This window comes from Ketobacter sp. MCCC 1A13808 (genome assembly GCF_009746715.1).
GTDB lineage: Bacteria > Pseudomonadota > Gammaproteobacteria > Pseudomonadales > Ketobacteraceae > Ketobacter.
Map to the genome: position 1 here is coordinate 1 of NZ_VRKW01000001.1, position 115343 is coordinate 115343.

Consider the following 115343-nt stretch of genomic DNA (forward strand, 5'->3'; position numbering starts at 1 on the left):
TCACGGGCGTAATGACTGCCCTGGTTCTGCCTTTTGTGGTGCTTTTTTTCACCTGATAAATCGATCTTCACCAGCCCGCCCCCCCGGTATCATCAATAACCCGTACCCGGTGTATATAGGCCAATTACGCGGGTTTCCATTACTCAGCAATCTCAAAAGCAGCCGAATTCAGACCAAGGCGCCCAGTCTTACGGCCACATCGTGTATACGTGTTTGAGCGTTTCCTATTTGCCGTGCTATCCATAGACCCGATTCCCCCAGTACACCCAATTAAAAGCACTGCGGTTGGATCGCCGACAAGCTTGCCATAACCTCGATATATTTTAGGCCAGATATATATCAAGCCCGGTATTTCGAGCGTCGGACTGCGTTGCAACCTCCCCGGCAACGATGTTCGGCAAGCTGCAATCACTTAATAAAAATTATACTTTTGAAAAGGTAAAAATAATGAAACCAACCAATACACAAAATAGACTTACCGTCGGAGCGGCTCTGATTTCTGGGTTATTACTGTCCACAGCAGCCACCGCAATAGAAACCGGAGGCGGGAATGGCGGCAGCGGCTCAGGGCAAGGTTTTGCAGCGCTATATGATCGCGCTTCAGGTGAAGGCCGGTGTAGCGTGGACGTCGTTCGCGGCTCCGACTCAACCTATTACATCCCCAGCGATTCAAGCAACCGTACAGCACAGTTCAATGTTTTGGTGTGGGGAAACGGTACCGGAGGTAATGCAACGACTTATCGCTCCATGCTTGAGTCAGTTGCCTCTCATTGCATCATCGTTGCTGCAGCTAACACCGATAACTCTGGCACCGGCCGCGAAATGAAAGACGCGCTGGACAGTGCACGTAGCCGTTATAGCAGCATCATTGCTGCGGACGCCAGGGTATGCACAGCCGGACATTCACAAGGAGGCGGTGGTTCTTTCAACGCGGCAAACCGTATTGATGCCGACTGCGTGATACCCGTGCAACCGGATACCCGGTGGACCACTCAAATCGACGACGACCTGGCTGATGATGTCGAGGTGATCACCATTTGGGGCAGTTCCGATACGCTGGCACCTGCAAGCGGCAACAGCCGTAACGTAGAAGGCGCTTCTTCCATTCTCACTCAGGTAGAAACGAATGGTGAAGGCCATTTTGCACCGACCAGCGGCACCGGTGGTATTGTCGGTATAATCTTCCGTATGGCCAATATCGCTCAGCTGAGTCCCGATGCAAGCCTGCGCACCGAGTTCCGTGGCGCATTCTTCGGACCGACCACGAGTAATACCGTGACTGAGAATAATCGCAATATTAGTAACGTAGAAAGAGACAATGGCGCGGTGTCAACAGCACCCTAAGCTGGAACAGCGTAGCGACATTCTAAAGGCTAGCGTGTCCGCCAGTGCTAAATCAGCCTGGCGGACGTTTCATTTCTATTCCTTATTACTCACCCATTCGCTTGCGGCTTTACTGCCATCCGAGTATGCCGACGTCGAGGCTGAGGCTTCAAAACGCCCGTCAAAAATACGGTAATGCTGCTCGTGCTCCCCTGGAGACTCTCCGGCTAACAACGGAATGTTAAATACCCCATCGATCTGATTGGCTTTGTCGGAAGTGATTTCCAGGCTCGCAACTATATCGTCCGCAAGTTCTATTGCATCGCCATTGAGTGAAGAAGCCAGAATATCGCCTTTTTGCAAATGATAAATCCCCGGGCCGGTATAGCGGTTCACCACAAGATATAGAAACTGGTCTTTATCTTCACTGCGAATTCTGAGTTGGGTCTCCAGCAAGGCTACCGTCTTTTCCCACCAGACATTGCGCGTCGTAATATAGTATCTGGCTTTGGTGTACTCGTCCTGCAAGTGGTAGGCTATTCCACCTTCAAACTCGTACACAGGTTGATTCTTTTCATAATAGGCTTTGGCCAACTCAAGTTTGCGAGAATCTTTAATCTGGCGACCCTTGTTGTATAAGCACACCCGCATTTTCCCGCCATCACGATTACATTCACCAACACCGTGCGGGACCCCCTTTGAAAAAGTGCCCCGGTAACTTTGTCCAGTTGAAGTCGTTTTAACCCCGTTGCCGTGAGGCTTATTGTTTTTGTAATCGCCAATGTATCGTTCACCATTGCGATACGACATCAACCCTTTACCTTCTTTCTTGTCAGCTACCCAATGTCCCTCGTATACAGAGCCGCTGCGGTAGCGAAGCACACCCTCTCCCTCCCGCTTTCCTTGTCGCCAACCACCCGCGTAGTGGTTCCCGTTTTGATAGAAAAGCTCTCCGTAGCCAGTGGCGAAACCGTTATCCCATTCACCTTTATAAAGATCGCCATTGGCAAATTGGTAGTCACCCATGCCGTGCAGTAAGCCATTGCGGAATTCACCATGATAGACGTCTCCGTTCATACGCTCATAGACACCCGTTCCATGGGGTTTGTTGTGAAGCCATTGCCCGACATAGCTGTCGCCATTCTTATATCGCCAACTTTCACCCGACAACATCAACTCGGGAATGGTTTCTTTGAACACGATTTCAGTTGCCTGCACAGAATCCGACGCGTGCGCAGGTAACGAATAACACAACAGGAAGAGAAAGAAGATTCTGGCAGCACCGCGTAAAAACACAAAAACACCCCGAGATAAAATAGTAGTTATTCAACTGTTCTAATTTTTATTGGTTTAACGGTAATCTTACTGATCTGACCGAGCATGCTCAATTCGAAATTGTAGACGCTGTGTAATCAAACTTATCCGGACAACCAACCTAAAAATCCGTTAACTATCAAGCAGCTATTAACGAAGGGTCGAATTCAAAACCCACATCGTGCTGATTCATAAAGCCACCAATGGTGATAATGACCCGCGCCATTGCAACAAAGGAGTCCGGGATATTCACCTTACTTTTGCGTAATTTATAAAGGGAGTCACTAAGCCGCTCACTCACGCTGAGGCCAGCCGGGTTGTCCCCAATAATGTGGTCTGTAATCTGCAACAATGTCGAGGGGTTTTCGCTGTGAAATCCGGCTTTGATAAAAAGCGCTCCCAGGTTGGCATCCTCTCCCACCGCAGTGCTCAGTAGTGCCATCAGCAAGTTGCTGTAATGCACCCGCTGCTCCGCAGTAAGCGTCGCGATTGCTCCATAATCCAATATAGCAATCTGTTCGTCCTCGGTTATCAGAAAATTACCGGGGTGCGGGTCTGCGTGATAAACCCCTAGTTGCGTAATCTGGTGAATATAGCTTGCCATCAAACGCTTTAATATCACTTTCCCGCGTATCGGGTTTCGCGCCAGGTAATCGCTCAAAGGTTGCCCATCTATCCAGCGGGTGACCAGTATTTTTTCTGAACTCAGCTCCTCTACCAGTTCCGGTATCAAAATACCCGGCAGGTGTTCGTGGCTTCGAAATTGCGACAGATTACGCGCTTCTGTGTGAAAATCGAGCTCTTCGAGGGTCATATTAATGAGCTGTGTCGTGACCTGGCGGATATCGATTTCACGAACCAGGGGGGCAATGGATCTAGCCAGAGAGGAAAAAACCAGCGAATCCTGATCGAAAAGCGCTTTGGCGGTTGGCAATTGAAATTTCACCGCAACTTTGCGTCCGTCTTTTAAGGTGGCGCGATGTACCTGAGCGACGGACGCGGTTGCAGTCGGCACGACATCGAAGGCTATAAACCGGGTATCCCAATCTACGCCCCAACTTTCGATAATCTGGCCGTGTATTTCTTCGAAGTTCGCAGGTACAGCGTCATTCTGCAGGCGCTGCAAAGCGACAATGTATTCGAACGGCAACAAGTCCGCACGACAACTCAAAAACTGAGCGAACTTAACCCAAATAGCACCGTTTTCAAGGCAGAGGGAACAAATAAGGTCTGCGCTGTCACGATGTGCGTGATGCAACATTGCTGCACTTTCATTTGCTGAAAGCACCCTGCTGCGGGTACGGTATTGACGATAAATTTTTTCAACCGCCAGAGCCGTCTTGGTGGCGCCCAGGTACCGATCTTTACCATGAATAATCAGCGCCTTGGCCAAACGAAAGTTCACTTGCAGGGAATCCAGTACGCTCATCTTCCACCTAAACAACAAACCATCTCGTTAAAAGGGCAATAGCGTGCACTACTCCTTAAATAAGCAATCCTCTACCAACCGGTCCACCGCATCCAGAAACTCATTGGTCGGATCGATTAACTCCAGACCGGTATCATAAAAATCGGAATTGGCATCGCTACGGCACCAGCGGGTTTCAGCATCGAACTCTACTTCTTTGCTGCCTTCAACTGTATCCGGCAGAACCATTCGCAAGCGAAAAAGCAACCCTGATTCCAGCTTCCTATCGGATACCACCATGATACCTTTGGTACTGATATCCACCAAATTACCTATTAACCCGCCGCTTTCCGCGTTGAATACCCGCAGGTAATAGATAAGATGCCTGCGCGGAACACTGCGTTGGTTGTCGTCTACTACTTCACTATTCGCTGCCATCTCGAGCACCTCTGGCCAGGTTATATCAGCCTATCTGCACCCTCTAAGGTTAGTCGACGAAGCTATTTTCGTCCGCTTTTACGCGTTATTGAGCCCAGCGACCCAAAACATCCACCTGGAACAATAGTCCCCCCTGACTCATCACCACACCGGATTCAGTGATCTCACGTACCACGATATCGTTGTTATAGCGCTGTCCTTCTTTTAGCCGTTTGCCATTAATTATGACCGAACGGTATTTGGATACACTCGAAAACATGTGAGATGAAAAGGTCATATCGGGGATATTTTGCCGATCAATTGACGACAACTCTTCTATTTGAGGCACGTATGCCATCTGTGGCACAGAACCCGTTTCCACCGTATCTTCTGATTCCCCGGTGGCCGACTGTGCCGGCCTTATTGTTTCGAACTGCGGTTCATTTTGCTGCTGTGCAGGGCTCACCGGCTGCCCCACCGATGCCTCTGTGGCAGAGCTGTCCTCAGCCACCACCGAAGGCGGTATTGCTGGAGCGGGTATAGAAGCAGGTTCAGCGGGTTGCTGCTGCACCGGTTCAGGTACGCTGTCCGAAGCCGGGCGTTCGGCCACTGCCGTAGGCTGTTCGGCAGAATCCGGCATCAATCTATTCCAGAACACCGCGACCAGCGTTAAATTTATCAATACCACAGCAATAGCGATGACCGCCCATATATTCAGTCGTTTTCCGGATTCGGAGCTAACCGGAGATGGATTACTGTGGAAATCCGGAACTTTTCCGCGCTGACGATCCTGCTCGGACTTTCTTAAGGCATCCAGAATGTAGGACATCAGCTCCCCCTTTGTGAATCCAGCAATTGCGGAACAGAATCATCCACCCGCCGGGTGAGCTGGATCAGGGTGCCGGAGCCCACCACACCATCATCAGACTCCCCTACATGGCGCTGAAAGGACTTCACGCGTTCTACCAAAGCATCATCGTAACTTGATCGCCCCATCATGGGCTCAGGCTTGTTTTCCCATAGATCGAGCTGATACGACAACCACTTGCTTAAGGGTGCAATCGTACCCGGACTCATGGGGCCAAAATAATCTTCCGGTTTTCTCCATAACAAGGAGAAATGCCCGCGCCAGAATGCGTCCAGTTGAGCCAGACTCACTCTCCTGACTTCACCTGCCACGTATATATCCGCATATTGATCACCCAAATGTCTCATCACAACGTAACGTTCGTCGCCTTTATCGTTGTAAAGGCGCAGGATAACCGGTAACCCATAGTGCTTAATGGACCCCAGGCTACCCAGTTTGCTCAGGCAGGAAAGCCCGCTGGCTTCGGCGAAACTGCAGGCTGAGCCGTCTTTTTTTGGATCGTAATTCCTATTCCAACTGGAAAACAAATCCGTGTAGGCGTCGGCTTCCTCCCAATGGGAAGTCTTTGCGTAAACGTCCGCCATTTCCAACGCATCAACCGGTTTTTCTTCGCCGCTGGCGGCTTTGTCCCGCAGAGCCTGCTCAACCGGGCTCAGAATGGCGGTTGGCGGTGGCGCTTCCTCCTGTTCGAAGGCCAGCCCGGTTTTGTTCTGCTCCGGCGACTCAATCAGGTCCTGGCCCTGCTCGGTGATTCCAGAGTTAGCCGGCGACACCTTGTCCAATTGATGATTGCCGTCGCTGATAAACCAGAAGGACATTGCGAACATCAGCAAGCCACCCGCCATACCCCCGGCTACCGCAGGCAGCCATTTATATTTAAGCTTCGGGACGGGTGAATACACCTCGTAACCCAATACTTCCTTCGCAGCGTTGTTAATGATAGCGGGTTCTATAACACGGGATTCCTTGGCATAGGCACCCAACATTGCGCGATCACAGATCAGATTAATAATACGTGGAATGCCTTTGGAGATCTGATAGATGCGCTTGATTACCGGGGGAGGAAAAATGGCTCTGGGGTCGATAGAGCCGGCCACACTCAAGCGGTGATATATATACGGCGCCACCTCTTCTTCTTTCAGCGCACTGAGATGGAAACGGGCGGTCACTCTTTGCGATAACTGCCTCAGCTCCGTTCGCCTGAACATATCCTGTAATTCGGGCTGCCCCAGCAAGATGATCTGCAACAATTTTTTTTCGTGGGTTTCAAGGTTGGTCAGCAGGCGGATCTGCTCCAACACCGCAGGGCTCAGGTTTTGTGCCTCATCAATTATCAGCACCGTGTGCCGGCCTTCCCCATGCTGTCTTAACAGAAACGTATTAATACAATCCACGTAATCTTTTATGGTGATGCTATCACCAATATAGGGAACGGAAAGCTCATCACAGATGGTGGCTAACAACTCCTCTACATCGACTTTCGGGTTCAATACAAAGGCAACGTCTGTATCGGCCGGTACCTGTTCCAGAAAACACCGACAGACGGTGGTTTTTCCGGTGCCGACTTCTCCCGTGAGCAGCACAAAACCGCCATCACGTCCCACCCCATAAACTAAATGAGCCAGCGCTTCATTATGCTGCTGACTCATATAAAGGTAATGGGGGTTCGGCGCGATAGAGAAAGGCGTTTCGCTTAAATTGAAAAAGCGTTCATACATCTACTTGTTCAATACCAGCTTCGCGTTGATTAAACCCTGCTCCCGCTCGGCATCGACCGAGATATTAACAATTCGGACACCGTAGCGGTTCTCTAGCTGATGCAGCCAACGCGCGGTCTTATCGAAGGACACGTTTTCGAGCCAAACCCGCAATTTGTCATCGGATTCAGGCTCAAAACGTTTCACCGTCACCCCCATGCTTGGCGCAGTGGAAGTAACGATGGATTGCAGGGGTTGATCCGTGCCCACGGTACTGCTTCCACCCCTGGCGGCCAAGCGGGCGGCCGGTTCATTTTGCTGCATCCACTGCATTAAATTTTGCTGGGCTGCCAGCTTCATCTCAGCTTCTGATAGCGAATTTTTTGCAGGCACTATAAGCACTAGGCAAACCAGCACCAGCACCAGCAGCACAACAATACCGTTGACTACCCAACGTTCCATTTCTTCTAAACTGTCGTATCGCCGCCGAATCGGATCAATATAATTCTGAACCGTTTGCAATGCATCGTTCATGATCGTTCATTCCTGATTTTCAGACGGGCTTTTACGCCCTCTTTATCCTGAGTTGCAGACGCGGTTTCAACTGCCAGGGACGCCTGCTGCAGGCGGGTTTTAAATTGCTCAAGTTGAGTAAAATCCTCCACTACCAGGTCCAGTCTCAAATCACCCTGCCCTTCATCGTAAGCGACACGCTTTGGTTTTAATGTCGCTTTACTGCGATTGGTGGTGTGAATCTGCTCGCCCGCAAGGGCTAACAATGTCATAAATGAATCGCCATTAGAACCATTCTGGAATGTTTTAATATGCTGTTCCATCTGACGTCGAACATTAACTACACGCTTGTCACGAGGGAATAATCGCTTATAAAGCGTCTTGGTTTCAGCGTCGAGCCTGGCAACCTCTTTATTCACCTGCCAGCTTTGGGTGTACAAAAACGCAGTGTACATCACGACAAACACCCCCACTAACGCGGCAATCGGTTGCCACTTAAAAGAGGTCGGCCGGCGGCGTCCGGAACTGGCAAAGCGGCCTTGTAATAAGTCATACGCGGGCTTTTTAGCACCCAAGGTTTGGTGTAGATGATCGCAAATCACCATGAAATCGCCGGAATTTACTTCCTCATACTGCACTTCAACTTCTTCACCCACAACGTGCGCCGCAATTTGGGTTTTAATCCAGTTTTTGACGTTCTCATTCAGGTTCTGCATACAAAACAAAATGCGCAGAATCTCGGGCTTGTTCCCCCAATTCTCGATGATAGAACCCAACACGACCGGTGCCGCATCCATTTCAATGGTCAGCCCGGCATGACTACCTCGCTTTATCATCAGATGGCGGCCTTCAAACAGCACCGTCCACTCGCCCTCCCGGTGAGGTAAACACAGCATATCCGGAAGCACTGAATCCAGCGGTAGATCAAACTGCTCAAACAATTGCCGCAGACACTCCAGCAAAGAGACAGGTACTGCCACTACCGGTAGCATACCCTCCGCATCACGCGGCCCTGTTACCAGGTGGCTCTCGCTGACATCGTGTGCCAACTGATCTTCAATCATGTAAGGAAGCGCTTGCGCGATCTGGCGCATTTGCCTGGACGGAATGTTCACCTCGGTTGTGATGACATTCGCCCCAGAAATAATCAGATCTATGCCGTATTGGTAGGAATGAGGCCACTCAGAATGTAGGTGCGTGACGAAATCGGCAAACGGGAGCACCTGCGGTTCAGATACACTGGCGTCCAGATCTGCGCTGGTCCACTCCACAAACAGATCAACCGGGACCTCCATCGGCTCGCCGGGCAAAATCTCTTTGAGAAAGGTAACCCACTGACTTTCGTTAACTAATCGAACAAATACTTTACTTGTCACAGGACATTCCTATGGTTCTTTTATTCTCATTATACCCGTTTTAACGGGTCTTCAAGTTTTCTAAATATGGTTTTGATGACTATTTCTTCTTTTTTCTGGCCATCTTCCAGTTTCAGCGTTGGCCGGTAAAGGACTGAACGCATTAACACCGGCTTCGCGTTAATGACCGCTTCAGCCTCCAACAGGTAATATTCGCTAAACACGGAATAGTTACCCTGCAGGTTATTCGCGGTCGGAGCCCGCGTGTCATTGCCACCGGTAACCTCGGTAATCGAGCCCTCTTCGTCCGGCTGTTCCGTCTCAACCTGCGTCGCCTGACTGCTATTACCGACCCCGGCCCTGGTTAAAACATCCATTATATCCTGCTCGTTACTGAAACCGGGTTTACCGTCTATTTTGTTCTTTAACTCCCGTTCTTTAATAAACTGCACAGAAGTAAGCGCCACATTTTCTGTCTGGAATATAGCATCCAGCAATTTGGGTTCCGCTGTATTCAGATTTATAGGTGTGTCCGGCGGCAGAAAACAGACTACATCAGCCAGTTTTGACACATCTTCAGGGGTAAACCCTTCTATTAAGACTAGCTCACTCAGATCATACATGATCTGGTTACCTGCGCGGTACGGCGGGTCCTGAGTCAGGTAATCCAAATCTTCCTTGCCGTCAAAGCCAGTCGGTTCCTGGTCACCATCCATCCAGTCCAACATTCTATCGATTAAAATCTGAGCAGTAACGGTGCTTTCAGGGTCTCCTGGGATTTTCTCGTTAATAAAAATGGTTCTCAGTATTGCTTTTTGCTTGTTCGCAGTCTGGGCGTCAGTGGAGACGATGGAATTTATATTAAAGCGTGACTGCAAATCCACCAACTTCCCTTTGATCATACCCCCTGCAACCGGGAATGGATTCGACTCTTTGGCCCAATTTTCGGCAAGTGTGTCCTTTAGAACAGGTGCGCCACCCTGCACCACTTTACGATCCTCTTTAAGATCTTCAACCAATGTCAGGTTAGCAATGGCTTCTGCACCCAACAAATACTGGAAAGCCTGATCACGTGACAACAGCGCAGCTGTACGATTTATATCCATTTTCTGCCGATAACTGATGTCGGTCACAATAAGTGCCGCCAATGCGACCATCATAACCACCGTGATCAATACGGTCCCGCTTTGTTTATTAGGAGCCACAACCACCCCCCAACGGTTCTTCGCCCTCCGCAATGGGATAGAAGACATCGACCAGGCAGTTGGCAATAAGAAATTTTCGCGAAATATCACCAAAATCTGGGGTACTTAATTTAATTTCAAGGACTCTTGGCAGTAACAGGAACTCTCTTTCCGGTATGTTGGTACGTGGCTCTCCGCTGCCGCCGGTTACATAGGTTTCCGGCGGCCATAATTCCACCGTCTTCCACGCTTTTTGCTTATCCTGGTAGGTGAAAACGAACGACGCAGTGTCCACATCTTCCAGCAATTCCGTTCTAACTGGCTGAGTATCCTCAGCTCGGTCTAGCACACGCCAGGTAGCCCGCATGAGCTTGTTCTCTTCCAAGTAATAGGAGACTCTCTGCAGCTCAGACCGCTTGTTTTTGGAAAACGGCGAACGATTCCACCCGGCGCGGGTGAACTCGATCTCAGCACCATTTTCTGAGCGCATAGAGTAAAGGGGGACTTCGGTTCCGAACTCATCGGTGATCGGACGCGGCAATATCTGTTGTACATCCCTTGAAATTATATTGAAGGCGAGCTGATATTCTTTCAGCCGTTTTGAGCTTCTGTCGGTAATGTCTTTACCTTTCTGAAAGCTATCGAAAGTGATCATGATACTGGCCGTCATCACCGCAAAAATTGCCATGGCAATCATCAATTCGATCAGCGTCATGCCCGCTTCCGGCTTATTTAATATCATTTTGCTTCCGAAAATAACGCGGTCAGGGTGGCATAATAGTTAGCATCACCCTCTTTCTCCATACCGACACTGACTTCACCGATGCGTATCGCCATTTTAGTCTGGGCTTTCTGTATTTTGGTATTAACCACCCACTCCTGACCGGCATATTCTATTTTATCTGTGCGGTCTGCGATCGCCGGATAATCACCCGCGGCAGCCAGTTCGACCATTTTGTTGCTGGCAATCCAATGGGCAATCGTTTTATCTTTCAGGTAATTAGCATTCTTAACATTGTTTTGCATTGCAGCACTGAGCGAAGCCACTGCTACTGCAAAAATGGCAAGAGCAACCAGCACTTCAATTAACGTGAACCCGCTAGAGTTCTTCATCTTCTTCATCGCCGATCCAGATTTTCCCTGCCTCGTTACCCGATATTTTCACTATAATATCGCTATCGTCCGCCAGAAATATCTCCATCGTAAACGGAGAAATTTCACCACTGGAAAGAATGAAGATCGAAGGCTTCAGTTCTTCCTCGTCGTCTTCCAGGATTTTACTCGCCAGCTTTGCTTCCTGACGTTTCTTCTCGGCTTCCATACCTCCGGTCAGATCGATTTGTTCATGATCGACTTCGAGCAGAATTTCATAATCTTCATCTAATTCCCTGCTCCGAAAGGTATGCTCGCCATCAATGAGGCTCCAGCTGGGCATCGGCAAATCGTCAATTGAGGCGGACACGGCCGTAAGAGAGGAAATGGTTTCTTTTGAAGTAGAAAGATCGTTGGTGTCTTCATTTTCGGTCATCGTTCCGGCAATGTCATCTGTAACCGGCTCCTGTATTCCCCAGCGTGCAAACTGGTAGCCATGCTCACCGACAATGACACCTATTTCCTGTTGACTGAAAAGCGCATCTTCCTGCGCCATCTCAAGTAGCGTTTTAAATCGCAACGCTTCCCGATTTAGATCTTTTTGCGGATCAATCGTAATCACGTTAATGGCAATCAAGCCGGTCATAATCCCGATGATGGTGATCACCACCATGATCTCGATCAAGGTGAAACCCTGGTGGTGACCGATTTGCCTGCGCATAGAGTTAAATATCTTTTTCGAAGATGTCCGCGCCAGAGCCCTCTCCGCCCTCTACACCGTCGGCACCCAACGAGTACAAATCGAATGGACCTTCACTGCCGGGACTGATGTATACAAATGGGGATTGCCAAGGATCCAAAGGTACTTTTTTGATATAACCACCGTCGGGCCAATTACGCGCACTATCGGGCTTCTCGACCAGTGCCTCAAGTCCCTCATCCGTCGTCGGATACCGGAAATTATCTAGCTTATAAAGATCAAGTGCCTTGGATAAAGTAGACATATTACTTTTTGCCGCTGTGATATTGGCTTTGTCCGTCTGGCCGCCCACACTTACCACTACCAACGTGGCAAGAACACCCAGTATCGCAACCACGATCATTACTTCGATCAAAGTAAAACCCTGTTGAGAGGATGTACGCAACGTTCTGTTTAGTTGTTTCATAATTCAGTTCTAACCCTATTCCATTAAATTGATTATTTCTGTGTATCCGATCCGACTGTAAATTTAATCCATTAAATTAAATGAATTTTATCCAACCAATGAATTCATGCTCAAAATAGGCATCATTATTGAAAGCACGATAATCATGACCACTCCCCCCATAACGACCAACATCAAAGGCTCGAACAGTGCAACAATGGTATCGATCAAATCTTCCAGTTCACGCTCCTGGTTAGTCGCTGCCCGAGCCAGCATGGATTCCAACTCCCCGCTGTTTTCGCCACTGGCAATCATCTGCATCATCATGGGTGGAAAATACCCGGATCCGTCCAACGCAGCGAACAACGTACTACCCTCTTTGAGCTTGTCTGCTCCCAGCACGACAGATTCACGGATACACACGTTACCCGCGACCTGTCCGGATATTTTCATGGCTTCCACCAGTGGGACACCACTGCGCGACAATATACTGAGCGTGCTGGCGACACGGGACGCATCAAGTCCCCGGTTGATCTTTCCCAACAGAGGCATTCTTAGCATCCAGGCATGAAAACGGTATTTAAACGCCTCGTTTTTCAGCGCACGCTTGAAGCCATAGAAAGCGCCCGTAGCCATGATTGCCATTAGCCACCACCAATTTTGCAATAGTTCACTGCTGGCAATTAGGACTTTGGTTAATGTAGGAAGTTCCTGGCCGGAATCAGCGAAAACCGAAACGATTTTGGGGACCACAAAGGTGAGCATACCGGCAACTATCAGAAACGCAAAAGCCGTTAATACCAGCGGGTATATCATTGCCCCCTGCACCTTCTTCTTCGTGCGATAGCGCGCTTCCGTATATTCTGCTAATTGCTCCAACACCAAATCCAAGTGACCCGAATGCTCCCCTGCATCAACAGTAGCGCGATAAAGCTCGGGAAAGGATTGCGGGAACTCAGACAGGCTCGAAGCCAGCGTATGGCCTTCCACCACTTTTGAACGAATAGCGGACATCACGCTGGTAATTTTGGCTTTTTCCTGCTGCTTCGCAACCGCTTTCAGGGCCTCTTCCAAAGGCAATCCGGCCTGTAACAACGTCGCCAGTTGGCGGGTAACCACAGCCAGATCCCCCGCACTGATCGAAGCACGGGAAAAGCTGACTTTACCGTTATCGTCTTTATCCTGCTTTTGACTGGTGGTATCCACAGAGAGCGGCACCAGACCTTTTTCTTTTAACTGCTGCCTTACCTGGCGCGCACTGTCCCCTTCGAGAACCCCTTTTTTCTGTTTGCCCCGGGCGTCTAAAACTACGTATTCGAATGCCGGCACCGGGTTAGCCCTCCCTGGTCACACGCAGCACTTCGTCAATCGTGGTCGACCCTTCCAGAATTTTACGCAGCCCATCAGCGCGAATGTCGGTCCCGGATTTTCGTGCGGTCGCTGTCATTTGCTGTTCGCTCGCATTGTTGTGGATTTGGGTTCTGAGCTCCTCGTCTATAATAATCAGCTCGTAAATACCCGTCCGGCCAACATAACCGTTTTGGTTACAGTGATCGCACCCGGTAGCGCGAAAAATTCGGGGCGGATTGTTCTTATCCAACCCGAACAACTCGCACTCGCCCTCATCTGCCGTATAGGCTTCCTTGCATTCCGGACACAGTACCCTAACCAGACGCTGAGCCAGCACCCCCAGCAGGGCCGACGATATCAGGAAGGGCTCAATGCCCATGTCCTGTAGACGCGTCACCGCACCGATAGCCGTGTTCGTGTGCAGAGTGGATAACACCAGGTGACCGGTCAAACTGGCCTGGACCGCAATCTCCGCGGTCACCAAATCCCGGATTTCCCCGACCATCACCACATCCGGATCTTGACGCAACATCGCCCGCAATCCCCGCGCGAACGTCATTTCAACCTTGGTATTGACCTGGGTCTGACCGATGCCTTCCAACTGATATTCAATCGGGTCCTCAACTGTGAGTATGTTGCGCGAGCTGTCGTTGAGCTGCGTTAGCCCGGCATACAGCGTGGTGGTCTTACCGGAACCGGTGGGGCCGGTCACCAGAATTATGCCGTGGGGCTTGGTGATGATGGAAGTCATGCGCTTGAGGTCGTCACCCGCCATACCGAGGTGCGTCAGATCAAGACGGCCAGCCTGCTTATCCAGCAAGCGAAGCACAACCCGCTCACCGGCATTACTCGGCATAGTGGAAACCCGGACATCTATTTCACGGCCACCCACTCTGAGTGAAATACGACCATCCTGGGGTACCCTTTTCTCGGCAATGTCCAATTTTGCCATTACCTTTATACGGGATACCAGCAAAGGGGCTAACTGCCGTTTGGGTTGTACGATTTCGCGTAGAACGCCGTCCACCCGGAAACGCACAACCAGCCGCTTTTCGAAGGTTTCGATATGGATATCAGAGGCATTCACTTTGACTGCTTCGGTCAATAGTGCGTTGATCAAACGAATAATAGGAGCATCGTCTTCCTGCTCCATTAGATCTTCCGTTTCCGGGAGGGAATCCGCCAGGCTGGCGAGATCCATTTCGTCACCCAGCCCCTCTACCATTTGCATGGCTTCACTCGAGTTGTTCTCGTAGGCTTTTGACAGGCGACGCTCGAACTCAGCATCGTTCACTTCATTGAACTGGATCGGCATACCCAGGAAGCGTCGGATCTCAACAATGGTGGTTGGTGTTATACCGGCTTTAAAGGCGACCATCGCATCCACTTCACCAATCTGCTCGATTACGACCCCATAACGTTTAGCAAACGTAAAGGGTAATCGTCTGCGGCTGATGGCCTCACCGGCCTGCTCATCTGTCATAGGAAGTGGTTCTGCCATGATATTCTTCTCCTGAAAGCCAAAGGCACTCTCACTACAATCACTTTAATAGAGCGCCAAGTTCCATCAAATTGAGGAAATTGAGAGCCTAAGCGCCTACCCTGAATTCTTACCCGGGAAATAATTGCTTTAATTGTTATCGTTTAGCGGATTATGATGCCTTCACACCAAAAATATATCAATCCGCAGTAAATATCTCTTTTTACAAAGATTTTGTGCTTTCTAACCGAAGCGGTTCAACACCAAATAAGCGCTGGTCAGACTCCGCTACCCTACTCTTTGCACGCTTCAATTTCACCTCAATTTCCTGCGCCGGACACGAATCCGGTAGCTTCGCGGCCAATTGCGGTCGGTTTTTCGCCCGACTTCGCGTGTAATTTTGCTCAACGATACCAGAACACTCAAGTAAATCGCGATATTCCTGATACTCCAGACGATACCGCTGATAGAGCGATTCTAATTCGATGAGATCATGAATACACCGACTGTCCTCACAGATTAATACCTGTGCAGCCGCGTCACGTAACAGTCCTGCATGGACATAATCTGGGATATTGACTACAAGGTAACCTTTCCCTCCGCTATTCGCCGCATAACACCGCTCAGCAACCTCTCGCTCCATCGCATAAAATTTAACCGAACCAATCTCCCCGGTCTCCTCCCAGGAGGCTTGCAAGGAGAATCTCTCCAATGCTACCACCCGGGCGAGTGCCCACCGGTTATTAGCCCCTTCGAAGCTGTTAGGACATTTTACCCCGCCGAAATGTTCCTGAAGGTCGCCCTGTGCGTGACTCAGGTCCGGAAATAAGTGATTAAAGGCTTCAAAATTAGGCGCGACCGATTGGGCAAGCTGCAAACGCTTGCGGCGCTGACTCAGGTAGGGGCTTTGACCCACGTCGCCTTTGACACGCTGTGACCCTTCCTGTTCGGCGCCCAGAATGGCCTGATCGGTGAACATAGCTGCTTTGCATTCAGCTATACGGGATTGCAAATCAATTTGCTGCTGCTTGCATTCGTCGGCCAGGGACTGACTAAGCTGACACGCCTTCACCCGGCTAGCGGCATCAGCAACCCGCGCCAGGCAAACGTCCACCGGATGCGATAAAAGCAAGGGACTGAATATCAGCAGACCAAATGCACTAAAAATTCTTAACATATCAACCGCTAAACGCATCTATTGTTATGGGTGGAAGCACTGTTAACTATAGTCGGCTCGCGGGTTGATTGCTAAAGCCGTAATGTTAATCGTGATATAATGGCTAAATTGTTATTTTAAAATGATATTTTAATCGGGAGTGATGTTAATGACCCAAGGTACAATTCTGGTAACCGGTGGCGCAGGTTATATTGGTAGTCATGTCGTGAGGCAGCTCGGTGAGCAAGGCGAATCTGTCGTCGTACTTGACAACCTTTCAACGGGATTTGCAAATGCCGTTTTGAACGGCAAATTAATCGAGGGCGATACCGGCGATGCCCGACTGGTGAGCCAGATCCTGCAAGAGCATGACATTAGCACCGTACTCCACTTTGCTGCCCACACCATCGTGCCCGAGTCCGTAGCAGACCCTCTTAAGTACTACCGTAATAACACAGCCAACACCCGCAACTTGCTTGAATGCTGTCAACAGCATGGTGTAAAACATTTTGTTTTCTCCTCCACTGCGGCTGTATACGGTGAGCCGAAAGAAGCCATCATTTCCGAAAATACCCCAACCCAACCTATTAACCCCTACGGCATGTCAAAGCTGATGAGCGAAGTCATGCTCAGGGATCTGTGTGTGGCCGATGCCGGAATGGAGCATGTCGTACTCCGTTATTTCAATGTCGCAGGCTGCGATCCAAAAGGACGGATTGGCCAAAGCACGAAAAAAGCCACCCTGCTGACCAAAGTGGCTGTTGAAGCCGCTGTCGGCAAGCGCCCCCATGTTTCAATTTTCGGCACAGACTATGACACTGCGGACGGCACCGGGGTACGTGACTACATCCACGTGGAAGATCTGGCATCCGCTCATTTGAAAGCGCTTGATTACTTGCGCAAAGGTGGCAAATCAGTGACCTTGAATGCCGGATACGGGCACGGATACAGCGTGCGAGAAGTACTGGACATGGTGGGCAAAGTAGACGGGAAACCGCTGACAATCAAGGAAGAAGGTCGTCGCGCCGGTGATCCTCCGACCCTGATCGCTGGGGCCGACAAAATCCGCAGCACACTGGATTGGCAACCTCAGTTCGACGACCTCGAAGCCATCGTACAATCCTCGCTGAATTGGGAAAAAAAACTGCTTAACAATGCCGAATAACGATCTGCTGGAACGCATAATACCCCGCGATGTATTCTGGAAAATTGCCGAGCCCTGGATGTGGCAAACTCCGCTGAATACAGAGGAAGAGGCGTTAATTGAAAAAGCCGTCGACAAACGAAAAAGCGAGTTCCGCGCAGGCAGGCACTGCGCGCATGCGCTCTTTAATGCCCAGGGCATTGCCTGCAACGCACTATTAAAGGGCGTGCAGAGAGAGCCTGCCTGGCCGCAAGGCTGGGTCGGCAGTATCAGTCATACTAAGGGGCTTTGCGTCGTCGCCATTGCGCCAAAAAGCCGCTATCAGAGTATCGGCCTGGACGTTGAGCAAGCCACTCCTCTTTCAGCGGACGTGCTGGATTTAATTTGCAATCCACAAGAACAGGATCGGCTTAACGCGATTAAGTTCAGGCATGGCAACGAATTTGCTTCTGCCCCACTGGATAAAGTGATCTTCAGTGCCAAAGAGTCAATACACAAAACCTACTTTCCATTGAATCACCATACTTTGGATTTTCTGGACGCACAGATTGCGCTGGAAGCATCCAACGGCACCTTTGAAGCTATAATAGTGAATCCGGAACCCCGGCCCAGGACCTGCATCGATAGGCTTAGCGGACGGTTTAGTATAAATCGCGACTTTGTCGCCTCTTGTATTGTCCTGGAACAACAGGGATAGAAAAAATTAAGTCGGAATAAAAGGAATCGTTACGTGAGTAATACTGCGTTTATCAAACCTGCGCTAGCCGAACATAAAGCTCGCTTGTTAGAGGAAGGCTTACAAACACTTTTTGCAAAAGATACAAACCGCTTCGAACAGTTCAGCGCGCAATGCAACGGGCTCTTGCTTGATTACTCAAAAAACCTGATTGATGAAGACAGCTTTGCACAGTTGCTTGACCTTGCAGAGAAAGCCGATTTGCGCAAAAAAGTGGAAGCCATGTTCAAAGGGGAACCCATCAACAACACCGAAAAACGTCAAGTGTTGCATACTGCATTGCGGGCAAACCCAAACGACATAAGCAATGCTATAGCGGAAGATATTACGACCGCGAAAAACCGTATATACGAATTATCGGACAAGCTCTCCAGCGGTAAATTAAAAGGCCACACCGGCAAGCAAATCGATACTGTCGTCAATATTGGCGTGGGGGGTTCAGATCTGGGCCCTTACATGGCGGTTGAAGCGCTTACTGCATACCACGCCCAGGACACTCGATTTGTTTTTGTTTCAAATATCGATCCGGTACATATAAGCCGTACACTCAAGTCCTGTGACCCGGAAACCACCCTTTTTATAATTTGCTCCAAGACATTCACCACATTGGAAACACTGGCCAACGCCAATGCAGCACGGGACTGGTTTCTGACTCACCAACCCGATGAAGCGGCGATTGGTGCGCACTTTCTTGCTGTGTCCACCAACCTGGAAGCAGCTGCAAAATTCGGGATCCCGGAGCAAAACCTTTATCCTATGTGGGACTGGGTTGGCGGACGCTATTCATTATGGTCCGCCATTGGCATCACTATCGCGCTGGCGATTGGCAAACAACAATTTGAAAGTTTTCTGAGCGGTGCCCGGGAAATGGATCAACATTTCAGGCAGGCCGATTTCAAAGCTAATCTTCCCGTCATAATGGCGTTACTGGGTATATGGTATAGCGATTATTTCGGGGCCCAAACTCAAGCATTGATTTGTTATGACCAAAACCTCTCTCAATTTCCCGCCTATTTGCAACAACTGGATATGGAGAGTAACGGAAAATCCGTGAAGAAGAACGGCCAAGCAGTAGATTACGCTACCGGTGCCATTTTATGGGGGGGCGTTGGCACCAACACCCAACACTCATTTCATCAATTGATCCACCAGGGAACCCATCTAATTCCAGTGGATTTTATTGTAGGCACACGGTCAACTGACCCTATCTCCGATCAGCAAGCCGCTTTGTTCTCTAACTGTCTGGCTCAAAGCCAGGCAATGATGCAGGGACGAAGTAAGTCAAGCTTGATTGAAGAACTGAACGATCAGGGAGTTGAAGGTGTAGACGCGACTTTTTTAGCTGATCACCGCTACGTAGAAGGAAATAAGCCAAGCAACACTCTGGTTTATGAAAAATTAACACCTTATGTGCTTGGACAATTAATCGCGCTTTATGAACACAAAATATTTGCTCAATCGGTGCTGTGGGATATCAATGCGTTTGATCAATGGGGAGTAGAACTGGGCAAGCAGCTAAGTAAACAAATAACCTCAGTGCTTCACGATCCGGGCAAAGCCGATCAACAGGATTCCTCGACCCGGGGACTGATCGAGTTTTTTAGCCGACATCAAAAGTAAGCGTTAAAGCGTACATTCAATGTCGGGCTAAACACCTGCTACAGCCTATCAGAACGGCTTACTTACCGTTCTGATAGAAATGCTCGTACATGTAATTAGTAGCTTCGACGAAACCGTCTACGCTACCACAATCGAAACGGTTACCGCGGTATTTATAGGCCATTACTGCGCCTTCTTTAGCCTGAGTCAGCAACGCATCCGTTATCTGTACTTCGCCGTTAGCACCGGGCGGGGTTCGTTCTATAATTTCAAAAATATCCGGGGTTAAAATATAACGACCGATAATGGCAAGATTGGTGGGCGCATCCGCCGCATCCGGCTTTTCGACCATATCCGTTACGCGATATAAACCTTCTTTGATATTTTCGCCGGCAATCACACCGTACTTGTGAATCTCTTCCATAGGCACTTCTTCAATGGCAATGATACTACAACGGAACTGCTTGTAGAGTTTTACCATTTGCGCCATAACACCTTCTTCTTGCTCCACACAAAGGTCATCAGCAAGAATAACACCGAACGCCTCCTCGCCAACCATGCGGCGCGCCGTCAGGATCGCGTGGCCCAAACCCTTCATTTCGTTTTGGCGGGTATAGGCAAACGTGCAGGAGTCTATGACTTTGCGGATGGAATCCAGATAAGCTTCTTTACCCGTACCCTTGATTTGATGTTCGAGTTCGTAGCTAATATCGAAGTGATCTGCTATCGCTCGCTTGCCACGTCCTGTTACAAAACCGATATCCACGAGACCTGCATTCATGGCCTCTTCAACACCGTATTGAACCAAAGGCTTGTTAACGATCGGCAACATCTCTTTTGGCTGTGATTTTGTAGCGGGAAGGAAACGTGTTCCATAACCGGCCACAGGGAATATACATTTACTAATCATGACCCAACCTTGTGCAAATTTATCGTAATAACCAAAGCGAATTGGCCTTTCAACGACCTTAAATGGAGCCTGAATTCTACCCATAACCAAGGGGTAAAATCCAGTATAGCTACTAAGTATTCAAAAACTTGCAACATCTTACATTAAGGGGTATTGATAGATCACAGACTGTTTCGAATTGAAATCGTACACCTTTACAATTGTGTACCCATCATCATTGGCGTAGGAGGCAGGAAGTGAAAGAGTCGAACAAAGTACTTTTCGACCTGGTGTTGTTCGGCGGAACGGGCGATCTGTCCATGCGCAAGCTGCTACCAGCACTGTATCAGTTATACCGCTCTGCCCCTTTCAAGTCAGGCACCAAAATCATCGCTGTCGGTCGTACCAGCATGAGTAAAGACGCCTTCCTGGCTAAAGTTGAGGAAAAGCTAAAACAACATCTCCCGCCGGATAGCTGGGACCTGGTTTCCTGGCAACAATTTGCCAAGCATCTCACGTTTATCTCTATTGTCGCGGACAAAACCGAATCGTATCGCGAGCTCGCCCCCCTCCTCAGCGAGGATGACCGGCCCCGGGTTTTTTACTTCTCAACTCACTCATCGCTCTACTCATCAATCGCGACCAGCCTGGGAGCCCAGGACCTGATCACCGAGAACTCCAGAGTAGTGCTGGAAAAACCGATCGGACGCGACCTGAAAACCGCGCAATCCATTTCTGATCAGATGTCGAATTATTTTACGGAGACCCAGATATACCGGATCGACCACTACCTGGGTAAAGAGACGGTGCAAAACTTACTGGTTCTCCGCTTTGCTAACCCGTTATTTGAGTCGTTGTGGAATTATAACTATATCGACCATTTCCAGATCACGGTATCGGAATCCATCGGTGTGGAAGGGCGCGGTGAATTCTACGAAGAGACCGGAGCTCTAAGGGATATTGTACAAAATCACCTGTTGCAAATGCTGTGCATTCTGGCAATGGAACCACCACCCAATATGGAAGCTGACCGCATCCGCGATGAAAAGCTCAAAGTACTTTATGCATTAGAGCATCTGGACACCGACGCCATTAATAAAAATGTCGTTCGCGGCCAGTATTCCGAAGGATTGGTTAACGGAGAAGCCTGTGGTAGTTATCACAACGAAGAAGGCGTATCTGACCAGAGCAATATTGAAACCTTCGTCGCAATGAAAGTTCAGATTAATAATATGCGCTGGTCCGGCGTTCCGTTTTACATGAGAACCGGTAAACGGCTACCGAAACGCAGTTGCGAAATAGTGGTTCAGTTTAAAGAAGTTCCCCATTGGATTTTTGACACTCCCCGCGGCCAACTGATGAGCAACCAGCTGGTAATCACACTACAACCGGATGAATCCATTACCCTGCGGGTTTGCGGAAAGCGTCTTGGGCCAGGCATGGATGTGCGCACTATTGATCTCAATCTGAATCCGGAGTCCCGTGGCAATAAACGCTCCGCAGATGCCTATGAACGGCTATTACTGGATGTAATCAAGGGTGACCAAACACTGTTCTTGCGGCAGGACGAACTAGAACAGGCATGGCAGTGGATCGACCCCGTACTGCTCGACTGGGAGTCAAGCTCAAGTCCTCCAGAGCCCTATATTGCGGGTAGCTGGGGACCTGCCGGTTCGACTTTATTGCTGGCAAAAGACGGCAGACTTTGGTTTGAAGGAATCAAGTAACATGGTTTCAATTAAAAAGAATCTTTGCGCCAAAGACCAGTTGCCGACGCAAGCCGCAAAATCCCTGGCCAGCATAATTGTAGCCAGCGTGAAGAACAGAGGCCATTGTTACTGCGCTCTATCCGGTGGCAGCTCACCGAAACCGATGCTGTCTGCACTCGCTCAGGAAAATCTTCCATGGAACGACGTGTCTTTCTTGCTGGTCGATGAGCGCTGGAGCAACGAGGCTTCGCAACAAAATATATCGATGATAACGGAATTCGTGACCCAAACTGGCAAACAGAACATCGACGTATTTTCATTATTGCTGGAGACTGAATTTGAAAGCAACCTGGCGGCCTGCGAACAGCTCGCGCAATCGCTGCCACAACAACTCGATTTGGTTGTTTTGGGCATGGGCCTGGACGGGCACACCGCCTCTTTATTCCCCGACGCCGAGGAATACCAATCCGCAATGACCAGCTCGCAGCGATACGTAAGCGTAACGCCGCCTGAAGCACCGCATCGCAGAATCTCTATGAGTTTCGACTGGATAAGCAGGGCCCGCCATGTCGCACTGTATATTCCCGGCAAAGACAAATTAAGTTGCTTTGAAACCATTCTAAATCAAAGCGAATCAATCTCACCGATCAAAGAGTTAGTGCTGCAGGCTCCAGAAAAACTGACCGTCTTTAGCTCTGAGGATTAGGCTATGGTGCACCCAACGATCCAATCAACTCTGGATACATTAAGAGAAAGAAGTCGAACAAGTCGGGCCGAATATCTTGATCAATGCAAACAAGCGGATGCCCTTCTACCGTCACGCAGCCGGGTCAGCAAAACCAATTTAGCACACAGTTATGCTGCCGCATCCGAGCAGGAAAAGTCCATACTCAGGCAAACCCAGTCGAGCCCGAACATCGCAATCGTGACCGCCTATAACGATATGCTTTCTGCCCACCAACCTTATTACCGCTATCCAGAAAAGCTCAAGGCATTTGCACTTCAACACGGTGCTACCGCCCAGGTTGCCGGTGGCACCCCCGCTATGTGTGACGGTGTCACACAAGGACAGCCAGGCATGGAACTGTCTTTATTCAGCCGGGATGTTATCGCGCTTTCAACCGCGGTTGCACTTTCACATAACACCTTCGACGCCGGAGTCTACCTCGGCATCTGCGATAAAATCGTACCGGGATTATTAATCGGGGCGCTCTCATTCGGGCACCTGCCTGGCATCTTTATTCCCTCCGGCCCCATGCATAGCGGGATTAGCAATGAAGAAAAAGGAAAAGTCCGGGTGGCCTACGCGGAAGGTAAGGTGGACGAGGCAGCGTTGTTGGAATCTGAGGAAAAATCCTATCACTCTCAGGGAACCTGTACTTTCTACGGTACAGCGAACTCCAATCAAATGTTGCTGGAAATGATGGGGCTGCAGCTTCCGGGCAGCGCATTCGTCTCAACAACTGGCGCACTGCGCGACAAGCTGACCGAAACTGCAATGCAACACTGTATCCAAAGCAGTCTCCACGCTGAAACCGGTATCGGTTATATTCTGGATGCGGAAAACATTTTGAATGGTGTGATCGGGCTGCTGGCTACCGGCGGCTCAACTAATCATACTTTGCACCTTGTGGCCATTGCCCGTGCTGCAGGGTGGGATTTAAGATGGGAAGACATAGCCTTACTTTCAGAGGTTATTCCATTAGTATGCAAGCTCTATCCGAACGGCTCTGCAGACGTAAATGAATTCCACCAAAACGGAGGCACTCCTGCGGTCATACAGACCCTACTGGATTCCGATCTGGCTTTCGGACAAATCCGCACTGCGTACCAACTGCCTTTTGCGCAAACAGCAAAATTGCCCGTCGCGGTGGACAATGGCAACATCACCTGGTTACCGACTCAAGACATTACGAAAAATGAATCCGTCTTTCGCAGCGCTGGAACCCCGTTCTCCAAAACCGGCGGGCTGAAGTTATTAACCGGCAACATAGGAAAGGCCATTATCAAAGTTTCTTCACTGTCCGCAAACGATCTCAGCCACATCACCGCTCCTGCGGTGGTGTTTGAATCACAACAGGATATTATCCTGCAATTCAAACAAGGCAAGCTCAACAAGGATTTCGTTGCCGTCCTGCCAGGTCAGGGGCCAGCCGCAATCGGCATGCCCGAGCTTCACAAACTAACACCACCGCTTACTTCGTTACAGAACAACGGTTATAAAGTTGCACTGATAACCGATGGCCGCATGTCAGGGGCTTCAGGCAAGTTTCCGGCTGCCATTCACCTGACACCGGAAGCCATCAAAGGTGGCACGATTGGCAAAATAAGAAACGGAGACATGATCACCGTGGACTGGATAAAAGACACCATTCATATCGAAGTGGACCCTCAAACACTGGAAGCGCGCCCGCCTTTTATCTTGCCGCCCACACCACAAACACTGGGCAGAAATTTATTCAAATCTGCGCGTAACCACGTCTCGGCTGCCGATCAGGGCGCGAGCTTTATTATTTAAAAGTGAGTTTATACCGTGGCCAGAACCGTTAAAGAGTTCGTCAAGCACAACAAACGCATCGTACCGGTAATTACACTGCCCGACCTGGCTTCCGCTATCCCGCTGGCAGACACGTTAAGTTCCTGTGGCTTTCAGGTATTGGAGATTACACTCCGCACTGAATGGGCGTTGGCAGCCATCGCACAGTTAAAACAGGAACGACCTGGATTGTTGATTGGGGCTGGCACTGTTAAAAATGAAACACAATTATTGCAAAGCATTGATGCCGGTGCAGAATTTATTGTCAGTCCTGGATTGGATGCCAAGCTGGTGCAGCAAGCGCAGTCCAACAACGTGCAAATGATACCCGGGGTGATGACGCCCACCGAAATTATGGAAGCAGAGAACCAAGGCCTGGAAACCGTGAAACTGTTTCCGGCTTCACTTGCAGGCGGCGCCGATTTTATCCGCTCAATGGCATCGGTCTTTCCGGGCATGAGCTTTTTCCCAACCGGCGGGATTACTGAAGACAATATTAACGATTATTTAAACATGCCAAATGTGCTCTGTGCCGGCGGCACCTGGCTTTCCCCGATACCGCTCCTGCAAAAAGGAGACTGGAATCGAATTCACGAGATCGCTCTGCGCTGCTAGCCCGCCCTGCGTGTCAACCTGATTTACATTCGCCCAATAAGCGGGATCGCCTCCCGGCAAAAACCCGGTACGAAAGCGGACAAACTTGACTTAAGTGATTGATTTTTTCAGGTTAATGGTAACGAAACTTCTTTTTGGGGTGAATTTTTTCCCGCTTTTGGGTAGTCTACTCCGCATTAAGATGGCCTCAGCCACATTCAAATACGATTATCTTTTTAGTTTTCCCCCGAACATCGATATTATCAATGAAACAAACCGGGCCGAAAAACGTAGAAGAAATGACCCGTTGGTCAATGCTGTAATAAATGAGAGGTAGCTATGACGACCGAAAACAATAAGCCTTCACTTGAGCAGTGGGAAGAACTCGCTACCAAAGAAAGTAAAGGAAAATCGCCGGATAAACTGGTATGGGAGACACCCGAAGGCATCGCCGTAAAACCTCTCTACACAGCACAAGATACTGCAGCACTTGAAAACGCTGACACCCTACCCGGCTTCGCTCCCTATGTGCGGGGGCCGAAAGCCACCATGTATGCAGGCCGGCCTTGGACTATTCGTCAGTATGCGGGATTTTCCACTGCAGAAGAGTCGAACGCGTTCTACCGCAAGAATCTGGCGGCCGGTCAGCAAGGCGCATCGGTTGCTTTCGATTTAGCGACCCACCGAGGCTACGATTCCGACCATCCCCGGGTAACCGGTGATGTGGGCAAAGCCGGTGTTGCGATCGATTCTGTCGAAGACATGAAAATCCTGTTCGATAGCATTCCTCTGGACCAAGTGTCTGTGTCCATGACGATGAACGGCGCTGTACTGCCGGTGCTGGCGATGTACATCGTTGCGGCTGAAGAACAAGGCGTAGCGCAAAATCAACTCTCCGGCACGATTCAAAACGATGTACTGAAAGAATTTATGGTGCGCAATACCTATATCTATCCACCGGAAGGATCTATGCGCATCATCGGGGATATCATCAGTTACACATCGCAGCACATGCCCCGATACAATTCGATTTCCATATCCGGCTATCATATCCAGGAAGCTGGCGCAGACGCCGCGCTGGAGCTGGCCTACACGCTGGCGGATGGTAAAGAATATATAGAGACTGCACTGAAAACCGGTTTGCACATTGACCAGTTCGCACCACGCCTGTCTTTCTTCTTCGGCATCGGTATGAATTTCTATATGGAAATTGCCAAATTGCGTGCAGCGCGATTACTTTGGGACCGGATTGTTGCCCAATACGACCCACAAAAACCGACCTCCAGAATGCTGCGAACCCATTGCCAGACTTCAGGCTGGTCCCTTACCGAACAAGACCCGTACAACAACATCGTACGCACAACCGTGGAAGCCATGGCCGCTGTATTTGGCGGCACCCAGTCACTGCATACCAATGCATTTGATGAGGCCATTGCCCTTCCCACGGAATTCTCAGCGCGCATTGCCCGAAACACGCAGATCATTATCCAGGAAGAAACCGGAATAACCAAAGTGATCGACCCCTGGGGCGGCTCCTATATGATGGAATCCCTAACTCAGGAAATCGCAGATAAAGCCTGGGCTATCATCGAAGATATCCAGGAAAAAGGCGGCATGGCGAAAGCCATAGAGAAAGGTGAACCCAAACTGCGGATTGAAGAAGCGGCAGCCCGTAAACAAGCCCGCATTGACCGCAACGAAGATGTCATCGTGGGAGTCAATAAATACGTTTTGGATAAAGAAGACTCTGTTGATGTTCTTGATATTGACAACAGTGCCGTACGCGAAAAGCAAGTAGCACGCCTGCAAAAAATTCGTGATAGCCGTGACACTGCTGCCTGCGAATCCGCTTTGGCTGCACTGACACAATGGGCAGAGTCTGGCGAAGGGAATGGCCTCGACCTGGCGGTCAAAGCCGCACGTGCCCGCGCCTCAGTGGGCGAAATAAGTGATGCGATAGAAAAAATATGGGGCCGTTTTAACGCCAGCTCCAGAACCGTCTCCGGTGTCTATGGCAGCTCCTACGAAAGCGACAGCGATTGGCAACAAATGCGACAGGATATTGAATCTTTCGAACAGCAATACGGCCGTCGCCCCCGCATGCTGGTCGCTAAGATGGGACAGGACGGCCACGATCGCGGCGCGAAAGTCATTGCCACCGCGTTCGCTGACGTCGGTTTCGATATTGACCTTTCCCCGCTTTTTTCCACTCCGGATGAGGTGGCTAAACAGGCCGTCGAAAACGACGTTCATGTTATCGGGGTTTCCTCCCAGGCAGCGGGTCACAAAACCTTGGTTCCTGATCTGATTGCCGCGCTTGAAAAGCAAAACGCGAAGGACATTATTGTGGTGGTAGGCGGCGTTATTCCGCGCCAGGATTACGATGCTTTATATGCCGCTGGTGTAAAAGGTATCTTCGGACCCGGAACCAAAATTCCTGTATCCGCACGCAAAGTGCTGGACGAAATCAATAAGGTAGCTTAATTCGCACATGAGTTTTGATATTGAGACGCTTTTGCAGGGTGACCGCCGCGGCCTTGCAAAAGCCATCACAATGGCCGAAAGCAAGCTCGATAGTCATCGCGAGCAAGCGCAGAGCCTATTGGAGCAAATTCTTCCTCATACAGGCAACAGTATCCGCATCGGTATCACCGGCATTCCCGGAGTTGGCAAATCAACGTTTATAGAAGCCTTCGGGTTGCACCTGATTGAAAACGGTTTGAAGGTGGCTGTGCTGGCGGTTGATCCCAGCTCACCGATCACCGGTGGCAGCATAATGGGGGACAAAACCCGCATGGAGGTGTTATCCCGCCATCCCTCTGCATTTATCCGTCCTTCCCCAACCGGCGGTGCTCTGGGTGGCGTAGCCCAAAAAACCCGTGAAACCATGCTGCTGTGCGAAGCCTCGGGATACGACGTTATCCTGGTGGAAACCGTGGGTGTGGGTCAGTCTGAATACGAAGTTGCCGGCATGGTGGATTTCTTCCTGTTACTCATGCTACCGAATGCGGGAGATGAATTACAGGGCATTAAGAAAGGCATCCTGGAGCTTGCAGACGCCATTGCCGTCAATAAAGCCGATGGCGATAACCAAAACATGGCAAAGCAGTCCCAGCGCCATTACCAAAACGCGTTAGCCCTGCTGCAGCACGGCCCTTTCTGGAAGCCTGAGGTTGTGCTCTGCTCCGGTCTCAATGGAGGAAACATCGACCAAATCTGGAAGATGATACAGAATTACAGCGACAAATCCCGGCAAGCGGGTTATTTTGAACATAAACGGGCACAGCAAAACAAAGAGTGGATGTGGCGCTTAGTTCACGAGTTGATTGACCGTCGGCTGAAGCAAAACCAGAGCTCCAGACAGCTCTGCAACGAAATGCAGCAGAGAGTTACGGCCGGACAAACAACACCTTACATTGCTGCGCACAGGATTGTAGAATCGCTATAATACGACCCGAAAGCATGATCGAGTCGAAAATTTGGCGAAACAGGATACAATTAGGCTACCATTCGCCCATTAATATCACAAAAGTCTGCCTTATTTACATTGTGGCTGTGGAATGGATCGTACAAAATGCAATCTACTGGTTATAGATTGGGTTTTGTTATAGATGGAAAAGTTTAAAGATGAGCGACTCTGACAAAAGAAACAGACGCACTTCCAGTGTTTCTGCAGCCGTTCCCACCTTGATTAAACAGGTGAAGGATAACTCGTTCGCCATCTTAACTAATAATTTCAGCAAGTTTTTCAGTAGTTGCGACGATCTGTTTTTCGACTTGGCGTCTAAAGCCAGCAGCAACAACGAACAAAATCTTTACTTCGACTCCATGCGCGAAGTAAGAATGAAGAAGCAAAAAGTCTGGAAGGCGTTCAAAATTCGCTATGAGATTAATTTTCGCGAGCTTACCAAGAACCGCACACAGTCCAACTCTCCTTTCTCGGCAGCACCTGGCGGCCTCAACAGCCTGAGCTCAATGCAATTGGTGGAAAAAGACGACATGGAGCAGGATGTCGCGATTACCGGCATTGTCAATCGTGCGAGGATCGACAATCAGGAATTAATTTATCAGCTGAATTGTCGTTTCGATTACCTTATGCCGGACGTTAAAGTTAGCGAAGCCAACAACCCTCTCGATCCCGCTCAGATCTGTGCTGCAATCAGCGATTCTTTGAAAGAACTTGAGCTGGATATCAAGTGCAAGGTAATTCTGCTAAAGCACCTTGACCGGACTGTTATTGTTGAACTGCGGAATATTTATTCACTCGCTAATGAACTCCTGGTTAAAGCCGGCATACTGCCGCAAATAGGCTATACCGTCCAAAAGCATCCATCCGCTGCACAAAGCCCAGCGGCGGTTCCTCAGGTCACAGAGCAATCAGACCACTACGGCGTCGATGGCCAGGAACACATGCCCACCCAAAACGTTGCACCTGCAACTGCCGGCTCCGGAACCACGCTGACCCTGGGTCAGGTACTGAATATGTTCGGCCAGTTGCGCCAGAACGGCGTTACCGACAACACCTTGATTTCACGCCCGGTAAGTGCCCGATCAGCGCCGATTCCCCAGCAAATCCTCATCGATTCTCTTACAAACATGCAGCTGTCCTCGCAATACCTGCAAGCACCCCAGGAATATAATATTCGCGCGGTGGTGGAGCGGATACTGGATGAAAACAGAAAATCCGGCAGAGAAGATGCTTTAAACGAATCCGACGAGGACATAATCAACCTGGTTGCGATGTTTTTTGACTTCGTACTGGACGACCGCAACTTACCGGTACCTTTTCAGGCGTTAATCAGCCGTCTGCAAATACCCATATTGAAGGTAGCGCTCAAGGACAAACAATTTTTTACCAATAATGACCACCCGGCTCGACGCCTGATAAACGAGATAGCAGCATCCGCCGTCGGTTGGGATGAAAGCACAGAATCCTCTCAGGATAAGCTTTACAAAGAAGTCAATCGGGTGGTGCACGACATCATCGAAAACTTCACCGGCGACGTAGCCATTTTTGTCCAGGCTCTTGACACCTACCAGACGGTGACAAAACTCGACCGTAATAAAGCTTCCGTTTTGGAAAAGCGCACACAGGAAGCAGCACGAGGCAAAGCGAAAGCCGAACACGCCAGAACACAGTCCAATGAGTTGTTGTTCGATAGACTAAAAAACGCCCAACTCCCCGAAAACATCATGACTTTTCTTGTCAAAGAGTGGCAGAAAGTACTGCTGTATATCCACCTCAAGCACGGCACAGATAGCACCGAATTACTGGAAGCCAAACAGGTTATAGACCAATTGATCTGGGCGATACGACCCCACAATGACGAGCGTTCCCTGAACCGGCTGGAACGCATAAAATCCGACATTTTACGTAAGGTAACGTCCGGCTTGGAGGCGGTTTCCGTGTCCGGCGAAGCGATCATGAACACAATCAGCCTGGTGGAGCAAACTTTCGAGTTAGTGTTGGCGCAACGACTACCGGAAAGTTCACTGATTTCGATTCAGCCTGTGCATCTAATGGCTCTTGGTCAGGGCCCCGACAATTCCGGCACGGACTGGGGCCAATTGACGGCCCTGGAGCGGCAGCGATTAAAGCAGCAAGCCGCTGCCAAGGAGTTTGTAACCAAAGCATCCAAGATCCGTCCGGGAACCTGGATGAGCTACTCCCCCCCGAATAGCGTCAAGACGTTCCGCTGTAAACTCGCCATGATCACCGAACCCGGAGAATCTTATATCTTCGTCAATCGCTTCGGTTTACGGGTATTTGACAAAAATCTCAATGACTTCGCCTATGATCTGCAGAAGGGGTATGTGAAGATTCTGGAAGCTGGAGTGTTTTTTGATCGGGCAATGGACAATATTTCTGATAAACTAAAAAAATTAGCCAGCTAAACGAACCCGACGCACTCAAAATTAATGTTATTGGAAAATGTCACTTTCACCAGCTATCTCGGTGGAGCACTGCTATTAGCTGCGCTCACGCTAATCTCCTTTTACCTGCTCCTAAAGCGCTATATCACTGTCTCCCTGACGGTGGCCGCGCTCATTTCCATGATCTGGAGTGCGGTACTGGCTTTTGACTCCTTAGAGCCCAGACTAACCGTTCAACAACTGGTGTTATGCGAAACATTGCGCTTCGGGAGCTGGATCTTTGGTGTGCTACAACAGCTTAAGTACACCACCCGCAATAAAAAAGCCCATCGCGGGCCGTTCCTGATACTGCATTTGCTCTGGATCACCTGTGGTACCACGTTTGTCTTTCTCATCCCCCTGTTTATTGAGAACAAAAGTGAAGCCTATCAGCTCTATGTCTGGTCCTGTCTGTTATTGACCATTTTCTCCATTGTCGCAGTCGAACAACTATTCCGGAACTCCCCGCAGTACCGGATCAACAAAGTTTACAGCCTGGGCTTGGCTGCGATATTTCTCTATGACCTGTACATGTTTTCCTATGCCTTGCTGTTCGGGCAGCTGGACCATGAAATCTGGCGAGCCCGAGGTGCAGTAAATGGCACCGCGGCCATTTTTCTGTGTTTTTCGCTGCTGGCTGTCAGCTCGCAAAACTCCCCACAGCAAAATCGTGTGGCCATTTCACGCCCTATGGCCTTTTACACCACAAGCCTGACCACTGCTGGCTTTTTTCTCGCCCTCATGGCTGCCGGAGGGTATTACATTAAGCTGTATGGAGGAAATTGGGGGACAGTCCTGCAGGTCACACTGATATTCAGCGCCTTAGTGAGCATTGCGGTTATGTTCATGTCGCAAACTGCCCGAGCCAACTTAAGCGTCTATATCGACAAACATTTTTTCGTCCACAAATACGATTACCGTGCGCAATGGCTGAATCTGATTCACCAACTTTCCAGCGCATCGTCGGAGGAAGACCCCCATCTTAATTCGATCAAAGCCTTGGCAAACGTGGTGAAATCTACTGGGGGAATGCTGTGGATGGACAACCAGTTCGGGCGTTTCATTCCTATTTCCACGCTCAATATGAAACTTCCCAAAGGCGACATTGAGGAACCCTCGGACAGTGAGTTTTGCAAAATACTGCGTGACCACGAATGGGTGTTCTCCCCTACCGCTCCAAAAGACAATGAGCTCAACCGTTACAACGAATATTTACCTTCGTGGTGCAACGATGTTGAAGGTTTATGGTTGATCATCCCTTTGCTCGTTGACAACGAATTAATCGGTTTCATGCTCTTAAGCAGCCCACCCCAGGATTTCGCCCTTACCTGGGAAGATCTTGATTTGTTCAAAACAGTTGGCCGCGAACTTGCGAGTTATATCTCGAGGAATGAGGCGGCCGAATTACTGGCTCAATCGAAACAGTTCGACGCCTATAACAAGCTATCCGCGTTCATTATGCACGACCTGAAGAACCTGATCGCACAACAGGCCCTGGTGGTAGAGAACGCAGCTAAGCATAAGGAAAACCCGGCCTTTATCGAAGATATGATTCGCACCATCGATAACTCGGTGCAGAGGATGAGTAGCCTGCTGAAAAAACTACAACAAACACAGCCTTCATCGGGGCGTCAGCTGGATCTTAAAAATGTCGTTATTAATTCTGTGAAAAAATGCCAAGACAGGCTGCCACCGCCTACATTGAGAATAATGGAAGATTCCCTTAAAGTAATCGCGGATGAAGACAACCTGGAAATGATCATCACCCACGTTATTAAAAATGCTCAGGAAGCCACCCCCACAGATGGGTACGTGGACGTAACGCTGCGCATGGAAAATGACTGCGCCTACGTTGAAGTGGAAGATAACGGCTCCGGGATGGACAGCGAATTTGTGAAAAACCGACTGTTCAGACCTTTTGACACAACCAAATCGGGTAAGGGGATGGGCATTGGTGTCTATCAAACCCGAGAATTTATTCGCAACCTGGGTGGAGATGTACAGGTAAAAAGTGAACCGCAGATCGGCACCACTTTTACTATTTGCATTCCATTGGATAATCAACCCAACTCGCATAAAGTAGAAATTTGATGATGGACAACAAGCCAGTATTATTAATCGTGGAAGACGATTTAGGTCTGCAAAGCCAACTTCGATGGCACTTCGACAAATACGAAGTGGTTGTAGCACCAGACCGGGCACAAGCCATCGCAGCGGTTCGTATGCATGAGCCTGCAGTGGTAATACAGGACCTGGGACTGCCGCCAGACGAGGAAGGCGTGGAAGAAGGTTTTGCTACAATCCAGGAAACGATGCGAATAGCGCCTAATACCAAAATAATCGTCGTTACCGGCTATCACGATTATGAAAACGCGCTTCGGGCCGTCGCATTAGGCGCCCATGACTTCTACCAAAAACCGGTAAATACCGACACCCTGGATTTGATTGTTCAGCGCGCGTATCAGATGTGGAGCCTGGAACAAGAGAACAGGCGGTTACTGGAAAACAAACAAAACCCGCTGCCTGGCGTCATTGCCAATGATGAACGAATGGCATCGGTGTGCCGGATAATTGAGAAGCTCGCGCCGACTGACGTCACCAGCTTGGTGCTGGGTGAGTCGGGTACCGGTAAAGAAGTCATTGCCCGAGCTATACACGGTCTGAGCAAGCGCAGTGACAAACGGTTTGTTGCTATTAATTGTGCCGCGGTGCCCGAAAATCTGATGGAGAGCGAACTGTTCGGCTACGAAAAAGGGGCCTTCACCGGCGCCAGCAAACGCACCTTAGGCAAAGTGGAGGTGGCAAGTGGCGGAACGTTGTTTCTGGACGAAATAGGCGATATGCCATTAGCACTCCAGGCAAAACTATTACGGTTTCTCCAGGAGCGGGTTATAGAACGCCTCGGTGGACGCGATGAAATCCCAGTGGATGTGCGGGTTATTTGTGCCACCAATAAAAACCTTGAAGAAATGGTTAGCGAAAACACATTCCGTGAGGATCTCTTCTATCGCATCAGCGAAATGATTGTGGACCTTCCACCTTTAAGAGATCGAGGCGGAGATAAAACGTTAATAGCCCGGCATTTATTGAGCAAATTTTCAGACCAGCTCAACAAGAGTATCAAAGGGTTCAGCGCCGAAGCCATTACCGCAATCGAAGGCTACGAATGGCCCGGCAATATAAGGGAAATGGAGAACAAGCTTAAGCGAGCGGTGATCATGTGTGAGCAGAAAACCATTGGTATCAGTGATCTTGGGCTGCCATATAAAGAAGATCTCTCTCTCAACTTAAGAACGGTCCGTCAGGATGCAGAAAAAGCGGCCATAATACGAGCCATCAGCATGTCTGACGGCAATATATCGGCCGCCGCAAAGCTACTGGGTATCACACGACCGACGCTCTACGATTTAATCAAAAAATACGGTATTCACATTCAGGAATAGCACACCCGTTAGAACGTGTAGAATAAATCGACGATAAAAGCGTAAAGTTCGTACTCATCGAAATCCACGTTTGAACGACGATCCTCAGATTGCAATCGACCTATCAACTGGAAATGGCGACTGAACGTTTTATCCAATGAAATAGTATAGAGGTTTGTGTAAGTTAAGCGGCTATCGGGGGTATTACTTGCGTATAACTTACGCTCAAACTCGTAATCAATATTAAAATTCAGGCTCCTGGTCAGCCTGGATTTATAGTTAAGTCTCACACCTTTACGATCGTTGTTTCTGTCAGTATTAAAGCGCTCATCCGAATCAACATACAACGAACCACCCAATTCGGAAATCGCTGAGAAAGCATAGCCGTAATATATCTGTGTGCGGGAACGAAGGGTAATATCAACGATATCCGTGTTCTGATCGAGCGGTTCATTAGGATCCACATCAAACTGATGCTTAAACAGACCTACCGATGTATCCACCAGATCTTTTGTAGACTGGAGCTTGATTGTATTCGGCCCGGAGGCCCAATTCATCTGGATCGAATAAACCAGTTCGCTTTCAGTATCAAAAGCACCTTCCGGGTCAATAGTCTTTTTACCCAATTCCGCACTTATGAGTCCGTTACTCAAACGTCGTGCCGCGGTTACTCCGCACATAAATGCGTCGTAACTCTCACCAACTTTAAATTCAACCTTCTCTGCATCACAAAGCAATCCACCAGAAGTCAGTTTACTAATCGCGTGCTTCCACTCTAATTCAAACATCCCGCGGTCACTGCCATTCTGATTCGCCTCGCGGAACTCGAAGCGGCTTAACGTGGCCGACGCGGTCAAGGCGTCTTTTTTATTGCTTATAATCGAATAATCGAGTGCAGTTGAATAGGAATTGCGCTGGTCCCGATTGGATGGCAAATCAATTCCATCACCGGCCCGCAAAGTTACTGAAGACCCTACTTCACTATTCCAGCTTAATCTGCTCGGAATCAGCGTCATATTGAAATAGCCTAGACCGCTGTAATAATTGCGGCTATCGAACGAGTCGTCCAGGTACTCTTCATGCAAAAGCTTGTACGAAATACCGTAGTCAGTGCTCTCCCCCAGATTGGACAGGTTTAGGTCAACCAACAAACGACCTATGGTGTCGCTCTGATGGTCTGAAGCGCTCTTGTATACGTTACTATTCCATTCAGTACCGACCGCGGTGCTAACTCTGTTCTCAATATCAGCCAGTGTACTTTTGGCAAAAAAACCTAAAACAGTGAATATTAAAATTCTCTGTAGTTTGTACTGCAACATGAACATCCCCCAGCTCTGCGCTAGTGATTAAATATCAGACCAGCGAGTTTGTCTTTTCCAATGGCCTCCACCGCGGCCTCTACTTTGGCTTCGGTGGCTTTCCCATAGGGCACAATCAACACTGAGAAATCGCTGAGTTCCGCCAGAATCCTTGCTTCCGCCCAAAATTCGATAGGAGGAACATCCAGCAAAATATAGCGATCGGGATACCGCAGTTTGAGATCTTCAACAAACTGGGACATCCGGCCAGATGAAAAATATTCCGCACCAACCTCAAGCTGAGTACCCACCGGAATAACCCGTAACCGAGGTATCCCTGTAGCGTAAATAATATCGTTTATATCCAGGTTGTCTTCTGTCAGGTAGTCAGTAAGACCGTAGTCCGGCGCCACGTCCAGCAAAGAGCCCATGCCCGGATTATAGAGATTACAATCGACCAGCAGTGCAGTTTTTGTTTTATCCAGTGCCAGCACGGCCCCTAGATTCGTGGTCATCAAAGTGGCGCCTGCATTCGGCACGACAGAGGTCACCATTAACACAAAATTCCGCCCATTGGCTTTCTTTAATAGCTGTGTGCGAATTTCCCTGAATGCGTACAAGGCTTCTTTATTGGGCATACCGGAATGAACTATTTTGCGATCAGATAGCTCGTCAGCCGACATCGACCCCAATTCTGCCATATTAGCGATTTTTGAGGATGCGTCTTTCGACTTGTACATATCGATTACCTGAGGTCGCCGCACTCCTGATATGGATTTATTTTTCTTTCCCATCTAGAGCATCCCCTCTTGGTACGCGTAAGCAATGGAGAGGTAGGCGACCAGTACTATGCCTAAAAATACGCTCAGTAAAATAACATCACTGCGCATTACCCGCTTGGTTAACGGGGTAGACAAATGGGGCACTACACCCAGCACAGGAACTCCAGCACATCGTTCCAAAGTTTTTGCTGTCCGAATACGCGGATCAAACCGGATATACCCGGCCAGTAAAAGCAGCGGAATTAAGATCCCGAGCAATGGACCGGCTATAAAAAACTGTGAGAATCTCAGCCCATCCGGACCAGAAGGAAAGCGCGCTGATTCGTAAACGCGATAACTGGTACCCCCTTCACCGCCTTTCTTCAGAGACACGCGAGCCTTTTCCTTTCTTGCCAGCATCTCCTGATAAACGGACTTTGTTTCTTCATAATCCCGGGATAACTCGGCCAGGCTGACCTGCTTTTCCGCAATCCTGTCGAGACGTTTGAGGTCTTCGGCAATAAGCGTGTTGGTTCTTTCAAGCAATTTTTTCTTGGCGATGAGCTCCGCATTTTCGCTGGCAATGCGTTTTCGAAGCGTTTCATACACCGGGTTCAGGTCTTCGATGGAATGGGTTTGAGGCTCAGGAACGTAGCCCGGAGATGTCACCCGTTGAAGCTCTTCCTTTAACGAGGCTATTTTCCGCTTCAAGCCAATGACATCAGGATAATCTTCGGTGTAAGTGGATCTTAGCGAATCCAATCGGGATTGAGTGTCCGACAATTGCGCGAGTAACGTTTCTGAAATATCCGGCTTATCGCGGTACTTCTTTTCCCTTGAAATCTGCTTTTCCAGCGAAGCGACCCGGGCCTGTTGACTGTCGATGGTCAGGGTAGCCTTTTTAACTTCCGCTCGATAATCAGCGATACGCTTTTTCACTTCAACTGGCGTACCATCTAAATCTTTCGTATTGTACTTGTGAATCTCTATTTCGGCTTCGCGTAACTGCTTTTTGTAATCGTTGGCTTGGTTTTTCGCGAATTCGTATATATCTCGGGCCTTCTGTTTCCGGCTCTTTTCAGATCCATCGACAAATAGTTCAACCAATTTCACCAGATTGTTATACGACTCGGAGCGGTCAGGACTGGAATAGGCTATCCGTATCTTATTATTCTCAGTTTCGCTCACCTCAATGGATTGAGACAACTTGCGAATACCTTGTTTAACATCCATACCCTCGGACGTTTCTTCCGGTAAGCTCAACAACAGTTCGCGCAGCAGTTGCGGTGACTTGATCGCTTCTTTCACTACCCGGAGGCGTTCACTTTTATCCACCAACGCCTCTTGGCCGGGAACCAGTTGCTCGCTCGCAGGCTTCTGCTCAACATCAAGCGTAATGACTGCGGTAAACTTTTTTGGATACAGGGTTCCCACCCCAAGCACCGTCAGGCAGATCACGGCAAAGAGCAATGCGATCCATGATTTCATGCCGATTGCTTCTTTTAAAATCACCTGCCTTATAGAAGGATTGTACGGCGCGGGGGAAGGTTTAGAACTCATTATTCAGAACCAACGGTTAGAATAAGCGCTCTGGCACAGTCACAATATCGCCGGGCTGAAGCAGGAAATTGGTCTGGATGTCACCCTTGCCCAAAATATCGTCGAGTTTTATCTCGTATATTTTGGTGCCTGCACTGCTCACACGATATAATTTGGTCGCATTTGCATTGGCAAAGTCGGTTAAACCCCCGCTCACTAACACCAAATCCATGACAGTCATACCTTTATTGTAGGGTAATGAAGCTGGCTGATTGACTGCACCCGTAACACGGACACGATGCAAAAATGCAGAGCTCACCGCATCGGTCACTACCACAGTAACCTGGGGGTTCTTGATAAAATTGGATAGCTTGCCTTTGATTTCCCCTGCCAGCTTCACCGGCTCCTGTTCCGCAGCCTGAATATCACCGATCAACGGAACGGATATCATGCCATCCGGGCGCACCGGAACTGCGACTGAAATATCCGGATTTCTCCAGACTGAGATACTGAGTTGATCGCCCACACCTATCGTGTAGCCGCCGGTTTTTACCGGTGATGTTTTCTGTGGAACCACAATCGGTTCCTCACTCGTGGTTTCGCATGCAAACAGAAATAAACATACGAAAATAACGGCCAGTGATTTCATTCTTTGTTTTCCTCTATCTGGAGTTATCTGACGCCTTTGCCCAACAATACTACTTCAACTGTTTGTATAACTATCAAAATATCTAACAAAAGACTGTGATTTTTTGTGTAATAAAGGTCATAACGGAGCTTGTTCGAAGCGTCTTCAACCGACGCCCCATAGGGAAACTTCAGTTGTGCCCAGCCAATTAATCCCGGCTTAACCCGATGTCTTTCATTATAGAAAGGGATTTGCAGAACCAGGTCTTTAACAAATTCCGGTCTTTCCGGACGCGGTCCAACGAAGCTCATGTCGCCTTTCAATACGTTATAAATTTGTGGTAACTCATCTAAACGGGTATTCCGGATAAACGCACCGACCTTGGTTGCCCTCTCATCATTTTCCTGGGCCCATACTGCCCCGTTTTTTTCCGCGTCCACTTTCATGCTTCTAAGCTTGAACAGATCGAAGGTCTTCCCGTTCAGGCCGACCCGGGTCTGCCGATACATAACCGGCGATCCATCCTCTATGAAAACGGCGATAGCCGCAAGGAACATGATCGGCCAGGACACAAAAAGCAAAGCACAACTCACGAGTATATCAAATACTCGTTTGGAAATATCTCGAAAAGCGGAATACTTAAAGCCTTCGGAGAATAACATCCAGCTAGGATCTAATTGATTTAGCTCAATCCGTCCGATTTCCCGTTCACAAAAATCCACCGCACTGACTACTTCCACCCCGGAAAGCTTGCAATCCAACAATACATCGAGGGGCAGGTTACCGCCCAGATCCCTACGTCGTTCATCCAGGGCGACGACGATCTCACTGATCCGGTTCACTTTACAATATTCGAGTAGTGGCGTGTCACTCCGAAGGATTTTCTCGGCTGGCAGATCGGGGTGTACTATTTTGCCGGAAGGTATTACACCTTTTATGAACACATTACTCAATTTATCTTCTTTATGTAGATTGGAAATGACCTGTACAGCCTTATTCCCTGCCCCCCAGATAACGATTCTGCGACGTAACTGGTTCAGGTCGACAATCAGATAAAAAAGCAGCCTCAGCATCAGACAAAAAAACAAACCGATAATAACGGATATAGAGAGAATGCCCCGCGCTAGCTGTAAATTGGGAAAAATATAATAAAGAACCGTCAGACTGCCGCATCCCAGCAGAAAAAAGGCAACAACGGACCGCACGGCCACACCGGAGAAGCCCTCCCGGATTTTGGCTTCGTATACGCCCAGAGCTAATGTACAACAGGACATGATGACCGCGAATATCAACGCCTTAATTGCGTAAGGGTTGCGATAATCAAGCAGGTTCGCATTTGTCTTGGGGAACCGTATCCAAAAGGCTATGTAAACTGAGAGTATCAAAAGCCAGTATTCAATCAGTGTCAGAGCAACGTATTGGATGGGTAGATAATGTTTAAATATGCGTATGTGAAACACGCTAAACCCTTGATAAACAGACGGTTAAACAATACAGCAACGAGTATAGAGGAAATTACAAGCTATATATAGGTTGATGCTTTATAAATGGACTAAGCCGTGAACCAGTATTGCCTTTATACAAATTCGCTCTATTCTGGTCCCATGAAAATGCGCTTAAGTCATTGCAATGCTTAATACTTTCATAATTTTGATATTGAACTTAAACTCAGCCATTACACCATAATGCCTAATATCCAGCGGCAAGTCTCACAAATAAGGATTCATTATGCCCCCAACTACCAATCCTACCTTAGCCATCATTGGTCTGGGCTATGTGGGCCTTCCCCTGGCAGTGGAATTTGGCAGAATTATCAACACGATAGGGTTTGATATTAATCAAACGCGCATCCAGGAACTGCAGGACGGCCATGACAGTACACTTGAGATAACCTCCTCCGAGTTGGCCAGCGCAAGCCTGCTGAGCTTCACCACCGAGACGGAGACTCTACGCCAGGCTAACGTCTTTATCGTGACCGTCCCCACCCCCATAGACAAGCACCGCAGACCGGATCTTAAGCCGCTCGAATCGGCCAGCCGCCTATTGGGTGAAGTGATCAAAAAGGGCGATTTGGTCATCTATGAATCCACTGTCTATCCAGGCTGCACAGAAGAAGTTTGTGTACCCATCATCGAATCCCTGTCTGGCCTGACTTACAATGTCGATTTTTACGCCGGGTATAGTCCTGAGCGTATCAATCCGGGTGACAAACTTCACCGGGTGAATAACATCGTTAAAGTTACCTCCGGTTCCACCCCCGAAACAGCCGACTTCGTGGATGCGCTATATCAGAAGATCGTGACTGTAGGCACTCATAAAGCCAGCAGTATCCAGGTAGCAGAGGCCGCCAAAGTCATTGAAAACACGCAACGGGATGTCAACATCGCCCTGGTTAACGAACTCGCTCTAATTTTTAACCGGCTTGGTATTGATACCGAAGAAGTCCTCAAAGCCGCCGGCAGTAAATGGAATTTCTTACCCTTCTGGCCGGGCCTGGTGGGGGGCCACTGCATCAGTGTTGACCCTTACTACCTGACCCACAAGGCTCAGGAAATCGGCTACCACCCCGAGGTTATTCTCAGCGGCCGTAGAATCAATGACACCATGGGAACCTTTGTGGCCGAATCCGTTATCAAGCTGATGACTCAAAAGCGGATACATGTGGTGGGCTCACGTATTCTGATCATGGGGCTGACATTCAAAGAAAATTGTCCCGACCTGAGAAACACCGGAGTCGTGGATATAATTGAAGAGCTTAAAACCTATAACGCCAATATTGACGTGTACGACCCCTGGGCTGATCCGGATGAAGCGAAAAAAGAATACGAACTGAAGCTAACCGAAAGCCCGGATAACAACACCTACGACGCCATCATAATTTGCGTAGGACACAAGCAATTCAAAGCAATGGGTGCCGACAAAATTAAGCAGTTGGGAAAATCAAACTCGGTGATTTTCGACGTTAAATACATCTTGCCGAAAGACCAGGTGGATGGCAGGCTTTGAGTTCGACCTGCCATTCACTTTGCGATTCATGCACCAGCGGCAAGCGCCTATTTGATCCGGCGCTTAAGCGGCATCATCCTCATCGCCACCAAGCGATCTTCTGCTTTATTCATTACCGAAACATCGGAAAACGGCCCTACATTAACGCGATACCAGGTATCGCCGTAACTGCCGCGAGACTTGGTATAGGTTGCTTTCATCCCCATCTCTTTTAATTTCCGCACCAATGCAATTGCGTCCGCCCGACTGCGCATGGAAGCCGCTTGCAGCATATATGTATAGGTGGCACGCTTAAGATCGTCTTCTGTTATATAAATTCCCTTTTGTACAGGGATATCCCAAGTGCTTGCCTGAAGGGAATCGTAAAATCCATAGCCCACTTCGGATTCCGGCTCGCTGTTCACCGCAGCCTCGAAAGCTACCTGTTCCTGTGTTTCACCCTCTATAGTCGCAACCTCATCCAAGTCCTTGGTGAAAAAGGAATGTGAATTCACAGCAGAGTGCAACTCATGGTCAGCGCCCTTCTCGGTTTCCGGAAACACGGTTTCTTTTTGATATTGCTGAACACCTTCAACACCGGGTGCAAATTCGGCTAACGTTGCATCGTCTGTTTTTGTCCGGCTATAGACACTGATCGAAAGCGTCACCGTTAAAGCAACTGCAATGGCGATTACTTTAATCTGCCGACGGGTAAAAACAGGAGACATAACAGGGGCCGCAGACATTCTCTTTTCAATAAGAATCTCTGCGGGGTGATTACATTTAGAATGGGTGGCAAAATCGTGAATCATGGTTAGGCGTTTTTATAAATAATTCGGCTTAGCTGAAACGCTAAAGGTGTTTTTGAAGAATAATTAAACTATAGCGCATGTCGGGCCAGAAGAAATCAATTATTGTCGAATAATTATAGTCTTACCACCGCATATTGATAGCTTCGTTAGAGTTTGGTCGTAAGTCACCGGCTAAATGCGTCAAAATCCCGTGCATTCCCCTATTTTGGTTAGGATGCTCCGCCGTTCAGAATCAATCCATTGAAAATCTTTGCTTTTTTCGGCTGGATTGATTGAATACTGGCTCAATCCAAAAGATAATGCCTCGCTTGTATCGTCTCAATCACCCTCAGGGGGCATCTATGGGTATTTCCAATTCAATAACCACGCTGATCACCAGAACTTCCCTTTTCTGCATGACCTGTTTCGCTGTTTCAGCTAACGCACACACGTTGGATTTAAGTCTCAACAATGATGCTGTCGGCCTGGATTACACAACGCAGGTTTCACAATCTGAAGTTAATGTGGGTGCGGGAATACTCCATCACCAAGACAACGGTGACGCCTATTGGGGAAGTTTTTTCGTCGCAGACAATGTGAATAAGCAGTCCGGCATTCTGGCGGGCCTCGGTGGCCGCCTCTATTATATTGATGCAGACAAACAGAACAATTCGGGTACCGCCCTCGGGCTGGGTGGTTTTGTTAACTGGGATCTTCCCAACGTCACTAATCTGAGTTTACGCAGCGATTTTTACTACGCCCCCGATGTGTTGGCATTCGATGAGGTTAAGCGATTTGTTGATTTCTCAGCTCGCGTGCAATATCGGGTTATTGAGCAAGCCTGGATATACTTGGGCTATCGTAACGCGGAGATGAAAGGCACTTCGGGCTCAGATCAGAAGATCGATGAAGGGGTGAATGTGGGCTTGATGCTGTGGTTCTGAACCGAACCTAACAAGCCCCGATAACTGCCAGAGTCACACTCGATTTCGGTAAAAGCGAACTTCATTGTTCGCTTTGGCTTCTTTGAAGTCCGGAAATGAGGTCGTATACCGCGTGCAATAATGCTCGTATTGACTATGTATCAGATTTTTTAATCTCGAATCCGCCACCACCACATCGTCAGAGCAAGCCAGGAACCAATCCAGAAACTTTAGGTTTTCAGCTTCATAGAGCACATCGGCTGCCAGCACCAGATCCACTGCTTCAGGAATTGAATCAAGGTCCCGGGTTACAATAAGTTCGGTATTATTGCGTTGGCAATTGATCCGGATTACCGATATTGCAACCGGATCAATTTCACAGGCATACACACGTTTAGCGCCAGCCAGTGCAGCCGCTATCGCGACCACTCCGGCTCCGGACCCAAAGTCAGCAACCACTTTTCCCTTGACCGATATACTCCCCTGAAAAATTTCATTGACCATGGCACGGCCACTTGCCCAACAAAAAACCCAGTAAGGCGGGTCGTCGCCAATTTTATCGGCCTGCTCTGCGGATATACGGCTATCATCGTAATCTGCATCTATTAATAATAACTCCAACTGCGGATAGGCCGGTAAACCCTGGAATCTCAATTTTGCACCCGGCAAAAATGTTTGTAACCGAAGTAAAGGTGTACTCAAAATGAACGCCTCATCCCAACTCGCCATCAACCGTTGTGCTGCTAAGCGTGGATCTTAACCGCAATGGCGCATACACTTCTATCTTTCCGGTCCATCAAGTCAAACCAAGATCAGACTATGACCATGCATGACCTCAACACGAAAGTGATTTTCACACTGGCTCGAAGTGCCCCGTTTTCCCGCAGCCTCAGAAGCGTATTAATGGCCTGCCTGCTGGCCATGCCGCCTATCGCGGTTAGTGCCCCTGTGCTGGATAACGTAGTCTCGGGTGACGCCGACATTACGTCAGGCCCGACCACAACGATTAACCAGGTCAGCCAGAATGCGGCCATCGACTGGCGTCAATTCGATATTAGCCCGGGTGAGTCCGTTGAATTTATCCAGCCCGATATAAACTCGATTGCACTTAACCGTGATCTGTCTGGAACCCCGAGTGAACTATTCGGCAGTCTGATAGCGAACGGCCAGGTCATGCTATTGAATTCTGCAGGCATCCTGATCGGGAATGGGTCGAGTATCGATGTCGGCAGCCTGGTGCTCTCGGATATGACGGTAAGCGATGAAACCATGGCCACCTTCGGTGGTAACGGATCAGCGGGCCCACTGGCTTTTACAGACGAGGAATTTGCTGCGGGAGGTATCACGGTGATGGGAAACATCGTGACGAACCAGCCTGGAGGTCTAACCCTCATGGGGCAATATTTGTATCTGGAATCAGGCGAAACCTACTCCGGTGAAGCCAATACCGATTCCGCATATGGGAATACCGATTTTATAGTCGGCGGTAGCGCAATCCTGGTCACGGACCCCAATGGTTATTACGGCGTTGAGCTTAACACCATTACCCCGGTCGACAGCGACATTTCACCGAATGCAAAATTCATTGAAGGCTCCGAAACACCGGGACGCATGGTTTTTCATACCAACAACGGAGATGTGAATTTTGTGGTGAGGTATTATTCCGACACAAAGGCAGACGCTTTGAGCATTCGAGAGCAATCCATTCAGGTGCTGGGTGACGGTAACACCAGCCGCAATATTCTCGCTGTCACCCGCCCGCCCTCAATCCGGCCGGATACGAAAGATGAAATTGACAATACGATTACGGTAACACTCAATGACGAGCCCGAAGAAGCAACGTCAACGTCAACGTCACCGGAGGAGGTAGCAGAACAGCGAGGTAGTTCGTTAGACAATTACATGGCAAGCTGTGAACCGGTCGACCGGAATGACCGGGAATGCCTGAGACAAAATGCAATCAAGCGTTATCTGGGAAAACTGTTGATTGGTGGGAGCTTGCCGGACTAGAACTGTGGGCGTACCAGCGGAAGCCAGACCCAAGCGTTCACCCTACCGGCTCACCCTGCTACCCACCTTTATAGATTTTATAATTAGCGCGTCCGGCGTCTTTTGCCTGATATAAAGCCACGTCAGCGCTTTTCACAATCGAGCTCACATTGTCGTTCCCGTCGGACATGGCAATTCCGATACTGGACGAGATGACCAGCTGCCTGCCCGCCAAAATCAAGGGCTCTGCAAACCCGTTTAAAATGCCCTGCGCGGTGATCTCGAGCTCTGCCTCTGACACACCGACCTGCAACACCGTGAACTCATCCCCACCGAGCCTGAAAGCGGTGGCATTCAACGGCAGTGCAGCCTCCAGACGCTTAGCTGCAGCCTTTAGCATCAGATCCCCGATATCGTGCCCCAACTCGTCGTTGACCTCTTTGAATTTGTCCAGATCAAGAAAAATCAGGCCCATTCTCTCACCACTGCGGCGGGCGTTTTCTAGCGCGAAGAGCAAACGTTCACTGAACATTCTGCGATTCGCGAGCTTCGTCAGCGGATCATAGTAGGCAAGTCGGGTTAGCTCCTCGTTATCTGCTTCAATTTTATTCAGCATGGCATTAAACGCCGCAATGGTTTCCCCGATTTCATCTTCGTTGGTGGTGGAGGCACGGATTGAAAAATTATTGTGTTCAGTGATTTTGCTGGCGACATCACCCAAATCAACAATAGGCTGATATATAGCGCGTTGTAACCGCTGGGTTATCAGAAAGGCCGTAACCAAAGACACACTCAGAATGACGATACTCATCAATATCTGACTTTGTAATCGACGATCCAGATCAATCAGGCTGGTGCGGACCATAACGGTGCCGATTTCCAAGTCATTCAATTCGATCTTTTGATAGGCATCAAGATAACCAAGGATAAAATATTCACCGGCTTTTTTCGGCTCTGGAGGGCAATCCGCATCCGTTTCAGAGCCACGGGCGACCTGGGCAAAAATTTGGTTGACTGAATTGTACATACACGCGAATTCAACGGACTGCCGCACTAATAAGGACGTAAGATTGTCTTTGGCGCGCGCCTGGTCCCGAAAGCTAAGAGCAGCCGCGCTTCTGGAGGCGATCACCTGTACCAGTATCGACATCTCTTCGGCAAGTATCTCCTTCTGCTTAATCCGGTCCAGAGTTAAAACACCCATACCGGTAAACAACAAGCCGATTGTACTTGTTAAAAGTACAACGACGATCAGTTTTGTTTTAATTCTTAGTTTTCTGAATTCCATCATAGCTGTATGATAGCGCACTCGATGATAGAAACGGTCAATCAATTCAATTGGTAGAACCCGATTGCAGAAAATAACACCAGCAACCGGATTTGACTAAACAAATAAGCAGATAAAAAATAGACTGACTGAGTATAAACAAATAATTTGTAATTTGCGGTATTTTCAACTAATCCAATCGTCCCTATGGCAGATATAGCCCGCTTTGAACCACCTGCAGGGCGAAATTTCTGCTCCTATTTGATTCTGCACCTCTGTACTATTGTTACCCTTAGTGCACTATTAACCCCAGCAGCCTTTCCAGATAATCTGAGTCCCGCTGCAAAGATTAAAATCAATCCTGACGTTATTGAAAAAGCAGCCGAGGTAACCCTATCTCCCTCAACCGTGCCGGTGCATCAAAGAGCCAATTTTGTCGATGGTAAAGTCCTGATTAAGCGCATTGAACTGAAGGGCGATGCTCTGTTTCCGGAGTACGGCGTCACCCGGGACTATATCAATAACAAGATCCTTCGTACCTATCAGGGAATGGAGCCACTCATGTCCATTTCCGATATGCACTACCTGGCGGACACTCTCACCAACGCTTATCATGAAAAAGGTTTGACCTTCAATCAGGTGTTTGTTGTTCCCGATGAAATCAAAAACGACACCCTGAGTCTGAATATTTTGGCGGGAAAGCTCAGTGAAATTCAGGTAAAAAATAACGAACTGTTTAATTCGGAACGCATTACATCTCCGTTTGAGCATTTGCTTGGCCAAGTTGTCTACGAACCCGCAATTTCTGAAGCCATGAAAAAAGCCAACAGTATTCCAGGTCTGAAAGTTTTTGGCTTCTTTTCGTTGGGCAACAATCCGGGACAAACCCGGTTAAATCTTCACGTTCTGCAGGAGTCGGATCAGTCATTTTCCATTCGCAGCGATAATTTCGGCGTCAACAGCACCGGTATCTACAGGCTTATAGGCCAATACACACAGTACAATATAAGCGGTAAAGGGGACACCCTGAGCGGCACCATCGTATCCACAAATGAATGGGGCAATCTATTCGGATCGTTAACCTACCAAGCCCCGCACTTCGATGGAGGTAAGCTGGGGGCGACCTTCTATTCAAACCTGTTTGAAGTCACGGGCGACTTTCAGGACATTGGATTAAACGGCCACCTTGAGGCGCTTTCAGTCTTTGGCGAACATGACTTACTACGGCAAAATAACGCATTGGCTAGCCTGTCAGGAAGCGTATCCTATAAACATTCAGTGATTGATAGTGACAAATTCGGCGATATCTTTGCTGATATTACTAATTACTTGATGCTGGATTCCGGCATCAACCTATTCTTAGTCAAGCCGGACGGAACCCAAAAACAATCCTTGAGTGTTTCGGCAAGCCTTGGTCAGATAACATCCTCCGACAATGAGAACTCGGATGATTCATTTGTCAGCGTTCACGTTTATTATGGTCATCAGCTGCGCTGGATAGCCGACTCCCCTCAGAACTGGTCAACCGGTATCGATGTGGACCTGTATTACACGCCGGATCACCTGCCGGCGTCGGAACGTCAGGTCATGACCGGCCCCTATGCAGTAAGAAGCTATGAACCTGCACTCTTCAGCGCAGATTCAATGTTCAGGTTATCACTTCACCAGAATATGCACTTGTGGAACGTTTATAAGCAAATAAATACACTGCCTTTTTTCTTTCTCGATTTCGCCGAGGGTAAGAAAATGGACGGTACTGACAATACGGCCTCGTTTCTTGGTGTTGGCATCGGTGTGGATTTTCTATTTAAATCCGCCTTCAATGCCAGGTTGACTTTAGGATTTCCAGTACAGGAGAAGCTCAGCCAGACGCTTCCCGATCCGGCTTCGGATGTAATGATATATGGATACGTGAACATCACGTTTTAAAACGGAAAATCAGCATGCAGACGACACATAAGCTACGGATATTTATTCCTGAATTGGTCACAGGCGTAGTGATATTAACCGTATTTAGTTGGGTGAATATGGCATCATCCGCAACCCGCAGCGACCTGGACCGGGCGCAGGAATATCAGATTAAAGCACTCTTCCTGTATAACTTTGCAAATTTTGTTGAATGGCCCAGAGATGCTTTTTCAGATCAATCAAGCCCTCTCAAAATGTGCCTTTACGGTGCTGTCCCGTTTGGTGAGTTTCTGGATATCGTTAATGGAGTACAGGTCCGCGACCGCACGCTTCAGGTCATTCGCACGACGGACTATGCAAAAATACAAAGCGGCTGTCATATCCTGTTCGTAGGAATCGACCATCACACCGAACTGGATGCCTTTTTCCGCGAACTGAATCATCTCTTTGTCCTGAGCATCGGTAATACGGACGACTTTGCCCGAAAAGGCGGAGTGGTCAATATATTACGGACCTCGGATCAACAGCAGTTCGAAATTAATTTAAACAAAGCCATTGAAAACGGGTTGCTTATCAGCTCGGACCTGCTTAGTCTCGCACGAATTATTAATGACCGTTAGCGCCTTCACATTATTATGCACAGCGGCCATAGACTAAGCGATTGTTTCCGGAATACGATCGAACCAGGGGTGTGCTTTCTCTAACTGAAAAGCCAATTGTAGCAATAACGGATCTTTCAGGCGGGCCGCCATAAATTGAATACCAACGGGCAATCCATTGCGACTGAATTCAAGCGGTACCGACATAGCAGGTTGCCCGGTAATATTCGCCAACTGAGTGAATGGCACCTTATGTAACTGCGCCTCGCCCAGGTTATACAGGGTTTTCCGATTCAGATATTTCGACACACCCAACCGGGTAACCGCCGTAAGCAGTATTTCCTCGAGTTCGGTGCTTTGCATTGTACCCAAATCAAAAGGCGGAACGGCCATCACCGGAGTCATCCAGATATCGTATTGCTCGTGGAAGCGGTCCATTACTTCGCTGAACCCTGCCCAGCAACGCCGCGAATTCAGATAATCTCCCGCCACCATTCCATTGCCAGCCTGATATAGAAAAAAAGACAGTGTCTCGACATTTTTTTTCACGAAGCGAACACCGAACTGGCGGATCAAATTATGAATATCTGCGTTTACATTAGCCAGGTAGATATCAAAATAACACTCCATAAGTTGACGCCCGTTTATTGGCGGGCTTGCTTCTTCCACGTTATGCCCCAGATCGGCCAGCTTAGCGGCAGCCCGGGTAACGGCATCAATACAGTCCACATCCACCTCGCCGCCATAAAGCGATTGCGCAGAATAGGCGATACGCAGTGACTGCTGCAGCGGAATATCCGCAGCGGCTAAAAAATCAGGGGGTATTAACATCGGCACATGGGCTGACGCATCCGGCCCCATTGTACTTTTAAGCACAAGCAGGGAATCACGCACTGAGCGACACACCACATGCTCACTCACAGCACCATCCCAAGACTCATGCAACGGACCTATTGGATTCAGCCCTCGACTCGGTTTGAAGCCAAAGAGACCACAACAGGATGCCGGGATACGTATGGACCCCCCGCCATCACCGGCCGAAGCAATGGGAACAATCCCCGCGGCAACCGCAGCGGCGGAACCACCACTGGAGCCACCAGGCGTTTTCAGCAGATTCCAAGGGTTATGTGTTGCGCCAAAGGCTCTAGGCTCCGTCGTCGCCAGTAACCCGAATTCCGGGGTATTGGTTTTACCCATAATATTGAAACCCAGACGCACAAAACGGCTAACCATAGTCGACTTTTTACTAATAGGAATGCTGAGATAAGCGCTAGACCCGTTGGACGTGGGCACCCCCTCGATATCATTTAAAAGATCCTTCACCAAAAAAGGTACACCGGCCAACTTACCACTGTGCTGGGACGGCACCGGCTGGTGGTTGGCCTGCTCCCGTGCGCGCTCATAAAGTGGACAATTTATTGCATTTATGTATGGATTGACCGTTTCTGCACGATCAATTGCGCACTCCAATACTTCCCGGGATTCAAAATCCCCCCGTTTAAGATGCTCAGCAATTGCGACCGCATCCATTTTGCGGTACTCAACGAACCTAATCATTTAGCCTCCCTGCGTTTTCCAACGCTGAACGCGGACCTCCGCTTTTATAACATCGATTGCATCAATCAGAACTCCGCGGGTGGCTTCGTTAAAACGGTCGCCCGGCTCCAATAATTTGTGAATAACCCCGTCCAGTAATTCACCGACAATAACGTCTGTTTCCCGCTTGCCTAGATCCAGCATAAGTTGATCGACCACGCCATAAACAACATCGCTGACGGTTTGGTTTATCACATCTACCAGTCTAGTTCCTAAAACCGGAACCGACTCCAATATCGCGACCTTCTTTTCATTTTCGATTGCGAATGCGACCTTTTCTTCGATGTATCGTTTCAAAGCGTCCTGATTCGGTAAATAAACGTCTTTACTGATTTCGTTGATCTTGACCGTCAGCCAGTCCGATATAATATTCTGGCGCGGCAGCAAAACATCATTGAGGATCTTTTCAACCATTGGACTGCCCTGTTGAACTTCATCCTGAACACCGTTTAATACGTTCTCCACTACCCTGTCAGAAATTTCCTCCACCAGGATTCCATAGTATTTTTTGATGAATTTACCCAGCAATGAATTTGAAAAATCGATGATGCCATACTGTTGAAGACGGTAGAAAATCGATATTATTCTGAGTAACCTCAGCCACCGGAATGACCCCACCGGTATGCAGCCCAGCAGGTCGTACCAATGGGCAAAGGGATAGAAAAACCACCGGTAATAGGTCTTGTTTACAATAGCTACTGCCCACCTGACAGCGAATTCAAATATAAAGATGGAAACAAAGACCAGATCAATGGAAACAAAGTCGGGGTGAACCTTGCTTTTATAGAACGCGACGAATTCCGGCGACACCAGAGCCAACCCCGTCCGTACTAATTCACTGCTAAATAATGAATCAAAGATGAGCCAGACTAAGTTGACAATGACCAATCCAATCATCAGCACATCGACAATCAACCAAATCGATTGATGGCTTTTTTTCAAATTTTCGATATTTACGTGCATAGGCCTTACATTGTAGATTCATTGATCAATCTAATGTACCTAGCCGTGGATACGATGTCACTGTTGAATTTAAAGGCGACTTAGTCGGGAAACAGAACACCAAAGATAAATTGCTCCCGATTAAACCTGTCAGAGTCCTTCACTGACGGCAAGGACTGAGCCAGATTAGGCATAAGCAAAGGAAAAAAAGTTAGGCTAAGTAACGCTAGAAAAAAAGAATCGTTGTTATAGCGCTTAAGGTGGAGTGACTCACTCCGGGCTTTATCAAACAGCAGCTCAATCGCCAAATGGATATGTACAAAATGCTGCTGAAAATACGCTGATCTTTCGTTGTTTGTCGTACCCTCCCGCACTAACAGCCGGGCAAAATCCGGATGTTCAATAGAGACCTTAATAAAGCCCCGGACTACGCGTTGAAATGACTTCAGATGATCATCACTTTGGGCAGCTTGAGACACGATTGGAAGGAGCTGTATCTGGTAATGCAACATAACCTGATCTGCAACGGCTTTCCAGATTTCAAACTTACTCCCAAAATGATGTCGGATGGTACCGTGAGCAATCCCGGAATGGGCCGCTATCTCCCTCAGCGTCGTCGTATCGTACCCGTTAACTGAGAATAACTCGGTCGCTGACGCAATAATTTCAGCCCTCGTTTTCTCTGCTACTTCAGCGCTCCGTTTGCCTTGTTTCCCGGAAGGTTTTTTCATATATACGAGCTCTCTCGATTCATCGTTAGTCCATTCATACACACGTCAACTGAATGACCGTGCAGACACCACAGGCACCTATTTAGAGCCGGTCACTGCCGTTACCCCAAGCAAGCTGAACAGAAAGCTCTTTTATATCATAGATATAACGCGGTTATAGCCAGCAGCGATTGTCAGCGTATTCGAAGATGTTGATTTATACAATCCATGCGGATAATATAAATCGACAATAATAATTCGTTACCCAGTGAGAAATCCATGCTCAACAAACTGACCAATTTAATCAGAAAAATGCTGGTGATGTGCCTGCTACCCATGTCTTCTGTGCTATGGGCATCTGTCGGCCAACTTGATGGCTTTACAATGAACGGGTACAAAAACAGAACGGTGATTGAGCAGGAAATTAAAGGTATAAGTCCTGAAATGCTGGAATGGTGGTGGGACAATATCAATACCACAGAGCGCTACGCGTTGTGGCACTCCACTCATACCTCATTTGAATGGCTTAACCATCCTGCGCAACCAAACCACCTGGACTATTCAATAGGTGCATCCTACTTAGCCACCAACAGATTAGCCGACTTTGACATCATCACCAAAGTCACCCGTATCGATCCCTCCGTGGCAGAAAAAAAAGTGGAGTACGAACATTGGATGCTGTCGGAGATCGAGTTCGAAGGCTATGACCAACTCACCAATCCTGGCTGGATTCTATATGAGTTCAAGGCCAATGAAGCCACTGACGGAATAGTCCTGCGCACGTCCTTCAAACTGCCCAACCAAATAGGATCGATTTTTCCTGGTTATTCCCAAGCATTGGCGCTTCAAATTCGAGAAAAAATGCAGAATCTGGCCGACTTTTTACCAGCGCTTTTTCAACAGGAATTTATCGAAGGCGAACTGCTGACCCGCGGCAGCGTTGATCGATTCGTTTCAGGTTTTTTGGTTAGAAGCGTAATCGTTGACCAAGAGATAAAAGGGATAACTCCGGACATGCTGGATTGGTGGTGGGACAACATCAACACAACCAGCAGATACAAACGATGGCACCCCACTGCCCACGTCAGTTTCGAGTGGTTAACACCACCTTCGCAACCCGGCCAACTAGAATATTCAGTCGGAGCCGTTCAGCTGGTTTCGGAATATTTAGGGAAATATCGTTCTAATTTACTGATCACCTGGCTCGACCCCACAGAAGTGGCCGATGATGTTACCTATGATCACTGGGTATACGCAAAAACAGACCTGAAAGAACTGCGCGGTATTTTTCCCCAAAGAATGATCCATGAGTACACACTGAATAACACGGGAGATGGCATTTTTATGCGTTCCCGCTTTACTGTGCCTACCTTTCTGGATTGGGTTATGCCGGGCTTTTCAAAAGAACTCGGAAAACACGCCCAGCAGGAAATGCAGATGCTACAGTATTTCTTACCGGATTTATTCGCCAAAGAATACCTGAAAATACCATCAGCGAATCCGATCTAATAGCGACCTGAACTTATGAGCCACCTGCGGTCATGCAACTTCGTGTGCCGGCCGTAGGGAAGTTCCCAAGTCCTCTATTAAAACGGGCTTACCTAAATAGAAGCCTTGTACATAATCAACACCAATATCTTTCACCACTTCCAGAATCTCGTCGTCGGATACAAATTCCGCAACGATTTTCTTGTTAAGGAAGTGCCCCATTTCAGTGATGGATTTGACCAACGCGTAATCCACGTCGTCTTCAGTGATATTGCGCACAAATGCACCGTCAATTTTTATAAAATCAACCGGCAGCCGCTTCAGGTAGGCGTAAGATGATTGACCAGCACCAAAATCGTCCAGCGAAAAGCGGCAGCCTATTCCTTTCATTTCGTTTATAAAATCAGCTGCATCTTCCAGGTTAGCGACGGCTGTTGTTTCGGTAATTTCGAAAATGAGCTTTTTACGCGGCACCTCATATCGCACTAGCGCCTCGAATATGAAATCAAGAAACGTTTCGTCATTCAACGAGTGTCCGGATAAATTTATGGAAAACCCACCCACCTGATCCAATATTTCTTCGTGGGCTAGCATCCATTTCAGAACGCTTTCTATTACCCAGCGATCAACCGCGCCCATGCGGCTGTATTCTTCTGCCGCCCGAATAAAATCGTTTGGAGGCAAATGCTCGCCATTTTGATCGATGACGGTCAACAACACCTCAAAATGGGGCAAAGCGCCTTCGGACTTGACTATCGGGTATATCATCTGGCAGCGTATCTTGAGTTGTTCGTCATCTAAAGCCTGGTTAATGCGGGTGACCCAAGACATCACCTCGTCCCGCTCTTCCATGCGCTCATCGCCCGGACGCACTACCTGTATCTCTTTGCGCCCTTCTTTTTTTCCTATCTCCGCTGCAGACTCAACAGAGCGTAACAATTCCAGTATCTGGTTATTTGATTCATCAAATGACACCATAGACACCACGGTAGAAATAACGAAATTCTGATTGTCTGAAATGAAACGATTATTTTCTATGGATTCTTTTATGTCCGATGCCAACAAATAACCCTGTTGGTCTGCGTCTATTGGCTGGACCACACCAAATTCGCTTCCACCTATGCGCCCGATCATTGCCTCTTCGGTAACGGCCCCTTCGATCCGTCTTGCAATCTCTTTCAGAAACTGGTCCCCGACCTCATATCCACAGGTATTGTTGATTACCTTGAACTGCAGGATATCGATAAAAATTAATACATAGGTGCATTCAAAACGTTTCGATTTGGTAACCGACTGAGCAATACTGCGCTCGAATTCTTTTCGTGTGACCAGCCCTGTCAACTGATCATGAGATGATTCATAAGCCAACTGGTCGTAAATTTTCTGAATAAGTGCATCCAGCCCTTTTTCAACTGCGGGCATATTGGAGTCACTCAATACATGCGCGTCGCCCAAGCGCAATTGATTTGCCAAATCCTCCATGACCAAATCCAGAACCTTCATCCCCTGGTGGTTCACAAACACAAAACGGTCGCTATTTTCAGACACCCATGCCAACTGATTCAGGCTAGAATTTTCGTTGTTGGCACCGAACTCCAGCCACTGCCCTTCCTTTAAATTGCCTGCCCTTTTAATCCAACGTAACAACGGCTTGTCATTTTCATCCAGCCCCAGTTTGACAATACGCTCACCTGGGGACTCTTCCAGATCGTATTCCTGCGAATAGACAGCACACGGAGTGTGCTCTGTTACGCCGTCTTTCAGCAATTGCTCCAGCTCCGCCACCAATGTTTGTTGTAATGCATCGGAAACACTGACTTTGGAAAGCCCCTTGCTGATAAGTTTTACCAGCTCCTCGGCTTTGAATAAAATCTTCGTATCATCGTAGTCACCCGGCATCACTCTGACCAACAACTGGTCCAATACGATCAACGTCATTTCCCAGGCGCGACTTTCGATACCTTCGCGGATATAACTCAGGCGCATCAGATCACGCCAACCACTGGAAACCAGTTTCAGCAAAATTTCCGGAGACTGGCGATCACCAAAGCGCTTACCGAGTTCTTTCTCGACTTTGATGTTCGCCGATTTAATCTTTTCCTGCCCACTACAGGCCTCTGTTACCCGCGATAAATTACGTTCAATAAATTTCCTTTCTTTTTCAACGAGCACATTCAACTTTTCTAATACTGACTGCGTACCCGCCTCGTCACCCGCACCGGTTTGCACTAATTGTTCTACACATTCGCGCAGGATAGGTTTATTGCTATTAACATTGATACTACCTTTGTCAGATAGTAAAGCGAGGTAGTTTACCGCTTGCCTGGTAGGGTGGAATTCAGCCGTAAACAATGTTGGATCAGTGCGCATCACTTCCAGTAACGGCAACTCGAGCTTACGTAAATCAGAGCGCAGGCTTTCTTCAATTCGTTCGCTCTGAACAATATTATTAAACAAGCTTTCAATCATGTCAGCGGAATCGAACTCGCCGACATAAGAAGCACCGTTGGCCCCGGAAGCCTGAGTAAGATATTGCTTCAGCGCACCAGGTGCGTCCAGATCTATACTCCCACTCAACACCTGCGACCGCACAGCTTCCAAAGCGGAATTAAAATCCTCAACCTGTGATTCTGGCACTGAATCTACCGGATTGTCGCCCCGTATCGAATCGACTGGCGCTTCTTTACTGTTTCGTACCCGCCACAAATTAGAAGCCACCGAATACGCCGACTGGGCTTTTTGTAAACCGCTTTGCAACTGTTGGTAAGAACTCTGCATCGGCGCAATGGTGCCGGAAATATAGCCCGCACTACTCTCCACGGCAGCGGGCTCAGTAGCTACGCCAGTGTCCGCTGGCGACGGCGGGCTCGATGTGGAACCGGGAGCCCTATCTGCAGCCTGTTCACTTTTTTCCACTGACTTGGTAGCGGCCGGCTTGTGAGTATTGTTACCAAACGCTTGTCCGGTCAGATATTTGGTAACATCAATATCCGGCAAAACATGGGCATCGATAAACAATTTATTAATCGCTTTATAAAGCCCTCTCAAGTGGGAAAGCAACGTTTCCTGTAGTACGGAAAACACTTGTTTTTCGACTTTATTGGTCATTCTTAAGGGGCGCACAGCATTATAAAACGCATGACAAATGGCGGCGGGTGAATAGGGGTTATAAACGCGCGCGCCACCACTACCGAATGCGGCATCAAAACGCATTTGCAACTCAATAAGCGGCTCCCTTAATTGCAGTTCCGCGCGGGATATTGCTACCCGGACCACAAGCCAATCTTCAAATTCCTCTTTGCCCACCAACGCTAACGTTTGCTGTGTCGCATCGGAATTTTGAGTGTTTTTGTCTTTGTAGCGCCCATTCGCCACATCCGAAGCGTCTGATAAAATAGTGCCAGACATCGAGCTTACGAGCTTTTTGGTGTATTTTTTAAAACCCGCTACTGCATCAAAATAAGGATGCTGTGCCGCATCACTTTTTTGTGAGTTTGCTTGGTTTATAAGATCTTCACATACCTTGGACAGAAATTCCGGAATCCGGTCTTCCAGAAAACTTTCCATTTTACCGTTGGTATGATGTATCAGGTTTGATTTTTTGGCAGCGGCGCTGCTGTTCCGGCTTTCTTCTTCGGTGTGAATATTTTCGTGCGCCGATCTCTCTAGCGCCGCACCGTCTTGGAGGGCTTCAATGTACTTCGGGTTGGGTTGAAGGAACTTCAAACCCAGGCCGATTTCTTTTTGATGAACCACGATCCCGTCAATAGACACATAGCGTTGTGCCAATTTAAAGGTGACCGTTGCGATAGATTCTAATTCAGCCGATTTAGCTTTGACTACAGCCAAATATCGCTGATCTTCGAACGTAACGAATATTCCCTGCTCGCTAAAATCTTCGATAACACAGATGCTTCCCTCACCTTCTCCCAGGTTGAAGACCGCGTCAATGGACACCCCATGCCGAGGGAACTTACGCTTTTCCACAGTTTCACCTTTACTCTACTTAACGTCTCTAAATTAAGTCTAGTAAGTATTTCAAAAAGCGTAACATTTTGCTGAATTTAGCCTAAATCGGCGATCGCCTCATCGGATCCCTTGTGTACCACACGCACATTCATACCCCGGGCCTGTAAATCTTGCGTGATCAGTTCCAAGTAAGCCGGATCAGCCGCCACCGGAACCAGACCCAGCAGTTCGCAACCCACTGATGTCACCATATAGGCAGGTATATTAAGCTCGGGTCTAGCCTGATGGGAATCGATCAACAGGAGTTTATCTGCCAATACCATTTGGTAACTGAACTCGCCTTCGGTATCACTAAGCAAGGTTTTTGTGAGAACCTTGCCTGACACGCCCTTGATAATCGATTGTTCTTCAAGGCGTTTTAGCATCGTTCCGCTGTCCAGGGCGCCGGAGGTGGCGCGTAATGCGCTGCGGTAAATGAAATCCCCGCACAGCCATGATGCTAAATGACTTAGGTTTTCGGCGTCCATGAGCGAACAATTTGCCAGATACCCTAGCGTCCACAAACTGGTGCTACCAGGACTAACCAGCTCACCTACCAGAATTCTCGCCCACAGCTGCTGTAAAGCTCCATTGGAACTCTCGCAGGCATTGAGCTTCCAGCGGCTGAGCCAGCGACGATCCAGCGGCTCCTTGTCGACTTCAGATAAAGTCATCCCGAGGATCATGCGTTCAGACAACAAGTACAACTTTTGTAACCTCAGCAGACGCTCCAACCCATCCAGTCGGTTCAGCGCTTCGGCATTTTCAAGCATGCTGGCAATATCAGGAAGTGCTTCTGTTTCCACCTCCACCTGATCCGTATTTTCGATAATCGAGGAAAACTTGATGCCGCGTATATCCTGAATCTCCGCACATCGTATCAGTTTCCCATCGCTATCGAGTGCGGAATGGCCACGCCGTAATTCATGTAATTGGCGTTCAATAGTGAGCAAGTGCGATAACTCTTTACGCCTTACGTCACCCAGGTTTTGTCCGGATCGCTGAATCCTGTCCGGAGAGCACAGGCCAAAAGTCTCATTAGGGGTCAGGTGGACCCACAATTTTTTGAGCAATTGAATACGATATAAGGACTGATTCACCAACACCCTCGAATAAGCGCTATTTTCCGTTAATATTGAGTTTCATGCTTCCTTTCAGTATAGCCTTTCTTACCCGCATCATTGCGAGGTGAAATGCCTTTCAGGCACGCGTAATCGCTCAGCGGTTCAGTATCAGGACCAAACGGCAAACTGCCACCAAAGGTGTGTCGCCCCATGCGCTGGCTTTAGTGTTGGAAGCAAGCCATTCTTCCGCCAGAAACTGTACATTGATTTTGTACGTCTCCAGTAAATCCAAAAGTAACTGTTTATCTTTTTGAAACTGAAACTGACCCTGCTGATAACCTTGCTCAAATTCGGTTTGGGACGGTGATTTACCCGACACCTTACACGCGTACTGATACATCTCGTAATCGAGATTCTGACCTTCTACTTCTGTGTTTTTCATATTTAAACCGGACCCAACAGGAACTAAAAACGGGATTTTGTGGAAACTGGCGCTTTCAGTCAAGTTTTAACCTGGGCGCCCCTTCAATGGCTCAGGTTCTGACAGAGGGCTCAGCCGCGCCGGTAACGCCCGCTATATTGGCAATAGAATGAGCAAACTGACCCAATTCTTCATTGAACTCGATCGCGTCGTGCTGAAGGGAATCTGCGTTTCGTTCAATCTGCTCCAGATAGACACGCAAGGTCGCGGAATCCGTACCGGTACCGGACAACCGATATACAATCCTCGAACCATCATCAAACTTCACTCGCACACCCTGATTTTCTGAAACCGAGCCATCCACGGGGTCCTCGTAGGAAAATACATCCACTTCACGAATCGGTTTAGAACCATAGGATTGCCCAATAAGGCTATCGCGATGCTCGACCAGGCCTAACATAACCGCCTGAGCCTTTTCGGCCTCCAGCCCCTCGTAATCGTGGCGGCAATAATAGCTGCGCCCGAAGCGGGTCCAATGCTCGGTTAATAATTGCTGAACTGATTTTCCGGTCTCAGCCAATATGCTCAGCCAGCAGAGCACCGTCCACACGCCGTCTTTCTCACGCACATGATCACCGCTGGTACCAAAGCTTTCCTCACCGCAAAGACGCACTAATCCCTGATCCAGCAAGTTCCCAAAGAATTTCCACCCGGTCGGGGTTTCATAACAGGGCAAATTCAGGTGTTCTGCCACACGATCAAGCGCCGTGCTGGTGGGCATGGAGCGAGCCACACCCACCAGGCCGTCGCGGAACTGGGGAATGCATTGATGGTGCTCGGCAATCAGAGCCAAGCTATCACTGGGACTGACAAAGGCACCATTCCCTAAAATCATATTGCGGTCACCGTCACCGTCGGATGCCGCGCCCAGATCCGTCGCATGATCGGACATCATGTACTCATAAAGGGTTTTGGCGTGAACCCGATTGGGGTCTGGATGCCCACCACCAAAATCTTCCTTGGCTACACAATTCAAAAGGTTACCCGCGGGCACCCCCAGCAACTCACTGAAAATACACTTCGCATAAGGACCGGTCACCGCGTGCATGCCATCAAAACAAAGACTCAGCTTTCCGTCTTCCATGGACGACCGGATACGATCGAAATCGAATAAAGTCTGCATCAGCTCCGCGTAATCACTGACACTATTCACGACCTTAATGGTGCTGTTGCCAAACTGATACTCTGCGCCTTCAGTAAGCTGCAATTCCGGTAGAGGGAAGCGTAAATAGTGGTCAATAGTTTTGGTGTTCTCGAAAATCAGATCGGTCAGAAATTCCGGTGCAGGACTGCCACTGGCATTATTAAATTTGATGCCGAAGTCCTTACCCGGCCCCCCTGGATTATGGCTAGCGGACAGTACAATGCCTCCATCGCTGCCTGACTTTCTAATCAGGTGTGAAACCGCTGGAGTGGAAAGCAAGCCATCTGCTCCCACCAGAATCTCTTTGACCTCATTTGCTACCAGGACTTGCAGTATCTGCTGGATGGCTTCTCGGTTGAAATAACGGCCATCGCCCCCCACCACCAAGCGTGAACGCTGATCCAACGGCAGCGCATTGACAATTGACTGTACAAAATTCATTAAGTAATGGGGTTGTTGAAATACGTCCACCTTTTTCCTTAAGCCCGAGGTACCGGGTTTTTGCCCATCAAAAGCCGAGGTACTGATCTGATCTACTGCGTTCACTGGTCTGACTCCCTTTTCTGTTAACGGTTTTTGCTGCACCATGGTGATATAGTAACAATTTTCAGGTGCCCTATTCCGCTCACGCTGATTTTGATGCACTTTAATAGGCGGTAAACGCAAACACTATATGAATTGCATGACTATTTCATCCGCTTTGTCCACACAGCTACTGAATAAGGATCGAATCGAATCATGACAGATAAAGTCGCTAGCACCACGGTGTCACCGGAAGCTGCTTTGGAATTGCTGTCGCCAAGTGAAGTGAATCAACTGGTCAATCAAACGGATGCCAATTTGTTTCACATCTTCAGACGCTGCGCCCTGGCGGTTCTGAACACCGGCAACAATAACGACAATACCAGTGAAATTCTGGAAGAGTTTGCGGATTTTGATATTCGCTTTATCCGCCAGGCACGGGGCATCAAATTGCAACTGAGCAACTCCCCTGCCACAGCCTTTGTAGACGGTAAAATGATACGCGGAATACGCGAACAGCTGTTTTCGGTGCTCAGGGACGTCGTTTATATCACCAGTGAAATACGCGACTCCAATCGCTTTGATCTGACCACCACCGCCGGTATCACCGATGCTGTCTTTCACATTCTGCGCAATGCAAATGCCGTCAGGAAAGGCGACGCCAACCCCTTAGTGGTGTGTTGGGGGGGCCATTCCATCAGCCGTGAAGAATACGACTTTACCAAAGAAGTCGGTTACGAATTGGGATTGCGGGATATGAACATCATCACCGGTTGCGGCCCGGGTGCCATGAAGGGCCCGATGAAAGGCGCTGCCATCGGCCACGCCAAACAACATGTGCCCAACCGGCGGTATGTGGGCATTACCGAGCCCGGGATCATCGCAGCAGAATCCCCCAACCCCATTGTCAACGAGCTGATTATTTTACCCGACATAGAAAAGCGCCTGGAAGCATTTGTGCGCATGTCTCACTCCGTGATTGTATTTCCCGGTGGTGCGGGCACCGCTGAAGAAATACTGTATATTTTGGGAGTGTTGTTACATCCCAGCAACGAAGGTATTCCTTTTCCCCTTATTTTTGCAGCCTCCCAGGATGCTGCCCCCTATTTCGATACCATCAATCAGTTTATAGCAGAAACGTTGGGACAACAGGCGCAACTGAAATACAAAATTGTCATCGGAGATGCGGCCGAAGTGGCCAAAGCAGCGCGTGCCGGGGCAGAAGAAGTTTTGCTCTACCGGCGCACATCCAAAGATGCGTTTTATTTTAATTGGAAATTGAACATTCCCAATGAAATGCAGATGCCATTCGAACCGACGCACGAATCCATGTCCCAGCTCGATCTGCATAAGAACCAGCCTTCTCACATTCTGGCGGCGAATTTGCGCAAGGCATTTTCCGGTATTGTTGCCGGCAATGTCAAAGAGCAGGGCATCACCCTGATAAGAGAACACGGTCCTTTTGAAATCAAAGGTGATACCGAGATAATGAACTCACTGGATAAAATTCTACGCACCTTTGTGATCCAGAAACGAATGAAAATCGGTGAATCAGAATACCAACCCTGTTATCGGGTAGTTACCTGAATATGGCACCCCAGAGCACGCTCGACCATTCAGAATTGGCCCGTTTTAACCGCCTCGCATCCACCTGGTGGGATGAATCGGGCCCCATGTGGCCGCTCCACCAATTAAACCAGTTTCGAGTCCAGGTTATACTCAACGTATTACACGAACGAAACATCATTGACCGTAACAAAGAGCATCCCCTCCAGGGTCTGAAGGTGCTCGATGTGGGTTGTGGGGGCGGCATTCTTTCTGAATCACTATGCAAACTGGGAGCGCAAGTCACCGGCATAGACTTGGCGAAAAACAGCATTGCCATTGCCAGGCAGCATGCCAATAACCAAGGGTTGGATATCGCCTACTTATGCGAAGAACTCGATACACTGGAAGACGAATTCGATATCGTTTTTAATATGGAGGTGGTTGAACACGTTAGCCACCTGAAACATTTTATGCTGCGCTGCAACGAAAAAGTAGCACAAGGCGGCATGATGTTCGTTTCGACGATAAACCGGTCCATTCTCAGTTTCCTGATGGCCATAGTCGGTGCAGAATACCTACTTCGACTACTTCCCAGGGGAACCCACAATTGGCAGAAGTTTGTAACCCCAGATGAGCTCAAGGTTTTATTGAAGAAAAGCTCACTCAATACCACCTGGATAAGCGGAGTGTCACTCAACCCATTTACAAAACGCTATAAGCTGACAAAGTCCTGCGCGGTAAATTATATGTTATTGGCCACCAGTGATGAGTGAAATCAATTTATGACTTTAACTGCAATGCACTCAAAAACGTTCAATCAACACCACCCTGTCCGTCAAGGTCAGGCCAATTGTGGCCCGGTAACTATTCATTATCAGGATGAGGGCTACCTGACCGATAAACCCCTTTTATTAATTATGGGGCTGGGTTCCCAGCTCACGCTGTGGCCCACAGAGTTGGTGAACACACTGGTGGATGAAGGATTTCGTGTAATCCGATTCGACAACCGGGATATAGGTCTATCGTCCTCCGCAAATAACGGAATTGATGCTGATCTGAAAAAGGCCATGCTGCGATCCCGATTAAGATTACCAATTAAATCCAATTACACCCTGTTTGATATGGTGTCAGACTGCATCAACCTTCTGGATCACTTGGATCTGCCCAAAGTACATGTGGTGGGCGCATCGATGGGCGGCATGATTGCCCAGTTATTTGCCGCACTCCACCCACACCGAACACTGAGCCTAACCTCCATTATGTCCACCACAAATGAACCATGGTTACCCATGCCGCGTATGGATATATTGCTGAATATGGCAGGCTACGGAGTTCCGCGCGGTCACGAAAAAGAAATAGCTATAGCCCGATCGCTGCAGTTTTGGAAAAAAATATCCAGTCCGATGTACCCCACACCCGATGAAGAAATTCTGGCGCGCTTGGCCGCAGATTTTGACCGGGCATATCGGCCTTCCGGTTACCTGCGCCAAAGCCATGCAATCATTGCAACCGGCGGTTTCCGCAAACTACTGCGAAATATTGATTGCCCTACTCAAATCATCCACGGTAGCAGTGACCCGTTGGTGAACAAAAAAGGCGGCATTGATTCAGCAAAATCCATCCGCCGGGCTAAGCTGGAATTAATTAAAGGTATGGGTCACGATTTCCCGAAACAGCTACTCCCCAGATTAGGCGAACTGATCGCTTATAACGCACTGCAGACCCATAGCAGGTAACAAATAGCGGGAAATTTTAATCTAAAATAGTGTCTTTATATCCATGCCAGGTGGCATAACCGATCACCGGCAGAACCACTATCAAGCCGATAAAGGCAGTAGCAAAACCGAGAAAAATCAGCCCGGCTATCAAAAGACCCCACATTCCCGCCACCCACATATTATTCATAACGGCACTCAGGCTGGTAATCGACGCAGAAATCGCATCGACGTTCCGATCCATCATCATCGGAAGAGAAAAAGCACTAATCCCAAATACTAACGCAGAGAAAAAAGCCCCGGCACCTATCCCCACCGCAAAAAAAGTAAGTAGCTCTTCAAGAGTAGGATCACCCCCTTCCGGATAGAATACGTGAATGATGGTGGCAGCCCGTAGCCATATCAGACTGACAACGCAAATCACAACAGCAAACACCCATTGGTTGGCGGCACTATCCCGGATTTGTTGCAATGAATGTTTCAGCGTGGGCTTCTCGCCAAGCTCTAGCTGGCGCGGAATATCGTAGAGGCCAAAAGCAAATAACGGTCCGAGCAAAATGAACAAAAACACAAGACCGAAAATGAATATTTTAGAAGTAAAATAGACAACAAGAGCGGTCAGTAGCACGCCACTGAGGGCAAAGAAAAGGCCGTATTCAAGGCTAAGCTGGCGAGCATCCAGATAATCGTTCCAACCCATCCTCAACCATTTAAAGGGTGCGGACCATTCCAGTTGACGAACCTGAGCTACCAGTTGGTTATCCGGCTTTTTACTATCCGATTTAACCTCGTCCATATTACATCCCCCCCTTATATTATTGGTATTGTCTGAACGGTTTTACCCCCACACCGGAATCCGATTCGTTACCCGGTCGCAACGGACACTTAACGCAAAGCTCATCAGCACGGCGCAGGCGGCGGGCAATTTCCCGCCCCAGATTCATTTGTAATAGAGCGAATTGTTCGAGGTCTTTCTTATAGACTTCGTAGAGGTTTTGGGAGGTAATTTCAATTAGACTGCATTTTGTATGGGCAACAGCCGACGCACTGCGAGGCATATAATCGAACAACGCCATTTCCCCAAGGCACTCGCCTTCTCCCAGCGTTACCATCAAGCAATTCTGACCGGCTTTCTGTTTGAATATCGCTACTTCACCTTCCTCAATAATAAACATTGAAGCGGTATAGTCACCCTCGTGGAACACCTCCTGGCCAGCCGCCCGGTTAACTGTTTTGGAGTGATCCAGCAAAAAGGACAAAACCTCATCATTAATACCACCGAATGTCGGAACATTCTGTAGCATATGAACTCGGTCGAGATCCAATGCTGTCATAGCCCAAACCCTCTTGTGTCCTTTCTTTATCAATATAGGATAAATTCACACTTAACTCTATTCCTCTATCGATCCGGTCACTGCCTGTACCAATAAGCCTAAACCAGTTTAAACAAAATCACACTCTTCATGACATGAGTTTCTTCAATCAACTATTGGATAATACGACTCACTTTGATGGAGTTCCATGGGCGTAATTCACTCGATAATTTGGCAAGAAGCACCGATTGTCTAACTTAGCTTTCAAGCAAGCTTGGCAAGCAAGAATCCGTTTCATTTTCTCACAGAGACAAATGGGATTTTTTGCCGAAATTTCGTTCGACTCATTCCTATAAACTAAGATAAAGAAAAATTACACTAGCCCTCAGGGGCTTACATGTGCACAATAAGAAACACTGACAGGGAAGGTAAAGTTGGAAGCGCGTTCCCGGCGCATTTTGGATAAATGCATGGGAAAAAGAATGGTGCCCGGGGCCGGAATCGAACCGGCACGGTGTTGCCACCGAGGGATTTTAAGTCCCTTGCGTCTACCAGTTTCGCCACCCGGGCAGGATGTTGATGCGGTAGCAAGCCAAAATGAGGCCAGAATTATAGGGATAACCCTCTGGCATATCAATAATTTATTCGTTGAGTTGAAAAATTTAAATATATTGGTAATGATTGGCTTCAGCTACTTCAATTGTAATTTTTAATATGAGCTTTCATTGGAACTATGGCGATATCAGTCAGCGAAGACTATATCCGCGTTTATCGTGCGTGGAATAGCAAAGAACATCAAGTTTATTACCCCCTCAAGATCAACGGCCGTTACCTGAACGAAGAAGAACTGCTTTTGGCGCTGGAAGAGGCTCAGGCCAAAGATCTTGAACTGGCACAACGTCAGCGAGCGCACTTTATGCGCAAAGACCTGTCAGTAGAGCGCCTGATACACACCGATGGCAAAATAGTCGGACTCAAAGAACGGGTGCGTTACCGCAGCGGGCGCAAGCCAGCCCATGTTTTTGAGATCAGGGTCAACAGCGAAGAGCTGTCCAAACCTAAATTTCGGACCATATCAATCGACCGTCATGGCTACGACAAAGCGTTTGAGATGTCTGTAGACATCATCTGCAAAGAAAGAGGCCTGGATAAACACTCTCCCATCCGCAAGATCATGCTGGAGAGCCTCTATGTTTATAAAGGGCAATCCCCGAAAGACGGTGAAAAGATCCTCAACACCCGTGGCAGCGAGATCAGCGAAATGGAACAGGCCCTTAAAGCGCACGTTGAAGCATTCCGGGAAAAAAGAAATGTGATAAAGGGATAAGCGGAGGAATTTGGAGGCGCGAGCCGGAATCGAACCGGCGTAAACGGATTTGCAATCCGGAGCATAACCATTTTGCTATCGCGCCCTGAATCACAGAGCTTATACAAGAGAAAGGTAAAAGGAAACTTAATACAATCCGGTTAGCCGGATTCAAATATGGAGCGGGAAAGGAGGTTCGAACTCCCGACCCCAACCTTGGCAAGGTTGTGCTCTACCACTGAGCTATTCCCGCGTTTAATCTCATATCTACACAAAGGCTGACCTCTGTGGGAAGCATATTCTACTTACCCCGCTTGCCGAGTCAACCCATAAATTTCTATTATTTCTCAATAACTTGATATACACGAACTGAATTCATTCCTTCAGGTCAGGCCAAGCGCTTTTCAAGTACATCATCATGGACCAGATAGTTAATACCGTCGCTATATACAATAACAAATAAGCCAACCAAACCAACCAGTTACCCAGGTCCGGTTCATTAGCCAGCAAGCCGGTTATAGCCACCATCTGGGCGGCCGTTTTTATCTTCCCGATATAGGAAACAGCGATACTGGCTCGTTTACCCAGCTCCGCCATCCATTCACGCAATGCAGACACCGTAATTTCACGACTAATAATAACGATGGCCGGAATGGCCAGGAGCGCTGAAGAATGGCTTTCTACCAGCAAAACCAATGCGGCGGACACCATTAATTTATCCGCGACCGGATCGAGAAACGCACCCAACTTGGAGGTTTGATCCATTTTCCGGGCCAAATAGCCGTCGATCCAATCCGTTATACCGGCTATGGCGAAGATGGTCGCCGCAGCCAATTTGTTCCATTCGCTGTGCGTGTAAAACGCAAGAATAAACACAGGAATTAAGCATATTCTGAGTAGAGTCAGGACATTAGGTATCGTAAACAGCACAGATCTACCCGCCAATTGTTGCATAACTGCTCTCTATAAAGGCCTTTTTGACCCCTCATTCTAAACATTGTGAAGGGCTGCATAAACGTCTTCTGCAATTTTCTTGCTAATTCCGGACACTTTTTCTATTTCCTGCTGGCTCGCACGGCTTAAACCCTGCATACCGCCAAAGTGAGTTAGCAACTCGCGACGACGCTTTGCGCCTATCCCCGGTATGTCTTCCAGCACGGATCGTGTCCGCTTTTTCTCACGTCGATTTCGATGGCCCATGATGGCAAACCGGTGCGCTTCGTCGCGAATTTGCTGTATCAGGTGCAGCGCTGGGGAATCGCCGGACAGTTCAAATCCGGGCCCGGTTTCTTCTAAAAACAGAGTTTCCAATCCCGGCTTTCGGGTTTCACCCTTCGCGATACCGAGTAACAGCACCCCCTGAACCTGTAACTCTGTCAGTACTTCGCGGGCTTGTCTGAGCTGGCCTTTACCGCCATCCACGATCAGAATATCCGGTAGCTTCGCCTCTCCTTTTTTGAGGCGCGTATAACGTCGATTTAACGCTTGGTTCATGGCTGCGTAATCATCTCCCGGGGCCACTCCCTCTATATTGAACCGACGGTACTGGCTTCGAACAGCTCCGGAATGCTCAAACACGACACAACTGGCAACCGTACCTTCTCCCTGAGTATGGGAGATATCGAAACACTCCAAGCGTTGAGGGATTTCTTCCAGCGAAAGGGAATCCTGCAGTGCTTCGAAACGCCGATAAAGCTGTTCCCGGTTAGCAAGATGACTGGCCAGGTATTGTTGTGCATTGGTTTGGGCCAGATTCAGCCACGCTTTACGGGAAGTGCGTACATTCGTATGGATACTCAAAACATGGTTATCACGTTGCTGTATCGCCTCAATCAGCGCGTCGCTGGATTCGAACGGCTCCGAAACCAGAATTCGCTGTGGCAAGTCCCGGCGCCCTAACCCACCCAAATAATACTGCGGTATAAATGCGTCGAAGATTTCCGCCACCGACAACTCCGATTTTAGCGCCGGATAATAGGTTTTATTTCCCATCACCCTACCGCTGCGCACATACACTATTTGTACACAAGCGACACCGGACTCCAGCGCCACTGCGAAGACATCGGCGCTACCGGATTCAGTCTCCACATACTGTTGCGATTGGATCTGAGTTAATGCTTCCAGCTGATCTCGAAATTGGGCAGCCTGCTCAAATTGCAGGGAATCCGCGGCCGCATGCATCTGCTTAGTCAACTCATCCCGCACTTCCCTGTTCTTGCCTTCTAGAAACATCACGGTATGGCGGACATCTTCTGCATACTCCTGCTCAGACACGAGGTTAACGCAGGGTGCTTTACAACGTTCAATCTGATGCTGAAGACAGGGCCTTGAGCGGTTACGGTAAAAGCTATCCTCGCACTGACGAACTTTAAAAATTTTCTGTAGCAGACCCAAAGTTTCGCGCACAGCCGTCGCGCTTGGATACGGTCCATAGAAACGTCCAGGCATTTTTTTTGAACCGCGATAATAGGCAACGCGGGGAAACGTTTGTTTTGAAATATAAATATAAGGATAGGACTTGTCGTCCCTCAACAAGATATTAAAGGGCGGCTTCAGCGATTTAATCAACGTCTGCTCTAACAACAGCGCTTCAGTCTCACTGTGAGTGACCGTCACTTCAATATGATCTATTTTTGCTACCAAGGCCGCCGTTTTGGGGCTCTGCTGCCTAGTGCGAAAATAAGAGCTCACGCGATTACGCAGGTTTTTGGCCTTACCCACATACAACACACCACCTTCAGCATCCACCATTCGGTAAACACCCGGGTGGGTCGTTAAAGAGTGGAGAAAAGCGTCGATATCTATGTTAAATCCTCACCGGTTTCACTGCCAAACAATCAATGGCAATGAACATACTAACTATTCGGCAAAAATTCTACATCCAGCATACCGTGCCGAACCGCCAGCAAAGTCAGCTCAACATCACTGTTGATACCCAATTTTTCGAATACCCGATAGCGGTAGCTGTTGACCGTCTTGGGACTCAAGAATAACTTGTCGGATATTTCCTGTACCTTCTGACAATTCACGATCATGGTCGCAATTTGCAGCTCACGTTCTGATAATTGATCGAATGGAGACGACTCCCCGTCACTGCGGAACGGTTTTAAAGCCAGCTCCTGGGCAACATCCGGTGAAATATAGCGCTGCCCTGAATGCACTAGGCGGATGGCTTTTACCATTTCATCCATAGCGGCGCCCTTGGTTAAATAGCCCGCAGCGCCAGCCTGAAGGAAGCGTGAAGGAAACGGCTCTTCACCGCAAGCGGTAACCGCTATGACCCTGACGTCTGCATTCTGTCGTAACAATTTACGCGTGGCTTCCAACCCACCGATACCGGGCATTTTCGCATCCATCAACACCACATCGGGCTCCAGGTCACGAATAAACCGCAATGCATCCTCACCACTGGCAGCCTCGCCGACCACTTTGATACCCGCGATATCCGACAACATTCTGGAAATGCCCGTGCGCACCAAGTCATGATCGTCAACTATATAAACCTTTATCACTCAAAAACCCCGCCAGCAGATCCCATCACAATCGCTACCATCAAAGCATTTTAATCTAAAAGCGCCGGACATCCGAATCAAGCACCGAAACTGACTCATTAACCACAATGTGTTAGGGAATCAGCGACCTATTACCCATTTATAATACCCATTTCTGCATATTTAAATTAGTGAATAAGTCACACTCAAAACTGCCACAATCGCCACAATACGCGGGTTTGGCACCTTAGCTAATTAGGCAAAACCAAGCGTGCCCGGGAATCTCAAGCGCCGAAGCCTGATGCAAATAGGATTTGTCTGTGTTTTGTCGCGGCAAAGAACCTTGCCTTAGAGAAGATGGCGGTGGGCCAGGGATTCGAACCCCGGGTAGGCTATTAACCTACGGCGGTTTTCAAGACCGCTGCATTCAACCGCTCTGCCAGCCCACCGTTTTTGTGAAGGCGCGTATAATATCCCAAACCTATGATTCTGTGAAGAAAAATTTTAAGGTTACTGCATCGATACCAGTGCGGCTCTTTTCGAACCGTCATCCTATATCAAGTCCTGCTTGATTTCACCTCTGTCAGCCCTATGATGGCAATCAGTAACTTCAACTTGAGCACAACCATGATTTTTTCTTTACATGTCATTGATGGCCCTTACAGCAAACAAAGCAACCTGTCTGCGTTGCGGTTTTGTGAGGCTGCTTTAATCAAGGGCCACCGGATAAAGCGTGTTTTTTTCTCCGGCGACGGGGTTCTGAGCGGGACAGACCTGGCGGTTACCCCGCAAGACGAAGTTGACCTCTACAAAGCGTGGCAATCCGTCGCTACTGACCATCAGATCGAGCTGGTGGTTTGCGTTTCTGCCTGCTTGCGAAGAGGCGTATTAAACGTTACGGAAGCGGAACGCTACGAAAAGCAAAATCACAATCTGTCAGACGCTTTTGTGCTGTCCGGCTTAGGCCAGCTAGTAGAAGCCGGGCTGGAATCGGATCGCCTGATTACGTTTGGCGGTTAGCACCACTCTATAAACCCATGACTATAAGCGGTACACAGGTATGCGTTCCACACTGATCATCAACCAGAAAGCCCCGCATGCCGGTATGGGCACCCGTGAGGCGTTGGATGCGGCATTGGCAACCGCTGCGTTCGGGGTTAAAACCGGCGTACTGTTTCTTGACGATGGGATTTTCCAGATAATAAAAAATCAGAACACCGATCCCGCTGGCCAGAAAAATACGGCAGCGATATTCAAATCGTTTGCGCTTTACGACATTGACCATATCTTCGTAAGAGCAAAAGATCTGGCCTTGCGGGGTTTGACCGAAGAAGATCTTTCTGTTGAAGTGCAGTTAGTGGAAGATGACGCCGTATCGGATCTCTTTTGTCAATTTGACAACCTACTGACTTTCTAGGCACTCCAATTATGATTTTGCATATCGTTAATCAGTCTCCATTCAGCAATAGGTCCCTGCAACGCTGCCTCGACCTGATGAAGTCTGACGATTCCTTAATTTTAATCGGCGATGCGGTATTGTTGCTATCGAACCCCTCTGTCGCAACAGGTTTACCGGATCGGAAGCGCTGCTTCGCATTGATACCCGACATCGAAGCCCGGGGCATGCAAAATAAATCGGATAGCCTGGTCAACCCGGTGCATTACGACGGTTTCGTTGATCTGGTGGAACAGCATCACAAAACATTGAGCTGGCTATAGTGCCTAGCCCTACCCTGGACTTGAATGGTCATGCGGTTGCGCTGACTAAAGAGGGCTATCTGCAAAATCCCGGCGACTGGAGTGAAGCCGCTGCGTCTGCGCTAGCCGCCTCCGTTGACATTGAATTGTCGGAATCCCACTGGGAAATTATTGCTTTACTGCGCCGGTTTCACCAGGAATTTGAGCATTCTCCTGCAATGCGGATATTGGTAAAGTATGTAAAACAACATCTTGGAGACGAGAAAGGCAACAGCATCTATCTCCTGCAACTTTTCCCAGGGAGCCCTGCGAAACTGGCTGCCAAAATCGCCGGGTTGCCAAGGCCCACCCATTGTTTGTAGCCGACCCCGAAGGTTTGACAGTATGAAAACCAGCATTCCTCCCAGACATGAACACCCTTTTGCACAGTTCGTTCGAATACTAGGCAAGGGCAAAAATGGCACACGCTCATTAACAGAAGATGAAGCCCTTCAGTCCATGAAAATGATCATGAATGGCGAAGTCGAAGACGTGCAGCTGGGAGCATTTCTGATGCTGCTCAGGGTTAAGGAAGAAAGCCCTGAAGAGTTACTGGGGTTTGTACAAGCAGTACGTGAGTCTATTCACGCGCCAGAGTCTTTGAACATCGATTTGGATTGGTCGTCCTATGCGGGCAAACGCCGCCACCTGCCATGGTACTTACTGAGTATATTTTTGCTGGCAGAAACCGGCGAAAAAGTTTTTGTGCACGGAGCATCAGGACATACCATCGATCGTTTATATACAGAAGATGTATTAAGAGAGCTGGGCTTGCCGATCGCGGAAAATTGGCATGATTGCCAGCAACAAGTAAATAGCCAGGGATTCACTTATTTTCCCTTACGCAACCTATCCCCACGGCTGCATCAGATAATCGAACTACGAAACACACTGGGTTTGCGTTCCCCGGTACACACTCTTTCGCGCTTACTCAATCCGTGCAATGCCCGCTGTATTATCCAGGGGATATTCCACCCTGGTTACCGCCCGGTTCACCAATTAGCCGCACAGGCTCTCGGCTACGAGCGTGTGGATGTGATAAAAGGAGAAGCCGGGGAAATCGAGCGTAACCCGGATATACCCTGTCTTGTGCAATCGGTTCGAAATGGGGAAGTACAGGATAAAACCTGGCCGGCACTATTCAATAAACGTCACGTGAAGGAAACGGATTTCACCATAGGTAATCTGGTTTCATTGTGGCGCGGCCAAAGTGAACATGAATATGGAGAAGCATCGGTGATCGGCACCTGTGCTATTGCCTTCACCTTGCTGGGTAAAGCCGAGAGCCCGCCTCAAGCAGAAGAGATGGCCCGGGATGTTTGGTCGCAGCGGAATAAAAGCTTCTTATAAAACGGGGAGAGATCGCTGTGTTAACCCTCTCCACCCGTCGCTTATTCTGGAAGTAAACTAAACCTTGAACTGACGAGCCACAGAATCCAATCGGTTAGTAACGTTCTGCAATTGCTCTGTGGAGGAAGCCACTTTAGAAGAACCTTCAGCCGCTTTATTCGCAGATTGGCTAATCTCATCAATTGCATGCTGAATAAATTGCGAGGTTTGTTGCTGTTCCTCTGTCGCGGATGCAATCTGCGTGTTCATCACGTTAATTTCTTCCACCCGACTGGTTATCGCTTCCAGGGAGTTACCTGCATCCCCGGCTTTCGACACGCTCTGTTCAGCTTTTGACTGGCCGGCGGCCATCACTTCGGAAATAACCCGGGCTGTTTTTTGAAGCTGGTCTATAACTCCGTGAATCTCTTCCGTTGATTCTTGTGTGCGGGAAGCCAGCGTCCGCACTTCATCTGCCACCACAGCAAAACCGCGCCCGTGCTCGCCAGCGCGAGCAGCCTCAATAGCGGCATTCAGCGCCAATAAATTGGTCTGTGACGCTATGCCTTGAATAACATCCAATATAGCGCCCACATTCTCAGAATCCGATTCCAACTGACCGATGGTTTTGCCGGCTTTTGCTACTTCACGAGCAAGATCATTGATGGTGCTTATGGTGTCTTTAACGATGCTGTGACCGGTCTGGGCTTGTTCATTTGCATAAGAAGCCGCTTCGGCTGCATTCGATGTATTTGCCGCGTTCTCGCTTAAACTCTCGAACATTTCATTCATTGAACGGTTAACGCTAACCGTGGCTTCCAACTGACCACTTGATACCAATTCGCTTTCATGCGCCAGAGAAGTTAGCTCATTACTGGTTTTCTTAAGGGGCTCAATGCTATCGACAACGTCTTTAATAATCGCCTGCAGCTTCTCCACAAACGAATTAAACCAATAGACAAGTTCCCCGATCTCATCTTGCGAGGTCTGGTGAATGCGTTTGGTCAGGTCACCTTCCCCACTTGCGATGTCCTTCAAAGAATTCACAATCCGTGACAGGTTACCGGTAACGGTGGAGGTGACGTACAGAGCGACCATGATAAGAATTACCGTGATAACAACCGCAACTCCAACGCCCACTTTCAGGGCTTCATTTGCTAAAGAGATAGAATCCGAAATGTTGGACGCAAACAATTTATGGCTTCCATCGCGGAAGAGTTGTAACTCCTGCTTGACCACTCTCTGGCGCTCGGTCATCTCGGAGGCACGCTCGTTCAGCTTCGAAAAGTCGATATCCCCGGAAATCATGCCCTGAGAAAGTCCGCGTGCTGCAGAATAATAACTGTCAAAATCCGCGCGCAGCTTTTCTACTTCCGATTTACGGCTAGGTTCAAGGCTATGGATCTTGTCCAGCAGATTGCGCATCTTCGCTGCAGTTTCGTCCGCAGCAACGACCATATCCTGTTCTCCGGCGCTTACCGCAGAGTTGAGCGTCTCTGCCGTGGCATCCAATACCACCAGGACAGTGTTGGCCAATTCCAGTATTGGATAATACTGATCACGCACCGATTCAAGCCGACTACTGGTATCGGAATTAACGGAATAATTAAACGCTAAGCTAATCGCAAACCCCAGAATTCCGACCAAGGGAATAAACATCAGCTTATTCCTAATGGAGATTCTATTGAACCAACTCATCCAGACAACTCCCACGAATTTTACAAAACCTTCTTTATTTCAGAGTAGTCGATGGTTGCAATTTGGAAAGTAAACAGATTATTTTTGGATCAGCTTGATTTTTATACGTTAATCAACAGTTGAAGGGTCAAACCAGGAAAGACGCTCCCTCAACTTAACAACCGACCCGACAATGATCAGCGTCGGGGGCTTAACCTCTTGATCTTCAATGTCTTTCGCCATGTTTTCTAATGTGGAAGTCCATACTTTCTGATGGCGAGTGGTTCCCTGCTGAACCAACGCAATGGGCGTTTCCGGGGATAGACCGTGCTCAACCAGCTTGGCACATATTACTGGTAATCCGAGTAAGCCCATATAAAAGACAAGTGTCTGTCGCTCCTTGGCCAGGGTCTCCCAATCCAGGTTCAGGCTACCGTCCTGTAAATGGCCCGTTATAAATCGAACCGATTGTGCATGATCGCGATGTGTCAGGGGGATGCCTGCGTAGCTGGCACAACCTGACGCCGCCGTGATACCCGGTACTACCTGGAAGTGAATGCCTTCCTGAAATAAACGGTCAATCTCTTCTCCGCCTCGACCGAAAATAAAGGGGTCTCCGCCTTTCAGACGGCAAACTCTGCGGCCGTCTTTAGCCAGTTTTACTAAATATTCATTTATCTGATCCTGTGGTACCGCGTGTTCACTGCGGGCTTTACCCACATAGATGCGCTCGGCATCCCGCCTGACCAGGTCCAGAATTTCCGGACTCACCAGTCGATCAAATAAAACCACATCCGCTTGCTGCATCAACCGTAACGCCCGGAAGGTAAGCAAATCCGGATCACCAGGGCCGGCGCCGACCAGATAAACTTCGCCGCAGGGATGCAGATTGAGGTCTGAATTGAATTGCTGCTCTAACAGTGCTTCTGCGTCCTTTTCTTTGCCTGCAAAAACAAACTCAGCAATCGGTCCATCCAACACTTGTTCCCAAAAATCGCGGCGTTGGTTTACATCACTGAAACGCGCTTTGGCTTTGTCACGGAACCGCCCGACGAAATGAGCCAACCGGCCATAGCTGGCCGGAATCGTTGATTCCAACTTGGCCCGGATCATCCGCGCCAGGACCGGTGATTGGCCACCACTGGAAACCCCGATAACAATGGGGGAGCGGTCAATGATAGAGGGAAGAATAAAAGTACATAGCTCAGGATTGTCCACAACATTAACCGGAATGTTGGCGGCCCGCGCTTGCTCAGAAACCTGCTGGTTTAAACCGCTATCATCGGTAGCGGCTATAACCAGCACCATGTTATCCAAATCACTTTGCTGGTACGAACGCAGATAACGCTCGGTTTTAGGGTCATCATCGAGCACAGCGTCCATGGATGGGCTGATACGCGGAGCGACTACCCGCACATGGGCACCGGCTCGCTGCAGCATTGAAGCTTTACGGGTCGCTATTTCGCCACCGCCCACGACCAAGCATTGCTTCCCGGTTAACTTGTAAAAAAGAGGTAGATAATCCACAGCACTTAATCCTGGGCTGGTATTACTTCGATGCCACCCATGTAAGGTTGCAACGCTTCGGGGACCCGCACACTGCCATCTTCCTGCTGATAATTTTCCAACACAGCCACCAGACAACGGCCCACCGCCAAACCGGAGCCATTCAATGTATGCAGAAGCTCAATTTTTTTACTGCCCTCAGGACGATAGCGAGCCTGCATACGTCGGGCCTGAAAATCTTCAAAATTACTGCAAGAAGAAATTTCGCGGTACTTGCCCTGGCCTGGCAACCAAACCTCAATATCGTAGGTTTTAGCCGCAGAAAAACCCATGTCTCCGGCGCACAATACCACGACACGGTAAGGCAAGCCGAGCTTTTGCAGGATTGCTTCGGCATGACCGGTCAACGATTCGAGGGCTTGATAGGAGTCATCCGGCTTAACCAGTTGCACCATCTCCACTTTTTCAAATTGGTGTTGTCGTATCATACCGCGGACGTCGCGACCTCCCGAGCCCGCCTCACTACGAAAACAGGGCGTGTGGGAAACAAATTTGATGGGTAAATCCGACTCCCCATAGATGACATCACGACTGATATTGGTTACCGGAACTTCTGCCGTAGGGATAAGATACAACTCTCGCTCACCGCGTAATTTATACAGGTCTTCTTCGAATTTGGGTAACTGACCGGTGCTTTCTAGCGATTCCGGATTCACAAGATAGGGCACATACACTTCCCGATAATGATGTTCGTTCAGGTGCGTATCCAGCATCAATTGAGTCAATGCCCGGTGCATTCTTGCCAACGGCCCGTACATCACAGAAAAACGTGCACCGGAAATCTTGGCCGCCGTCTCAAAATCGAGGCATCCGATTTTTTCACCCACGTCCACATGATCTCGGGCTTCAAAATGAAAAGTCGCGGGGGTACCCCAAGTGCGTATTTCTACATTATCCGTTTCGCTATCGCCTGCCGGCACGCTACTGTGCGGCAGATTGGGAACTTCCAGGTGAAGTGAGCGAATTTGAGCCTGAAGCTGTGTCAACCGGTGTTCGCATTCGCTTAATTGCGTACCGAAGCTGTCAACCTCTGCCATTAGCGTCGATACGTCTTCACCTTTGGCTTTCGCCACACCGATTTGCTTGGATTTGCGCTTTCGCTCAGCCTGTAAATTTTCAGTTTCAACCTGGAGCGCCTTTCGCTGGTCTTCCAGAGACTGAAAAGCCGCTTTATCGAGTTCGAAGCCTCGTGCCCGGAGCGCATCTGCAACGCTATCTAGCTCATTTCGCAACAATTTTGGATCTAGCATGGTGTACGCTTAACTCGCTTGTATCTGAGATTGAGAATTTCGCCGTATTGTAACCGAATTAATCACCGGAAACTGCACTTAGACCTCAGCTATTCCTTTTAGAACAGGATCCGGGCCAGGACAACCCCAAGCCATACTCCGGCAAAACACAACACACAGCTCACCAGGACATTAATACCAGCCATCGCCATCTGGCCTTCTTCCAGCAGACGCACCGTTTCAAATGAAAATGTGGAAAAGGTAGTAAACGCACCCAGAAAACCGACCAATATCAGCAATCGCATTGGTTCTCTGAGATCCGCTGCCGAAAATATCACAATAGACAAGACGCCGAACAGAAACGACCCAAGCACATTTACCCCAAACGTACCCAACGGAAAATGACTGGTATTGAGCTGGTTAAGCCAGGATGACATCCAGAACCGACTACAGGCGCCCAACGCACCCCCCAAAGCGACCCAACAGAATTGTACCCAGTTCATTGCTTTGCCCCCTGTTAACATGCTTATTTAGCCGGGTTTGCTTTGATATCGCTTCCAACTGCTACGTTTGTCGAGTTCTTTAAGGTACGTGAGTTTTTCGCCGATTTTTATCTCCAGGCCTCGAGATACCGGCTGATACCAAACCGAGTTCTGGTGTATTTCTGGTAGATAGTTTTCGCCCGCAGCGTAAGCATCCGGATAATCATGGGCGTAACGGTAGTCAGCGCCATATCCCTGCTGTTCCATTAATTTAGTGGGGGCGTTACGCAAATGCAACGGCACCTCATGACTGGGTTCTTCCCGTATCTGACGCCGCAGTTGTTTAAACGCGGTATAAACAGCGTTGCTTTTCGGTGCAGACGCCATGTATGCCACCGCCTGAGCTATGGCAAGTTCGCCTTCCGGGCTGCCCAGGCGGGTCTGTACATCCCAGGCACTGAGTGCAATCTGCAGCGCACGGGGGTCGGCATTGCCAATATCCTCGCTCGCCATACGAACAACCCTTCGTGCTATATACAAAGGGTCGCAGCCTCCATCCAGCATACGGGCAAACCAATATAAAGCACCGTCCGGGGATGACCCCCTGACCGCTTTATGCAACGCGGAGATCTGGTCATAAAAAGCTTCACCGCCTTTGTCAAACCGCCGCACGTCCGAAGTCAGTGCCTGATTCACTACCGCATCGGATACCCGATCGACAGAATCCGCCTTCGCTAACTCGACACTGATTTCCAACAAATTGAGTGCACGGCGTGCGTCGCCATCGGCCGAACGGGCAATTTTGAGTAGTACATCAGGGTCAGCGGAAACAGACTCGTCTCCCAATCCGCGCTGCTTATCATTTAACGCCTGCGCCAGCAATTTTTGCAACGAGTCTGCCGGGATACTTTTAAGCACATACACACGGGCGCGTGAAAGCAGAGCGTTATTTAATTCAAAGGACGGGTTTTCAGTAGTAGCACCGATGAAAATAAAGGTTCCATCTTCGATATAAGGTAGAAAGGCATCCTGCTGAGATTTATTAAAGCGGTGCACCTCATCGACGAACAGTAAGGTTTTGCGCCCATAGCGTTGCTGCTCTTTTGCTTGATCTATCGCTGCACGTATTTCTTTAACACCACTCAAAACTGCGGATACTGTTAAAAACTGCGCCTCGACATAACTGGCAAGAATCATTGCCAGGGTAGTCTTGCCAACACCGGGAGGCCCCCACAGGATCATCGAATGCACATGCCCTGCTTCAATGGATTTACGCAAAGGCTGCCCTTCGCCAAACAAATGCTCCTGACCCACATAGTCATCCAGGGTAGTCGGTCGCATACGGGCTGCCAAGGGCTGCCATTTTTGTTCTTCCTCAAACAAACCCATGGACGGAACTACCTCTAGCCTTCTTCGATAACGTCAACAGAATCATCCAGATCCAGCTCAAAGGTCTGCGCATCAATGGGTTGGTTTTTCTGTTTTGTCTTGAATTCTATGCGCGTGGTTTGTCCGAGGCTGTCTTCCAGATACATGTCCCTGAGATCCTTTTTATAGAAGTGCACCCTGAGTAACTCGAACATCGCGTCTTTATTTTTGGGGCGTAAGTCAAAGCGCCACTCATCGGTATCATCAAAATGATACGCACTTACGGTAAAATTTTCGCTGATTTTGGCAGGGTCACCACTTAACAACAATGCCGGTGTATTTCCAACCTGCCTGTCCAGGGTCTTTTTGGTCGCCTGCTCAAGATCCTCATCAAATATCCATAAAACAGAACCATCAGAGACTATTGTCTGCGGATAGGGTTCAGCGGTATCCCAGCGAAATTGGCCCGGCCGCTGAACCCACATCTCCCCCGTCACATTCTGCAGCGCGTTCTGCTTGGCATCCATGACCCATTGTTCAAAAGAAGCCTGCATTGATTGTATCCCATTCAGAAATTCAATCAGCTTCGGGGTGGCTTTCTCTGGTGAAATATCCGCTGCTTGCGCCGTTGCAACGGTCAACCAAGACAAAAACAAACTGAACACTACGGGTTGTAACAAGCGCAAAAAGAAATTGGTTTGCATTAGTAAATTTCCATTCTGATAATTTATCCGGGTTCACCGTGAGGACGGTGCGATGACTTCTCTTTGACCGTTGGTACCCATTTCTGTTACCACACCTGCGTCTTCCATCGCTTCGATCATCCTGGCTGCGCGGTTATAACCGATCTTCAATTTTCGTTGAACGGATGAGATCGAAGCCCGACGGGACTCCAGTACAAAGGCAACGGCCTGATCGTAAAGCGGATCGGATTCCGAATCTCCCCCACCTGCGGCTTCGTCCCCCGGTGCGGGACCGGCTTCATGGTTGCCTTCCAGAATTTCTGACAAATAATTAGGCTGACCGCGCCGACGCCAATCATCACATACCCGATGCACCTCCTCATCCGCTACGAAAGCGCCATGAACCCGAACCGGCAATCCGGTTCCCGGAGGCAAATACAACATATCCCCGTGTCCGAGCAGCTGCTCAGCGCCACCCTGATCCAGTATGGTTCTGGAATCCACTTTGGATGACACCTGAAAAGCCATTCGAGTAGGCACGTTCGCTTTAATCAAACCGGTAATCACATCTACCGACGGCCTTTGCGTCGCCAATATAAGGTGGATGCCGGCTGCGCGGGCTTTTTGCGCTATCCGGGCGATTTGCTCCTCTACTTTCTTACCAACGATCATCATCATGTCCGCAAATTCATCTACAACCACGACGATAAAGGGCAGCACCTCAAGTTGCTCCGGTTCCTGACAATCCAGGTCCGGTTTAAACAGCGGGTCATCAATCGGCTCACCCGCCTTAATGGCATCCTTTACTTTCTTGTTAAACCCGGCCAGATTGCGTACCCCCATTGCCGCCATCAGGCGATAGCGTCGCTCCATTTCCGCAACGCACCAGCGCAGCGCATTGGACGCTTCTTTCATATCGGTTACAACTGGGGTCAACAAATGGGGAATATTGTCGTAAACCGATAATTCCAGCATTTTTGGATCGATCATAATCAAGCGAAGCTCATCTGGCGTCGCTTTGAATAACATACTGATCAACATCGCATTCAAGCCCACTGACTTACCTGATCCGGTCGTTCCCGCCACCAGCAAGTGGGGCATTTTCTGCAAGTCCGCAATCACCGGTTCGCCGGAGATATCCTTGCCCAGCGCCAATGCCAGAGGCGAACTCACTTCGTCGTATTGGGAAGACGATACCACCTCACTAAGCCGGATCATCTCGCGATCTTCGTTCGGAATCTCAATTCCCACCACCGTCTTGCCCGGAATGACTTCCACCACCCGCACACTGATTACCGCCAAAGAGCGCGCCAGGTCTTTTGCTAAGTTGGTAATGCGACTGACTTTTACACCCGCTGCCGGCTGTATCTCAAAACGGGTAATCACCGGCCCCGGCAGTACGTTCTCAACTTCCGCTTCGACATTAAAATCCCGCAATTTGATTTCCAGCAAACGCGACATGCCTTCCAGTGTTTCTGTGGAATAGCCCCGGTTGTTTTGTTTGTCCGCGGCATCCAGTAACGCAATCGCTGGCAACTCTCCGGATACCGGATTATCGAATAGACTCTTTTGGCGTTCTCTTTCTGCCCTGGCACTTTTCTCAACCTTTTTCGGTTTAGGTAATGCGATAACCGGGGCTTTGCGTTTTTCCTGCTGGGCTTGTTCTTTCTTCAGTGCAGCATGGCGCTCCTTCTGCGCTTTTTTGGCTGCTTTTTCCTGCGCTTTAGCAGCCTTCGCTTGCTCGCGCCTGGATACCACATCTTCCTTAGCATCGCGGCTTTGCTGCCATCGGCTGCGCAGATTAGCCAGAAAATCGATAAAACCCAATGTCAGCTTGCCAGTGCCGTCGATTACCTTAATCCAGGAAACATCCGTGAAAATAGTAAGCCCGATGAGGAATAAGGCTAACAATAGCAGGGTTGAACCGAGGGCGTTCAGGGCATGTAATGCGGCGCCACCCACTTCGATTCCCAGTATTCCGCCAGCCGAATTTCGCCCTGCAGAATCAATATGGGGTAGTGTGCCGTCAACAACATCAAAGTGGATATAAGCCAAGCCAGTGGCTGCCACCATCGTCATAATAAAACCAAGGAGCCGCAAACCGGCTAACAGCCAGTTCCAGGGCTTGCCTGCATCGCGAAACACCAACCAGGCGCGATACGCAATCAGCAAAGGGAATAAATAGGCCAGGTAACCAAACAGCGACATCAGAACATCCGCACTCCACGCCCCGGCTCTGCCACCCAGGTTGTGCACACTGCGACCGCTGCCCAGACTGCTCCAACCCGGATCCTGGAGATCAAAAGAGATAAGCGCAATGATCAAATAGATGGACAAAAAGAACAGCACTATCATGGCGCCTTCGCGCACCCCTTTGACCAGCACCTCAATCCAAGGTGCGGGTGGCGTCTGTCGTTGTGTCTGAGCTTTTTTCAAACAAAATTCCTGCCGTATGGGTCTATAAATCTGGAAGCTAAAATACTGATTTTAACGTAATATCAGCAATTTGCACGACATTCAGTAAATCCACTTTAAGTTTGGATCGCTTTGCGTGGCGCTCATTCTAACAGAGCCGGCAACACAATCTTACCTCCGGAAACGTTGATTCCGTCACTTAACGCAGGAAAAGCCATTACCCCTTCCATCGCCAGCCGACCGACAAAGGGTAACAGCGCACCGGAGAGGGCTTCCGACGCTGTCTTGGGCACCGCTCCCGGCAGATTGGTAACGCCCATGTGTAGCACGCCTTCGTCGACATAGACTGGATCCCGGTAGTCGGTTGGACGGATAGTTTCAATACAGCCGCCCTGATCAACCGAAATATCAACAATCACGCTTCCACGAGGCATCTTGCGGACCATTTCGCGGGTCACGATATGCGGCGCTTTTTGACCGGGTATCAGCACAGCCCCAACCAACAAATCAGCCGTTTGTAATGCTTGCTCTATCGCCCCTGCGTACGCGTATAGACCGGTAATATTGGGCGCCAGCCTTTCTATGGATTTGAGTGCTTCGGCGCTCCGGTCAAAAGCGATCACCTGTGCTCCACTGGCAGCAGCCACCGCAGCGGCATTCTGACCTGCAACTCCGGCGCCGATAATAACGACCCTACCCGCTGCGGTTCCGGTAACGCCTCCGAGCAATACCCCCCGCCCTCCCATTGAACTGTGCAGAAGATGCGCCCCTGCCTGCACGGCTACCCGGCCTGCAATCTCGCTCATGGGCGCTAATAAGGGCAAACCGCCATTTTCTCGCACGGTCTCGAATGCGACAGCGGTCAGCCCGATGTCACACAACGCTGCAGCCAGATCCGGATTGGGGGCCAGATGCAGATAGCAAAACAACAGATGCCTGGATTCGAGCAGGGCAAGATCCTGGGCGATTGGCTCTTTCACCTTCACAATCAGATCAACTGCGGCGTACAGCTGCTGTGCGGAATCCGCTATCACCGCTCCGGCTTGTTTGTATTCGTAATCACTGAACCCGCTCTTTTTTCCGGCTCCACTTTCCACTACCACCGGTACGCCCTGCTGTACCAACTCGTTCACTGCATGAGGCACCAGTGCGATACGGCCCTCCATGGGTTTGTTTTCTTTGGGTATGCCAACTTTCAACTGTTGAGCCATTGCCTCTCTCCGGTTAAAAACACCACCTGCAAATACACTATTAGCACATAGTCAAAGGCTATACCGCTGATTTAGAGGAACTATTTGCTAAAGGCACGGTAAATCAGTATAAGTTCCACATTTGATTCATATGGCAGACCCTCACAGCCATCTATAACGGAAGCCCGATTCATGAGCGAAACCAAGCATTGCAGACTACTTATCCTCGGCTCCGGCCCCGCCGGTTATACCGCTGCAGTCTATGCAGCCCGTGCTAACCTGAATCCGGTTATGGTCACCGGAATCCAGCCAGGCGGCCAATTGACCACCACTACCGATGTGGACAACTGGCCTGGCGACCAGGATGGCGTTCAGGGCCCTGAGTTAATGGAGCGCATGAAGCAGCATGCTGAGCGATTTGAAACAGAAGTTATTTTCGATCACATCAATAAAACGGATCTCAGTAAACGCCCCTTCACCCTCTATGGTGACAGCGCGACCTACACTTGTGATGCTCTAGTTATTTCTACCGGTGCCTCCGCCCGTTATCTGGGACTGGATTCGGAAGAAGCATTCAAAGGCAAAGGTGTGAGCGCCTGCGCCACCTGCGACGGATTCTTCTATCGTAATCAGAAAGTGGCTGTCATTGGCGGCGGGAATACGGCAGTAGAAGAAGCCTTATATCTCGCTAACATTGCAAAAGAAGTGGTCGTCGTGCACCGCCGCGAAACCTTCCGCTCAGAGAAAATATTACAGGACCGGCTAATGGAGCGCGCCAACAACGGCAACGTCACTCTGGAATTGAACTACGTTTTGGACGAAGTGTTGGGTGACGACATGGGCGTGACGGGCATGCGGATAAAAAGTGTAGGCAGCGGTGAGACCAAGGACATCGACCTACAGGGTGTGTTTATTGCCATAGGCCATACGCCCAACACCGGTATTTTCGAAGGGCAGCTCGATATGGCAAACGGGTATATAAAAATTAATAGCGGCATTGAAGGTAACGCCACGGCTACCAGCGTCGAAGGCGTATTTGCTGCAGGCGATGTAACCGACCACGTCTATCGTCAGGCAATCACCTCAGCAGGATTTGGCTGTATGGCTGCACTGGACGCTGAAAAATTCCTGGATGAAAACAACTAACCATTGATTTTCTTGAGCAGGACGGGGCTTGATTGGAGTACTGTAATATTACTGGTATCAGCCCCTTCCCTTATCACGTTTTACCCTGCCCTGCGCCATGATTAAAATCCCTGTACTGGACTATGAAAGCCAAGGCTTCCCACCGATCGAGCACGCGCTCGCAGACCCGGATGGCTTACTAGCAGCAGGCGGTGATCTACGACCGGAGCGATTGATAGAAGCCTACTCACTGGGAATTTTTCCCTGGTATTCCGATGACCAGCCCATTCTCTGGTGGTCACCCAGCCCCCGCACCGTGCTGTTTACCCAAGAACTGCACATATCCAGAAGCCTGCACAAGACGCTGGGCAAAGGCAAATACAACGTCACCATGGACCAGGCTTTTGAATCCGTGATCCGCGCCTGTGCAGCGCCCCGACGCGACAGCGAGGGTACCTGGATCACTGAAGACATGATCCAGGCTTATATGCACCTTCACAGCTTAGGATACGCGCACTCCGTAGAAACATGGCTCGACGACCAATTAGTAGGCGGCCTTTATGGCATTGCCTTGGGCACTCTTTATTTCGGCGAATCCATGTTTAGCCGGGCTGACAATGCATCTAAAATTGCATTTGTTCATTTGGTAGGCCAACTCAAGCAATGGGGCTTCCCAATCATTGATTGCCAGGTTGGCAATCCCCACCTGAGCAGTCTGGGGGCACGACCTATTAAACGCAGTCAGTTCAAATCCTATCTGTCTTCCAACGTGCCCCCACTTACTAAGCTACTAACTGCACGCCCGCCAAAATGGGAGCTTCGATGGAAATATTCTGTAAGCTGAGACTGGAAACAAATTTTAATTCGTTTAATACTGTAAGAAGTCTGAAAACAAAGGCTTAAACCATTAGGATTATGACTGATCTCGCAGCTGTAAAATTTTTTGTAACACCACTGCATCAATGTAGTTATTTGCCCCGGAATGATGCAATCACCCTGTTTGCTGATCCCAAGGCGAATCTGGATCATAATCTCTACAGCGAATTGTCCGAGGTTGGTTTCCGGCGCAGCGGAAATTACCTTTATCGCCCCCACTGCCGCCAATGCTCGGCCTGCATTCCCGTCCGTATACCTGTTGAGCAATATCAATTCTCCCGCAAACACAAGCGCATCTGGAATAAGAACAAAGATCTGACAATTCAGCGAGTTGAAGCGGTTTTTAAAGACGAACATTACGATCTTTACGCGCGCTATATTGAAGAAAAGCATAATGATGGTGACATGTACCCACCCACGCCAGAACAATATGAGTCTTTCTTGCTCAGCGATTGGGGCAACACCTGCTTTTATGAATTCAGAGATCAAGACAACAAGCTGGTCGCGGTGGCGGTAACCGACGTAATGGAAAATGGCTTGTCCGCAGTGTACACCTTCTATTGCACCCAGAATGCCAAGCGCAGTCTGGGCGTAATGGCAGTACTCTGGCAAATAAAGGAATGTCGAAATAGGAATCTACCGGCTTTGTATTTGGGTTACTGGATCAAAGACTGCCAGAAAATGAAATACAAAACCGAATATAGCCCATTAGAAATGTATGTGAACAATCATTGGATTTCTGTTTCCACCTAGATAAACAAAGCAACCAAATTGTTTTTTATCAACAGGTTAAGTCCAATATATAGAAAAAATCTAGAATTCAAACCCCGCTACGTCCGCGAACTATTGTAGAAATCCGACAATAAAGCCACTTTAACTTTGATAAATATCAACTTTTACGGCAGAATTCACGCCTCGTGAAAGTAGCGAACCCGAAATTTACACGCTTTGAGATATTGAGAGGATATCACTGGATGTCGAAAGAAGATTCCATTGAAATGGAAGGGACTATAACTGAAACCCTTCCTAACACCATGTTCCGGGTGGAACTAGATAACGGCCACGTGGTAACGGCCCATATCTCGGGAAAGATGCGCAAGAACTATATTCGCATTCTGACCGGAGATCGCGTTAAAGTTGAAATGACCCCTTATGATCTATCCAAGGGTCGCATCACTTACCGCGTGCGCTAACCTCTCAATTGGCGTTCAAATAAAAACGAGCCTGAAACGGCTCGTTTTTATTTTGCTTGTCACTATTTATGAAAGCGTGTTTCAGGCGGGTTCCGTATCAAAAATCAGCTCCCCTGCTTCTTCGTGAACATGGACTGTTCCACCGCTTTCGGAAAGCTCACCGAAGAGTATTTTCTCAGCCAGGGGTCGCTTTAGCTTTTCCTGAATCAAGCGATTCATCGGACGAGCGCCCATGTCTTTGTCGTAGCCTTTCTCTGCCAACCAGGTGCGCGCACTGTCATCAACGTCCAGCATTACTCGCTTATCGTCCAGTTGCGCCTGCAACTCGGTGAGGAATTTATCCACCACACCTTTTATTACACTCATATCCAGGTTTTTGAACTGGATTACGGTATCGAGACGATTACGGAACTCAGGTGTAAACATACGCTTAAGTGCCTCCATTCCGTCACTACTGTGATCTTGCTGTGTAAAGCCGATCGAGGCCCTGCTAACAGAATCCGCTCCGGCATTGGTGGTCATCACCAGAATTACGTTGCGGAAATCGGCTTTGCGGCCATTATTATCTGTCAAAGTCCCGTGATCCATTACCTGCAACAATAGATTGAACACCTCAGGGTGTGCTTTTTCTATCTCGTCGAGCAACAAAACAGCGTGAGGCGACTTGGTGACAGCTTCCGTCAGCAAACCACCCTGGTCGTAACCCACGTAACCCGGAGGTGCGCCTATTAACCTGGATACGGTATGTCGTTCCATGTATTCAGACATATCAAAGCGAATAAGCTCCATGCCCATGACTTTCGCCAGCTGCTTGGTTACCTCAGTTTTACCCACACCCGTCGGCCCCGCAAACAAGAATGAACCAATGGGACGATCCGGATGATTCAGCCCTGCCCTGGCCAACTTGATGGCACTGGATAAAACTTCAATCGCTTCGTTTTGACCGAATACGACCATTTTCAGGTCTCGTTCAAGATTGGATAGCAGCTCTTTGTCATTCGCCGAAACGGTTTTCGGTGGTATTCGGGCAATTTTGGAAATGATGGCTTCCACATCGCTGACAGAGATTACTTTCTTCCGTTTATTTGGTGCTTGTAGACGCTGAAACGCGCCCACCTCATCGATGACATCAATGGCTTTGTCAGGCAGGTGCCGGTCATTAATATACCGTGCTGACAACTCAGCAGCCGCTCGCAGAGCCTTGTTTGAATACTTGATGTCATGATGCTCTTCGAAACGAGACTTTAAGCCCTTTAGAATTTCAAAGGTTTCATCCACACTGGGCTCAGTGACATCTATTTTCTGGAAACGCCTGGCTAGTGCCCGATCCTTTTCAAAGATACCGCGATACTCTTGAAACGTGGTTGACCCAATACATTTGATATCACCCGATGCCAACATGGGTTTCAGCAGATTAGAAGCATCCATAACACCGCCAGAGGCGGCGCCGGCACCGATGATGGTGTGAATTTCATCGATGAATAAAATGGCGTGTGACTTCTTACGTAATTCAGCCAGCAACGACTTGAGACGTTTTTCGAAATCACCGCGATATTTCGTACCCGCCAACAAAGCACCAAGATCCAGTGAGTAAACCACGCTGCCTTCAATCGCATCGGGCACTTCGTTATCGACAATGCGCTTTGCCAACCCTTCCGCTATGGCGGTTTTTCCGACTCCGGGCTCACCGACCAGCAGCGGATTGTTCTTGCGCCGGCGACACAGAATCTGAACTGTGCGCTCAACTTCTTCGTCGCGCCCCACCAGCGGGTCTATACGACCCGCCAAGGCCTGATCATTAAGATTGGTCGCATAGGACTCCAAAGGCGACTTAGACGCGCCTTCTGAGCCCTGGTCATCCTCATGTACCTCATGGCCCGGCTCCTCAATATTATGAGATTCGTCCGAAACCTTGGATATCCCGTGGGCAATGTAATTGACCACATCGATCCGGGCCACACTTTGTTTCTTCAGAAAATAAACTGCCTGGCTTTCCTGTTCACTAAAGATCGCCACCAGCACATTCGCACCGGTCACCTCTTTCTTGCCCGAAGACTGAACATGAAATACAGCACGTTGTAACACCCGCTGAAATCCCAATGTAGGCTGAGTTTCACGATCACTGTCACCGGATGGGATGAGAGGAGTCGTTTCGTCGACAAAATTCGCCAAATCTGAACGAAGTTCATCCAGGTTGGTTCCGCAGGCCTTCAAAACCGTTGATGCCGCATCGTTATCTAGCAGTGCTAGCAGCAAGTGCTCAACGGTCATATATTCGTGACGCTTAGTCCGAGCGTCTCTGAACGCCAGATTCAATGTGACTTCCAGATCTTTGCTTAACATCTCATTTACACCCTTATCCGAACAAGTGGGATAACGACCCGTGGAATAATCCGGATTATCCGAATTTCTCCACCTCACACATCAAGGGATGCTGATTTTCCCTTGCGTATTTAATAATCTGAGCAACTTTCGTTTCAGCGACGTCTCTTGTAAATGCGCCACAGCTGGCTTTGCCTTGAGTATGAACCGTTAACATGATCTGTGTCGCTTTCTCACGATTCATCCCAAAAAACAGCTGCAATACATCTACCACAAACTCCATAGGCGTAAAATCGTCATCCAACATCACCACCTGATACATCGGCGGTGGCGCCACTTCGGGCCTTGACTCTTCGACAGCAACTCCGCCCTCGAGATCAGAATCAGGATTGGATGGCTCGCCTCCCATGCTCTCCATATAATTCAATGTTAGTTGAAGATCTTGGGGTTTACTCATAACCAGAAATCATAAAATTAGTTGTTAACATACTAAGTCCTCATAACCAACCTATATTGGGGCAACGTTGGTCAGTTCAACTGCGAAAACTCTTGACTAATACGCCACAATCGTGAAGATTGTGCACTGTGCTTAACAAAAGTTAACACAAAACGTGTCTGGGAAGTACATTTCTTCATAAAGTACTTCGCAGGTTAAAAATAATAACAATTGACTTAAGGCTACCATTAAAAGGGTAGTCCCAACAGAAGGACTTGAGTTATGGCAACCGGGAAAGTGAAATGGTTCAATAACGCCAAGGGTTACGGCTTTGTTCGTCCTGATTGCGGTGGAGAAGATCTTTTTGTCCACTATTCGTATATCTGCATGGACGGATACAGAAGCCTGAAAGCGGGACAGCAAGTTACCTATGATATAAGGGAAGCTCCGAAAGGTCTTCACGCGGTCAATATCAATATTATTGGTACAGATCAGTCTAGCGCCCCCACTGAGGAAAACCAAACAGAAAGCGCCAACGATGCTGTCGGTTCAGTTGAACTGCACCCGACACTTCACGCGGAAGCTGTCTGACAAATTCAAGGTAAATACGTTTACCTGATTGTCTGACATACGTTTGGTTTCCAAAGGTGTCTTCTGTTTTTATTGTTTATTAAAGCAATCGAAAACAGAAGACACGTGCTAAAGCCAGTGAAATCGGCGTGTGGGGCGGTGGCGACATTTACCTAACCTCACGCATTACCCGCACCGGGCTCTATGGCGGCACTATGAGCGCTTTTCGAGTAGCGGATTGTTCTTCAGTGCTGATTGATCATTAGCATTCCTTCATGCTGACCTGAGACAGTGCGCTTTGAATATTGGCACACTGAATACAGACGCGTTAAAAAAACACTTCACAACCTGACAAAAAAGGCCACCCATCGCAAAAAAGGCCACCCATCGGCAGCCTTTCTTTCTGACTCATCAATAACGTCGATTAGCTGTCCATATGCTTTAAGATCGCGTCGCCAAACTCGGAGCAGCGCAAAAGGGTGGCATCCGGCATCAGGCGCTCAAAGTCGTAAGTAACCGTTTTAGCTTCAATGGCACCTTGCATTCCGTTAATCACCAGATCAGCTGCTTCTGTCCAACCCATATGACGCAACATCATTTCGGCAGACAGAATCAAGGACCCCGGATTTACTTTATCCTGACCCGCGTATTTGGGTGCTGTACCGTGAGTGGCTTCGAACACCGCCACACTGCCTCCAATATTAGCGCCCGGTGCAATACCGATACCGCCAACTTCTGCTGCTAGCGCATCAGAAATATAATCCCCGTTCAGGTTCAACGTCGCTATCACCGAATATTCATCCGGGCGCATCAGGATCTGTTGCAAAAATGCATCCGCGATAACGTCTTTAACGATAATTTCATTGCCCGTTTTCGGGTTAGTGAAAACATGCCAAGGACCACCATCCAGAGGTTCTGCTCCAAAACGCTCAGCCGCCAGCTCGTAACCCCAGTCTTTGAAGGCACCTTCGGTAAACTTCATGATGTTGCCTTTGTGGACCAGAGTCACCGAAGGATGATCATTGTCTATAGCGTACTGAATTGCTTTACGAACCAGCCGCTGCGTGCCCTCTTTGGAAACAGGTTTAATACCAATGCCGCAACCTTCAGGGAAGCGGATTTTGGTGACGCCCATTTCTTCTTGCAAGAAGCGAATAACTTTTTTCGCGTCATCACTGTCGGCTTGCCACTCGATACCGGCGTAGATATCTTCTGAGTTTTCCCGGAAGATCACCATATTGGTTTTTTCAGGACAATGAACCGGGCTCGGCACACCTTTAAACCAGCGAACAGGACGCTGACACACGTACAAATCCAGCTCTTGTCTCAAGGCAACATTCAATGAACGAATCCCGCCACCCACCGGCGTAGTCAGCGGTCCTTTAATTCCGATAATGTATTCACGCAATGCTTCTAGTGTTTCTTCCGGCATCCACTCGTCCGGACCATACACTTTTGTTGATTTTTCCCCGCAGAAAATTTCCATCCAGGCTATTGAACGTTTATTGCCGTATGCTTTTTCGATAGCAGCATCGGTCACTTTCAGCATTACTGGTGTAATATCAACTCCGATTCCATCGCCTTCGATGTAAGGAATGATAGGATGGTTCGGGACATTCAGGGACAGGTCCGCGTTAACAGTGATTTTGTCACTATCTGCCGGAACCTTGATCTTTTGGTACCCCATGTCGTTTTATACTCCCTAAGTTACATATTAGTAGTTACATACAATTACGGTTAGGTACGCGAAGTATACAGAATTCCGCATCCATCCGCCTCATGAATTTGCTGACAAACGACCAAAAATCAACCACATAATACTGACTTTAATTGACAAGAATGATGACCCCAAACCAAATCCTGCTGTTCAATAAACCCTTCCGGGTCATGAGCCAATTCACTCAACTGGATGGCAAATCCACCTTGGCAGAGTTCATTCAGGAGCCGGAAATATACCCTGCCGGCAGGCTTGATTTTGACTCAGAAGGCCTGCTATTGCTCACCGGAAACGGCCGCCTACAACACCATTTAACCGACCCCCGGCACAAGCAGCCGAAAACCTATTGGGTGCAAATTGAAGGCGATATTTCGGAATCTGGACTGCAACGATTGCGTCAAGGAGTCAATTTGAAAGACGGCACTACCCTGCCCGCCAAAGCAAAACGATTCGCCCCCCCATCAGACCTCTGGCCCCGCCACCCGCCAATCCGACAGCGCGCAAACATACCCACTTGCTGGATCGAGCTGATCATTACAGAAGGACGCAATCGTCAGGTACGGCGCATGACAGCAGCGGTAGGTCACCCCACCCTGAGATTGATCCGGTATGCGATAGGAGATTGGTCTCTGGATTCACTTCTGCCGGGCAAATGCAGAATAGAAACTGTGTCTGATCAGTTACTGAAAAGCGCTCTCGAGCGTAAGCCCAAGCACAAAAAAAACTACCAGCGATCACGCGCTAAATGATCCGAGTTTTTCGCATCAACCCACTCTGTTTCGCCGCTTGATAACACTTCTTTTTTCCAAAAAGGCGCTTCCGTTTTCAAATAATCCATTATGAACTGGGCCGCGTCGAACGCCTCTGCACGGTGCCGGGCCGCAACACCCACCAGCACGATTTGCTCGTGGTTGTGTAATTCACCCACCCGGTGAATGATAGTAATAGCGGCCAACTCCCAGCGGCGCAGAGCATCTTCTGCAATACGCTGCAGTGACTTTTGCGTCATGGCCGGATAATGTTCTAAGACAATCCCGCTGAGCCCACCCCCGGCGTTGAAGTCACGCACCAACCCGGCGAAGAAAACCAGCGCTCCAGCACCCCCAGATCGTGACCTGAGATTTTGATATTCTTTACCGAAGTCGAAATCTTCTGGCTGTACACGGATATCAGACTGCTTCATATCAACCGCCTGTTACCGGCGGAAAGTACGCAATTTCGTCGCCGTCTTCAATGGTCATTGCTGGGTTTGCCATTTCCTGGTTTACCGCCACTAATAATTGTTGATCGGATAACGCCGCCTCGAAGGTGTCGCCCTGCCTTTTAACCAGAGCCGTCAATTCACCAAGATTGCTGACGCCTTCCGGAAGACTTAACTCCAGCTCAGAGCAGCCAACCTGGTCGCGAATGCGGGCAAAAAAAAGCACCTTAATCATGGGGGGCATCCTCCACTGACCATGTTCCTGACTTTCCACCTGTCTTTTCCAATAGGCGCACCTGATTAATGACCATCCCCTTATCCACTGCTTTGCACATGTCGTACAACGTCAATGCCGCCACTGAGGCAGCCGTCAGCGCCTCCATTTCAACCCCGGTTTGCCCGGCCAGCCGGCATACCGTGGTTACCCGCATAGCGCTGGCATCAAAGTCAGGAGTCAACACGACTTTCACCGAAGTTAACAGGAGCGGATGACAAAGCGGGATCAGGTCACTGGTCCTTTTTGCAGCCTGTATACCCGCAATGCGCGCGACTGCAAGCACATCACCTTTTTTATGCCGGCCCTCCGCAATCATGGCCAAGGTCTCCGGCAGCATGTTTATTACCGCTTCTGCACGGGCCTCTCTGGATGTGACCAGTTTATCGGTAACATCCACCATATTCGCTCGCCCCTGGTCGTCCAGGTGTGTTAATTGGCTCATTTACTTTGCCATATCCTTTGATTATTGAGCCGGGCCTTGCGCTTCCAAAGCGAATTACCCCAGCTATTGATTGTCCTATTATCGGCGCTGTCTACTAAAGTCGCACCAATATATCGAATTGAATATGGAAATGAAAATAATGCCTACAGCTTCCAGACAAACCCGTTACTTTGGTTATGAAATTGATCGTGCTCTGTTTACTGAAGTGGCAGAAACCATCCACAAAATAAAAGAAGGTGGCTCGCCCAAGGCGCTGGGTGAATTGGCAGCTAACACTCTGATTAACATAACCGATGCTGGATTTGACGCTTATTACGCCAAACCGGCTGAATTGGCCGGGATTTCAGGCGGCGTGCGAAAAGCGGCTGATACCGGAATTAATGCCGTTCAGAAAGGGATCCACATGGTTGTCCGAAAACTCCTGAAAAACAGAGAGCTAGCGGATTTACGCCGGTTAGCCCACAACCTGTCTTATATGATCTGCGTTGACCCAGACACTGTTGAAAGTATTAACCCTAAAGCCTACGCTTGCTTCCGTCTAAAAGAAGAGCTTTATCAACGGGTGATCAACAATATGAGCCGGGTACATGAGGATCCAGACGTAGCCAGCTATCGAAGCGATGTCGTACGTTCGGTGGAAGATTTGATAGCAGCAGGGATCGACGTGTTCTATACCCGTCCAGTAGATGAGGCAAATATCGGCAAGTTGACCCGCAAAGCCGCTGATTTTGGTATCCATACCGTACAAAAAGGGTCAAATGCGGTTGTCCATCGTCTCTTTAAGGACATGGATCACGGCACTTTACTGCCCATGGCAGAATACTTTGAGACCCTACTGCACAGCAAAGTACGCAGTTATCACCGTTTGTATATGGCCTGATACCCCTGAGGGGAGCCCTTTACGTAATTAGTCCGGCTCAGAATTTGGGAAATTCACTAAATTTGGGTAGAATTCGCGTTCTTCGCATTAGCAGATACCCGAATAACCCATATGATCTGGACACCCCACGCCACCGTCGCGACCATTGTTGAACGTAACGGCCAATATTTATTGGTGGAAGAAACTGTGGATGGCCGGACTGTTCTAAATCAGCCTGCCGGCCATATTGAAAAAAATGAACTGATTGTTGACGCGGCCGTAAGAGAAACTCTGGAAGAAACCGGCTGGGTGGTAGAACTGACTGCCTTAACCGGAATATATAACTTTATTTCCCCGGACGGAATAACCTATTTCCGGTTCTGCTTTGCTGCCAATGCGATTGAGCTGATGCCGGACGCAGAGCTGGATGAGGGCATAATCGGACCCGTCTGGCTCAATCAAGCGCAATTAGAACAGCGTAAGTCGCAATGGCGCAGCCCGATGGTTGCCCTGTGTATTGAGGACTTCGCCGCAGGAAAACGTTTTCCCCTGGAAATTCTGCGTGAGTCTCTCCCATGATCCCGCCTGAGCCAAAAAATGCCAAAGTGATTGTCGGCATGTCCGGTGGCGTAGACTCATCGGTGGCCGCATATCTTCTCCTCGAGCAAGGTTATCAAGTCGAGGGGCTGTTTATGAAAAACTGGGATGAAGATGATGGTACCGAATATTGCACCGCGATCAGCGACCTTGCCGATGCGCAGCAGGTCGCTGATACGTTGTCAATTAAACTGCATACTGCAAATTTCGCTGCAGAATACTGGGATCGGGTTTTCGAACACTTTATTGCCGAATACTCGGCAGGGCGCACTCCCAACCCAGACATTTTGTGCAACAAGGAAGTCAAATTCAGAGCTTTTCTGGACTACGCCATCACCCTGGGAGCCGACTACATTGCCACTGGGCACTACGCCCGGCGTGGGCTGACACAAATGCTGGATGAGCAGATTACAGCCCCGCTGTTAAAAGGGCTGGACAACAATAAAGATCAGAGCTATTTCCTGCATGCTGTAAACGGCCGCCAGATAGCACGAACATTATTCCCTTTGGGCGACATTGAAAAACCAAGGGTAAGGGCCATTGCAGAACAACAGGGGTTTACCAATCACGACAAAAAAGACAGTACCGGTATTTGTTTTATTGGTGAGCGCCGATTCAAAGATTTTCTGGAGCAATATATCCCGGCCAAACCCGGTAATATCGTTACTGAATCTGGCGAAACCATTGGTACTCACCAGGGCTTGATGTTTTATACCATCGGACAGAGACAAGGCCTGGGTATAGGTGGCCTGACCGACAAATCAGAAGCGCCCTGGTATGTGCTCGGCAAAGACCTCAGCAGCAATGAGCTATTGGTCGGCCAGGGCACCCACCACCCGCGGCTGTATTCCGACACACTGCGGACAGAATCGGTCCATTGGGTTGTGGAAGCACCACAGTTACCGTTACGCTGTAAAGCCAAAACCCGTTACCGTCAGCCAGATCAGGACTGTATGATTTATTCAGACGAGCACAATTGCGTCCAGGTTACTTTTGATCAACCCCAGAGGGCCGTCACGCCCGGTCAATCTGTTGTTTTCTATCTCGACGATGAGTGCCTGGGCGGCGGGGTTATCGAACGCACCTGGAATCAGGGTCAAAGCAGTGGTGCGGAGAACTCATATAGTGAGGCATAGTGAAGAAGAAAAAGCGTTGGCCCTGGCCGGATTATTCCAAGCGGCAGCAATGGTACAACAAGTCGCTCGTACCGGTGAGGTCAACCAGGAAGCCTATAATCCGTTGATTAGCAGCGTCTTTAACCTGGACCCGAAATCAGTTGAAGATGTATACCAAGGGGTCTCCGGCGTGAAGTTGGGAGTAGACACATTACTGCTGGTGCTGCGGGAAAAAGAAAGCGCCCGATACGCGGATGCAATTCGTTACACCATCGGCATGCTTCATATCGAGAAGCTACTGAAACGGGATGCGGATATCAATAGCGTGCTACGCTCCCGCCTGGAGCAAGTCACCAACCAATTGCAACATTTTGATGGCATGACAAGCCCAGCTGTCATTTCGAAACTGAACGACATTTACCTGGATACTCTTGCCAAATTTAAATTTCGTATTCAGGTCAACGGTGACCCGAGCCATCTGCAAAAACCCGAAAATGCCGCTCAGATACGGGCTATTTTGCTCGCTGGAGTACGTTCAGCCATGCTTTGGCGCCAAATGGGCGGATCACGACTGCAATTTGCTTTCGGTAAATCCAAGCTCATCAGCATTTTGCAGAAACTACAGCAAGAAATTACTTTCACCTGAATTACAAACAGCGTTTTTGTCGAGGAAAATTCTATGCAACTGAGTGCCCTGACCGCCATATCACCGGTGGACGGACGATACGGTAATAAAACAGAATCACTGCGATCCATATTCAGTGAGTTTGGCTTGATTCGGTTTCGTGTCCTGGTGGAAGTCCGTTGGTTACAACAGCTCGCGAAGCAGGATGACATCGCTGAAGTACCTATGTTCAGTGACCAGACTAACGCCACGCTGGATCGCATTATCGAGCAGTTTTCAATAAACGACGCCCAACGTATTAAAGACATTGAGCGCACCACTAATCATGATGTGAAAGCGGTTGAGTATTTCCTGAAAGAAAAGATTGCGGGCAACGCCGAACTGGAAGCGGTCAGTGAATTTATCCACTTCGCCTGCACCTCAGAAGACATTAACAATTTATCTCACGCGTTAATGCTCAGCGCCGGACGTGACCAGGTGTTAGTGCCTGTGCTGGAGAAATTGACTCGATCTATTGCTGGGTTGGCACACCAATACGCTGACATGCCAATGCTGTCTCGCACTCATGGACAGACAGCATCGCCCTCCACCATGGGCAAAGAAATGGCCAACGTGGTAGCCCGCCTTTACCGCCAGCTTGACCAGATCAAAACCATTTCACTACTGGGAAAAATCAACGGCGCCGTGGGCAACTTTAATGCTCACCTGAGTGCATACCCTGAGCTGGACTGGGAAACCATCGCGGATCAGTTTATTACCAGCCTGGGCTTACAAAAAAATCCGTACACTACCCAGATAGAGCCCCATGACTATATTGCTGAATTGTTTGACGCAATAGCCCGCTTCAACACCATATTGATCGATTTTAATCGCGACATTTGGGGCTATATTTCACTCGGGTATTTCAAACAAAGAACCATTGCCGGTGAAATAGGCTCGTCCACAATGCCACACAAGGTCAACCCCATCGATTTCGAAAACTCCGAAGGCAACCTGGGCATTGCCAATGCGATCCTGGCACACCTGGCGCAAAAGCTACCTATCTCACGCTGGCAGCGTGACCTGACCGATTCAACCGTGTTACGAAATCTGGGGGTGGGACTGGCGCACGGACTGATCGCCTATGAATCGGCCTTTAAGGGTATCGATAAACTGGAGATTAACGAGAGTCGTCTGGCGGAGGACCTGGATCAGGCGTGGGAGGTATTGGCAGAACCGATTCAGACTGTCATGCGCCGCTATGGAATTGAGAAACCTTATGAAAAGCTGAAGGAACTCACTCGCGGCAAAACAATCAATAAAAAAGGACTTGCCGATTTCGTTGATACTCTAGCCATCCCCGAACAGGAAAAAATCCGACTGAAAGCGCTCACTCCGGCGGCCTATATTGGCAACGCGGCTCAACAAGCGAAAAAGATCTAAGGAATTTCACGACAATGACAGCCCAGCCTCTACCGATTCTCGGCGGAATGAGTGCAGAGGAATTTTTGCAGGATTACTGGCAAAAGAAGCCCCTGTTGATTCGAAATGCATGCCCAGAAGCCGGATCACTCATGGAAGCGGAGGAATTGGCCGGACTGTCGTTGGACGATACCATAGAGTCCCGGATTATCCTGGAGCGCAGCCCCATAGACTGGGAGTTAAAGCTCGGTCCATTTGATAATAAACTGTATAAAAACCTGCCGCCAACTCACTGGACTCTGCTGGTTCAGGCTGTGGATCACCATGTGCCTGCGGTATCCAATTTGCTGGAAGCTTTTCCCTTTATTCCCAGCTGGCGAATTGACGACATCATGGCGAGCTTCGCAACCAAAGACGGCAGTGTCGGCCCTCACTTCGATTACTACGATGTCTTTCTGATTCAGGCCGACGGTCAGCGCCGCTGGCAACTGGGCCAACGTTGCGATGATCAAACACCGCTGCTGCCAAACCTCGGCATCAGGGTATTGAAAGATTTCCAGGCAATCGAGGAATGGATAGTCAACCCCGGAGATGTTTTGTATTTACCACCGGGAATAGCGCACTACGGTGTCGCGTTAAATAACTGTATGACCTATTCCGTTGGTTTTCGCGCTCCCAGCGAGCACGAAATCCTAAGCGATTTTGTACACCATTCTTCGCTGCATCAAAATCAGGATAAACGTTATAGTGATCCGGATCTGCTCTTGCAGGAAAACCCGGGCTGGATCAGCCCTCAAGCGGTAGATCGGGTACAGGAAATTTTGCAGAATATGGTTTCAGACCGCAGCCAAATTGAAATATGGATGGCGGGTTACCTGTCACAGACAAAATACGAACCCCAACCGGAGCCGCCGGAAGAAGATTATTCAGGTAACGACGTGCTGGACCTGCTGGCAGAGAATTATTCCCTGCATCGGGAGGAGTCGAGTCGCCTGGTCTACATAGCCGATAACCAAAATCACCCGGAAATATTTTTTATCAACGGGGAACAGCTCGAAATCCTGCCGATTACAGAACCACTGGTACTTTTTCTCTGCCAGCACCGTTATTACGACCCGGCTCAGCTTTCCATCTATTGCCGATCCCCTGATAGCCTTGCCTTGCTCACGCGCTTGCTGAATATGGGTGTGATCTATTTCGAAGAAGACCAATTTCAGAATTAGCAGACGTATCGACAGACCATTTGGTACTGGGCTGGTTAATTCTCATTCGTAAAAGAAGTGTTAAACTGTCTTTAAATAGATCTAAAGACGGTGATCCTATGTCCATCCAAAACCTGGCTCCTTTATTAGTGGTCGGTGAAAGTACCGGCACCATCCTGCTGGAGACCGTGGAAGACTTTCGCTGCGCCACCGCCAGTATGGCAGCACAGGGAAAACGCTGTATTAAGCTGTTTACTCAGGAGCTGGATCACGACCTTTACGATAACGACCTCTTTTTGCAAGCCGTGTCCGCCGCCTGCCGCACCCAACGCAACTGCACCCTATCGATCCTGCTGAAAGACGCCAACAAAACCGCAAAATTCGGCCACCGGCTTGCCGAATTGCAAAAAAGAATCCCCTCACTTGTGGAAATTCGCAGCTTGCCTCGGGAACACCAAGACATGAACAATGAATACCTGATTGTGGACGACATCGCCATGGTCAAGCGCTTTGCACTCGGCCATATGCGTGGGCATTGTGAATTCCGTAGTATTCCTGATGCTGTCAAATTTGGCCGCCAGTTCAGCGAAATATGGGAAAAGAGTCTACCCTGTCAGGAGCTAAGGAGACTCTCCATATGAAAGCCCTGCCGCCCCTTAAAAGCCTGTTCCCTTTGTTGGCAATGACTATTTTCGTGCTGTTTAGCCCCCTCATTCATGGGGAGCAATCCGCTGAAATTTATGAAACCTACCTGCCGGCGCAAAAACTGATACCGGTAATCGAACCCATTCTTAACGCCGACGATAGGATAACCGCCTACCACAACAAGCTATTCATCAAAGCCAGCGAAGACACCCACCGGGAAATTTTAGCGGTGCTGGAACAAATTGACCGGCTGCCAAAGAATGTGCTGATTTCAATACGCTATTCCGACGATATCGAATCCGCTCAGACAACAACAAATGATCAGATTAAAGTGTACAGAGGCACCAGCCAGGGCAAGGATGTTGAAGTCGAGTTAATGGCAAAACATCGATTATCCACCCGTTTGGACAAAGCAGACCAAAAAATCAAAGTGCTCGAAGGTGAGCAAGGCGTCCTTACTGTGGGTAAAGACGCGGCGCAAAACAAGTGGGTTTTGGTGAATCCATTTGAAACTCGCGTGACACAGGAATATAGAACGGTAGGGAGCCAGCTATATGTCATTCCTTATTTATTGAAAGACGAACGGGTGCGCCTGGAAGTCTTCACTAAAAATCAGCAATTTAGAGGCGGATCCGAAACCGAAACCAAGAAATTGGAAGCGCAAACTGTGCTCCTGCTCGAACCCGGTGTGTGGACTCCGATGGCCGGCTCTGTGCAGATCAAGCAGAGCGGCGATAACTCAACCACGCTTAGCACCCACAGTGACAGCACCAGTAGTAAAACCTTACTAATCAAGGTAGATGTGCTCGAATAACCCCCCTTTTGTCCTGCTTATCGTGCAACACAAAATGACCATCGAGTCTACCCCTAAACCATTTGACACAATTATCTCTAAACTGCATCATCCCTCCCCCCTGGTATAGTACCCAAATACCCAATGTAAGCCATTTCCGGCACATATCAGTAGAGGTGGAAAAGATGACAGAGCGCACCCAAATCGGTGGTTTAGATATCGCTACCGTTCTTTATGATCTAGTAGCCAACCAAATTGCACCCGGTACCGGTGTCGAACCAGCTCAATTCTGGGCGGAACTGGAAAGCATCCTGGCTGATCTTGCTCCCAAAAATAAAGCATTGCTGGCAAAGCGGGAAGATATGCAGGCCAAAATTGACCAATGGCACCAGCAAAACTCGGGCAGCGCTTTCGATGCCAACACCTACCGCGCCTTCCTGGTCGAACTGGGTTACCTGCTGCCGGAAGTCAGCGAAGTTTCTGTAAGTACAGAGAATGTAGATGCAGAAATCGCCGAGATAGCGGGCCCGCAGTTGGTCGTTCCAGTCATGAACGCGCGATACGCACTCAACGCTGCCAACGCTCGCTGGGGCAGTTTGTACGATGCGCTTTACGGCACGAATGTGATACCCGAGACCGACGGCGCCGAGAAAGGCAAAGGCTACAACCCAGTACGTGGAAATAAGGTTATTGCCTATGCCCGCCAATTCCTCGATCAATGTGCTGCCCTGGAAAATGGAAGTCATACCGACTCAACCGCCTATTCAATTAAAAATCAGCAGTTGGTTGTAGCACTCAAGGATGGTAGCGAAACCGGATTGGCGCAGCCTGAAAAATTCGTTGGTTTTAAAGGTTCCGAGCTTGAACCCGAATCCCTGGTTCTGCGCAACAACAAGCTGCACGTGGAAATACAGATCGACCGCAATGGCTCAATTGGCCAAAGTGACGCAGCAGGCGTTAACGACCTGTGCCTTGAATCCGCGATTACTACAATCCAGGATTGTGAAGATTCCGTGGCCGCGGTAGATGCAGAAGATAAATGCGTCGCATATAGTAATTGGTTGGGTCTGATGAAAGGCGACCTGCAGGAAACCTTCCAGAAAGGCGGTAACAATTTGACCCGGGTTATGAATCCGGACCGCACTTTTACCGCCGTAGACGGCAGCGAGCTGGTACTGCCCGGACGCTCCATGCTGCTGGTACGCAATGTCGGTCACTTGATGACGATCGATGCCGTGAAATACCAGGGCGAAGATATTCCCGAGGGTATTCTGGATGGCATGATCACGTCGTTGATCGCGATTCACGACCTGAAAGGCACCGGCTCTTTCAAAAACTCCCGTGAGGGCAGCGTCTATATTGTTAAACCTAAAATGCATGGGCCTGAAGAAGTGGCATTTGCCGTTGAGTTGTTCGAGCGGGTGGAAAATGCCTTGGGGCTAAAAAAGAATACCCTAAAAATCGGAATAATGGACGAAGAGCGCCGCACCACCGTTAACCTTAAAAACTGCATTAACGTGGCAAGGGAGCGCGTGATATTCATTAATACCGGTTTCCTTGATCGTACTGGCGACGAAATTCATACCTCAATGGAAGCAGGGCCGTTCATTCGCAAAACCGCCATGAAGCAACAGCCCTGGATCAATGCTTATGAAGATTGGAACGTGGACATCGGTCTTGAATGTGGCCTGAAAGGTCGGGCCCAAATCGGTAAAGGTATGTGGGCAATGCCGGACGAAATGGCCGCCATGATGGACGCTAAAATCGGCCACCCCAAAGCGGGCGCAAGTTGTGCCTGGGTTCCCTCCCCGACCGCAGCAACTCTTCACGTAATGCACTATCACATGGTGAATGTGGCTGAAGTTCAAACGCAACTGGAACAGCGTCAACGCGCCAGTCTGGAGGACATACTGACAATACCCGTCATGCAAGATAGAGCCTCTCTTTCTGCCGACGACATTCAGAAAGAGCTGGACAATAACGCCCAGGGTATACTCGGCTATGTGGTGCGCTGGATAGACCAGGGCGTTGGTTGCTCTAAAGTTCCGGATATCAATGACGTGGGACTGATGGAAGACCGCGCCACCTTACGGATCTCCAGCCAACATATCGCCAACTGGTTGCGACACGGGATTTGCTCCGAAGATCAGGTGATGGAAACCATGCGCCGCATGGCCGCAGTAGTTGATCGCCAGAACGCAGGAGACGCTGAATATAATAATATGGCCCCGGACTGCAATGGAATCGCATTTCAAGCTGCATGTGAATTGGTAATTGAAGGCTGTAAGCAGCCAAGCGGCTACACCGAGCCGGTCTTACACCGCCGCCGCCGTGAGGCAAAAGCCCAATAGGAAAACAGCAAGAAACCCGGCCTGAACCGGGTTTCTTGCTGTAAGGGCTGCCGAAGATCCATCAAGCACGCCCTCAATATACCTCCAGAATTTGGAGACTATTTAACTTAGAACAATAAATATTCGATTTATCTCTTGAATATCATCCACTTTTCAGGCTTTATTATTACAAGCCTGCTCCTTGCTGTTCATCATAGGGCTCTGAATCGAGTCATTCAGAAACTGAAATTAACAGATGAATTCTTATACCTGGCAGTAGAGTTTCGGCTACCGGCAAATAAATAACTAATAAAAACAACCAAGCTGGTTTCTATGAATGCGATAAAGCAATTTTCACTGCCGTCAGACTCTGTGTCGTCCGGAATTCAGCGACCGCAGCCAAACTCGGAAAGTAGCCGCCCTGCCAGGATTGCACGTCATGATTTGACTCTGCAAATCCGCTCTCAACTGGACAAGCGCATCATTTCCCTTGTTGCACCTTTAGGTTCCGGCAAAACGTCGTTGCTGACCGACGCATTTTCGGGGTTAGGCGCTGTGTGGCTGGAATTGATGCCCAAGGACCACTACGCAAAGAATTTTTTTAATCGTCTCACTCACGCCATCCGTAAAATTGATCCCCAATTCCCCGCTTATGTAATTTGCCCGGCTAACGAATTTTTAACGGCAACTCCCCAATTTGCGGTCGGGATGTTCATAGAAGAACTAAACAGGTTAGCAGCCAAGAATCATGCACCACTGATTATTATACTGGATGAATTACATCATCTTGGAGGCGTTAACTGGGCGCCTTCAATAGTCAAGATTATTGAGGCAACTCATAACGTTGTCTGGGTATTATCAGGGGAATACACACATACGCTGAACCTGAAACACATCAAGGCAACGGGTGATTTTTTTCAACTGACGGAAAAGCAATTGTACTTCAGCCTCGCAGAGACTGAGCGCGTTCTGCTAAAGGCGGGCCCCAGCATTCATTTCCAGACTGTATTGAACGCCCTGCATAGCCGAAATGGTAGCTGGCCCTACGGAGCCGGTCTCGCTGTTAGCTTTTTGCAACAGAACAACCTTAAAAGCCGGCTCGACATCGAAATCAACTCCGGCTCTTTCACACTTAATCTGATCGATATTCTTGTTCGGCAACAATCGGAGTCAGTAAAACAATTGATTCAGGCTAGCGTATTTCTGAACCGCTTCAACAAACAACTCTGCATGCGTGTCACGGAATCACCTGATTGTGCCCGATCCTTATCAATTCTGGAGTCCATCAACGGCATCCTGGTCAAGACCGAAAGCGACAAGCTGTGTTATCGCTATCATCCGGTGGTCCAGGAACACCTTAAAGAGCAATTTACAAACTTGCCTCCCGGCTGCAAAGACCCGATGGTATCCAGAGCCTGCAATTGGTTAATCGAAAACGACTTTGCTGCCGAAGCCTACCATGCAGCGGAATATCATAGCCAATCGGAATTCATCGCAGAGATAAAACAGCAATGCCTAAAAACGGCAATACGTCTGATAGACGTTGAAATGGTATTGGAATGGATCAAAAACAAAACCCATGTTTCGCCTGCACTGGGTGATCAGGATCGCCTGGCCTGGTGCTGGGCATTAAGTCTTTCGGGACATATCAAGGCCGCACAAAACGAACTCTCCATTTTGTTGCGTTCGGTGTTGCCGGGATACGAACACGATCCGGACTCTACCATCAAGCAACTGTTCCTCAATCCCGCGAATAAATTACAATGCCATATGGCTATTATCTATGTCGCATTGCAGGCCATGCACTCACCGTTGAGTACCCGTTTGCTGGATTACCTGAATACGCTCCACAGCAATACCCTGGTTTCCCCGGGTGTCAGTGCACGCATCGAAAACATATTGGCTCACCACTATTGCGTTAGTGGTGATTTTAGTCGTGCAAAACGACACCTTAAGCTTGCTGCCGGCATTGCAAAGGTAAACGCCAATTCGCATTGTTTAATCGTTTCAATTTACATACAGGCTCGAATTGAAATGCTCAGCGGCGATCTAAATGGTGCGCTGGAAATCTGTAACCGGTTTCTTTCCAGCGCCCTGGCGGCCACGACGAAAGAGAAGCATCATCTGATTCTGGCACTGAGAGCGTATATTTTCTATTGCGGTATCAAACCACAGATCGGAATAGCCGAGGCACATGCGCTGGCTGCGTCGAATGTTGCGGGACTGAATAGTAACGGACTGGTGCAGGTTTTCAGTCCGCTACTGCATGACCATTTACGCCATAGACGATACGACCAGGCTAAGGTGATTTTAAATTTTCTGGATAAGTCAGCTCAACAACATCACAGCAAGTCATTACAGGTGCACGTCATACTGGAGCATTTCCGCTACGCACTAATACGATCGGACCAGCTCAGTATCAATGCATGGGTCATTCAATATCAGCTACCGGAAAAAGTGGCTCAGAGCCTCGATTCCAAATCGGCGATGGAATGGAACATTCGTGAAAACTGGCTGGTATGCGCCATTTTCTACCACGTCAGTCAGGGCAAATTCAGCGAAGCTAGCCGTCTCAACGCGCAGCTACTGTATTTGAATATCGAATGCGGGTATCCGGTGCGCTATCTGCCCATCGCAATGATGCAAACCTGGTTGGATTATCAGGGTGGCAGACGAAGTAATGCCTTTTTCAAATTGAATGAGATACTGGCCCAAGCGGAAATTTCTGCTCAGGGTTACGGTCTGTTTGATATCATCCCCGATGCGACTGAGTTTGTGTCGGACGCACTGGCCGATAACCGGATCAACTCAGAAAAGCACCGGAATCTATTACGTAACTTAGGCTATTAAGCTCTCCGCTTAAATCAAATCCGACGGGTCAATTCCACTGGCGGCCGCTTCTGCTGCTGGCTTTTCCGGCAACACCACGTCTTCCTCCCTGCGCTCAACACTGTACATAATTAAACGACGCAGCCATTGGTGACCCGCATTGGGGTGCAGCAAAGGGCTCCAGGCCATTTTCAAATCAAACTCAGGAATATAAAAAGGCGGATCCAACATCACCAGGTTAGGATTGGTCGCTTGCATGATGGCCACTTTGGTTGGCAATGTTGCAATAAGATCATTGTTTTGTGCTAATAAGCCGGGCATTTGATAGTGCCGCGTAAAGATCGTGATCTTACGTTTGCTGCCTATACGCTGCAGCGCCTGATCAATCCAACCCAATCCACCGGACTTTTCCGGGTTGACTCCAAAGCCCACGCCCATACCGGTTTTACTCACCCAAATATGCTGCGCATTAAGATACGATTTTAAATTAAAATTGGTCGCCACCGGATTTTTTTTATTGATCAGGCAGGAAAATGTGTCATTCCATACCGTGGTCTGATGAAACGATTGCGGAATTTCATCGAAACGATTAATCGCCATATCGACCCGACCCTGTTCCATGTCCTGATAACTCACGTCGGATGGGGTAAGAAAATCCAGGATGATATTAGGTGCCTCGCTGCGGATATGCTTAATTAACGGCGGGATCAGAGTAGACTCAGCATAATCGCTTACCATGATGCGAAAGACACGCCGACTGGTGAGGGGCTTAAACTCCTGGCGCGGTTCCAGCATAAACTGCGTATCCACCAGAATCTGGCGGACACGCGGTTGCAGATCCAGGGCTCGCTCTGTCGGTTTCATTCCCTCACTGGAACGAATCAGCAAGGGGTCATTAAACAGCACTCTCAGCCGCTTAAGGCCGTTGCTCATGGCAGGCTGGGTGATGCCCAGCTGCTCCGCTGCGCGGGTTACATTCAGCTCCCGCAGCAACACATCCAGGTAAACTAAAAGGTTAAGGTCAATCCGACCAATATTCATGTTAACAATGCCGCCCAACAAGCTATAAACACGGTGAATTATGGCAGAATCAGCTGAAAAACCACAGTCCGAGTATCACTGCAGCAGTAAGCCCCACCGCATCGCACAACAAACCGCACCACAACGCATAACGAATACGGGTAATCCCCACCACGCCGAAATAGACAGTGAGCACATAAAACGTCGTCTCAGTAGAACCCTGCATCACCGTGGCAATCAGCGCCGGGAGGGAATCCACTCCCTGAGTGTTCATGACATCCAGCATTAATGCACGGGCTCCACTACCGCTGAACGGTTTCATAAAGGCGACCGGCAAGGCGTCTACAATTTGCCCGTTTATACCGGCATTAGTTAGCGCCAGCCTGATCCACTCCAATCCATAGTCTAATGCACCGCTGGCGCGGAATACCCCAATCGCAACTAACATGGCGACCAGATAGGGAATCAATTGAATGGCCGTGCCGAAGCCCTCCTTCGCACCTTCGATAAACTGTTCATACACAGGAACCCCTTTTCGCATGCCCACAGCTATAAAGAGCACGATGACTGCCAGCAATAGTCCGTTTGCCAACATAGTAGATACATCGGTTAGCTGTGATGAAGATAGAAAAGACAGCCAATAAATAAAGGCGCTGATTGCAACCAATATAGTGAAAAGATAGGCCAGCACCACAACATCAAAACGAATACGTTGCACCACCATAACCGTTAATAAACCCACCAGAGATGAAGCTGCTGTCGCCAATAAAATGGGAATAAAAACCAGAGTCGGGTCAGTGGCGCCCAGTTGTGCGCGATACATAAAAATCGTAACAGGTAATAGCGTGACAGAGGACGTGTTCAAAACCAGAAACAGGATTTGCGCGTTTGAGGCGGTATCTTTCTGCGGATTCAAGGATTGCAGTGCCTGCATGGCTTTCAAGCCTAAAGGCGTGGCGGCGTTATCCAAACCGAGCATATTGGCGGCCAGATTTAAAGTGACTGCACCCTGGGCCGGATGGCCTTTCGGTACTTCCGGCATGATGCGGGTAAAAAAGGGAGACAACAAACGGCTGACGCTATCGATCAGGCCGGCACGCTCGGCTATTCTAAAAAAACCGGACCAGAGTGCCAGCAGGCCCACCAAGCCCAAGGCTATTTCGACAGACAGTTGCGCCATATCAAAGCTGGCCTGGATGACTTCCTGGAAGGCTCCGACGTCCCCGTTTAAACAACGCAGCGCGCTGACCAGCGCACCAATCAGAAAAAAACCACCCCATATGTAATTCAGCATCCGTTACCTGACAACAGCGGTTTTCTCCCGATCCCGATCCGTGCTAAAGATTTAGCACATCCATTTTTTGTACGGCTGCGTTGGCGGGTTTACCCTCAATAGTTTGATCATCCGCAAACTCATACACTTTGCGTTCACCGCTACGGTCGATTTGAAGTTGACTAAAATCGAACAACGCAGGGTCTGCCATTTGTGAAAGCTTAATGTTTTGCATTGCACTGAAGATATGCTCGATTCGGCCCGGTGTTTGTCTGTCCCACTGTTGCAGCATGGCTTTAATATTCTGTCGTTGCAAGTTTTCCTGTGAGCCGCAAAGATTGCAGGGAATGATAGGGAACTCCTTGAACGCGGCAAATTTCTCGATGTCTTTTTCGCGGCAATAAGCCAACGGACGGATAACGATATTTCGGCCATCATCCGACAATAACTTCGGTGGCATCGAAGACAGCCGGGAACCATAAAACATATTCAAGAACAGGGTTTCCACCATATCATCACGATGATGTCCCAATGCTATTTTGGTAGCGTTTATATCTTCAGCGAAAGAATATAGGGTTCCGCGACGCAAGCGCGAACACAGGCCACAGGTCGTAGCGCCTTCCGGGATTTTTTCTTTTACTACCGAATAGGTGTCGCGATTAATTACGTAATACTCGATGCCTAATGCGTCCAGATATTGAGGCAAAACATGCTCGGGAAACCCGGGCTGCTTCTGATCCATATTGACGGCGACAAGGTCAAACTGGATGGGAGCGCTCTTTTGCAGCCCCATCAGAATATGGAGCATTGTGTAAGAGTCTTTTCCACCGGACAGGCAAACCATAATCCGGTCTCCCTCTTCAATCATATTGAAGTCAGCGATCGCTTTGCCGGTTTCCCGACGCAGCCGCTTCTGCAACTTGTTAAATTGGGTGCGCTGTTTCTTCACCAATTCTGCATTGCTTACTACGTTGTCCGGCATGATGATTCTCTGTTGGGGGAATGGCGGGGGGTTTTTACCTGAAATCTGACGTAATGTAAACTTACGAACTTAGTTGTACTTTCGTTCCGCCTTAATTATATTGCTTTATCAGGGTGTTATAAAGTTTTCCGCCTGAAACATAAATCACATAATAAAAAGATACAAGAGTCATCCATTGACCCGGCACAATGCCGAATCCACAGCTTGTGATGGGTGATTCACTTATAAATAGTACAGCTTGGGGTACTTAAATGAACACGATTGATCGACGTAGATTTCTGTCATTTATCGCTGCCGGAATCGCCACTCCTTTTATTGTCACTGTTACCGCGGATCAGGCGCAAGCCGGACTGATATCACCTGATGCTCCACTATCAAAGGACTCGGCCCGGGTCTTCAGCTTGTCTGTATCCTCCGGTGACCCTACCCCTACGGGCGTGATGCTCTGGACCCGGATCGACCCCAGCGCCTATCGCCAGGGGCAAGCTCTCATTGTCCAGGTGGCCCACGACGTGGAGTTCAGGCAGCTCGCGTTTGAAAGCCTGGTTGAGGCACCCCACATCAAGCCCAGTCGGGATTACACTGTGTCGTTGGATTTGGATGGCTATCTGGAACCGGACATCCGCTATTATTACCGTTTTATTTACAACAACACGGTGAGCCGAACCGCGCGTTGCCGCACAGCCCCCCCATACGGAGCCGAACTGCAGCACCTAAAACTGGCGCTATTGACCTGCCAGGATTATACCAATGGTTACTATGGCGTAATGGCCCAGATCGCCGCAGATGACTCGATTGATTTCGTGCTTCACCTGGGGGATTTTATCTATGAGACCGCAGGAGACCCTCGCTTTCAAAGCCTGCCCTTCGAAGACCGTAAAATTATTCTGCCCAGTGACGGACTGGTGGCTCTGGATCTGGACGATTATCGTCATCTTTATCGAACTTACCGTTCTGATCCGCTACTACAGCAAGCCATGGAGCAACATACCTTCATTATTACCCGCGACGACCACGAGACTGTAAACGACGCCTATTGGGATTACGAACGCCATACCCTGGGCGCGCCGGATCACCCCTATACCCTCGACCCGGCTTTCGGAAATGACCCGGCTCTGCTCAACCAACTGATGCTGGATTCCCAACAAGCCTGGCTCGAATACATTCCGGCACGGGTGGAGGTCAATGCAGATTCCACGGATCCACACCGCTATCTAAAGTATTACCGTCGTGTGCAGCTGGGTAATCTGGTGGATCTATTTATGTTGGATGGTCGCACGTACCGAACCGGCCACCCCTGTGGCGAGGGCGATTTTTTTGAGCGCTACCTGCCTTACGGTTGTTCGAACTGGCGTAGCGATCAACAGACACTGCTCGGTGCGGATCAGCGCGACTGGCTTTTGAATGGCATCATTGGCTCCAGTGCACGCTGGAAGCTGCTCGGCAACCAAACCTACATGGGCAGCCTGGGAATTAAATTAAAAAATGGCAAATTGCCCATCAATGTCGATGCGTGGGATGGCTTCGACTATGAAAGAAATATGATAAACAACGAGGTCGCCCTGAATAAAATTGAAAATTTTGTCGTAGTAACAGGCGATCTGCACACTTATATTGCATCGCATATCAAGAAGGACTACGACAAGCGTTCCATATTTGATTTTGACAACTATTTAGGTGTGGAATTCATGACGCCCTCGGTAACGTCTGCTGGGCTCTTTGACTTGATCGGCGCAGCCACTCCCCAGGGCGAACAGCAACTTGTCGCGCAGGCTGTCACCAACACGGCTGTGCGCACGACCAACCCTCATATCCGCTATTTCAACACCACGCAAAACGGGTATTCCACAATAGAATTCAGCGATAGACATTGCGATTGGAAGGCTTACATCGTCGATAAGAATATAAACCGGGGAGATCAGGCAATTAAGCTGACACGCCACTACCGAAAATATACAACTTTCCCCTGGCTGGTCACTCAAGCTGCACTGGTTTACTAGTTTACAAGCAGTAAACCGCATCGACGGGGTCAGGGTCGGTTCCGGACCACTCTTACAGACCCCGTTTCGCTCCCTCTGTATTACTTTAATTCAGAGGAAGATTTTCCCAGCACATGTCGGGCAATAATCAATTGTTGTATCTGCTGGGTACCTTCAAAAATATCCAGGATTTTAGAATCCCTAGCCAGCTTTTCCAACAGCTCGGCTTCACCATAACCCAATGACCCGCACAGCTCGACGCATTTCAGTGTGATGCGATTACCGACCCGTCCTGCTTTTGCTTTGCACATGGACGCCTCCTTTGAATTTGGCTGATTATTATCAGCCATCCACGCTGCTTTTAGTATCAATAGCCGCGACGCTTCCAGCTCGGCTTCCAGGCGATAAATTTCTGCTTGCAGAGCACTACCGTTATAAAGGCTCTTGCCGTAATCGAATACCACTCCTTCTTTTTCCAGCAGCTCCCGCGTGATCTCCAGAGCCGCGCGTGCCACGCCATAGGCCATCGCGGCAACCGGCGGACGGGTATTATCGAATGTCTGCATTACGCCGCCAAAAGCTTTCTTGCGCGCCTCCGCGGTATCCGCTATTTCCGCAGAGCCCAGAATATTGTCCTTGGGAATTTTGCAATCGGTGAATACGATAGCGGCTGTATCAGATACCCGCAAACCCATTTTGTCTTCACAACGCACCACCTCCATTCCCGGTGTGCCTTTTTCTACCACGAAGGATTTAATGGCGGCTTTACCTTTACCCCTATCCAGAGTCGCCCAAACCACCACTGCATCACCCCGCTGTGCAGCAGTGGCGAAAATTTTTTCACCGTTTAAAATCCAATTATCACCTTGCAACCGTGCAGTAGTCTGAACTGCGGCCGAATCTGAACCGCAACCAGGTTCAGTAATGGCCATAGCACAATGTAACTGACCAAACTTTTGCTTCTGTTGGGGCGTGCCAACGGCTTGTATTGCCGCATTCCCTAAACCCAACCCCGGGATGGATAACATCAATCCGACACACCCCCAGGACAACTCTGCAGTCGCCAATACTTGCATCATATTGGCACCGTTGCTGATCTCACTCACACCAGCAGAGCCTTCCGACGACGTTCGCTGGGAACTCATGCCGACATTTTTCAGCATCGCCCCGACCGGAATCAACTCCTCTGGAGTATCGCAATGTTCGATTTTATCGTACTTTCGTGCTATCGGTCGGAACACCGCATGAGCCAACTGGTGGCTCATCTTCTGAGCCATTTGTAATTTCTGTGGTAACTCTAAATTAATCATGATTTGGAAGCTCCTTCCTGATTCGATTAAACCACTACCACACCTTGTAACAGTGCATGCGCCCGCAAGTTTCTGTAAAACATCTCTACCGGATGCTCTCGGATGAAGCCGTGACCGCCCAATAACTGAATGCCGTTAGTACCGATTTCCATGGATTTTTCGGCACAAAATATACGGCACCAATACGCCTGTTCATGAAACGGTAATCCCTGTTCAGCACGCGACGCTGCCCGATACACCAGCATTCTCATGGCTTCCAGCTCGGTCGCCATATCCGCCACCATGAAGGCAACCGATTGGCGATGAGAAACAGGCTCCCCGAAAGCGGTACGTTCATTCACATAGGGCACAACGTAATCCAGCACGGCCTCGCAGCAGCCAACGGTAACGGCGCTCAGGCCGATTGCTGACAGGTCGGTCAGGCGCCGAATATCGAGTTCGATGCGCGCATCTACGCCCACTTGCACATCCTTTAACGTAACACGGCTTAAATTTAATGGTCTTAACCCCATGTAGTGTTCGTCCGTCACGCGCAGACCTGCACTATCACCATCGACGATAAAGCCTGCGATCCGGTTATTTTCGTCCGCTGCCAGCACCAGAATAAAGCGTGCCTGTGCTGCCAATGCTACCATCGTCTTCTCGCCGTTCAGACAATACCCTGTCGCGACCTTGAACGCCTTCGTACGTATGTCTGCGGCATCGAAAGTGGCACGCGGCTCCATCAAAGCAATGGTAGCTACTTGAAAACGTTCGTTTGCCAGCGGAGTCAGGTATTTTTCCTGTTGCCGTTCTGACGCCTGATCCAACAGCACATTGATGAAACTCGAAGGTGTTAACGCCGCAATCGCCAGTGACATGTCCCCCTTACCCAAATCCTCAGCGTTCAACATATTGGAAACCGGCGAACGTATCATACCCGCTCCCCCCAGTGCTTCCGGTATCGGCATCAGGCTCAAACCCAGCTCGGCAATGCGATTAAAGAACTCTGCAGGAGGCTGGCCCGCCTCGTCTGAAGCGCGAGCTATGGATTGAATTTCAGCACGGGCGAATCGTCGCAAAGATTCCCGTGTCATGCGCTGCTCTGCTGTTAACGTTATATCGAAACATTCATTGAACGATGCGCTTTGATCTGCAGACATTCGTTACTGCCCCTTTTCTATATAGATGGGTGTCGCGTTTAATGAGATAGGAATAATAAACAGCGCTCTAAATGCTAGGCGAGTGGCGTGGTTAGCAACAATGATCAAAAGTGACAAATACAAGTCAATCGTGATGCTCAGGGCCGGGCCAGGATCGACATCGGAGCCAGCCTAATATTGCAGGCTAAGGTCGTTTAGCAATGCATCCCAACGACGCCATTGCGGCATCGCCATTGTCATTAACCGATAGAACCGGGTGCTGTGATTGAATTCTTTGAGATGACATAGTTCATGTACAACCACGACATCAATGCATTCCAACGGGTACTTCACCAAATTGGTATTAAGTAGGATACGGCCGTTGCTGCGACAGGTTCCCCAGCGCCGCTTCATCAGCCTTGGCTCTATCGTGGACGCAGACAACGCAAATGACTGCATTTGCTGGCGCCAGTGGTCATGCCGTTCGTGATAGATGGCGCTGGCCTGCGTTCGATACCAGGCTTTTAATTTTCGTTCTACTGTTGCAACAGAGTCACCGGCGGCAGC

The 115343-nt window shown here is 49.0% G+C and carries 101 protein-coding genes and 4 tRNA genes (1 of these 105 running past the window's edge); 45 read left to right on the forward strand and 60 right to left on the reverse strand.

All coding sequences use genetic code 11. The annotated features are described in order from the left end of the window. The first annotated feature begins 447 nt into the window (after window positions 1–447). Window positions 448–1344 (forward strand): alpha/beta hydrolase, encoded by an 897-nt coding sequence (locus tag FT643_RS00005; RefSeq protein WP_156868647.1) that lies wholly within the window; start codon window positions 448–450, stop codon window positions 1342–1344. A gap of 75 nt (window positions 1345–1419) precedes the next feature. Here the strand turns inward: FT643_RS00005 and FT643_RS00010 are convergent, their stop codons facing one another. The 15 genes from FT643_RS00010 to FT643_RS00080 form a co-directional block, all read right to left on the reverse strand. Next, a complete protein-coding gene (locus FT643_RS00010; RefSeq protein ID WP_156868648.1) occupies window positions 1420–2619 on the reverse strand; it encodes an MORN repeat-containing protein in 1200 nt (399 codons plus the stop codon). 157 nt (window positions 2620–2776) lie between these two features. Continuing rightward, on the reverse strand, window positions 2777–4066 hold the full coding sequence (locus FT643_RS00015) for an ABC1 kinase family protein (protein WP_156868649.1): 1290 nt from the start codon (window positions 4064–4066) through the stop codon (window positions 2777–2779). Window positions 4067–4114: 48 nt separating this feature from the next. Then, window positions 4115–4483, reverse strand: coding sequence for a PilZ domain-containing protein (locus FT643_RS00020; RefSeq protein ID WP_156868650.1), 369 nt, complete (start codon window positions 4481–4483; stop codon window positions 4115–4117). Window positions 4484–4568: 85 nt separating this feature from the next. Then, window positions 4569–5291: a general secretion pathway protein GspB gene (locus FT643_RS00025; protein ID WP_156868651.1), complete on the reverse strand. Its 723-nt coding sequence runs from the start codon at window positions 5289–5291 to the stop codon at window positions 4569–4571. Beyond that, complete coding sequence (locus FT643_RS00030; protein ID WP_156868652.1) at window positions 5291–7048, reverse strand: ExeA family protein; 1758 nt, start codon at window positions 7046–7048, stop codon at window positions 5291–5293. Before FT643_RS00030 ends, FT643_RS00025 begins: the two co-directional genes overlap by 1 nt. After that, complete coding sequence (gene gspM / locus FT643_RS00035) at window positions 7049–7561, reverse strand: type II secretion system protein GspM (protein ID WP_156868653.1); 513 nt, start codon at window positions 7559–7561, stop codon at window positions 7049–7051. Further along, window positions 7558–8916, reverse strand: a complete 1359-nt coding sequence (gene gspL, locus FT643_RS00040; RefSeq protein ID WP_156868654.1) for a type II secretion system protein GspL — start codon at window positions 8914–8916, stop codon at window positions 7558–7560. The genes gspM and gspL overlap by 4 nt, the downstream gene beginning before the upstream one ends. A gap of 29 nt (window positions 8917–8945) precedes the next feature. Continuing rightward, on the reverse strand, window positions 8946–10100 hold the full coding sequence (gene gspK / locus FT643_RS00045; protein ID WP_198043212.1) for a type II secretion system minor pseudopilin GspK: 1155 nt from the start codon (window positions 10098–10100) through the stop codon (window positions 8946–8948). Then, the gene (gene gspJ / locus FT643_RS00050) at window positions 10090–10821 is read right to left on the reverse strand and encodes a type II secretion system minor pseudopilin GspJ (protein WP_156868656.1); all 732 of its coding nucleotides are present in this window, start codon (window positions 10819–10821) and stop codon (window positions 10090–10092) included. Before gspJ ends, gspK begins: the two co-directional genes overlap by 11 nt. Then, window positions 10818–11201 (reverse strand): type II secretion system minor pseudopilin GspI, encoded by a 384-nt coding sequence (gspI, locus tag FT643_RS00055; RefSeq protein WP_156868657.1) that lies wholly within the window; start codon window positions 11199–11201, stop codon window positions 10818–10820. The genes gspJ and gspI overlap by 4 nt, the downstream gene beginning before the upstream one ends. Further along, window positions 11179–11892, reverse strand: a complete 714-nt coding sequence (locus FT643_RS00060; RefSeq protein ID WP_156868658.1) for a prepilin-type N-terminal cleavage/methylation domain-containing protein — start codon at window positions 11890–11892, stop codon at window positions 11179–11181. The genes gspI and FT643_RS00060 overlap by 23 nt, the downstream gene beginning before the upstream one ends. 4 nt (window positions 11893–11896) lie before the next feature. Further along, window positions 11897–12337 carry a type II secretion system major pseudopilin GspG gene (gspG, locus tag FT643_RS00065; RefSeq protein ID WP_156868659.1) on the reverse strand — a complete coding sequence of 147 codons (441 nt, stop codon included), beginning with the start codon at window positions 12335–12337 and terminating at the stop codon, window positions 11897–11899. Window positions 12338–12424: 87 nt separating this feature from the next. After that, the gene (gene gspF / locus FT643_RS00070; protein ID WP_317621895.1) at window positions 12425–13645 is read right to left on the reverse strand and encodes a type II secretion system inner membrane protein GspF; all 1221 of its coding nucleotides are present in this window, start codon (window positions 13643–13645) and stop codon (window positions 12425–12427) included. A 4-nt stretch (window positions 13646–13649) separates the two neighbouring features. Then, window positions 13650–15167: a type II secretion system ATPase GspE gene (gspE, locus tag FT643_RS00075; protein ID WP_305047290.1), complete on the reverse strand. Its 1518-nt coding sequence runs from the start codon at window positions 15165–15167 to the stop codon at window positions 13650–13652. Window positions 15168–15369: 202 nt separating this feature from the next. Further along, window positions 15370–16323 (reverse strand): hypothetical protein, encoded by a 954-nt coding sequence (locus tag FT643_RS00080; protein ID WP_156868660.1) that lies wholly within the window; start codon window positions 16321–16323, stop codon window positions 15370–15372. Between the two features lie 148 nt (window positions 16324–16471). On the opposite strand from FT643_RS00080, the gene galE reads away from it, so the two are divergent. Genes galE through pgi form a run of 3 tightly spaced genes read left to right on the forward strand, consistent with a single transcriptional unit; the run spans window position 16472 to window position 19802 of the window. After that, complete coding sequence (gene galE / locus FT643_RS00085) at window positions 16472–17467, forward strand: UDP-glucose 4-epimerase GalE (RefSeq protein ID WP_156868661.1); 996 nt, start codon at window positions 16472–16474, stop codon at window positions 17465–17467. Continuing rightward, window positions 17457–18143 (forward strand): 4'-phosphopantetheinyl transferase family protein, encoded by a 687-nt coding sequence (locus tag FT643_RS00090; RefSeq protein WP_156868662.1) that lies wholly within the window; start codon window positions 17457–17459, stop codon window positions 18141–18143. Before galE ends, FT643_RS00090 begins: the two co-directional genes overlap by 11 nt. A gap of 33 nt (window positions 18144–18176) precedes the next feature. Next, window positions 18177–19802: a glucose-6-phosphate isomerase gene (gene pgi, locus FT643_RS00095; RefSeq protein ID WP_156868663.1), complete on the forward strand. Its 1626-nt coding sequence runs from the start codon at window positions 18177–18179 to the stop codon at window positions 19800–19802. 58 nt (window positions 19803–19860) lie between these two features. Here pgi and galU read toward each other — a convergent pair whose 3' ends face one another. Further along, a complete protein-coding gene (gene galU, locus FT643_RS00100; protein WP_156868664.1) occupies window positions 19861–20691 on the reverse strand; it encodes a UTP--glucose-1-phosphate uridylyltransferase GalU in 831 nt (276 codons plus the stop codon). A gap of 236 nt (window positions 20692–20927) precedes the next feature. Between galU and zwf the strand changes: the two genes are divergently transcribed. The 9 genes from zwf to prsR all read left to right on the forward strand — a co-directional run bounded on the left by zwf (window position 20928) and on the right by prsR (window position 34865). After that, entirely contained in the window at window positions 20928–22397 is a 1470-nt protein-coding gene (gene zwf / locus FT643_RS00105; protein ID WP_317621896.1) for a glucose-6-phosphate dehydrogenase, read from the forward strand. A 1-nt stretch (window position 22398) separates the two neighbouring features. Beyond that, on the forward strand, window positions 22399–23085 hold the full coding sequence (gene pgl / locus FT643_RS00110; RefSeq protein ID WP_156868666.1) for a 6-phosphogluconolactonase: 687 nt from the start codon (window positions 22399–22401) through the stop codon (window positions 23083–23085). A 3-nt stretch (window positions 23086–23088) separates the two neighbouring features. After that, window positions 23089–24897 carry a phosphogluconate dehydratase gene (gene edd / locus FT643_RS00115; protein ID WP_156868667.1) on the forward strand — a complete coding sequence of 603 codons (1809 nt, stop codon included), beginning with the start codon at window positions 23089–23091 and terminating at the stop codon, window positions 24895–24897. Between the two features lie 15 nt (window positions 24898–24912). Then, window positions 24913–25530 carry a bifunctional 4-hydroxy-2-oxoglutarate aldolase/2-dehydro-3-deoxy-phosphogluconate aldolase gene (locus FT643_RS00120; RefSeq protein ID WP_156868668.1) on the forward strand — a complete coding sequence of 206 codons (618 nt, stop codon included), beginning with the start codon at window positions 24913–24915 and terminating at the stop codon, window positions 25528–25530. 318 nt (window positions 25531–25848) lie between these two features. Continuing rightward, window positions 25849–27993: a methylmalonyl-CoA mutase gene (gene scpA, locus FT643_RS00125; protein WP_156868669.1), complete on the forward strand. Its 2145-nt coding sequence runs from the start codon at window positions 25849–25851 to the stop codon at window positions 27991–27993. A gap of 7 nt (window positions 27994–28000) precedes the next feature. After that, window positions 28001–28957: a methylmalonyl Co-A mutase-associated GTPase MeaB gene (gene meaB, locus FT643_RS00130; protein WP_156868670.1), complete on the forward strand. Its 957-nt coding sequence runs from the start codon at window positions 28001–28003 to the stop codon at window positions 28955–28957. A 179-nt stretch (window positions 28958–29136) separates the two neighbouring features. Next, complete coding sequence (locus FT643_RS00135; protein WP_156868671.1) at window positions 29137–31404, forward strand: DUF1631 domain-containing protein; 2268 nt, start codon at window positions 29137–29139, stop codon at window positions 31402–31404. A gap of 24 nt (window positions 31405–31428) precedes the next feature. Then, the gene (gene prsK, locus FT643_RS00140) at window positions 31429–33513 is read left to right on the forward strand and encodes an XrtA/PEP-CTERM system histidine kinase PrsK (protein ID WP_156868672.1); all 2085 of its coding nucleotides are present in this window, start codon (window positions 31429–31431) and stop codon (window positions 33511–33513) included. Then, a complete protein-coding gene (prsR, locus tag FT643_RS00145; protein ID WP_156868673.1) occupies window positions 33513–34865 on the forward strand; it encodes a PEP-CTERM-box response regulator transcription factor in 1353 nt (450 codons plus the stop codon). The genes prsK and prsR overlap by 1 nt, the downstream gene beginning before the upstream one ends. A gap of 8 nt (window positions 34866–34873) precedes the next feature. Here prsR and FT643_RS00150 read toward each other — a convergent pair whose 3' ends face one another. The 5 genes from FT643_RS00150 to FT643_RS00170 all read right to left on the reverse strand — a co-directional run bounded on the left by FT643_RS00150 (window position 34874) and on the right by FT643_RS00170 (window position 40530). Next, a complete protein-coding gene (locus tag FT643_RS00150) occupies window positions 34874–36163 on the reverse strand; it encodes a hypothetical protein (RefSeq protein WP_156868674.1) in 1290 nt (429 codons plus the stop codon). Window positions 36164–36183: 20 nt separating this feature from the next. Then, complete coding sequence (locus tag FT643_RS00155) at window positions 36184–36936, reverse strand: P-loop NTPase family protein (protein ID WP_156868675.1); 753 nt, start codon at window positions 36934–36936, stop codon at window positions 36184–36186. Continuing rightward, a complete protein-coding gene (locus FT643_RS00160) occupies window positions 36937–38391 on the reverse strand; it encodes a hypothetical protein (RefSeq protein WP_156868676.1) in 1455 nt (484 codons plus the stop codon). It lies immediately after the preceding gene. A gap of 88 nt (window positions 38392–38479) precedes the next feature. After that, window positions 38480–39091, reverse strand: a complete 612-nt coding sequence (locus tag FT643_RS00165; protein WP_156868677.1) for an XrtA/PEP-CTERM system exopolysaccharide export protein — start codon at window positions 39089–39091, stop codon at window positions 38480–38482. A 23-nt stretch (window positions 39092–39114) separates the two neighbouring features. Further along, complete coding sequence (locus tag FT643_RS00170; protein ID WP_198043213.1) at window positions 39115–40530, reverse strand: TIGR03013 family XrtA/PEP-CTERM system glycosyltransferase; 1416 nt, start codon at window positions 40528–40530, stop codon at window positions 39115–39117. A gap of 268 nt (window positions 40531–40798) precedes the next feature. On the opposite strand from FT643_RS00170, the gene tviB reads away from it, so the two are divergent. Beyond that, a complete protein-coding gene (gene tviB / locus FT643_RS00175) occupies window positions 40799–42076 on the forward strand; it encodes a Vi polysaccharide biosynthesis UDP-N-acetylglucosamine C-6 dehydrogenase TviB (RefSeq protein ID WP_156868678.1) in 1278 nt (425 codons plus the stop codon). A gap of 47 nt (window positions 42077–42123) precedes the next feature. Here tviB and FT643_RS00180 read toward each other — a convergent pair whose 3' ends face one another. Continuing rightward, a complete protein-coding gene (locus tag FT643_RS00180) occupies window positions 42124–42783 on the reverse strand; it encodes an SPOR domain-containing protein (RefSeq protein ID WP_198043214.1) in 660 nt (219 codons plus the stop codon). A 425-nt stretch (window positions 42784–43208) separates the two neighbouring features. On the opposite strand from FT643_RS00180, the gene FT643_RS00185 reads away from it, so the two are divergent. Then, window positions 43209–43790 (forward strand): YfaZ family outer membrane protein, encoded by a 582-nt coding sequence (locus FT643_RS00185; RefSeq protein WP_198043215.1) that lies wholly within the window; start codon window positions 43209–43211, stop codon window positions 43788–43790. Between the two features lie 33 nt (window positions 43791–43823). On the opposite strand, the gene FT643_RS00190 is transcribed toward FT643_RS00185, so the two are convergent. Next, window positions 43824–44471: a 50S ribosomal protein L11 methyltransferase gene (locus FT643_RS00190; RefSeq protein WP_198043216.1), complete on the reverse strand. Its 648-nt coding sequence runs from the start codon at window positions 44469–44471 to the stop codon at window positions 43824–43826. A 117-nt stretch (window positions 44472–44588) separates the two neighbouring features. Between FT643_RS00190 and FT643_RS00195 the strand changes: the two genes are divergently transcribed. Beyond that, the gene (locus FT643_RS00195; RefSeq protein WP_198043217.1) at window positions 44589–45779 is read left to right on the forward strand and encodes a two-partner secretion domain-containing protein; all 1191 of its coding nucleotides are present in this window, start codon (window positions 44589–44591) and stop codon (window positions 45777–45779) included. A gap of 58 nt (window positions 45780–45837) precedes the next feature. Here the strand turns inward: FT643_RS00195 and FT643_RS00200 are convergent, their stop codons facing one another. Then, window positions 45838–47049 carry a sensor domain-containing diguanylate cyclase gene (locus tag FT643_RS00200; protein ID WP_156868683.1) on the reverse strand — a complete coding sequence of 404 codons (1212 nt, stop codon included), beginning with the start codon at window positions 47047–47049 and terminating at the stop codon, window positions 45838–45840. A gap of 183 nt (window positions 47050–47232) precedes the next feature. Between FT643_RS00200 and FT643_RS00205 the strand changes: the two genes are divergently transcribed. Then, on the forward strand, window positions 47233–48954 hold the full coding sequence (locus tag FT643_RS00205; RefSeq protein WP_156868684.1) for a ShlB/FhaC/HecB family hemolysin secretion/activation protein: 1722 nt from the start codon (window positions 47233–47235) through the stop codon (window positions 48952–48954). Window positions 48955–48968: 14 nt separating this feature from the next. Continuing rightward, complete coding sequence (locus tag FT643_RS00210; RefSeq protein WP_198043218.1) at window positions 48969–49553, forward strand: YfiR family protein; 585 nt, start codon at window positions 48969–48971, stop codon at window positions 49551–49553. Window positions 49554–49586: 33 nt separating this feature from the next. On the opposite strand, the gene FT643_RS00215 is transcribed toward FT643_RS00210, so the two are convergent. The 3 genes from FT643_RS00215 to FT643_RS00225 all read right to left on the reverse strand — a co-directional run bounded on the left by FT643_RS00215 (window position 49587) and on the right by FT643_RS00225 (window position 52801). Next, window positions 49587–51089: an amidase gene (locus FT643_RS00215; protein ID WP_156868685.1), complete on the reverse strand. Its 1503-nt coding sequence runs from the start codon at window positions 51087–51089 to the stop codon at window positions 49587–49589. Beyond that, the gene (locus tag FT643_RS00220) at window positions 51090–52091 is read right to left on the reverse strand and encodes an ion transporter (RefSeq protein WP_156868686.1); all 1002 of its coding nucleotides are present in this window, start codon (window positions 52089–52091) and stop codon (window positions 51090–51092) included. An 80-nt stretch (window positions 52092–52171) separates the two neighbouring features. After that, window positions 52172–52801 carry a TetR/AcrR family transcriptional regulator gene (locus tag FT643_RS00225; RefSeq protein ID WP_156868687.1) on the reverse strand — a complete coding sequence of 210 codons (630 nt, stop codon included), beginning with the start codon at window positions 52799–52801 and terminating at the stop codon, window positions 52172–52174. A 258-nt stretch (window positions 52802–53059) separates the two neighbouring features. Here FT643_RS00225 and FT643_RS00230 point away from each other — a divergent pair, with 258 nt between their 5' ends. Continuing rightward, on the forward strand, window positions 53060–54289 hold the full coding sequence (locus FT643_RS00230) for a DAPG hydrolase family protein (RefSeq protein ID WP_156868688.1): 1230 nt from the start codon (window positions 53060–53062) through the stop codon (window positions 54287–54289). A 30-nt stretch (window positions 54290–54319) separates the two neighbouring features. On the opposite strand, the gene FT643_RS00235 is transcribed toward FT643_RS00230, so the two are convergent. From FT643_RS00235 to FT643_RS00250, 4 genes are all read right to left on the reverse strand, one after another. Continuing rightward, window positions 54320–58255, reverse strand: a complete 3936-nt coding sequence (locus tag FT643_RS00235; protein ID WP_156868689.1) for a DUF1631 family protein — start codon at window positions 58253–58255, stop codon at window positions 54320–54322. 77 nt (window positions 58256–58332) lie between these two features. After that, the gene (locus FT643_RS23820) at window positions 58333–59376 is read right to left on the reverse strand and encodes a DUF2806 domain-containing protein (RefSeq protein WP_156868690.1); all 1044 of its coding nucleotides are present in this window, start codon (window positions 59374–59376) and stop codon (window positions 58333–58335) included. A gap of 118 nt (window positions 59377–59494) precedes the next feature. After that, window positions 59495–59782: a hypothetical protein gene (locus tag FT643_RS00245; RefSeq protein ID WP_156868691.1), complete on the reverse strand. Its 288-nt coding sequence runs from the start codon at window positions 59780–59782 to the stop codon at window positions 59495–59497. 91 nt (window positions 59783–59873) lie between these two features. Further along, window positions 59874–61511 (reverse strand): alpha-D-glucose phosphate-specific phosphoglucomutase, encoded by a 1638-nt coding sequence (locus FT643_RS00250; protein ID WP_198043219.1) that lies wholly within the window; start codon window positions 61509–61511, stop codon window positions 59874–59876. A 192-nt stretch (window positions 61512–61703) separates the two neighbouring features. On the opposite strand from FT643_RS00250, the gene ppnN reads away from it, so the two are divergent. From ppnN to FT643_RS00265, 3 genes are read left to right on the forward strand one after another with little or no spacing between them, the layout of a single operon-like run. Continuing rightward, the gene (ppnN, locus tag FT643_RS00255; RefSeq protein ID WP_156868693.1) at window positions 61704–63074 is read left to right on the forward strand and encodes a nucleotide 5'-monophosphate nucleosidase PpnN; all 1371 of its coding nucleotides are present in this window, start codon (window positions 61704–61706) and stop codon (window positions 63072–63074) included. A gap of 2 nt (window positions 63075–63076) precedes the next feature. Continuing rightward, window positions 63077–63808, forward strand: a complete 732-nt coding sequence (ubiG, locus tag FT643_RS00260) for a bifunctional 2-polyprenyl-6-hydroxyphenol methylase/3-demethylubiquinol 3-O-methyltransferase UbiG (protein ID WP_156868694.1) — start codon at window positions 63077–63079, stop codon at window positions 63806–63808. A 9-nt stretch (window positions 63809–63817) separates the two neighbouring features. Next, entirely contained in the window at window positions 63818–64771 is a 954-nt protein-coding gene (locus FT643_RS00265; RefSeq protein WP_156868695.1) for an alpha/beta fold hydrolase, read from the forward strand. A 16-nt stretch (window positions 64772–64787) separates the two neighbouring features. Here the strand turns inward: FT643_RS00265 and FT643_RS00270 are convergent, their stop codons facing one another. From FT643_RS00270 to FT643_RS00280, 3 genes are all read right to left on the reverse strand, one after another. Further along, complete coding sequence (locus tag FT643_RS00270; protein ID WP_156868696.1) at window positions 64788–65546, reverse strand: DUF2189 domain-containing protein; 759 nt, start codon at window positions 65544–65546, stop codon at window positions 64788–64790. Window positions 65547–65565: 19 nt separating this feature from the next. Continuing rightward, a complete protein-coding gene (locus FT643_RS00275; RefSeq protein WP_156868697.1) occupies window positions 65566–66084 on the reverse strand; it encodes a Crp/Fnr family transcriptional regulator in 519 nt (172 codons plus the stop codon). A 462-nt stretch (window positions 66085–66546) separates the two neighbouring features. Beyond that, window positions 66547–66633 (reverse strand) — tRNA-Leu (locus FT643_RS00280). Between the two features lie 163 nt (window positions 66634–66796). On the opposite strand from FT643_RS00280, the gene FT643_RS00285 reads away from it, so the two are divergent. Then, a complete protein-coding gene (locus tag FT643_RS00285) occupies window positions 66797–67390 on the forward strand; it encodes a hypothetical protein (protein ID WP_156868698.1) in 594 nt (197 codons plus the stop codon). 11 nt (window positions 67391–67401) lie between these two features. Here the strand turns inward: FT643_RS00285 and FT643_RS00290 are convergent. The 6 genes from FT643_RS00290 to FT643_RS00315 all read right to left on the reverse strand — a co-directional run bounded on the left by FT643_RS00290 (window position 67402) and on the right by FT643_RS00315 (window position 71309). Then, window positions 67402–67475: transfer RNA gene (locus tag FT643_RS00290), tRNA-Cys, on the reverse strand. Between the two features lie 72 nt (window positions 67476–67547). Then, window positions 67548–67622, reverse strand: a tRNA-Gly gene (locus FT643_RS00295). A 122-nt stretch (window positions 67623–67744) separates the two neighbouring features. Beyond that, window positions 67745–68299 carry a CDP-diacylglycerol--glycerol-3-phosphate 3-phosphatidyltransferase gene (gene pgsA, locus FT643_RS00300; protein ID WP_411267787.1) on the reverse strand — a complete coding sequence of 185 codons (555 nt, stop codon included), beginning with the start codon at window positions 68297–68299 and terminating at the stop codon, window positions 67745–67747. A 60-nt stretch (window positions 68300–68359) separates the two neighbouring features. Beyond that, window positions 68360–70174 (reverse strand): excinuclease ABC subunit UvrC, encoded by a 1815-nt coding sequence (gene uvrC / locus FT643_RS00305; protein WP_317621924.1) that lies wholly within the window; start codon window positions 70172–70174, stop codon window positions 68360–68362. A gap of 50 nt (window positions 70175–70224) precedes the next feature. Continuing rightward, the gene (gene uvrY / locus FT643_RS00310) at window positions 70225–70881 is read right to left on the reverse strand and encodes a UvrY/SirA/GacA family response regulator transcription factor (protein WP_317621897.1); all 657 of its coding nucleotides are present in this window, start codon (window positions 70879–70881) and stop codon (window positions 70225–70227) included. Between the two features lie 337 nt (window positions 70882–71218). After that, a tRNA-Ser gene (locus FT643_RS00315) sits at window positions 71219–71309 on the reverse strand. Window positions 71310–71487: 178 nt separating this feature from the next. Here FT643_RS00315 and tusD point away from each other — a divergent pair. Genes tusD through FT643_RS00340 form a run of 5 tightly spaced genes read left to right on the forward strand, consistent with a single transcriptional unit; the run spans window position 71488 to window position 73947 of the window. After that, window positions 71488–71880, forward strand: coding sequence for a sulfurtransferase complex subunit TusD (gene tusD, locus FT643_RS00320; protein WP_156868700.1), 393 nt, complete (start codon window positions 71488–71490; stop codon window positions 71878–71880). A 40-nt stretch (window positions 71881–71920) separates the two neighbouring features. Beyond that, window positions 71921–72277 (forward strand): sulfurtransferase complex subunit TusC, encoded by a 357-nt coding sequence (tusC, locus tag FT643_RS00325; protein ID WP_156868701.1) that lies wholly within the window; start codon window positions 71921–71923, stop codon window positions 72275–72277. 11 nt (window positions 72278–72288) lie between these two features. Beyond that, window positions 72289–72579, forward strand: coding sequence for a sulfurtransferase complex subunit TusB (tusB, locus tag FT643_RS00330; protein ID WP_156868702.1), 291 nt, complete (start codon window positions 72289–72291; stop codon window positions 72577–72579). Continuing rightward, on the forward strand, window positions 72579–72920 hold the full coding sequence (locus FT643_RS00335; RefSeq protein WP_317621898.1) for a TusE/DsrC/DsvC family sulfur relay protein: 342 nt from the start codon (window positions 72579–72581) through the stop codon (window positions 72918–72920). The genes tusB and FT643_RS00335 overlap by 1 nt, the downstream gene beginning before the upstream one ends. A gap of 22 nt (window positions 72921–72942) precedes the next feature. Next, on the forward strand, window positions 72943–73947 hold the full coding sequence (locus FT643_RS00340) for a glycosyl transferase family protein (protein ID WP_156868704.1): 1005 nt from the start codon (window positions 72943–72945) through the stop codon (window positions 73945–73947). A 57-nt stretch (window positions 73948–74004) separates the two neighbouring features. On the opposite strand, the gene FT643_RS00345 is transcribed toward FT643_RS00340, so the two are convergent. From FT643_RS00345 to FT643_RS00380, 8 genes are all read right to left on the reverse strand, one after another. Next, the gene (locus FT643_RS00345; RefSeq protein WP_198043220.1) at window positions 74005–75585 is read right to left on the reverse strand and encodes a methyl-accepting chemotaxis protein; all 1581 of its coding nucleotides are present in this window, start codon (window positions 75583–75585) and stop codon (window positions 74005–74007) included. 147 nt (window positions 75586–75732) lie between these two features. Beyond that, window positions 75733–77130: a siroheme synthase CysG gene (cysG, locus tag FT643_RS00350; protein WP_317621899.1), complete on the reverse strand. Its 1398-nt coding sequence runs from the start codon at window positions 77128–77130 to the stop codon at window positions 75733–75735. Window positions 77131–77135: 5 nt separating this feature from the next. Then, window positions 77136–78419 (reverse strand): serine--tRNA ligase, encoded by a 1284-nt coding sequence (gene serS, locus FT643_RS00355; protein ID WP_156868707.1) that lies wholly within the window; start codon window positions 78417–78419, stop codon window positions 77136–77138. A gap of 98 nt (window positions 78420–78517) precedes the next feature. Further along, complete coding sequence (gene crcB / locus FT643_RS00360) at window positions 78518–78901, reverse strand: fluoride efflux transporter CrcB (RefSeq protein WP_156868708.1); 384 nt, start codon at window positions 78899–78901, stop codon at window positions 78518–78520. Between the two features lie 27 nt (window positions 78902–78928). Beyond that, a complete protein-coding gene (locus FT643_RS00365) occupies window positions 78929–80269 on the reverse strand; it encodes a replication-associated recombination protein A (protein ID WP_156868709.1) in 1341 nt (446 codons plus the stop codon). A gap of 14 nt (window positions 80270–80283) precedes the next feature. Next, on the reverse strand, window positions 80284–80952 hold the full coding sequence (gene lolA / locus FT643_RS00370) for an outer membrane lipoprotein chaperone LolA (RefSeq protein ID WP_156868710.1): 669 nt from the start codon (window positions 80950–80952) through the stop codon (window positions 80284–80286). A gap of 33 nt (window positions 80953–80985) precedes the next feature. After that, window positions 80986–83367 (reverse strand): DNA translocase FtsK, encoded by a 2382-nt coding sequence (locus tag FT643_RS00375; protein ID WP_305047294.1) that lies wholly within the window; start codon window positions 83365–83367, stop codon window positions 80986–80988. Window positions 83368–83489: 122 nt separating this feature from the next. Further along, window positions 83490–84557, reverse strand: coding sequence for an alanine dehydrogenase (locus FT643_RS00380; RefSeq protein WP_198043221.1), 1068 nt, complete (start codon window positions 84555–84557; stop codon window positions 83490–83492). Window positions 84558–84728: 171 nt separating this feature from the next. Between FT643_RS00380 and trxB the strand changes: the two genes are divergently transcribed. The 4 genes from trxB to infA all read left to right on the forward strand — a co-directional run bounded on the left by trxB (window position 84729) and on the right by infA (window position 87730). Continuing rightward, entirely contained in the window at window positions 84729–85682 is a 954-nt protein-coding gene (gene trxB / locus FT643_RS00385; RefSeq protein ID WP_156868711.1) for a thioredoxin-disulfide reductase, read from the forward strand. Window positions 85683–85779: 97 nt separating this feature from the next. After that, window positions 85780–86505, forward strand: a complete 726-nt coding sequence (aat, locus tag FT643_RS00390) for a leucyl/phenylalanyl-tRNA--protein transferase (protein WP_156868712.1) — start codon at window positions 85780–85782, stop codon at window positions 86503–86505. Window positions 86506–86576: 71 nt separating this feature from the next. Beyond that, entirely contained in the window at window positions 86577–87290 is a 714-nt protein-coding gene (locus FT643_RS00395) for an arginyltransferase (protein WP_156868713.1), read from the forward strand. A gap of 221 nt (window positions 87291–87511) precedes the next feature. After that, complete coding sequence (gene infA, locus FT643_RS00400; RefSeq protein ID WP_156868714.1) at window positions 87512–87730, forward strand: translation initiation factor IF-1; 219 nt, start codon at window positions 87512–87514, stop codon at window positions 87728–87730. An 81-nt stretch (window positions 87731–87811) separates the two neighbouring features. Here infA and clpA read toward each other — a convergent pair whose 3' ends face one another. Then, window positions 87812–90073 (reverse strand): ATP-dependent Clp protease ATP-binding subunit ClpA, encoded by a 2262-nt coding sequence (gene clpA / locus FT643_RS00405; protein ID WP_156868715.1) that lies wholly within the window; start codon window positions 90071–90073, stop codon window positions 87812–87814. A gap of 55 nt (window positions 90074–90128) precedes the next feature. Next, on the reverse strand, window positions 90129–90470 hold the full coding sequence (clpS, locus tag FT643_RS00410) for an ATP-dependent Clp protease adapter ClpS (RefSeq protein WP_232339831.1): 342 nt from the start codon (window positions 90468–90470) through the stop codon (window positions 90129–90131). Between the two features lie 300 nt (window positions 90471–90770). Between clpS and FT643_RS00415 the strand changes: the two genes are divergently transcribed. Next, a complete protein-coding gene (locus FT643_RS00415; protein WP_156868716.1) occupies window positions 90771–91079 on the forward strand; it encodes a cold shock domain-containing protein in 309 nt (102 codons plus the stop codon). Window positions 91080–91482: 403 nt separating this feature from the next. Here FT643_RS00415 and icd read toward each other — a convergent pair whose 3' ends face one another. Further along, a complete protein-coding gene (gene icd / locus FT643_RS00420) occupies window positions 91483–92745 on the reverse strand; it encodes an NADP-dependent isocitrate dehydrogenase (protein ID WP_156868717.1) in 1263 nt (420 codons plus the stop codon). Between the two features lie 152 nt (window positions 92746–92897). Between icd and FT643_RS00425 the strand changes: the two genes are divergently transcribed. Beyond that, on the forward strand, window positions 92898–93524 hold the full coding sequence (locus tag FT643_RS00425; protein WP_156868718.1) for a pseudouridine synthase: 627 nt from the start codon (window positions 92898–92900) through the stop codon (window positions 93522–93524). Here FT643_RS00425 and moaE read toward each other — a convergent pair. The 3 genes from moaE to moaC are packed head-to-tail and all read right to left on the reverse strand — an operon-like array spanning window position 93500 to window position 94695. Beyond that, the gene (moaE, locus tag FT643_RS00430) at window positions 93500–93958 is read right to left on the reverse strand and encodes a molybdopterin synthase catalytic subunit MoaE (protein ID WP_156868719.1); all 459 of its coding nucleotides are present in this window, start codon (window positions 93956–93958) and stop codon (window positions 93500–93502) included. The genes FT643_RS00425 and moaE overlap by 25 nt on opposite strands. A 1-nt stretch (window position 93959) precedes the next feature. Beyond that, the gene (moaD, locus tag FT643_RS00435) at window positions 93960–94211 is read right to left on the reverse strand and encodes a molybdopterin converting factor subunit 1 (RefSeq protein ID WP_156868720.1); all 252 of its coding nucleotides are present in this window, start codon (window positions 94209–94211) and stop codon (window positions 93960–93962) included. After that, window positions 94204–94695, reverse strand: coding sequence for a cyclic pyranopterin monophosphate synthase MoaC (gene moaC / locus FT643_RS00440; protein ID WP_156868721.1), 492 nt, complete (start codon window positions 94693–94695; stop codon window positions 94204–94206). The genes moaD and moaC overlap by 8 nt, the downstream gene beginning before the upstream one ends. A 139-nt stretch (window positions 94696–94834) precedes the next feature. On the opposite strand from moaC, the gene FT643_RS00445 reads away from it, so the two are divergent. From FT643_RS00445 to FT643_RS00490, 10 genes are all read left to right on the forward strand, one after another. Continuing rightward, window positions 94835–95575 (forward strand): hypothetical protein, encoded by a 741-nt coding sequence (locus FT643_RS00445; RefSeq protein ID WP_156868722.1) that lies wholly within the window; start codon window positions 94835–94837, stop codon window positions 95573–95575. A gap of 111 nt (window positions 95576–95686) precedes the next feature. Beyond that, on the forward strand, window positions 95687–96133 hold the full coding sequence (locus FT643_RS00450) for an NUDIX hydrolase (RefSeq protein WP_156868723.1): 447 nt from the start codon (window positions 95687–95689) through the stop codon (window positions 96131–96133). Next, window positions 96130–97287, forward strand: a complete 1158-nt coding sequence (mnmA, locus tag FT643_RS00455; protein WP_156868724.1) for a tRNA 2-thiouridine(34) synthase MnmA — start codon at window positions 96130–96132, stop codon at window positions 97285–97287. The genes FT643_RS00450 and mnmA overlap by 4 nt, the downstream gene beginning before the upstream one ends. Further along, window positions 97277–97912, forward strand: a complete 636-nt coding sequence (hflD, locus tag FT643_RS00460) for a high frequency lysogenization protein HflD (protein WP_198043223.1) — start codon at window positions 97277–97279, stop codon at window positions 97910–97912. The genes mnmA and hflD overlap by 11 nt, the downstream gene beginning before the upstream one ends. 33 nt (window positions 97913–97945) lie before the next feature. Then, a complete protein-coding gene (gene purB / locus FT643_RS00465; RefSeq protein WP_156868726.1) occupies window positions 97946–99313 on the forward strand; it encodes an adenylosuccinate lyase in 1368 nt (455 codons plus the stop codon). A 14-nt stretch (window positions 99314–99327) separates the two neighbouring features. After that, window positions 99328–100515: a cupin domain-containing protein gene (locus FT643_RS00470; protein ID WP_156868727.1), complete on the forward strand. Its 1188-nt coding sequence runs from the start codon at window positions 99328–99330 to the stop codon at window positions 100513–100515. A gap of 98 nt (window positions 100516–100613) precedes the next feature. Next, on the forward strand, window positions 100614–101135 hold the full coding sequence (locus FT643_RS00475; RefSeq protein ID WP_156868728.1) for a DUF7931 domain-containing protein: 522 nt from the start codon (window positions 100614–100616) through the stop codon (window positions 101133–101135). Then, on the forward strand, window positions 101132–101953 hold the full coding sequence (locus tag FT643_RS00480; protein ID WP_156868729.1) for a hypothetical protein: 822 nt from the start codon (window positions 101132–101134) through the stop codon (window positions 101951–101953). The genes FT643_RS00475 and FT643_RS00480 overlap by 4 nt, the downstream gene beginning before the upstream one ends. A 164-nt stretch (window positions 101954–102117) precedes the next feature. Next, entirely contained in the window at window positions 102118–104283 is a 2166-nt protein-coding gene (locus FT643_RS00485; RefSeq protein WP_156868730.1) for a malate synthase G, read from the forward strand. A gap of 312 nt (window positions 104284–104595) precedes the next feature. Then, entirely contained in the window at window positions 104596–107112 is a 2517-nt protein-coding gene (locus FT643_RS00490) for a hypothetical protein (protein ID WP_156868731.1), read from the forward strand. A 9-nt stretch (window positions 107113–107121) separates the two neighbouring features. Here FT643_RS00490 and FT643_RS00495 read toward each other — a convergent pair whose 3' ends face one another. From FT643_RS00495 to ttcA, 3 genes are read right to left on the reverse strand one after another with little or no spacing between them, the layout of a single operon-like run. Then, on the reverse strand, window positions 107122–108132 hold the full coding sequence (locus FT643_RS00495) for a LysR family transcriptional regulator (RefSeq protein ID WP_156868732.1): 1011 nt from the start codon (window positions 108130–108132) through the stop codon (window positions 107122–107124). A 49-nt stretch (window positions 108133–108181) separates the two neighbouring features. Continuing rightward, window positions 108182–109405 (reverse strand): nucleoside recognition domain-containing protein, encoded by a 1224-nt coding sequence (locus FT643_RS00500; RefSeq protein ID WP_156868733.1) that lies wholly within the window; start codon window positions 109403–109405, stop codon window positions 108182–108184. A gap of 43 nt (window positions 109406–109448) precedes the next feature. Beyond that, entirely contained in the window at window positions 109449–110366 is a 918-nt protein-coding gene (gene ttcA, locus FT643_RS00505; RefSeq protein WP_156868734.1) for a tRNA 2-thiocytidine(32) synthetase TtcA, read from the reverse strand. 251 nt (window positions 110367–110617) lie between these two features. On the opposite strand from ttcA, the gene FT643_RS00510 reads away from it, so the two are divergent. After that, on the forward strand, window positions 110618–112366 hold the full coding sequence (locus FT643_RS00510) for an alkaline phosphatase D family protein (RefSeq protein WP_156868735.1): 1749 nt from the start codon (window positions 110618–110620) through the stop codon (window positions 112364–112366). An 80-nt stretch (window positions 112367–112446) separates the two neighbouring features. On the opposite strand, the gene FT643_RS00515 is transcribed toward FT643_RS00510, so the two are convergent. The 3 genes from FT643_RS00515 to FT643_RS00525 all read right to left on the reverse strand — a co-directional run. Further along, window positions 112447–113652: an acyl-CoA dehydrogenase family protein gene (locus tag FT643_RS00515; protein ID WP_411267792.1), complete on the reverse strand. Its 1206-nt coding sequence runs from the start codon at window positions 113650–113652 to the stop codon at window positions 112447–112449. A gap of 29 nt (window positions 113653–113681) precedes the next feature. After that, window positions 113682–114797, reverse strand: coding sequence for an acyl-CoA dehydrogenase family protein (locus FT643_RS00520; RefSeq protein ID WP_156868737.1), 1116 nt, complete (start codon window positions 114795–114797; stop codon window positions 113682–113684). Window positions 114798–114968: 171 nt separating this feature from the next. Beyond that, a protein-coding gene (locus tag FT643_RS00525) for a M48 family metallopeptidase (RefSeq protein ID WP_156868738.1) crosses the window boundary here: on the reverse strand, window positions 114969–115343 show its 3' portion. It continues 318 nt past the right edge of the window; the window shows 375 of its 693 coding nt (coding positions 319–693); the start codon falls outside the window, past its right edge; its stop codon occupies window positions 114969–114971.

Bases quoted from the DNA above. Each gene is read 5' to 3' on its own strand.
- FT643_RS00285 (WP_156868698.1), top strand. From the start codon at position 66,797: ATGGCGATATCAGTCAGCGAAGACTATATCCGCGTTTATCGTGCGTGG.
- FT643_RS00495 (WP_156868732.1), bottom strand. From the start codon at position 108,132: ATGAATATTGGTCGGATTGACCTTAACCTTTTAGTTTACCTGGATGTG.
- FT643_RS00025 (WP_156868651.1), bottom strand. From the start codon at position 5,291: ATGTCCTACATTCTGGATGCCTTAAGAAAGTCCGAGCAGGATCGTCAG.
- FT643_RS00365 (WP_156868709.1), bottom strand. From the start codon at position 80,269: ATGGGTTTGTTTGAGGAAGAACAAAAATGGCAGCCCTTGGCAGCCCGT.
- FT643_RS00490 (WP_156868731.1), top strand. From the start codon at position 104,596: ATGAATGCGATAAAGCAATTTTCACTGCCGTCAGACTCTGTGTCGTCC.
- ttcA (WP_156868734.1), bottom strand. From the start codon at position 110,366: ATGCCGGACAACGTAGTAAGCAATGCAGAATTGGTGAAGAAACAGCGC.
- tusC (WP_156868701.1), top strand. From the start codon at position 71,921: ATGCGTTCCACACTGATCATCAACCAGAAAGCCCCGCATGCCGGTATG.
- FT643_RS00195 (WP_198043217.1), top strand. From the start codon at position 44,589: ATGACCATGCATGACCTCAACACGAAAGTGATTTTCACACTGGCTCGA.
- FT643_RS00345 (WP_198043220.1), bottom strand. From the start codon at position 75,585: ATGTTTATTCCCTTGGTCGGAATTCTGGGGTTTGCGATTAGCTTAGCG.
- FT643_RS00230 (WP_156868688.1), top strand. From the start codon at position 53,060: ATGCTCAACAAACTGACCAATTTAATCAGAAAAATGCTGGTGATGTGC.
- moaE (WP_156868719.1), bottom strand. From the start codon at position 93,958: ATGAAGCAGTCTGATATCCGTGTACAGCCAGAAGATTTCGACTTCGGT.
- FT643_RS00180 (WP_198043214.1), bottom strand. From the start codon at position 42,783: ATGTCTCCTGTTTTTACCCGTCGGCAGATTAAAGTAATCGCCATTGCA.
- FT643_RS00020 (WP_156868650.1), bottom strand. From the start codon at position 4,483: ATGGCAGCGAATAGTGAAGTAGTAGACGACAACCAACGCAGTGTTCCG.
- ppnN (WP_156868693.1), top strand. From the start codon at position 61,704: ATGACAGATAAAGTCGCTAGCACCACGGTGTCACCGGAAGCTGCTTTG.
- FT643_RS00445 (WP_156868722.1), top strand. From the start codon at position 94,835: ATGCCTACAGCTTCCAGACAAACCCGTTACTTTGGTTATGAAATTGAT.
- FT643_RS00015 (WP_156868649.1), bottom strand. From the start codon at position 4,066: ATGAGCGTACTGGATTCCCTGCAAGTGAACTTTCGTTTGGCCAAGGCG.
- FT643_RS00485 (WP_156868730.1), top strand. From the start codon at position 102,118: ATGACAGAGCGCACCCAAATCGGTGGTTTAGATATCGCTACCGTTCTT.
- FT643_RS00215 (WP_156868685.1), bottom strand. From the start codon at position 51,089: ATGATTAGGTTCGTTGAGTACCGCAAAATGGATGCGGTCGCAATTGCT.
- FT643_RS00340 (WP_156868704.1), top strand. From the start codon at position 72,943: ATGAAAACCAGCATTCCTCCCAGACATGAACACCCTTTTGCACAGTTC.
- FT643_RS00005 (WP_156868647.1), top strand. From the start codon at position 448: ATGAAACCAACCAATACACAAAATAGACTTACCGTCGGAGCGGCTCTG.
- crcB (WP_156868708.1), bottom strand. From the start codon at position 78,901: ATGAACTGGGTACAATTCTGTTGGGTCGCTTTGGGGGGTGCGTTGGGC.
- FT643_RS00270 (WP_156868696.1), bottom strand. From the start codon at position 65,546: ATGGACGAGGTTAAATCGGATAGTAAAAAGCCGGATAACCAACTGGTA.
- FT643_RS00185 (WP_198043215.1), top strand. From the start codon at position 43,209: ATGGGTATTTCCAATTCAATAACCACGCTGATCACCAGAACTTCCCTT.
- tviB (WP_156868678.1), top strand. From the start codon at position 40,799: ATGCCCCCAACTACCAATCCTACCTTAGCCATCATTGGTCTGGGCTAT.
- gspG (WP_156868659.1), bottom strand. From the start codon at position 12,337: ATGAAACAACTAAACAGAACGTTGCGTACATCCTCTCAACAGGGTTTT.
- FT643_RS00155 (WP_156868675.1), bottom strand. From the start codon at position 36,936: ATGGGAAAGAAAAATAAATCCATATCAGGAGTGCGGCGACCTCAGGTA.
- FT643_RS00275 (WP_156868697.1), bottom strand. From the start codon at position 66,084: ATGACAGCATTGGATCTCGACCGAGTTCATATGCTACAGAATGTTCCG.
- ubiG (WP_156868694.1), top strand. From the start codon at position 63,077: ATGGCACCCCAGAGCACGCTCGACCATTCAGAATTGGCCCGTTTTAAC.
- FT643_RS00470 (WP_156868727.1), top strand. From the start codon at position 99,328: ATGACAGCCCAGCCTCTACCGATTCTCGGCGGAATGAGTGCAGAGGAA.
- FT643_RS00210 (WP_198043218.1), top strand. From the start codon at position 48,969: ATGCAGACGACACATAAGCTACGGATATTTATTCCTGAATTGGTCACA.
- mnmA (WP_156868724.1), top strand. From the start codon at position 96,130: ATGATCCCGCCTGAGCCAAAAAATGCCAAAGTGATTGTCGGCATGTCC.
- aat (WP_156868712.1), top strand. From the start codon at position 85,780: ATGATTAAAATCCCTGTACTGGACTATGAAAGCCAAGGCTTCCCACCG.
- pgl (WP_156868666.1), top strand. From the start codon at position 22,399: ATGGTTTCAATTAAAAAGAATCTTTGCGCCAAAGACCAGTTGCCGACG.
- FT643_RS00205 (WP_156868684.1), top strand. From the start codon at position 47,233: ATGGCAGATATAGCCCGCTTTGAACCACCTGCAGGGCGAAATTTCTGC.
- serS (WP_156868707.1), bottom strand. From the start codon at position 78,419: ATGCTAGATCCAAAATTGTTGCGAAATGAGCTAGATAGCGTTGCAGAT.
- FT643_RS00520 (WP_156868737.1), bottom strand. From the start codon at position 114,797: ATGTCTGCAGATCAAAGCGCATCGTTCAATGAATGTTTCGATATAACG.
- FT643_RS00220 (WP_156868686.1), bottom strand. From the start codon at position 52,091: ATGCACGTAAATATCGAAAATTTGAAAAAAAGCCATCAATCGATTTGG.
- purB (WP_156868726.1), top strand. From the start codon at position 97,946: ATGCAACTGAGTGCCCTGACCGCCATATCACCGGTGGACGGACGATAC.
- moaC (WP_156868721.1), bottom strand. From the start codon at position 94,695: ATGAGCCAATTAACACACCTGGACGACCAGGGGCGAGCGAATATGGTG.
- FT643_RS00415 (WP_156868716.1), top strand. From the start codon at position 90,771: ATGGCAACCGGGAAAGTGAAATGGTTCAATAACGCCAAGGGTTACGGC.
- gspI (WP_156868657.1), bottom strand. From the start codon at position 11,201: ATGAAGAAGATGAAGAACTCTAGCGGGTTCACGTTAATTGAAGTGCTG.
- FT643_RS00030 (WP_156868652.1), bottom strand. From the start codon at position 7,048: ATGTATGAACGCTTTTTCAATTTAAGCGAAACGCCTTTCTCTATCGCG.
- FT643_RS00510 (WP_156868735.1), top strand. From the start codon at position 110,618: ATGAACACGATTGATCGACGTAGATTTCTGTCATTTATCGCTGCCGGA.
- FT643_RS00150 (WP_156868674.1), bottom strand. From the start codon at position 36,163: ATGTTGCAGTACAAACTACAGAGAATTTTAATATTCACTGTTTTAGGT.
- clpA (WP_156868715.1), bottom strand. From the start codon at position 90,073: ATGTTAAGCAAAGATCTGGAAGTCACATTGAATCTGGCGTTCAGAGAC.
- FT643_RS00090 (WP_156868662.1), top strand. From the start codon at position 17,457: ATGCCGAATAACGATCTGCTGGAACGCATAATACCCCGCGATGTATTC.
- FT643_RS00165 (WP_156868677.1), bottom strand. From the start codon at position 39,091: ATGAAATCACTGGCCGTTATTTTCGTATGTTTATTTCTGTTTGCATGC.
- FT643_RS00060 (WP_156868658.1), bottom strand. From the start codon at position 11,892: ATGCGCAGGCAAATCGGTCACCACCAGGGTTTCACCTTGATCGAGATC.
- gspJ (WP_156868656.1), bottom strand. From the start codon at position 10,821: ATGATATTAAATAAGCCGGAAGCGGGCATGACGCTGATCGAATTGATG.
- meaB (WP_156868670.1), top strand. From the start codon at position 28,001: ATGAGTTTTGATATTGAGACGCTTTTGCAGGGTGACCGCCGCGGCCTT.
- FT643_RS00480 (WP_156868729.1), top strand. From the start codon at position 101,132: ATGAAAGCCCTGCCGCCCCTTAAAAGCCTGTTCCCTTTGTTGGCAATG.
- lolA (WP_156868710.1), bottom strand. From the start codon at position 80,952: ATGCAAACCAATTTCTTTTTGCGCTTGTTACAACCCGTAGTGTTCAGT.
- infA (WP_156868714.1), top strand. From the start codon at position 87,512: ATGTCGAAAGAAGATTCCATTGAAATGGAAGGGACTATAACTGAAACC.
- clpS (WP_232339831.1), bottom strand. From the start codon at position 90,470: ATGGAGAGCATGGGAGGCGAGCCATCCAATCCTGATTCTGATCTCGAG.
- FT643_RS00395 (WP_156868713.1), top strand. From the start codon at position 86,577: ATGACTGATCTCGCAGCTGTAAAATTTTTTGTAACACCACTGCATCAA.
- FT643_RS00450 (WP_156868723.1), top strand. From the start codon at position 95,687: ATGATCTGGACACCCCACGCCACCGTCGCGACCATTGTTGAACGTAAC.
- FT643_RS00500 (WP_156868733.1), bottom strand. From the start codon at position 109,405: ATGCTGAATTACATATGGGGTGGTTTTTTTCTGATTGGTGCGCTGGTC.
- prsR (WP_156868673.1), top strand. From the start codon at position 33,513: ATGATGGACAACAAGCCAGTATTATTAATCGTGGAAGACGATTTAGGT.
- edd (WP_156868667.1), top strand. From the start codon at position 23,089: ATGGTGCACCCAACGATCCAATCAACTCTGGATACATTAAGAGAAAGA.
- FT643_RS00245 (WP_156868691.1), bottom strand. From the start codon at position 59,782: ATGAAAAACACAGAAGTAGAAGGTCAGAATCTCGATTACGAGATGTAT.
- FT643_RS00135 (WP_156868671.1), top strand. From the start codon at position 29,137: ATGAGCGACTCTGACAAAAGAAACAGACGCACTTCCAGTGTTTCTGCA.
- FT643_RS00475 (WP_156868728.1), top strand. From the start codon at position 100,614: ATGTCCATCCAAAACCTGGCTCCTTTATTAGTGGTCGGTGAAAGTACC.
- FT643_RS00080 (WP_156868660.1), bottom strand. From the start codon at position 16,323: ATGTTAAGAATTTTTAGTGCATTTGGTCTGCTGATATTCAGTCCCTTG.
- FT643_RS00200 (WP_156868683.1), bottom strand. From the start codon at position 47,049: ATGATGGAATTCAGAAAACTAAGAATTAAAACAAAACTGATCGTCGTT.
- moaD (WP_156868720.1), bottom strand. From the start codon at position 94,211: ATGATTAAGGTGCTTTTTTTTGCCCGCATTCGCGACCAGGTTGGCTGC.
- trxB (WP_156868711.1), top strand. From the start codon at position 84,729: ATGAGCGAAACCAAGCATTGCAGACTACTTATCCTCGGCTCCGGCCCC.
- gspM (WP_156868653.1), bottom strand. From the start codon at position 7,561: ATGAACGATGCATTGCAAACGGTTCAGAATTATATTGATCCGATTCGG.
- FT643_RS00380 (WP_198043221.1), bottom strand. From the start codon at position 84,557: ATGGCTCAACAGTTGAAAGTTGGCATACCCAAAGAAAACAAACCCATG.
- scpA (WP_156868669.1), top strand. From the start codon at position 25,849: ATGACGACCGAAAACAATAAGCCTTCACTTGAGCAGTGGGAAGAACTC.
- FT643_RS00425 (WP_156868718.1), top strand. From the start codon at position 92,898: ATGATGACCCCAAACCAAATCCTGCTGTTCAATAAACCCTTCCGGGTC.
- tusB (WP_156868702.1), top strand. From the start codon at position 72,289: ATGATTTTGCATATCGTTAATCAGTCTCCATTCAGCAATAGGTCCCTG.
- FT643_RS00225 (WP_156868687.1), bottom strand. From the start codon at position 52,801: ATGAAAAAACCTTCCGGGAAACAAGGCAAACGGAGCGCTGAAGTAGCA.
- galE (WP_156868661.1), top strand. From the start codon at position 16,472: ATGACCCAAGGTACAATTCTGGTAACCGGTGGCGCAGGTTATATTGGT.
- gspE (WP_305047290.1), bottom strand. From the start codon at position 15,167: ATGGCAGAACCACTTCCTATGACAGATGAGCAGGCCGGTGAGGCCATC.
- prsK (WP_156868672.1), top strand. From the start codon at position 31,429: ATGTTATTGGAAAATGTCACTTTCACCAGCTATCTCGGTGGAGCACTG.
- FT643_RS00160 (WP_156868676.1), bottom strand. From the start codon at position 38,391: ATGAAATCATGGATCGCATTGCTCTTTGCCGTGATCTGCCTGACGGTG.
- icd (WP_156868717.1), bottom strand. From the start codon at position 92,745: ATGGGGTACCAAAAGATCAAGGTTCCGGCAGATAGTGACAAAATCACT.
- tusD (WP_156868700.1), top strand. From the start codon at position 71,488: ATGATTTTTTCTTTACATGTCATTGATGGCCCTTACAGCAAACAAAGC.
- FT643_RS00265 (WP_156868695.1), top strand. From the start codon at position 63,818: ATGACTTTAACTGCAATGCACTCAAAAACGTTCAATCAACACCACCCT.
- galU (WP_156868664.1), bottom strand. From the start codon at position 20,691: ATGATTAGTAAATGTATATTCCCTGTGGCCGGTTATGGAACACGTTTC.